Here is a 115,343-nt window from a genome sequence, read left to right as displayed (position 1 = left end):
GCCGCGCGACCCGCAGGCGCCGCTCTTCGGGTCGGCGCGTGGCAAGAAGCTCGCGCGCGAGGCCTCGAAGATGGCGGCGATCTCGCTCGCCGCGTACGGCGTGGGGGCGCTCGGTCCTGGCGCGAGTTTGCCGCGGGCGCGCACGATGTCGTTCGCGTCGCTCGTCGTGGCGCAGCTCCTCCACGCGAGGTCGTGCCGATCGAGCGGCACGCAGCCGAACCCGGAGCTCCGCCGCGCGCTCGTGGTGAGCCTCGGCCTGCAGGCGGCGGCCCTCGGCTTACCGGGCCTGCGCCGCGTGCTCGGCACGACGCCGCTCGGCCCGATCGACCTGTCGATCGCGGTGCTGCTCGGGCTGCTCCCGACGCTCGCGCGTGAAGGCAAATCGTTGTTCAACCCGGAGGCTCCGATCGTGGTGGAGCGCCGCGATATCCCGGCGGGATCTCCCCTGATCGAGGGGGCCGATCGTCTTGCGCCGTCGGGGCCTTGGGCGTCGTCGCCCTTGATGTTCGAGGAGGAGGCTCGTCGATGAAGTTTCACACGCCATCGTTCATGCTCGGCTTTGGCAGCGCGGTCGTCGTGATGGGCACGGCGCGGAGGCTCAAGCCTGCGGTCGTCGAGATCGGTGCGCTCGGCCTGCACCTCGCGCGGCTCGGACGCGCCGTCGTGGAGCGGCAACGCGAGCACGCCGAGGACCTCTGGGCCGAGGTCGAGGACCGCGCGCGTCACCTCCGGCAAGCGCCGCGCCGTGCGCGCAAGGGTGCGACGTCGGGCAACGGCAAACACGTGCCTTCGGGGACGGGGACGCAGGTCGGCGCGGCGCCGCATTGAGCGAGAGGGGAGGGGAGAAGACGCGTGATACCCAGGGATCAGTGGAGCCAGCTCATCCATCACCTTCCGCGCCGCGTGCGGCTGCGGTCCGCGGCGATCGTGGGTCACCGCGACGTGTGCCTGCGCGTCGCGGAGAAGCTCGCGATGATGGATCCGAGCTGCGAGCGGGTGGAGGTGCGCCCGTGGACGGGCTCGGTGATCGTGGAGCGCGAGGACGGGACGCTCGACGCCGAGGCCGTGCGCGTGATGCTGGAGCAGCTCGTGGCCGAGGAGCGCGACGATGAGGGCCGCAAGGTGACGGAGCTCGGCCGCGACGCGCTGCCGGGCCCGACGCGCGTGGCGAAGGCCGTGGCGCACGCGTTCGCGGAGATCAACGGCGACGTGCGCGGCGCGCTCGATCACCGCGCGGATCTCGGGACGCTGATGCCGGTCCTGTTTTTCTCGCTCGGCCTGGTCGAGATCGGCGTGACACGGAAGCTGCCCGCGCCGGCCTGGTTCAACCTGGTCTGGTGGTCGATCCGGTCGTTCATGACGTTCAACGCCGGAGCGGTGGAGCAGGAGGGGAGGGCGGTGGCCGCCGACGGAGGGTTGGACTAGCGCTCCTGCATGCGCTTCGCCTCCCGCGCGCTCGCATGCCTCGCCCTGCTCCCCGCCTGCGGCTCCCAAGCCGAAACCCAGCCTCTCGTCGTGGATCCGCTCCCCGCGCGCCGCGGCCGCACCTCTTCCCGCGTGGCCTCCGCCTCCGCGCCTGCCTCTGCCCTCCGCGCCCCCGACGAACCTGCGCCCGTCCCCGATCCCGAGGCCGCGCGCCTCTTCCTCGAGCGTTACCTGCTTCCTCCGCTCCCCCTTCGCACGGACGTCCGTCCTTCGCGTGTCCTCGTGCTCGCGCTCGATGGCTCCGTGCGCGGCGAGACCGCCGGCATGTCTGCCGAGGGGCCTCGCCTCGGCGCGACCCTCGCCGAGGGGCAACGTGCTTCCGTGCCCGTCTCGTTTTCCGCGGGGGCTTGCCTCACCGTCGTCGCGCAGGGTGGCCTCGGCGTCGTCGAGCTCGATCTCTTCCTCACGACCGGCGAACCAGGCCCCGTGCGTATCGTCGCGCAGGATGCTCGCGCGGGGCCGACGGCCGTCATCGGCGGCGAGCACGACTGCTTCACCTTCCTCGAGCCCTTCAGCGGACACCTCTCCGTCTTCATGCGCGAGGGCTCCGGCTTGGTCCTCGTCCAGCCGTTCCGGCCCGTCACGCGCGAGCGCTGAACGATTCCACGCAACTCCCGCCGCCTCCCGTCGATGGACGTGCGTGCCCTCCACCGTCGTCCTCGCGCCCGATGCGCCCGACTATCCTGCCGCCCTCCGCGACCTCGCCACCGCCGAGCGCGCGCCTCCGACCTTGTACCTGCGCGGCGCGCTCCCGACCTTGCCCGCCGTCGCCGTCGTTGGCCGCCGCGAGGCCAGCGCCGAGGCCTGCGCCTTCACGCGGGCGCTCGTCCACGATCTCGTCGCGGCCGGCTTCGCCGTCTGGTCCGGCGGCGCGTTCGGGGTCGACGCGGCCGCGCACGAGGCCACGCTCGAGGCCGGCGGGCGCACCGTCGTCGTCACGGGCGCCGGGCTCGATCGCCCGTACCCGCGGGAGCACGTCCCTCTCTTCGATCGTGTCCTCGCCGCCGGCGGCGCGCTCCTCTCGCGCTTGCCCGACACGATCCCCCCGAGGCCTCAGCATTTTCTCGCGCGCAATCACGTCCTCGCAGCCCTCACGCGTGTGACCGTCGTCGTCGAGGCCGGGCTCAAGAGTGGCGCTCGTTCGGCGGCTGCGGCTGCGCGTAAGCTCGGTCGACCGCTGCTCGTCGTCCCGCATCCGCCGTGGACCGAGGCTGGCGCGGGCTGCGCGGAGGAGCTAGCCATGGGGGCCCGCGCGGTCACCTGTGCGGCGGACGTCCTCGGCGCCATGGGGCATCACCCTCCTCCGCGCAGGCGACGTACGGAGAGGGAACCCGGGCCCCCTCGGGCGCTCCCCCTCCCCTTCGAAGGGACCTTCGGTCCTCTCGAAAAGGCCGTTCTTGGAGTGCTGGGGGATACCCCTACGCACCTGGACGTGATTTGCGATACGGTCGGGGCGCCTCTTCCTGCGGTCGCTGGGGCGCTCTTGACGTTGACACTACAGGCCGTAGTAGTAGAGGGCCCCGCCGGCTCCTACCGGCGGGGCAAGCGCTAGATGGGCCCTCTTGCTCGTTTCGGGAGCCGGCCGGGCCCGGCGGTTGTACCCCTCGTCCTCACGCAAACAGCTCGCTCAGAAGGAACTGATGGCCAAGACGCTCGTCATCGTGGAGTCGCCGGCCAAGGCGAAGACGATCAAGAAGTACCTCGGCTCGGGGTACGACGTCGTCGCCTCCAAGGGGCATTTGAAGGATTTGCCCAAGAACCAGAACGCCGTCGACGTCGCGAACGACTTCACCGAGAAGTACGAGGTCATCGCCGGCAAGGAGAAGATCCTCCAGGAGCTGAAAGACGCGGCCAAGAAGGTGGACGCCGTGCTCCTGGCGACCGACCCTGATCGCGAAGGCGAGGCGATCGCGTGGCACATCTCCGAGGAGATCCGGGACGACAAGCTCCGGGTCGAGCGGGTGGAGTTCCACGAGATCACGAAGAAGGGCGTCGACCACGGCGTGCAGCACCCGCGGCCGCTCGACCTCAACCTCTACGACGCGCAGCGCGCTCGCCGCGTGCTCGACCGCATCGTGGGCTACGACGTCTCGGCGCTCGTCTGGTCGAAGCTCGCCTTCGGCCTCTCCGCGGGCCGCGTGCAGTCCGTGGCGCTGCGGCTCATCGTCGATCGCGAGCGTGAGATCGACGCGTTCGTCCCCGAGGAGTACTGGAACGTCTCGGTGGGCCTCTCGGCGCCGAGCGGCGCGTCCTTCGTCGCCAAGCTCGCCGCGGCCGAGGGCGAGAAGCTCGAGGTGAGGAACGGCGAGACGGCGGCCTTCGTGCGCGCCGATCTCGAGAGCGCGAGCTGCAAGGTCGCGAAGGTCACGCGCCGCGAGCAGAGGCGCAACCCGCCCGCGCCGTACACGACCTCGAAGCTCCAGCAGGACGCGACGAACATCCTGCACTTCGGCACGAAGCGCACGATGCAGGTCGCGCAGGCCCTCTACGAAGGCGTCGACCTCAAGCAGGACGGCGGCCCGGTCGGCCTCATCACCTACATCCGTACCGACTCGACGCGCGTCAGCGACGACGCCATCACCGAGGTCCGCGAGGCGATCGAGAAGCGGTACGGCAAGTCCTTCGTTCCGGACAAACCGAACGTCTACAAGTCCAAGAAGAACGCGCAGGACGCGCACGAGGCGATCCGGCCGACGGACGTCAACCTGCACCCGGAGTCGGTCAAGAAGCACCTCAAGGACGAGCAGTACAAGCTGTACAAGCTCATCTGGAACCGCTTCGTCGCCTCGCAGATGACGCCCGCCGTCTACGATCGGACGACGGTCGAGATCCAGGCCGAGCCGACGCGCGCCGATGCCTCGCGCAAGACGTACATGCTGCGCTCGACGGGCCGCGTGCTCAAGGACAAGGGCTGGCTCGAGGTCACCGAGGGGCAACGTGATTTCGCGGGCGAGGAAGACGCGGCCGCGGAGGGCGAGGGCGCGGAGGCCACGGCCGCGGCGAAGGCCGTCGCGCCGGTCGAGGAGGACAGCGACGCGCTCCTGCCGGAGATGAACGAGGGCGACGTCGTCCGCCTCGCCGCGCCGCCCGGCGTGGTGACGGATCAGAAGTTCACGCAGCCGCCGCCGCGGTACAACGAAGGCTCGCTCGTGCGTGAGCTCGAGAAGCGCGGCATCGGCCGGCCTTCGACGTACGCCGAGATCATCAGCAAGGTGCAGCAGCGCGCGTACGTGGAGAAGCTCTCCGGCGGCGCGTTCCAGCCGACCGAGCTCGGGAGGTTCGTGGTCGAGGGCCTCGTGCGCTCGAACCTCGACTTCATGGATCCGAACTTCACCGCGCAGATGGAGGAGGAGCTCGACGAGGTCGGCGCCGGCTCCCTCAAGCGCGAGCAGCTCCTCAAGCGTTTTTACAAGCGCTTCCGCCAGCAGCTCGAGCCCGCGAAGAAGCTCGCCTCCTGGAAGCCGCCGTCGGAGAAGACGGGCGAGCCGTGCGAGGAGTGCGGCGAAGGCGAGATGATCAAGAAGTGGGGCAAAAACGGCTACTTCTTGAGCTGCAGCCGTTACCCCAAGTGCAAGGCCACGCGCGACCTCTCCGCGAACGCGCAGGCCGTGCGCGAGACGGACATCACCTGCGACAAGTGCGGCAAGCCCATGGTGATCCGCACCGGCCGTTACGGTGACTTCCTCTCCTGCACCGGCTACCCGGCCTGCAAGAACGCGCGCCCCGTGCCCCTCGGCGTCGCTTGTCCGCAGTGCGGCGGCGACCTCATCGAGGTTCGTCCGCGCAAGAAGGGCGGGCGCACGTTCTACGGCTGCTCGAACTTCAACGCCGAGCAGAAGTGCGACTTCAAGCTCTGGGCGAGGCCCGTCGCGACGCCGTGCCCGACCTGCGGCGCCAAGTTCGTGACGCGCACCGCGGGCAAGAAGCCGATGCTCGTCTGCGCGACGAAGGACTGCGGCTTCAAGCAAGAGGTGCCCGAGGAGGACGAGGCGGGCCTCGCCGGCGCCGCGGGTGACGAGGGAGAAGGCGGGTCGGCCGAGGCCGGCGCGTCGTCCGAGCCCAAGCCCAAGGCCGCGCCCAAGCCCGCACCCAGCGCACCCAAGGCCGAGGCGAAGCCCAAGGCCGCGGCGAAGACGGCCGAGAAGAAGGGCGCCACGAAGACGCCGTCGAAGTCGAAGAGCAACGGCCGGGCGTCGGCCTAGTCACCCCCCCTCGAGCCCCCTCCCGGAGCGCGCGGACCGGCGCGCTCCTCCCCCGACATCATGACCCAAGCTCGCTCTCACGACGTCACCATCGTCGGCGCCGGCCTGGCCGGCTGCGAGGCCGCCTTCCAGCTCGCCGAGCGCGGCCACCACGTGCGCCTGCTCGAAATGAAGCCTCAGAAGCGCACGCCCGCGCAGACGAGTGACTTCTTCGCCGAGCTCGTCTGCTCCAACTCGCTGCGCGGCGCCGCGCTCGCCAACGCCGTCGGCTTGCTCAAGGAGGAGCTCAGGCGCACGGGCTCGCTCCTCATGCGCGTCGCCGATCGGACCGCCGTGCCCGCCGGCGGCGCGCTCGCCGTGGATCGCGAGCGCTTCGGCGCCGAGATGACGGCGGCCATGCGCGAGCACCCGCGCATCACCGTCGAGGCGCGTGAGGTCACCTCGATCCCGACCGAGCGCCCCGTCATCCTCGCGACGGGCCCGCTCACCTCGGACGCGCTCGCCTCGGCCATCGCCGAGGCCGTCGGCGCCAAGCACCTCGCGTATTACGACGCGATCGCGCCCATCCTCAGCGCCGAGTCGATCGACTGGTCGAAGGTGTGGAAGCAGTCGCGCTGGGGCAAGGGCACGGCCGAGCGCGCCGAGGATCCCGCCCGCAAGATGACGGCCGCGGACGCCGAGGAGAGCGGCGACGAGGCCTACGTCAACTGCCCGTTCGACGAGGAGCAGTACCGCGCGTTCGTCGCGGCGCTCGTCGCGGCGGAGAAGGTCGCGCCGCGCGAGTTCGAGGACGTGCGTTACTTCGAGGGCTGCTTGCCTTGCGAGGTGATGGCCGAGCGGGGCGAGCGCACGCTCGCGTACGGGCCGATGAAGCCCGTCGGGCTCGTCAATCCGCACACGGGGCGCAGGCCGTACGCCGTGATCCAGCTCCGGGCCGAGGACGTGGCCGCGACGGCGTACAACATGGTCGGGTTTCAGACGCGCATGAAGTACCCCGAGCAGCTCCGCGTCTTCCGCATGGTCCCGGGCCTCGAGGAGGCGGAGTTCTTGCGGTTTGGCTCGGTCCATCGCAACACGTTCGTCGACGCGCCGCGCGTGCTCGGCCCTGGGATGGAAGTGACGCGGATGCCGGGTGTCTTCCTCGCGGGGCAGGTCGCGGGCGTCGAGGGGTACGTGGAGAGCGCGGCGGCGGGGTTCGTCTGCGCGGTGCTGCTCGCGCAGAGGCTCGCGGGCAAACCTCTCGTCCCGCCGCCGAAGACCACGGCGCTCGGCGGCATCCTCACGCACCTCGGCCGCGAACAGCCGTCGTATCAGCCCTCGAACATCACGTGGGCGCACATGCCGCCGCTCGAAGGCACGAAGTCGAGGCTCACGAAGCGCGCGCGGTACGAGGCGATGGCCGAGCGGGCGCTCGCCGACCTCGATCCCTGGAAAAACTCCGCCCTCTGATCGCGCCCGGATCACCCCTGGGCATACGCGCGTCTCGCGCGGGCGCGGCCGTGTATCGCCAGGGCATATCGCCTTTTCGTCCGGGCATATTCGCGTCGTTTGTCACGGGCGAATACGTGCGCGGCCCCCTAGACGAAAAACCGAACGATTCCAGCGGAATTCGTGGTGCGTCCGGGAAATGCTGTCGGGGCTCTGGCCATTGGACCTTCGGCGATCCGGATCCTCCTGAATCGATTACACTGGCGGTACCGACAGACAGGCGGCGACGAGCCGCGTAGTGTCCCTTCTCGTCGCGGTCGCGGCGAAACAGAAATGCGCAGGTGGCGCGTTTCTGCGCACTTCGGGGCGCGCTCTTTCGAGCGCCATCGCCCGGGACGGCCATCGCGGCTTCTGCTTGGAGGGGACTTCGATGTTGAACGTGGAGCAGGCCATCGCCGAGGTCGCGAGCGTCTATCAATCGCTCACCGGGCGCGCCATCAAGCCGGGACGTCACGAGCTTCCGCCGGAGGTGGATCCCGCCTCGCAGGCCGAGACCAACTATCGGCAGTTCAAGGCGCTCCTCGAGCAGGCGGCGCGCGCATCGGCGGAGCCGCGGGCCAAGATGGAGCCCGCGATCGCGCCTTGCGCGGACGTCGTCGAGCTCGAGCGCGAGGTGCGCGTGATGATGGATATCCCGGGCGTCGCGCGTGAGCAGCTCGCCGTCGCGGTGATGGGCGACGCGCTCACGGTCCGCGGTGAGCGCGGCGGGGCGCGGCACGTGGCGGGCCTCTTGCGGCTGGAAGAGCGGCGAAAAGGGCCGATCCTCCGGACGATCGCGCTGCCGCCGCGGGCGCGCCGCGACGGGATCGAGGCGACGCTGCGCGACGGGGTCCTCACGATCGTGATTCCCACGGACGGCCACGGGAACGACACGACCGAGATCCCGATCGACGTGAAATGATTTCGGCCGCGAGGCATACGGCCTCGCGCGCCCGGCAGGAATTTCTGGTGCGAAGAGCGCCGGAAAGGTAGTGCCACGTCGGGGCATAGGGCCCCGACGTGGAGAATGCAAGAACCCGATAACGGGGGGTACGACCATGGATCCCAAGACCTACGAGATCAACAACCTGCGCTGCCTCAACGATTACCTCGCCCAGACGATCGAGGTGCTCGCGCGCACGCAGCGGATCGGCCTCAATCGCGACGTCAGCCGCGAGATGGCCGGCCTGTCGCACACGCCGTACGGCGTGAGCCCGTTCGGCGTGAGCCCGTTCGGCGTGAGCCCGTTCGGCGTGCCGGGGCAGGGCTTCCCCGTCGTGGATCCGCGCACCACGGATTACCACAGCGGCCTCGGCCACTCGTCCTACGGCGCGTATCCGTACAACTACGGCATGCAGTCGATGCCGTGGACCGGGACGCAGCAGATGCCGACGAGCATCGACCCGTTCTACGCGCAGCGCGGCCTGAGCCACACGACGGGCACACCCTGGACGGGGACGCCGTGGACGGGCTGGAACCCGATCGCCGTGGCGGAGATCGCGCGGCAGAGGGAGATCGCTCGTCAGCAGTACGAAGCGATGTGCCGCTCGTTCGGCTTCTGATCGAACGCCATTGACGGGGAGGCGGGCCCGCCGCGGCCTGCCTCCCGGCGCGCCTCACGCGCCTCTTCGGCCTCGGCCGCCCTCTCCCTCCACGAGACGGCGGCCGAGGCCGTTTTGTTTGTCGAAAACATACATTACGAAGACGTCTCGCCCCCCCGGTCTCGCGGGCGGGGCGAGGGCCGTCAACCGAGCTCGGGGAAGACGGCCTCGAGGGCCTCGTCGAGCGTGCGCGCGAAGACGACCATGTGCTCGGCGATCTTGCGGGGCACGCGCTCGGCGTGCGTGACGTCGTCCCGGTTCTGCGCAGGGAGCACGATACGCGAGAGGCGCCGCTCGTAGGCGCCCTCGATCTTCGCGTCGACGTCGCCGATGCGCCCGAGCGCGAGGACGTCGTGCGCGTCGCAGATCACGGCGCCGGAGAACGCGACGTCGCTCGGCGCGGAGAGCCCGAGCATCACGCTCGCGAACGCCACGGCGATGGGCAGGCCGGCGCTGTCGCCCGACGAGGGCTCGTCGTCCTTGGTGAATCGCAGGAAAAACCGGAGGTCGTCGAGCGCGGGATCCACGCGGTGGGGATAACGCGTCCGGACGAAGGCGCGCACCGCGTGGAAAAGGGAGACCGCGCGGGCGCGGAGGTCGGGCGCGACCGAGCCGAGGACGTCCTTTTCGTCGAGGCGGCCGCCGCCCCGCCTCGCGCGGCGTGTATCGACCCAGAGCTCGTGGATCACGCCGCGCACCTCGCCGCCGCGTCGTAATGCCGCCGCCGCGAGCACGTACGGCCGCGGCGCGTGTCTCGCCTCGGCGAGGGCGCGCGCGTGTGCCTCGTATCGACGCTTCGCTTCCATGTCGCCTCTCGCCTCGGAGAGCCGCGCGAGCGCGAGCACGGCCGCCCGATCCTCGGGGTGCGCCTTTCGCCGCGCCCGGAGCGCCGACGCCGCCTCCGCGAGGCGCTCCGGCGATCCGAGCGCCGCCCGCGCGTCCTCCGCGCTCGTGTCGTCGCGGCCGAGCAGGCGCGCGAGCGCCGCTGCGTCCGGCCGATCCATCGCCGCCACCCCTCGCCGCCGCTCCTCGTTTGCCCGCGCGCGCTCGCCCGTCGCCTCGAGCGCGTCGGCCCAGTAAAGCAGATCGACGGCAGTGGCCTCTCCTTGCCGAGCGAGCTCCGCGTACATCACCTCGGCGCGCGCCGCTTCCCCGGCCCATAACAGCAGCGCCGCGGCCCGCCTCCTGTGCTCGGGGCGCTTGCGGTCCCGGATTCGCTCGAAGAGGTGCAGGACGGCGCGGTGCCCGAACGGCAAGACGGACAAACCTTCCGGCGGGAGATACGTCGCCGGCAGGGCGCGCGCGGCCTCCCGGAGCGAGAGCACGTGCATGCGGCGGCGGAAGACCTCGAGGTATCGCGCCTCGAAGAGCTCGGCGAGGCGGGTATGCCCGAGCTTGCCCACGAGCCGCGCGATGCGGCGGAGCAAGGTCGGGCGGCGCGTGACGAGGTAGGCGTATCGCACGGCCCGGAGCGCGCGGCGGATTCGCTCGGGTGTGCCCTCGCGCTCGTAGAGGAGCGAGAGGCAAAGCAATCGCTCCACGTCGCTCGCGAGCCCGGGCTCGTCGGCGAGGCGCTCGAGCGTGGCGATCGCGCCCCGCACGTCCTGGGCCTGCTCCAGCAGAAACGCGCGCTCCAGCATCGCGAGCTTGTACACGCTGCGCGCCTCGGTGCGCGCCCGCGCCGCCACCCGATCCACGATGCGCAGCGCCCCTTGCAGATTGCCCCCGAACGCCACGCGGAAGGCGTGCTCGAGCTCTGCCATCCCCGTCGCCGACGGCGCATCGGGGGCGTGGTGCGGAGCGCGGGCCGAGGGCGACTCTTCCCGCATGCTGGCCTCGAAGAGCCGCCCGAGCGTGGCCAGCGCCGAGGGCTCTCCGCCGGCGCGGGCCGCCATTTCGGTGTGCAGCGTGATGGCCGCGCCGAGCTCGCCGCGGGCGTGGTGGATCGCCGCGAGTAGCCCGAGGGCCGCCTCGTCGTCGGGCGCGAGCGCGAGCGCGGCGACGGCCTCGCGCTCGGCGCGATCCGAGAGGCGCGCCTCGAACGAGAGGCGCGCCACGACGACGTGCGCCTCGGCGCGCCTGTGGAGCGGCTCTCTGCGTGCGCGCCGCGACCCGTCCACGAGCTCCATTTCGAGCAGGTGACCGAGCTGGCGCAGGAGCTCGTCATCGAGGCCTTCATTGGCCAGGGCGGCGTCGATCTCTCCTCGCTCGTCGGGCTCCGAGGGAGGCCCGGCTGCCTGGTGTTTTTCGCGCGACATCCGCTCTCAGTGGGGGTCTCTGCCCGGACGGACCGGGCTCGACCCCCTCTCAGGCCGTATGCATCCTGGGCCCCGAGGGCACTTTCCGGTTCTCGCCTCCGCGCTCCCCCCCGCGTGGTTTGTCGAGGGCGCGGTCGATCGCCGCGAAGAGCGCCTGCTCGGACGAACCCTTGGGGACCCACCCCACGCCGAGCTCGGCGAGCCGCTCCTCGAGGGCGCGTGAAATGGGCCCGCTCGTCACGACCGCGGGCACGCCGAGCGAGGCCGCGTCGAGGATCAGGCGAAAGCCACCCTGAGAGTGCCCTGACAAACCCAGATCGGCGACGACGAGGTCGGGGTGTCGGACGAGCAGGGCCTCGAGCGCGGTGGGGACGCAGGAGGCCTCGAGCGCGACGGCGGGCGCGTATTTCTCGACGAGCAGGGCGCCGATGAGGCGCCTGCGTGTCGCGTCGTCGTCCGCCACGAGGATACGCCGCACGTCTCTCGACGAACCATCGCGGCCCCATTGAAGGCCCGGTCGGATACCAGAAGCAGAACGCATGGTGCCCCCCTGCGAGCTTGCCCGGACGCCCAGTACGCCACGCCGAGGGAGGCGACGCCATCGGGCGGCGCGGTGAAGGCTGGTCGGGGGGGGCCCGAGGAGGGGAAAGGGTGCCTGGGCGAGCGTTCGAGACGCTCGTGCGCGCCTTCGAGACGCCTTCACGAGACCCGAAGGTCTCGTACGCGTGACTTCGAGCCGCTCGTGCGCGCCTTCGAGACGCCCTCACGAGACCCGAAGGTCTCGTGCGCGTGACCTCGAGCCGATCGGGCGCGCCTTCGAGACGCCCTCACGAGACCCGGAGGTCTCGTGCGCGTGACCTCGAGCCGGTCGGGCGAGACTTGGAGACGCCTTCACGAGACCCGGAGGTCTCGTGCGCGAGACTTGGAGACGCCTTCACGAGACCCGAAGGTCTCGTGCACGAGACTTCGAGACGCGTCGATCCGTGGTCTACTTCACTCTCACGCCGCGCGCCGCGCCTGCGCCTCGTCCAGAATTGCGAGGCAGCCTTCCAGCGAATCACACGCGTTCAGCGCCCGCCGCAGCGCTGCCGCGCCCGGCAGGCCGTGCAGGTAACCCGCCAGGTGCCTCCGGGTCACGCGCACCCCTTGTGGCTCGCCGCGCGCCTCCGTGTTCATCACGAGGTGCTTCTTGCAGAGCGCGATCCGCTCCTCGGGCGTCGGCGGCTCGAGCGTCCGCCCCTCCTCGAGAAGCGCCTTCGCCTCGCGGAAGATCCACGGGTGCTCGATCGCGCGGCGGCCGACCATCACGCCTTCGCAGCCCGTCTCGGCGAGCGCGCGCGCGGCGTCCTCCGCGCTCTTGATGTCGCCGTTCACGATCACCGGGATGGAGACGACGCTCTTCGCGCGCGCGGCCCAGCTCCAGTCCGCCGCCCCCGAGTGGCCCATCTGCGCCGTCCGGCAATGGATCGTCAACGCCGACACGCCCGCGCCTTCCAGCCGCTTCGCGAGCTCCACGATCGGCATCTCCGACTCGGGGCCCCAGCCGATACGCGTCTTCACGGTCACGGGCATCGAGACGCGACGCACCACCATCGCGGCCATCTCCACCATCGCCGTCGGGTTCCGGAGCCAGCCCGCGCCCGCGCCGCGGCCCGCGATCTTCGGCACCCAGCAGCCGCAGTTGATGTCGAGGAACGCTGGGCCCGCGGCCGCGGCGACCTCGGCCGCCTCGGCCAGCCGGTCGGGGTCCGAGCCGTAGATCTGGATCGCCGTCGGCTGATCGTCGGGGGCGAGCGTGAGCTTGCGGCGCGCGTTCTTGCAGCCGCGCAGCAGGCCCTCGACGTTCACGAACTCCGTCACGCAGAGCTCGGCGTCGAGCTCGCGGCAGAGCTTGCGGAAGACGGCGTCGGAGACGTCCTCCATCGGCGCCAGGATCACGGGCCGACGGGAGAAGAGCTGCTGGAAAAACGTTCGATCGGAGGGCACGGCGGGGAGACTTTAGAGCACGCGGCAGACGGACGCGCCAGCGATCCGGGCCTGATTGCGGGTAGACTCGCCGCCCCATGGAGAAACTCCGGTTCGCCCCGCTTCTGCTCGGTTTCCTCGCCCTCGGCTGTAGCCCGTCGATGCAGGAGCCGAGCGCGCCTTCGCTCCTGTCGGGCTCGTCGTACGGCTCGTCCGCGCCCTCGTCCTTCTCCGCGCCGAGTGGGCCCTCGATCCCCCGTCACGGCGACTCGCACGGCGCGCTCGTCGTGCGCCCGGACCTCGCGTGTGTCCCGTTCGTCCTGCGCGTCGAGATGGCCGATGCGAAGGCCGCGCTCGACCTCCTGGAGAAGACCACGCTCGTCATCAAAGAGCGCTTCGGCGCGGCCACGGGCGGCGCGGCCACGACGGCCATGCTCGGCGCGAACACCGTGGCCGCCGGCAGTCACGCGAAGGTGAAAGAAGACGATCCCGCGCCCCCGCGCTTCGTCGTGACCGTCGACGGCGCGGTCGAGGTCCCGCTTGCCGCGGAGGCGGGTTACTGGGCGCGCGCGAAGCTCGTCGCGGGGCTCGTCGAGGCTTCGCGTAAGTTCGATGCGGTCGTGCCTTCTGGAGGAGAAGGCGCGCCGAAGATCGAGGTCGCCTTCGGCGCGCCCGAGATCAAGCTGCGTGATCCCGAGTCGTTCCGTCCCGAGCTCGTCAAGCGCTGGGTCGAGCGCGCGCGCGCCTTCGCCCGCGTCGTCGAGTCCGAGCGCGCGCCGCTGCACCTCGTCTCGTGCGAGCCGCCGAACGCGATCACGCAGACGCACATCTCCCTCGAGAAGGTCGGCCTCGCGTTGCCCGTCTCCTGCCGCATCGACGTGGCCCCGACCACGCGCTGAAGGCGCTCCGCGGCGCCCTCGCCCTGCCTGGCGCACTCTGGCGCAGCATTTCGCCGCGGATCGCCGCCCTTCGGCCGGCATCGCTCTTGCTGGGTCCGCCCGCACCTTGGCTTGCTTTGCTTCAGGCTCCCGCTCGAGAGGAGATCTCCCCATGCGATCCGGCTTCGTCGTCCCCGTCCTCGCCGCCACGCTCCTCGCTTCCTTGAGCACGACCGACGAGGCCGCGGCGTGTGGTGGATGTTTCGTGCCGCCGAGCCAGAGCACCGTGGTCTCGGCGCACCGCATGGCGCTCTCGATCTCGCCGAAGCAGACGGTGCTCTGGGATCAGATCCAGTACGACGGCGATCCCGAGGAGTTCGCGTGGGTCTTGCCGGTCAAGCCCGGCGCGGTGATCGAGGTCTCCACCGACGCGTGGTTCGACACGCTCGACGCGGCGACGACCACGCAGATCTTCCAGGCCCCCGTCGACTGCGGCAACGACTCGAGCGGCGGCTTCGGGTGCGGCGCGATGGACGTCCGCTCGGCCGGGGCCACGAACGAGGCAGGCGGCGGCGGCGGACCAAGCGTCACCGTCGTGCATCGCGGCACCGTCGGCCCGTACCAGACGGTCACGCTCAGCACCGACACGCCCGGCGCGCTGAACGACTGGCTCGACAACGCGGGGTATGCGGTCGATCCCTCGACGCAGCCCGTGATCGACGCCTACGTCGCGGAGAAGTTCGACTTCATCGCGATCAAGCTCCAGCCCGGCAAGGACGTGAAGTCGATGAAGCCCGTGCGCATCGTGATGCCGGGCGCGAGCCCCACGTTGCCCCTGCGCATGGTGGCGATCGGCACGGGCGCGAACGTCGCGGTCACGCTCTTCATGATCACGGAGGGCCGCTGGGAGGCGAAGAACTTCAACAACGTCGTCGCGCCCGTGGACCTGCTCGCGTGGGACTTCCAGACGCAGTCGTCGAACTACGGCGAGCTCAGGACGAAGGTGCTCGAGCAGAACGGCGGCGCGTCGTGGCTCACGGCGTTCGCGTTCGAGGGCGGCCTGCTCGGCCAGCTCCCGGGCCTCTTCACCTTCGGCGGCCCCCGCACGTACTCGAGCACGGGCACGGGCCTCGGCGGCGTCACCGACACGATCGCGGGCGCCTACGTGGCGCAGGGCCTGGCGAGCGGCGAGACGATGTCGGGCGAGTGCTCGCAGAACCTCGTGAACCTGTCGAAGAGCAGCCTGATGGTCTCGAACCCTTGCCCCGCGGGCGTGCCCTTCGACGATCCGTCGTGTGGCTCGGTCGCGGCGGGTGAGATCGACGCGCGCAAGCTCGCGTGTGGCCCGCTCGACGACCTCGCCGTCGCGCTGAACGGCCTGCACCCGAAGGACGTGTGGCTCACGCGGCTCGAGGCGAACCTGCCGCGCGCGGCGCTCGCCGAGGATCTCGTCCTCGCGCCCGCGGCGTCGCAGGAGACGGTCGACAACATGCACCAGGCGCGTATCGGCACGAACGTCGAGGCGTTCTGCGGCGACGGCTCGGCCGCTCCGATCACGAACGGGAGCAAGCGTGGCGGCGGCGGAAGCGGCCCGCTCGTCGTCGGCTTCGGGCTCGGCCTCGCCGCGATCGCGGCGGCGGCGCGCCGGCGGCTCGGCGCCGCGAGGGCCTGAGCTTTCGCGTCGTCGATATGCTAGGCGCGAGAGCGCCATGGCAACCGTCCGCCCCTTCTCGACCCCTCCCTCCGCCAACCTCGTCAAGCGCCTCGCCCTCGCGGGTGTCGTGCTCGTGTTCCTGGCGATCGCGCTGTCCTCGTGCGTCACGCGTGTCGACGCGGGTCACGTCGGCATCAAGGTCAAGCTCGCGGGTGACGAGCGTGGCGTCGACAAGAGCCCCACGGTGCAGGGCTGGGTCTTCTTCAACCCGCTGACCGAGCAGATCATCCTCTTCCCGACGAGCGTGCAGAACATCGTCTGGACGAAGGATCCCCACGAGGGCAACGCGCGCGACAGCTCGATCACGTTCTCCTCGCAGGAGGGCGTGAACATCAACGCGGACGTGGGCCTCTCGTTCCACATCGAGCCCTCGCTCGCGCCGAAGCTCTACGGTCGGTTCCGCAAGTCGGACCTGATGGATCTCGCGAACGGCTACGTGCGCAACGCGATGCGCGAGAGCTTCAACATGCAGGCCTCGCAGATGCCGGTGCAGGAGATCTACGGCGCGGGCAAGGGCAAGCTCGTCGAGAACGTCTCGAAGCGCATGCTGGAGCAGCTCGGGCCGGATGGGTTCGTCATCGATCAGCTCACGATCAACGGCGCGCTGCGGCTGCCGGAGAACGTGGCCAACGCGATCAACCGGGCGATGGAGGCGACGCAGCAGGCGATCCAGGCGGAGAACCGGGTGCGGCAGGTGAAGGCGGAGGCGGAGCAGGCGATCACGCAGGCCGAGGGCGCGGCGAAGGCGGCGCGGGCGCGCGCGGAGGGCGAGGCGGACGCGAAGCTCATCACGGCCAAGGCCGAGGCGCGGGCGAACCTGATCCTGAAGTACTCGATGACGCCGACGGTGCTGCAGTACCGCGCGCTCGAGCGCTGGAACGGCCGGCTGCCCGTGATGAACGGCGGCGGCGCGATGCCGATGCTCACGTTCGACGCCGCGAAGCTCGGCAAGGGCGGCGACGACGACGAGAAGAAGCTGCTCGAGCTGCTCGGTCAGGAAGAGGAGATGGAGCGGAAGGAAGAGGCCGAGCGCGCGAAGGTCGAGAAGGACAAGGCCGACGCGGCGAAGGCGCTCGACAACCCCGCGCCTCCCGCGCCCGCGCCGCCCAAGCCTTAGATCACAACCTTACATCGAGGTGCGTGCGCTTCTTCAGCTCGTCGAGCCACTTGCGCTTCGCCTTGTCGAGGATCTCCGTCTGCAGGCGCTGCACCATCTCGGGCTTGGCCGCTTCGTACGTCGTGTAACGCGAGGGCTGTCGCGACAGGAGCTTCAGGATCACGAGGCCCTTGTCGACCTGGATCACGTTGCTCACCTGACCGGGCTCGAGCGCCATCACCGCGTTCTCGAAGTCGGGCGCGAGCGCCGGGCGCTGGCCTTGCAGCGCCTGCGGCGAGCCGACCGGGGCGCGGATCCCGAGGTCGCCGCCGACGTCACGCGTGTTCGTCTCGTCCGAGTAGGCGCGCGCGAGCGCCGCGAAGTCCTCGCCGGCGCGGGCGCGCGTCATGAGCTCGGCCGCGAGCTGCTTGCGCTCCGCGATCGCCTCGGGGCTCGATCCCGGGATGATCTGCAGCACGATCCACGCGGGCCGGTAGTCCCTGCGCTTGCGCTCCTCGCGCAGCGTGCGCTCGTACATCGCCTTCACGTCGTCCTCGGTGATGCGCACGCGCCCCTTCACGCGGAGCTGCAGCATCTTGCCTTCGAGGATCTGCCTGCGGATCTCGTCGCGGTACTCCTGCTCCGTCAGGGCCGAGCGCGCCTTCGCCTCGCGGAAGAGCTCGGCCGTCGTGAGCCCTTGCGCGGCGGCGATGTTGCGGAAGGCGTTCTCGACCTCCTCGGGCGTGACCGTGACGCCCGCGCGCTCGGCGGCCTGCGTCTCGAGCTTCTGGTCGATCATGACCTCGAGCGTGTCCTTGAAGACCTGCGACTCCGCGGCGGCCTGCTCGGCGCCGGGGCGAACGCGCTGCTGGACCTGCAAGAGGAACGGCTTGGCGCGGGCGCGGAGCTCGGAGAGCAGGATGGGATCGTCCCCCACGACGGCGACGATCCGCTCGACCACGATGGCCTCGGCCGGCTGCTGGGCGAGCGCGGCGGCGAGGACGAGTCCCAGGGCGACGAGCCTTTGACGAGAGCGCATGCCGGGGACGACGTAGCACAAGAGCGACCTCGGGTCTGCGCGCGAATCACCCGAGATCGTCCGTCCCCGTTGCGGCAGCCGTGGCCCTGGTCTATTGCGCGGCCATGCGCGAGTTCCCGAAGCCCACAGCGGGCGAAGCGATCACGATGTCCAAGTCCGGCGAGCTCCAGGTGCCGGACCAACCCATCATCCCGTTCATCGAAGGTGACGGCACCGGCCCCGACATCTGGCGCGCCAGCCAGCGCGTGCTCGACGCGGCCGTGGCGAAGGCGTACGGCGGCAAGAAGAAGATCGCCTGGTACGAGGTGTACGCGGGCGAGAAGGCGTTCAACAGCTTCGGCGAGTGGCTGCCGCAGGGCACGGTCGAGGCGTACCGCCAGTACCTCGTGGGCATCAAGGGCCCGCTGACGACGCCGATCGGCAAGGGCATCCGCAGCCTCAACGTGGCGCTGCGGCAGATGCTCGACCTCTACGTCTGCCTGCGCCCGGTGCGCTGGTACAAGGGCGTGCCCTCGCCGGTGAAGGATCCCGGCGCGGTCGACATGGTGATCTTCCGCGAGAACACGGAGGACATCTACGCCGGCATCGAGTGGGAGGCGGAGAGCCCGGAGGCGAAGAAGGTGATCGACTTCCTCCAGAAAGAGATGGGAGTGAAGAAGATCCGCTTCCCGGCGACGAGCGGCATCGGCATCAAGCCGGTGAGCCGCGAGGGCACGGAGCGCCTGGTGCGCGCGGCGATCGAGTACGCGCTCCGGTACAACCGGAAGAGCGTCACGTTCGTGCACAAGGGCAACATCATGAAGTTCACGGAGGGCGCGTTCAAGGCGTGGGGTTATTCGCTCGCGCAGAGCCAGTTCCGGGACAAGGTCGTGACGGAGCGCGAGACGTGGATCCTCGGGAACAAGGAGAAGAACCCGGAGATCACGGTCGAGCAGAACGCGAAGGAGATCGAGCCCGGCTACGACATGGCGCCCGCGGACATGCAGGCCGAGTTCCGCGCGGAGGTCGAGGAGGCGCTGAAGCTCTGGGACACGCACGGCGGCGGCAAGTGGAAGAAGATGCTGCGCGTGAAGGACTCGATCGCGGACATCACGCTGCAGCAGGTGCTCACGCGGCCGCGTGACTTCGACGTCATCGCGACGCTCAACCTGAACGGCGATTACCTCTCGGACGCGCTGGCGGCGCAGATCGGCGGCATCGGCATCGCGCCGGGCGGCAACATCAACTACGTGACGGGCCACGCGGTCTTCGAGGCCACGCACGGCACGGCGCCGAAGTACGCGAACCTCGACAAGGTGAACCCGGGCTCGGTCATCCTCTCGGGCGAGATGATGCTCCGGCACATGGGCTGGACCGAGGCGGCGGAGCTCATCAACAAGGGCATGGACGGCGCGATCGGCGCGAAGACCGTGACGTACGATTTCGCGCGCCTCATGGAGGGCGCGAAAGAGGTGAAGTGCTCCGAGTTCGGTGACGCGATCATCGCGCACATGGGGTGAGCGCGGTCCACGCGTTGCGTGAGGGAAGCCCCCTCTTCCGGATTCGGAGGAGGGGGTTTTTCTTTTGTAGCGGGCTGGCCCGTCAGGCGTAAAACGCGCGAATGCGCTCCACCACGTACCCCTGCTGCTCCGGGGTGAGCGTCGGTGAAATGGGCAGCGACAGCACCTCGCGGCAGGCGCGCTCGGCCTGCGGGAAATCTCCCTCGTGGTAACCGAGGTGCGCAAAGCACGGCTGCAGGTGCAGCGGGACCGGGTAATACACGGCCGTGCCGATCCCGGCGGATTCGAGGGACGCCCGGAGCTCGTCCCGACGAACGGCGCGGATCGTGAACTGGTGGTAGACGTGCCGGCCCTCGGGGTCGTCCTCGGCGGGGCGGACGAAATCGGAGATCCCCGCCTCCGCGAGCAGGGCGCGATATCGATCGGCGATGCCGCGCCGCGCCTCCGTCCAGCCTTCGAGATACGGGAGCTTGGCGCGTAAAACCGCGGCCTGGATCGCGTCGAGGCGGCTGTTCATGCCGACTTCGTCGTGGCGGTACATCTTCTCGCCGCCGTGCGTGCGCAGGCGGCGGACGCGGGTGGCCTTGTCGGGATCGTTGGTCAGGACCATCCCGCCGTCGCCGAACGCCCCGAGGTTCTTGCTCGGGAAAAACGAGAGGCAGCCGAACGTGCCGATCGTGCCCGCCGCGCGTCCGCCCCGCCGCGCGTCGATCGCCTGCGCGGCGTCCTCGACGACGGCGACGCCACGCGCCCGCGCCTCGTCGAGCCAAGGCTCCATCCGCGCGACGCGGCCGTAGAGGTGCACGGGGACGATGGCGCGCGTGCGCGGGCCGATCGCCGCGAGCACACGCGCGGGATCGAGGTTCCATGACGCAGGCTCGATGTCGACGAAGACGGGCCGCGCGCCGAGCCGCGCGATGGCGCCCGCGGTCGCGAAGAACGTGAACGGCGTGGTCACGACCTCGTCGCCCGGGCCCACGCCCGAAGCGACGAGCGAGAGCAGGAGCGCATCGCTGCCCGAGGCCACGCCGATCGCGTGCAGAGCGCCGAGGCGCGCGGCGATCACCTCCTCGAAGAGGCGGACCTCTTCTCCGAGGACGAACGCCTGCGCCTCGACGACGCGGGCCATGGCCTGATCGATCTCTTCGCGGATCGCGCGGTGTTGCGCGCGTAGATCGAGGAGCGGGACCCTCATGTCCCGCCTTTGCGGGATCACGAAGCGGGCGTGGCCTTCACGACGTCCGTGATGCCCTGCACGCTCTTCGCGCTCTTGGCGAGCATCACCTTCTCGTCGTCCGTCAGCTTGATCTCGAGGATCTTCTCGACGCCGCGGCCGCCGATGATGACGGGCACGCCCATGAAGAGGTCCTTGTAGCCGTACTCGCCGTCGAGGTAGACGGCGCTCGGCAGGAGGCGCTTCTGATCGAGGAGGAACGCCTCGGCCATCGCGACCGCGGCCGAGGCCGGCGCGTAGTAGGCGCTCGTGCCCATGAGCTTGACGATCTCGCCGCCGCCCGTGCGCGTGCGGGCGATGATCGCGTCGAGCTTCTCGCGCGCGATGAGCTCGGTCGCGGCGACGCCGTTGATCGTGGTCGCGCTGAGCACGGGGACCATGTCGTCGCCGTGGCCGCCGAGCACCATCGCGCGGACGTCCTTGATGCTGACGTTGGCCTCACGCGCGAGGAAGAGCTGGAAGCGCGCGCTGTCGAGCACGCCGGCCATGCCGACGACGCGCTCGCGGGGCAGGCCCGTGGCGCGCTTGAGCTCGTAGACCATCGCGTCGAGCGGGTTCGAGATGACGATCACGAACGCGTCGGGGCAGTGCTCCTTCACGCCGGCCGCGACGCTGCGGATGATCGGCAGGTTCGTCGCGACGAGGTCGTCGCGGCTCTGGCCGGGCTTGCGCGGGATGCCCGCCGTGACGATCACGACGTCGGCGCCGGCGCAGTCCTTCCAGTCGCTCGAGCCCGTGATCTTCGCGTCGTAGCCGATGACGCTCGAGTTCTGCTCGAGATCGAGGGCCTTGCCCTTGGCGAAGTCGGCCTTCGCCGGGATGTCGAAGAGGACGATGTCGCCGAGCTCCTTGCGGGCGCAGAGCGCCGCGAGCTCGCCGCCGATGTTGCCGGCCCCGATGAGTGCGATCTTCTTCCGAGTGCTCATGCGCGGGCCTTTAGCATCCCCACGAACTGGACTGAACAGGGTAGGTGCGAGGCGCAAAACTTGCGCTAAGGTCCGCCGCCATGGTGGACACGGATACCCTGCGAAATGCGCTCCGGACGACCCTCGACCATACGGATTTCGGGGCGCTCGGCGCGAAGTACGAAGGGAAAGTCCGGGACAACTACACGACGGGCGACGGGCGGCGGTACCTCGTGGCCACGGACCGCATCAGCGCGTTCGACCGTGTCCTCGGCACGTTGCCGCTGAAGGGGCAGGTCTTGAACCTGCTCGCGGCGCACTGGTTCGAGGCGACGAAGCACATCGCGCCGAACCACGTGATCTCGGTGCCCGATCCGAACGTGGTCGAGGCCGTCGAGTGCGCGCCCTTGCCCGTGGAGATGGTCGTGCGCGCCTACGTCACGGGCGTGACCTCCACGAGCATCTGGACCCACTACGCCCGCGGCGAGCGTGTGTTTTGTGGTCATCGCCTGCCGGACGGGCTGCGCAAGAACGATCGCCTGCCCGCGCCGATCCTCACGCCGAGCACGAAGGCGCCGAAGGGCGGACACGACGTGTCGGCATCCCGCGAGGAGATCCTCGCCGAGGGCGTGGTGAGCGCGCGTGATTTCGACGAGGCGGCCGCGATGGTGATGGCCCTCTTCGCGTTCGGGCAGGAGCGCTGCGAGGAGCGCGGGCTCATCCTGGTCGACACGAAGTACGAGCTCGGCAAGACGAAGGACGGACGGATCGTGGTGATCGACGAGATCCACACGCCGGACTCGTCCCGCTTCTGGTTTGCCGGGACGTACGACGAACGCCGCGCGGGGGGTGAGGAGCCCGAGTCGTTCGACAAGGAGTACGTGCGCCGCTGGCTCGCGGCCGCGGGGTTTTCGGGTGATGGCCCGATCCCCGCGATCCCGGACGAGGTGCGGATCGAGGCGGCGCGGCGGTACATCGAGGCCTTCGAGACGATCACGGGGCAGGCGTTCGTGCCGAACCTGGAGGATCCGCAGGCGCGGATCCGGCGGAACCTGAAGATCGCGGCGAGCTAGGCATGCGCCAGCCGATCGCGATCGGGGTGGATCTGGGCGGCACGAAGATCGAGGCCGTCGTGCTGCGGGGCGCGGACACACACGCGCCGGCGGTGGAGCAACGACGCCGCGTGCCGACGCCGCGCGATCGTGGCTACGAGGCCATCCTCGAAGCGGTCGCCAAGCTCGTGCGTGACGTCGCCGCGGAGGCGGGCCTCGACACGAAGGAGGTGCCGCTCGGCGTGGGGATGCCGGGCGGCGTGACGCGCGCGGGGCTCGTGAAGAACGCGAACACGACCTGCCTCAACGGGCGCCCTTTCCGCGCGGATCTCGAGCGCTCGCTCGATCGCTCCATCCGCTTCGACAACGACGCCAACTGCTTCGCGCTCGCCGAGGCGCGGCTCGGCGCGGCCGCCGCGTACGTGGGCGGCGTGGTCTTCGGCGTGATCCTGGGGACCGGCGTCGGCGGCGCGCTCGTCGTCCGCGGGCAGGTTTGGCCGGGCGAACACGGCATCGCCGGCGAGTGGGGCCACCACGTGATCTTCCCCGATCGCGGGCCCGTCTGTTACTGCGGGCATCGCGGCTGCCTCGAGCTCTTCGCGTGTGGCCCTGCCGTCGAGGCCGACTACACGCGTCGCGCGGGTCGCGCGCTGCACGCCTCGGAGATCGCGACGCGCCGCGCCGAGGATCCGCACGCCGCGGCCGCGATCGATGGGTTCCTCGACGCCTTCGCGCGCGGCCTCGCCAACGTGATCGACATCGTGGATCCGAGCGCGATCGTGCTCGGTGGGGGGCTTTCGAACCTCGCTTGCCTGTACGACGAGGGCCGCGATCGCGTGGCCGCGCTCGTCTTCAACGACGAGCTCCGCACGCCGATCTTGAAGCACCAGCTCGGCGACAGCGCGGGCGTGATCGGCGCCGCGCTCCTCGCGATCGCCTAGCCGAAACGCGAGGCTTCGCTCGGCTTCACGCCGAGCGCTTCGAGCGCCGACACGAGCTTCGATCGGTGGATCGACACGACCGTCGGCATGCCGCCGGAGATCCCGAAGCGCTCGAGGAAGTTGATGCCGCTGTCGAACGCCGCCGCGAACGTCACGTTGTCCCCGTCGATCACGGCCGACACGCTCGCGCGCTCCTGACCGACGAGCAGGAGCAACGTCTTGTCGTACGGGCCCTTCCGGTTCGTCGCGTCGACGAGCACGATGCCCGGCTCGATCCGCTCGAAGGACCTCGCGAGCCTGCGCGCCTCGGCCTCGAGCGGCGCGAGCTCGGCGCCGGCCGCGTCGATCGGCTGCCAGAGCGACGCGTCCGAGAGGCCCGTGGACAGGTGCCGCACGATGAGCCCGAAGAGCGCATGATCTCGCGGCCGCGCGCGGAGCGCTCGATCGATGCGCGCCGCGACGGGCCCCGGCGTGCCGATCCGCGTGTCGATCGCCCGCGCGTCCGCGTCGCAGCCGGGATACGGCTCCTCGCCGCCGCGTAGCCACTTGGCGCCGCTCGCCAGGCCGTCGAAATCCACGTGGCAGACGAGCGTGTCGACGCGGCCTGCGCGCGTGACGATCTCGGGCGTGATCATCTCCGGGCAGGCGCCGTGCTCGGCCTTCGTGGAGAGCACGAAACGCGCGTCGTCGGCGTACCGCGCGTGGTGGAGGCTGTCGTGGTGATCGACCCAGGCCCGCAGGCGCGGGCCGAGCGCCTCGATGAAGGGCAACGTTACGGTTTCGAAGCTTTTTCCCCCCGCCTCCGACGCGAACGCGATGTCGAGGACCACCACGTTTCCCCGGAGATCCTTGGGTTTGGGCAGCTTCCGTGGGGAAGCGAACGAAAGCTCGATGGATTGCATCATCGTTCGCTCGGCTGCGTCCTTCGTGTCATTCCTGGCATCCGACTGGGATAAACTCGCACTGAGGAGACGGACATGAAGCGTGGATACTTAGCATGCGGGGGTGCCCTCGTCGGTCTCTGGCTCTTCGCGGGGGCCGGCGGCGCGCCCGAGGCGCACGCGGACGAGGTTCCTGCGGCTGCGGCTGCGGCGGCGGAGCCCAGCGTGACAGCTCCTACCTGCTCGATCAAAGGCACCTACCCGCCCTCCAAGAACACCAAGCTCTTCGACGCGTCGAGCGGCGGCAACCTCATCGCCACGCTGACCGGCGCGTACATCCCCATGACGCTCAGCGAGATCCCGTTCGATCCGAGCGGTCGGGCGCGGCTCGTGACCTCGGTCGGCAGCGGCGCGATGCGGATCGAGGGGTACGTCTCGCCCGCGGACATCTCGCTCTTCACGACGCGCGACATCTCGGTCTACGGCGGGCACGTCTGGATCGCGAGCGCGCAGAAGGTGAAGCTCGTCAAGGCCCACTCGAGCTCGCTCACCGTGGAGATCTCCATCGGCGGCACGATGAACCAGACCGTGCGAGCGACGGCGCCTTGTGACGCCTTCGCGCTCGTGAAGAACCCGGTGACGCCGTTCGAGGTCCCCGGCAACGGCCGCGGGTACATGACCAAGAAGCAGAAGATCGAGCTCTACGACAAGCCGAACGGCGACGTCGTGCTCGCGCTCGAGATGCTGGAGGGCGCGGGGCAGCTCTTCTGGAGCACGGAGATGAAGCTCGGCTTCGTGCACGTGATGTCGCGCAGCGATCTCACCCTCGACGCGTGGGCCCGCCTGCGTGACCTCGACCCGCTGAAGAAGGGCGAGATGCAGGACCAGTACATCCCGCCCACGACGCAGATCGCCGGCGCGCAGCTCGCGTTCGACAAGCCCCCGCCGCTCGTGCGCGCGACGAAGGAGATCACGATCCGGGCGAAGCGCGACGAAAAAGCAAAGCCGGTCGGCGTGGTCGAGGCGGACACGGAGATCTACGTGCTCGAGACCGTCGCAGGGTGGACGAACATCCTGCCCAAGCACCTCGGGATCGTCCCGCCGGACGACGGCGGCTTCTGGATCCCGTCGACCGAAGTCCCCAAGTAAACCTCGACCGTTGCGGCGCCCGCCCCACCGCGGCAAGGATGCGGGCATGCGGCTCCGCACAGCGCTCCCCGCCTTCGCCACCCTCGCCACGGGCACGCTCGTCCTCGCGACGTCGTCCGCCGCGCCCGACGCGACGAGCTCCAAGGATTCGATCGTCGCGCCGGCGGTCGCCGGTCAGCAGGCGCTCGCCGTGCGCGCGTCGAAGGAAGGCGTCGTCGCGCGCGTCTGCGCAAAAGAGGCCAACTGCAGCGCGGAAGGAGGAGGCCAGGCGATCGAGCTGCCCCAGGGCGCGCTCGAGCTCGTCGCGCGTGGCGCGAAGCTCGAGACGAGGACGCTCGTGGGGGGCAGGCAGGTCGTGCGCGTCGTGGCTGGAGGAGGGCCCGGGGGCGCGAGCTTCGTGGCGCTCCTCGCGGCTCCGCTCGCGGGCAAAGGGGACGCGCCGATCACGCTCTGGAGCGGCTTCACGGGCCTCACGAAGGGCGAGCACGGCGAAGAGCGCGCGTTCGTGCTCATGGAGGAGCCGCAGGAAAAGGGCGTGCGGATCGTGGTGGGTCAGCAGCGGGACGACGTCACCGTGTGTGGTCGCCCCGCGCTCGTCGCGGCGCGTGAGGTCGATCCGCAGACGATGACGTTGAAGCGCGGCGCGAGCGTGCAGAACCTCTCGGGCAAGGAGCGCGCGGCGGCGACGAAGCTCGTGGCGACGCCGGTTTCAGGTGACAAACCTCGGCCCCTCGTGCCGCTGCTCGCGGCGCGGACGGCGTCGAGCGCGGTGGGCAAGGCGTTCGCGACGCTCACGGACGGAGATCCGGAGTCGACGTGGTCCGAGGCCAAGTCGGGGCCGGGGCGCGGGGAGTTCGTCACGTTCTCGTCGGCGAGCGAGGTGCCGATCACGTCGATCGACTTCGTCGTTCGCCCGCCCAAGGCCGAGGTGCCCGCCGGCGCCGCGCCGAAGACGATCTACCTCGCCACGCCGGACAAACTCTACGAGGTGAGCTTCCCGGAGGACGCGTTCAAGAAGGCGGGCGCGCGGTACGAGGTGAAGCTGCCCGAGCCGCTCTCGGCCACGTGCCTCTCGATCGTGCTCGACGCGGCGTACGCGCCGGAGAGCGCGGCGGACGCGCGCGTGACGATCGCCGAGATCACGGCGCGGACCGCGTTCGACGAGAGCTCCCCCGAGGCGCTCGTGGCCGCGCTCGCGGGCGGCGGCGATCGAGCGAAGGGCGCCGCGGCCCTGCTCGCGCGGGGCGGCTCTGCCGCGGTGAAGGCGACGATCGCGGGCTACGAGAAGCTCGACGAGGCGGGCAAGAGGCTCGCCGAAGGCGTGATCGACGCGGCCCCGTGCGCCGCGCAGGCGCCGTTCTGGTCACGCGTGATGCGCGCCGAGCTCGAGAAGAAGCGCCCGAAGCGGGCCCCCGAGGAGCTGGCGCTCGTGCACGCGCGTGATCGCCTGCGCCGCTGCGGGCGCGCGTCCGCGTCCTCGCTCGCCGAGCTCGTGGAGAAGGGGGAAGGCAAGGTGCGGATCGCGGCCGCCTCCGAGCTCGCGCTGCTCGCGCCCGCCGAGGCGGTCCCGGTCCTCGTGGACGCGCTCGCGACGAAGGACGACGCGCTCCGGCGCGAGATCCGCGGCTCACTCGCGCACGCGGCGAAGAGCGATCGGGCGATGGCGGCGCTCGGCGAGGAGCTCGAGAAGGAGCGGTTCGCGGGGCGCAGCGAGGTCGTTCGGATCGACATCCTGCGCGCGCTCGGAGCGCGCATCGACCTCGTGCCGGGCGCGCGGGACGCGTTTGCTTCGCTCGCGACCGAAGGCGCGCCCTTCCGCACGCGGTACCTCCTGCTCGCCCCCGCGGCCGATCTCGCGCGCGCCGGTGACAAGAGCGCCGAGGCGTTCCTCGTCGCGGCGATGCGCAAGGACGCTGATCCGCACGTGCGGCTGCGCGCGGCCGAGGTCTCGCACCGCGCGCCGCAGGTGTTGCCCTCGCTGCTCGAGGCCGCAGGTGATCCGGAGGTGCGCGTGCGTGACGCCGCGGTCGTCGCGCTCGGCGCGCGGGGGCGAGAGGCCGAGGCGCCGCCTCCGGACCTCGTGGCCGCGCTGGCGAAGCGCCTCGCGCAGGATCCGTTCACGTTCGTACGGACGAACGCCGCGCGTAGCCTCGGCGAGATGCCGAGCACGAAGGCCGGCGACGCGGCGCTCGCGGCGGCGCTCGGCGACGCCTCGCCGGAGGTGCGAGGGCGCGCGCTCGACGGCCTCGGCGCGCACCGGGCGACGACCTACCTCGGCCCGATCCGCGAGCTCGCCGGCGACGACGAGGAGCAGGCCGACGTGCGCGCGCGGGCGATCCTGGCGCTCGCTTCGATGTGTGATCGTTCCCAGGTGGACACGTGGACGAAGCTCGCGCGGGCTACGCCGTTCGCCATGAGCGACAGGGAGCGCACGCTCGGCGCGGCGGCGATCGCGGCGCTCGGGGACATAAAACCGCAGGATCTCCGCGCCCGCCTCGCTCCGCTGCTCGATCCGAAGGTCCCGCGCAACGTGCGCGAGCTCGCGCGCGCCGCCCTCGAGGCGCCGTCCAAGTGTAAGTGAACGCTGCTTTTTCGGCCGTCCTGAGTCCGGGACGGAGCCAGGGCCGGGAGGCCCGCAGCACGCGGTAGCCGTGGCCCGCCGATCCGTGTAATTTCAGGGGAGGCAGGGAGCGGAGGAACCAAGGTCCAAGTGAGTAACCCCGCCGAGAACATCAAGCCCGGCACCGTGATCGCCGATCGGTACCGCGTCGTGCGTCAGCTCGGGCGCGGCGGCATGGGCTCGGTGTTCCTCGTCGAGCACGTCCACACGGACGAACAGCTCGCCCTCAAGATCCTGCACTCGGCCGTGATCTCCGACGCCGTGGCGCTCGAGCGCTTCCGCCGCGAGGCGCGCACGCCGGCGCGGATCAACAGCGATCACGTGGTCCGCGTGACCGACGCGGACATCGCGGCGAACCTGAACGGCGCGCCCTTCCTCGTGATGGAGTACCTGCGCGGCGAGGACCTCGATCAGCGCGTCGAGCGTGTCGGCCCGATGCCGCCGACCGAGGTGGTCCTCTACCTGCGCCAGGCCGCCCGCGCGCTCGACAAGGCCCACGCCCTCGGCATCATCCACCGCGATCTCAAGCCCGAGAACCTCTTCCTCACGACGCGCGAGGACGGGACGCCTTGCATCAAGATCCTCGACTTCGGCATCGCCAAGCTCACCGGCGAGGCCTCGCGTGAGCTCGTCCGCGCGGCCGCGACCACGACGGGGCAGATCTTCGGGACGCCGCTCTTCATGTCGCCCGAGCAGGCGAAGGGGGAGTCGTCGAAGATTTGTGCTCAAACGGATGTTTGGGCCCTCGGGCTCATCGCGCACCGCCTCCTCACGGGCCGCGACATCTGGACGGCCGAGACGATCACGCATCTGATCGCGCAGATCGCGTACGAGCCCATGCCCGTGCCGAGCGAGCACGGCGCGCCGTTCGGCCACGACTACGACGGCTGGTTCGCCGTGTGTTGCGCGCGCGACGTGAAGAACCGGTACGCCTCGGCCGGCGAGGCGGTCACCGCGCTCGCGAAATCGTTGAGCGTCGTCGAGACGTTCCCCGGTCCGGGCAGCGGGCCGGATCGCATCACCGGGCGCTTCATCATCGACGCGAAGCTGCTCACCCCGCCCGCGTCCACGGCGGCGGCCGCGACGCTCAGCGCCTCGCAGCTCAGCCTCCTTGGCGATCCGCCGCCCACCGATCCTGCGCCGCCCATGCTCACGCCGCAGGAGACACAACGCAAGAGCTCGGCCGGGCCGCTCACGCTCACGGGCATGAAGCTCGGCACCGCGCCGCGAAAAAACAGGTTCCTGCGCGCCGCGCTCGTCGCGCTCGTCGCGGGGCTCTCGCTCGGCGGCGCGGCGCTCTGGTTCCTGCGCCCTCCGCCGATCAGCGGCGACGACGCGAGCACGCGGCACGCCTCGCCGGACGTGACGCCGCCCGTCACCGTCCCGCCGTTGACCACCGTCGCCCCGATCAACGACACGCAGCACACCGTCATGGCGCCGACGCCTTCGGCCACCACGCAGGTGGAGGACGCGGGTGTGGGCGACGCTGGTGCCGTGTCGACCAGCAAGACGCCGGTCGCCCCGCCGTCCGCCACGACGACCACCCCGTACAAGGCGCCTGTGTGGCCGCGCAACAACAAGCCGTTTGATCCGCTGTCCGGCCGGCATTGAGGCGCCTGCCGTTTGTTCGGCTTCCCCGACGAGCTGGGGTATAGGGTACGCTGAAGCGCGGACGCCGCTGCTCCCTCACGGGGTGCGGCCCTCTTGGATGGAACACTCTCGCATGCAGGGCCCTCTCCCTGGTCGGACAAAACCACGCGCGTCTCGGGCGCGCGGTGCCGCTCTGCGCGGGGGCTCGGCTGTCGCCCTCGGGCTCGTGCTCATGCTCTCGTCTCCCCTGGCCGCGCGAGCGAACGATCCGGCCGCCGCCGACGCCTTGTTCCAGGCCGCCAAGAAGCTCATGGGCGAGAAGCAGTTCTCCGAGGCGTGCCCCAAGTTCGACGCGAGTTACAAGCTCGATCCGACGCTCGGCACGCTGCTCAACCTCGCCGACTGTTACGAGAAGCTCGGTCGCACGGCGACGGCGTGGTCGACGTGGGGCGAGGCCATGGAGAAGGCGCAGCGCGACGGGGACAAACGCGCCGAGTTCGCCAGGAGCCGCCGCGACTCGCTCTTCCCCAAGCTGCCGAAGGTCGTCATCAACGTGCAGAACGAGGTCCCGGGCGTCGACATCCTGTGGGACCAGGTCAAGCTCGCGCCCGCGGTCTTCGGCGTGGAGCTGCCCGCCGATCCTGCCGAGCACGACCTCCTCGTCCTGCGCGACGACGGCGCCAAGCTCAAAGAGGAGCGCGTCCGCATCACCCAGGAAGGCGCTCGCACCGAGATCACGCTCGACATCGAGGCGCTCGACAAGGCGAACCCCCGAAAGGTGAAGCCCATCGAGGCGCCGCCGCCTCCTCCGCCCTCGGCCAGCAAGCAGCGCCTCGCGGGCTTCGTGATCGGCGGCTTCGGCGCGGCGGCGCTCATCACCGCGGGCGCGCTCGAGGCCGTGGCGCTCGCGAAGCGCGCCGACGCGGGCGCGTCGTCGGCCTGCGTGAACAAGTTCTGCACGCCCGATGGCCTCGCGTCCATCGACTCGGCGCGCACGTTCGCCGAGGCGGGCCAGTGGATCGGCCTCGGCGGCATCGTCGCCGCGGCCGTCGGCGTGACGCTCCTGCTCACGGCGCCCCCGGCGGCTCCGTCGCCTCGCCCCGCGACGGGCGCTGTCGTTCCGCGCCCGATGTGGTTGAGCCCGTGGGCCGGGCCGAACGGCGGTGGCCTCGTCGTGGGGGGCGCGTTGTGAACCGGCCCGTTTCGACGCTTGGGGCTCCGCCCGGACGAGCCGAGCTGCGCCCCAGACCCCTCGGCGCGAGGATCCGCTCGATGCTCGTCGTGCTTGGCCTCGCCTGCGGCTGCGCGACCGTGCTCGATCTCGAGGGTTATCAGGACGCCGCCGCCTCGCTCTGCGCGTGCCCCGGCTTCGAGAAGGTCGAGCAGTGTGCGGCTCGAGCGCATGCGCGGATCTCGGCTGCGTCGGAGGCGGAGCGCGCGGTGTGGCTCGCCAGGTTCGAGGCGGAGCAGTGCGGCACGCTCTGTGAGCACGCGGCCGCGTGTTACGCCGCGATCCCCGGCTGCGAGGGCGAGCAGCCCGGCTGCGAGTGCTGTCCGTGGGACAACGCCGTGCTGAAGTGCTCGGATACGAACACGTGCCAGACGTGCCGTACGTGCTTCGAGCTCGCCACCGAGGCGCCCGACATGACGTACGAGTGCGCGTTCGGCCGGTCGCTGCTCCTCGACGTGCGGGAGTGCGCGTGCTCCGTGTGCACCGACGACTGCACCGGGTTCTGTCAGAACCTCGAGCTGCTCACGACCGATCCTGCGGACACCTGCCACGCTTGCCTGGAGCAGAACTGCAAGGTTTCGATCGACGCGTGCTTCGCCGACAAACCTCAGGGGTGACTCGATCGTGCATGCCGGAGCGCCGCGCCGCGAACCTTCTCCTTCGATCCCGAGCGGGCCGCGCCGCGTGCTCGGCGCGCTCCTCGCGGCGCTCGTCTCGTTCGGCGCGGCGAGCTGCCTCGGCGTCCTCGACCTCGACGGATACGCGGCCGCGCCCGATGCCATCTGCGATCTGCTCGAGCGTTGTTACGGCGACGCGGGCTTCGCCAAGTGCCACGGCCACGTGAGCTCGCAGCTCGCGGTGGCGACCGAGGAGGGCAAGGCGAGCTTCCTCGAGCGCCTCTCCTCCGGTTGCCTCGAGGACTGCAAGGCCGCGCGCCGTTGCCTCGATCTCCCCCCGATTTGCCGTGTACCGCGGGAGAGCTGCACGACGAACGAGCAGTGCTGCGGCTTCTCGGGCGGCGGCGCCGTCTGCAGCCGGCAGAGCTGCTGCGTGACGACCGGCGCCCCTTGCGCGGGCGACGTCGACTGCTGCACCGGCAAGTGTGAAGGTGATCCCCCGACCTGCGGCGGTACGCCGTGCCTCGTGGCCGGAGAGCCGTGCGTCGACGACGGCGAGTGCTGCACCGACGTGTGCCTGGAGACGGGCGTGTGCGGCGAGGACACCTGCTTGCTCGACGGCGCCATCTGCACGAACGACGACGACTGTTGCACGGGCGTTTGCACCGAGGGCAAGTGCACCCCGTCGTGCAGGCAAAACGACGAGCCCTGCCTCGCGGACGGGGATTGCTGCGACACGAACGCCGGCTGCGACGAGGGCCTCGGCATCTGCGGCGCCGCCGGCTGCCTCTCGGTCGGCTCGCCCTGCAACCCGACGAGCGACGACTGCTGCGGCGACCTCTTCTGCAGGCCCGACCTCGGCCTCTGCGCGGCGCCCGAGGCCTGCGCCGAGAACGGCACGAACTGCAACGTCGACGACGAGTGCTGCACGCTGCACTGCAACGGCACCTGCCAGTGCGCGAACGACGGCGCCGACTGCTACGAGGGCTTCACCTGCTGCAGCGGCGCGTGCATCGACAACAAGTGCGGGCAGTGCAAACAAGAAGGCAGCGCGTGCTCGAAGCCCTCGGAGTGCTGCGCGGGCATCTGCAGGGCCGGCGCCTGCTGCAAGAACGCCGGCTGCAACCACGGCATCTGCCAGCCCGGTGATGCCCTGAGCCCGGCGAGCTGCCCCGAGAGCGCGCTCGAGATCCAGTGCATCCGGGCGATCTGCGCGAACGACCCGTACTGCTGCTGCGACACCTGGGACGCGAACTGCGTCGGCCAAGTCGCCGCCGTGTGTGGTCTTTCCTGTCCCGCGGGGCCCTGAGCGGCCCGGACGTGCCGCGCCGGTTTCGGCTTTTCGGCGTTGTGCCCTGGTGCTACGCCCTCGGCGTCATGGGCCTCTCCCGCACCCACCTCCGCCTCGCATGACGAAGACCGGCTGGACGATGCGCCTCGGGGAGGCGTGCGTGCTCGCGCTCGCGGTCGCGGCGTTCTCGGCCGTGCCCACCGCGCTCCGGACGAGCGGCGCGGGTGGCTCGTTGCTCGACGGCTTGCTCGTGGGCACGGCGGCGCTCCTGCCCCTCGTCACGCTCTCCATCGTGCTCCTGCGCGCCGCGGGGCGCGGGCTCCGGGGCGTGATCGGCGCGGGCGCGGGCCCCACGGCGGCGCTCGGGATCGCGCTCTGGATCGGCCTCGCGCTCCCGGCGCTCGCGGTCCTCGCGGGGCTGCTCAAGGCCCTGACGCACCATCGTGGCCTCGGCGGCGCGACCTTCGGCGTGCTCGGCGCGTTTGTCGTCGTGGCCTGCGCCCTCGTCGCGCGTCGCATGGTCGAGGCGGGCCAGGCGCTCGTCGCGCGTGGTGTTCGCCCGGTCTACGTCGCGGCGGGTGGCGCCGTCGTCTCGGTCGTGCCGCTCCTCGTCGTGGCTGCGTGGCTCTACCGCGCCTCGGGCGGCGCGGGCGCGTCGTCCGTGAGCGCGGCGCTCGTCGACCTCGCGATCGCCGTCCTCGCGACCGCGCTCGTCGCCTCGATTGAGCTCGGCGACAAGCTGCGCAAGCTCTCCTCCGCGTTCGGCGTGCCCTTCGCGGCCGTGCTCATGATCGCGGCCTCTGCGCGCCTCGAATCGTCCCCGGCGCTCGGGCGCGCGGTGCAGGCGGGCGGCGGGCTCGCGGCGAGCTTGCTCTCGGCCCTCGAGCGCTGGACCGATCGGGACGGCGACGGCATGGGCGCGCATTTCGGCGGCGGTGACTGCGACGAAGGGGATCCGCGGCGTCACCCCGGCGCCGAGGACGTGCCCGGCGACGGCATCGATCAGGACTGCAGCGGCGCCGACACGCCACGCGCCGAGGCGCCTCCCAAGGCTGCCGCCGCGCCCGGATCGGCGCAGCCTCCGGCCTCGGCCTCGGCCGTGCCTGCGTCGACCGCGTCTGCGGGAAAGACGCTCGATCCTTCGCGCCCGGACATCCTGCTCATCACGCTCGACACCGTGCGCGCCGATCACACGAGCGTGTACGGCTACGACCAGAAGACCACGCCGCACCTCGAGGCGCTCGCCGCGCGGGGCGTCGTCTTCGAGCACGCGTACGCCACGGGCAGCGACACCCAGCGCGCGCTCGTGCCGCTCGTCTCGGGCAAACCTCTCTCGCAGACCCCGCACAATCGCCGCGAGTGGCCCACCCTCTCGGACGAGATCGACTCCATCGCCGAGCGCATGAAGCGGGCCGGATACACGACGGCCGCGGTCGCCTCGTTCACGTGGCTCAGCGAGGATCGAGGCTTCTCGCAGGGCTTCGATCGGTTCGAGCCCGTCCATCGCGACGAGCACCCCGAGCGCAGCGTCACCGGCGCGCTCGCCACGCGCGCGGCCCTCTCCGTCCTCGAGGACCTCGGCAAGAAGGACGCGCCGATCTTCCTCTGGATCCACCTCTTCGACGCCCACGAGCGATACCTCCAGCACGAGGGCCTGCGCTTCGGCCGCGGCCAGGAGGGGCTCTACGACGGCGAGATCGCCTTCGTCGACAAGCAGATCGGGCAGATCGCGGCCTTCGTCTCGAAGTGGAGCCGCGCCTCGCGTGTCGCCTGGGTCGTCCACGGATCCCACGGCGAGGCCTTCGACGAGCACGGGGAGAAGGGCCACGGCGCGGAGCTCTACGACGAGATGATCCGCGTGCCCTTCGTCGTCGTCCTGCCCGGGGGACGCCCCGGTCGATATGGCGAACGTGCGGTCAGCACGCTCGACGTCGCTCCCACGGTCCTCGCCCTGGGCGACGCCCCTCGGGAGGGCGTCTCGGGCGTCTCGCTCCTGCCGCATGCGCGCCTCGAACCCGACGCGCCGCGCCGTCCGCCCGTGCTCGCGTATGCCTCGAAGCGGCTCGCCTTGATCGATTGGCCGCTCAAGCTCATGGTGATCGAGCGCAAGAAGCAGAACCGCAACTTCCTCTTCGATCTCGGGGCCGACCCGCGCGAGACGAAAGACCTCTCGGCCGACCGTCCGGACGACGTGGCCCGCCTCCTGAAGCTCGCCTCCGAGATCACACCACCCTAGCGAGGCGCGTCGAGACGTCATGCCCGCAGAACCCTCCTCTCCGCCACCTGCCCCCGCTCCGGAGCCCCAGGCGTCGAAAGGCACGCGCACGGTCCACGCGCTCGTGGGCACGACCGTGTTCGCTTGCGTCGCGGCTTCCGCCGTGGGCGTCGTGAACTTCGCGAGCAAGCAGGAGCTGCCGCTCTCGCTCGCGCTCGGCGCGATCCGCGGCATCGTCCCGCGCAAGCCCACGCACGAGTGGCGCCTCGTCGGCGGCAAGCACTGGCAGATCGTCGCCTCCGCCGTCGAGCCGACCGAGACGATCGAGATGCTCGAGGGCAACCGCGGGGCCTGCCCGACCGGCATGATCGAGATCAAGGGCACGATGAAGGTCGACCCGTCGGCGACGGCCGCGTACGACGGCAAGTCGGTCGAGGAGATGCAGAAGAAGACCTGCACGAAGTGGATCAACCGCGACTACCCCGAGCGTTGCGCCGAGTTCGATCGCGACCAGTGGCTCGCCCTCTCGAAGGAGCTGCCCACGAAGCCCATGCACTACTGCATGGATCGCTTCGAGTACCCGAACCGCAAGGGTGACTATCCGGTCATCATGGTGAACTTCCACGAGGCGAGCGAGATGTGCGCCGAGCAGGGCAAGCGCCTCTGCGACGAGCTCGAGTGGACGTTCGCCTGCGAGGGCGAGGAGGCGCAGCCGTATCCGTACGGCTACGTGCGCGACACCGAGGCGTGCGTCATCGACAACAAGTGGCGCCCCTACAACGAGCGCGCGATGCAGCCTCGGGACGGCCTCGCGGCCATGGCCGAGCTCGACCGCCTCTGGCAGGGCGTGCCTTCGGGCTCGCGGCCGCGGTGCAGGAGCCCGTTTGGCGTCTACGACATGACCGGCAACGTCGACGAGTGGACCCGGAACGTCCGGAGCTGGGAGCCCCACGCCTCGATCCTCAAGGGCGGCTACTGGGGCCCCGTGCGCACGCGCTGCCGGCCCTCCACGCGCTCGCACGACGAGAACCACACGTTCTACCAGCAGGGCTTCCGCTGCTGCGCCGCGGTCGGCACCACCCTCGAGGCCAAGAGCTTCAATGCCGATCCCGCCGTCGCGCCCCTCCCGCGGGAGCTCAAATGAGCCGCGGGGCCTGCGGCGCCGCGCGTCCTGCCGTATCCTCGACCTCGTGACGATCTCCTCCGTGCCCCCTCCGCCCGAAGCCCCCGCCCCCGAGCGGCATGGTCCTTCGCCGCGCCCGGGGCGCTGGACCGACACGCTCACCACGCTCCTGCTCGTCGCGACCGCTTGCCTCGTCGCCCTCAGCGCCACGCCGGCGCTCCTCCGCGCCGCGGGGGTCGCGCCCTTCGGGCCCTCGGACGGCTTCCGCTCGCCGCTGCGTGACCTCACCGAACCACACTCGCTCGGCGGCCACCCCGCCGAGGGCGACGAGGAAGAGGACGATCGCGGCAACGACCCGCTCCTCACCCCGCGCTTCGATGTGTTCGAGGACCGACCTCGTGGCGCGGCGCGTGGCGGCGTGAACACCGCGGAGCCCGGCGACGACGCGCCTCGGGCGCGCATGCGCCCCGCCGTCGTGCGCCGCAAGGCCACCTTGCGCCTCTCGGCGTCCGAGGACGCCGATCCCATCGGCGAGCTGAAGCCCGGGGACTCGCTCTTCGTCGTCCGCGAGTCGGGGGAGTGGGCGCTCGTCATGCAAACGGGCGCCGAGGGGGTGCTCATGGGCTGGACGCAGAAGAGTCAGCTTGCGATTCGTTGAGGATCGTCTGCTCTCCTGGCTGCGCGGCGTGGCACGATGGGGGCGAGCATGAAGCGTGGATTTCGCGGCAAGGTGATGACCGCGTCCTCGGGTGGTGAGGACCTCCGCTACCTCGAGGACGGCTTGCTCGTGTTCGGCGACGACGGCCGCATCACGTCCGTCGAGCCCTTTGGTGGCCCTCCGGACGGCGTCCTCGTGCGGGACGTGCGTCCTTTCCTCCTCGCCGCCGGGTTCGTCGACGCGCACCTGCATTATCCGCAGACGCGCGTCATCGGCAGCGCCACCGGCCCCCTCTTGCCCTGGCTCGAGCGCACCGTCTTCCCCGAAGAGGCCCGCTTCCTCGACGAGCGCCACGCCACGGCCGTCGCGGCCGAGCTCACACGCCGCCTCGCGCTCGCCGGCACCACCACCGCCGTCCTTTATTCGAGCTCGGACCCCCGGGCGACGCGTGTGCTCTTCGAGGCCCTCGCGCGGAGCGGCCACCGCGGCTTCGTGGGCCTGACCCTCATGGATCAGCATTGCCCCGAGCCTCTCCGGGTCGACGCGGATCACGCGCTCGCCGCCTGTGCCGAGCTCGCCTCTGCTTATCATGGCCACGATCGGGGCCGCCTCGCCTTCGTGATCACCCCGCGCTTCGCGCCCACCTGCTCGCGCGCCTTGCTCGAGGGCGCGGGCAGGCTCGCCGAGGAGCGTGGCCTCTTCGTCCAGACGCACATCTCCGAGAACGCCGACGAGTGCCGCGCCGCGCTCGCCCTCCACCCCTTCGCCTCGGATTATCTCGACATCTATGATCGTACGGGCCTGCTCGGCGAGCGCACGCTCCTCGCGCACGCCATTCACCTCTCGCCGGGCGAGTGGGATCGGGTCCGGGCGCGCGGGGCGCGTATCGCGCATTGCCCTGACTCGAACTTCTTCCTCGGCAGCGGCCGCATGCGCCTCGCCGAGGCGCGGGCGCGTGGCATCCCCGTCGCGCTCGGCACGGACGTCGCGGCGGGCCGCACCTTCGACGTGCGGCGCATCATGTCGTCCGCCTACGACAATGCCACGTGCCTCGGGGATCCGATCACCCCCGAGGCGCTCTTCCGCCTCGGCACGCTCGGCGGCGCGGAGGCGCTCGGGATCGCGCGCGAGACGGGCAGCCTCGAGCCGGGCAAGGACGCGGATTTCTGCGTGATCGAGCTCCCGGACTACGTCGAGGGGCGGAGCGACGTGCTCTCGCGGATCGTGTTCAGCAGCGACACCACCCCGGTGCGGGAGACGTACGTGCGGGGCAAGCGGGTCGAAGGCGGCTGATCAGGGCGATTCGAAGAGCAGGTGCGCGAAGATCGCGCTCTCTCCTTCCGGCGTCTTCGTCCCCCACGCGGGCACGTTCTCCGTCGGGATCGGGTTCCCCTTCGCCATACCCGTCATCTCGTCCGCCTCGTGTTTGCCCACGGCGATCACGCCCTTGTCGAGCGGCAAGACGCCCAGCAAGGACGTGTTGTCCCCGCCTGCGCCCGTCGCTGGATCCCACGTCCCCACGATCAGCGACGAATACACCAGCGTATCGAGCGACGGCGAGAAGACCCGGACGAACGAGTTCCACGTCGAGCTCCCCTCGTCCTTCTTGAGCATCTTCTGGTAGGCCGATCTCGTCGTGATCGTCCGCCGCCCGCTGGCCGTCAGGTACACCCGACCCTCCGCGTCCACCTCCAGGCTCGAGACCCGCGTCGTGTTCAGGTCCGGCCACGCTGCGTTGTGGCTCGGCCAGCCGTCCAGGTTCGGGTCTGCATAAGGCTCGCCCGTCCCCTTCATCCCGTCCGCGTATTCGGCCACCCACGACGCCGCCGCGAGTTTCCCGTCGTCGAGCCCGAGCTTGCCGAGCCACGAGATGTGGATGTTCCCGTTCGTCCCCGTGAAACCATTGTGGAACGACGTCGCCCCCGGGTTCGCGGCCACCTCGTCCCCGCTCCACAGGTTGATCACGTTGTTCCCGTGCGACCGACCGACGACCACGAGCGCGCCCGTCTTGTCATCGATGGCCACGTGGTCGACGTACTGGTCCGGCGTCGAGTTCTGGTCCGTCTCCTGGTAGAGCCGGCTCCACCATTTCAGCTTCCCGTCCTTGGCCATCGCCACCACGGCGGGCTCGAAGTCCGGGTTCCCGCCGGGCAGCACCGATTGCGTGCTGTAACCGAAGTACAGGTCCCCCGTCTTCCGATCGATCACGATCCCGCCCACCCGCTGCGTCGGCTTGTCGCTCGTCCGGTAGCCCGTGTACCCGGGCCCGCCCGCGCATTCGCCCGGCGACGGCAGGCACGGCCCCGAGAAATAATAATCGTCGGGCCACTTGCCCTGCTTCGTGTTTCCATTGCCGTCGTCGTGCACGAGCGTGTAGTCCTCGGCGCTCGTCGACCGCAGGCTCCCGGCGCGGCCCGCCTTCATCACGATCGCGCTGTGCTCGGCCGCGCCGCCCGGGTATTGCGAGGCGAGCCCGCGGAACTCGCCCGACGCGCCCCAGTGGGCAGGCCACGCCTCCACCGTCGTGGGTTTGCCGTCGGGCCCGAGCTTCTCGATCGCCGCCCAGTCGAAATCGTACTCCGAGCCTCTCCCGTACACCACCGACCCGTCGCTGCCCACGTCCCAGGGCTGGATCGTCTCGTACGCCGACTCCCCCGCGTACCCCGCGGCCTTGCGCGGGCGGGCCTCCACGTCGTACGTCCACGCGACCGAGATCGCCTCGCCGTCCACGAAATTCCCGTCGAGCTTCGCCAGGTAATACCCGTCCTGCATCGGGTCCGAGACGTCGCGGCTCCCCGAGATGTAAATGCTCCCCGTCGGTTGTCCGGGCAGATTCGTCGTCCGGATCCTCCGCACGTCCCGCACCGTCCCCGCGGGGAAATGGGCGACCCGCTGGATCGTCGTCAGATCCTTCCCGATCTGCATCAAGAATGCGATCTTGCCCGTCGCGCTCGAGTGGATGTTGCCCGCCGAGAGCTCCTCCCGCGGCACCCCCTCGGGCACCCAGGCGAGGTCCTCGGCGCTGCCGCCGACCAGGATCGACCCGTCCGACAGCGCGATCACCGCGGAGAACACCTCCGCCTTCGTATGGCCCGCGTACGTCACCACGTTGCGGTCGCCCGCGGGCGGCGTGATCGGCCCGGCGCCCGCCCCGCCATGACCGCCGGAGGCCCCCGCGCCCCCCGCGCCGCCGGCATTCGACGATCCGCCGCCCCCGCACGCCGCGATCAGCAGCGCCGCGAAAGCGCTCGCCGAGAATCGAAAGACATCCATGGAAAGCCCTCTTTCTGCCCGATCGAGACGGGCGAGGGCAGGATCGTCAAGGGACCCCGCTCGAGCAAGGGTCACTCGTATTTCCGATGGATGTCACACGAACGTCACGTTCGACGACCCTCGCTCACCATCTTCCACAATGCGGCGATGAGCTCCGGCATGCCCTCCCCCGTCGCGGCGCTCACCAGGTGCAGCTCGATCTTCGCCCGCTTGAAGCGCTTCCGGAGCGCCGGGTACGCCTCCTTCACCTCGGGCAGGTCCGCCTTCGACAGCGCCACGATCTCCGGGCGCGCCGCGAGCGCCTCGCTGTACTTCGTGATCTCCTTCCGGATGGCCCGGTAATCCTTCAACGGATCTCGCCCCTCGCCCGGATCGATCGTCACGAGGTGCAGGAGCGCGCCCGTGCGCTCGAGGTGCCGCAAGAACCGCGTCCCGAGGCCCACGCCTTCGCTCGCCCCCGGCACGAGGCCCGGGATGTCCGCGATCACGAAATGCGTGCCGCCTGCTCGCCTCCCGCCGCCGATCTCCACGACCCCGAGCGACGGCGTGAGCGTCGTGAACGGGTAGTCGGCGATCTTCGGCCGCGCCTTCGACACCGACGCGACGAACGTGCTCTTGCCCGCGTTCGGGAAGCCCACGAGCCCCACGTCCGCGAGCACCTTGAGCTCCAGGCGTAACTCGCGCTCCTCGCCCGGCTCCCCCTTCTCCGCCCGCCGCGGCGCTCGCTCCTCTGCGCTCTTGAAGTGGATGTTGCCTCGACCCCCCTTGCCCCCGCGCGCCACGACCACACGCTGCTGATGCTCGGTCACGTCCGCGATGAGCTCGCCTGTCTCGGCGTCGTGGATCTGCGTGCCCAGCGGCACCTTCTCGACCCGATCTTCGCCCCCACGCCCATGGCAGTCCGAACCTTGACCGTGTTCGCCCCGCTCCGCCTCGATCGTCCGCGAGTAGACGAAGTCGAGCAGCGTGCTCATCCCCTCGTCTCCGACGAGCACGACGTCCCCGCCGCGACCTCCGTCGCCCCCCGAGGGGCCTCCGAAGGGCACGTATTTTTCCCGGCGGAAGGCCACGGCGCCGTTGCCGCCGCTGCCTGCCACCACCTTGACCCGACACTCGTCGACGAACCGCATGGCGGCGCGGCTTCTACCACAATGATAGGGATACGGGCAGCGATGGAGACGAAATTGCCTGCACGTATCCTCATCGTCGACGACAACCAGAGCCTCGCGAAGAACCTCCGGGATGTCCTCTCCGGTGATCGGGACCTCGACGTGGAGGTCGCCCTCGCCGAGACCGGCGCCGAGGCGCTCGACCGGGCGCAGAAGGACGGGTTCGAGGTCGCCGTCGTCGACGTCAAGCTGCCCGACGGCAGCGGCGTCGACCTCATCGGCCCCCTGCGCGAGGCCTGCCCGCACGGCGAGATCGTCCTCGTCACCGGCAACGCCACGGTCAACACCGCCATCGCCGCCCTTCGCGCCGGCGCCTTCGCGTTCATCCTCAAGAACTTCCGCCCGGCCGAGCTCATCTCCACCGTCGCCCAGGCCCTCGAGAAGATCGCCTTGAAGCGCGAGCGGGAGGAGTACGAGCGCCGCTACCGCGCCATCGTCGACGCCGCGGACGTCCTCATCGTCGGCATCGACGCCTCCGGCGACGTCACCCTCTGGAACCCGCGCCTCGCCGCCATGACCGGCGTCTCGACCGAGGCCGCGGTCGGCGGCCCCTTGCCCGACAACATCCTCGACGAGGACGGGAAAAAGCGGCTCTACCAGGCGTTCGTCGCCGTCCTCGGCGGCGGCTCGGCGAGCGAGGTCGAGGTCGGCGTGCGGGACGCGATGGGCGCGATCCGCCGTGTCCGCTGGCACCTCAGCGCCGTGCGTGGCTCGGGCAAGCGGGTCGACCTCGTTTATGGCATCGGCATCGACGTGACCGAGCGTCGCGCGCTCGAGCGTCGCGCGGCCGACGCCGAGGCCTTGAACGCGATGGCGCCGCTCGCGCTCGGGCTCGCGCACGAGATCCGGAACCCGCTGAACGCCGCCGTGCTGGAGCTGCACCTGCTCGGCCGCGGCATCGAGCGGCTCGAGGCGCCGGCCGTGCGGGATCCGATGCGGGCGCGCGTGCGCATCGTGGAGAGCGAGATCAAGCGCCTCGAGCGGCTGCTCACGGAGTTCCTCGAGGTCGCGCGTCCGCGTGCGCCGCAACGCGAGCCCTTGGATCTCGGGCGTGTGGTCGACGAGGTGCTCGACCTCGAGGCCGAGGCCATCGCGGCGCACGGGCTCGAGCTCGTGCGGGAGCTGGCGGCGGGTGTCGTGGCGCTCGGCGACGTGGAGAAGCTCAAGCAGGTCGTCTTGAACCTCGTGGTCAATGCGCTCGACGTGATGCCCCAGGGCGGCGTCCTCGTGGCCCGGGTGGGCGCGGACGAGCGCGAGGCGTGGCTGTCGATCGGGGACACGGGGCCGGGCGTGGACCCGAATATCCTCGCCGAGATCTTCGACCCCTTTTTCACGACGAAGGCCGCGGGGACGGGGCTCGGCCTCGCCATTGTGCGCAAAATCGTCGACCAGCACGCCGGCCGGGTCGTCGTCGATACGAAGAAGGGCGAAGGCACCACGGTGAAGGTGTTTTTGCCGCGGGGTTGAGGGCGGATCGACCCCCCGCAGGGTCCCTCGACGACATACAGCTCGTGCCCCGATCCTACCAGACGATATGGAATCGACGTCGACGTCGCGCTCCGACCCCTCCGCAGGCTCCTCCTGCTCCCTGCAAGCATCCCTTCGAGCCCGGGGCAGGTTCGATCGTGCACCTCGGCAAACCCCAAAATGCCCCGGACAGGTTGCCCTCGCGACCCGCAGGAATGCCCAAATACCCGTCCGAGGGTGGCCTCGCGACCTGCATTCGAGGCCTCCGCGCTTTCAGCAGGGCCACCTCGCGACCTTCACCTCGGCCTCCGAACCTCCGGCAGGGTCGCCTCGCGACCTGCACCTCGGCCGAACACCCTGGCGACAGGTGCAAATTCGAGCGGGTATCTGTAATCCACGCCCCGCAGATAGGCTCGCGCGGTCTCCTGCTCCGAGATCGAGGACCTCGGGAGAGGATCGAGACGCACCTCCACCTCGATCGGCCACCCCCTCGGAGGGTCTCGCGGCTGGGTGGAGGGAGGTGCGCGGACCTCGGGCAGGGTCGGGGCTCGACCTGGATCAGGCCGTCCGGTGGCTGTGGGGTTGCGCCTTGTGGGGGGTCTGGCGCTCGTAGGCCAGCCGCAGGCGCGCTCGGCCGCGGGCGTGGCGGCTCTTCACCGTCCCCTTGGGGATGCCGAGCACCGCCGCCGCCCGCTCGTACCCCACGCCCTCGATGTCGCAGAGCATGATCACGTCACGCAGGGCCTCGGGCAGGGTCTCCAGGCACGCGAGCAGAAGGGAGGCATGCTCCTTCTGGTTCACGAGCGCCTCGGGCGTCTTCCGCTCGTCGGCGCGGGACCGGAGCATGAAGGCCTCCCCACCCGCGAAGCGGTCGAAGAGCCCGCTCCGCCGCGCCTCGGTGCGGCGCGTCTCCAGGTATTCGTGCCGGGCGATGCCGCTGATCCAGACGACGAGGTCGCTGCGACCCTCGAAGGAGGCGGCGTGGGCATAAGCCTTGACGAGCGTGTTCTGGAGGAGGTCGTCGGCGCGGTCGTGGTCGGCCGTGAGCGCGAGACAGAAGCGGTACAGGCGGGGCAAGACGGGGCGGACCGCCGCCTCGAACTGCGCGCGGCCGCCCGGGAGGGTCGTGGAATCTGGTGGCGCCATGGAGAACCTGTCGAGCGGGATCGACGTGTACTTTAGCGCCGCCGCGGCGCCAGGGCACCTCCCGGATCAGGGGCGCGCGACGACGGCCGGCCCGGACGGCCGCGCGAGGGCCTCGGCGCTCGGCCCGACGATCTCGAGCAGGGGCCTCGGATGGAGGCCAACCACGAGCACGAGAATGGCGAGGCAACCGACGACGCCCCACTCGAGGGGCCGGAGGTCCTTCATCGCGGCGACACGTGGGCGCGTGACGGGGCCGAGGAAGACACGCTCGAAGACACGCAGGACGTAGGCCGCGCCGAGGATCGTGCCAAAAAGCGCGAGGACGAGGCTCGGGAGGCTCGTTTCGTAGGCCGAGAGCAGGACGAGGTGCTCACCGGGGAAGCCACTCGTGCCCGGCAGGCCAATGCCGGCGAGGCCGAGGAGCAAAAACATCACCGCCGCGCGTGGCGCCTTCTGCGCGACGCCGCCGAGCGCCGAGACCTCCGACGAGCCGACGCGATTTTGCAGGAAACCGGTCAGGAAAAAGAGGCCCGTCGCGGACAAGCCCAGGTTCAGCATCACGAGCACCGCGCCCGAGAGGCCCTCGGTCGAGCCCGACGAGATGCCGAGCAGCACGAAGCCCACGTGGCTCAGGCACGAGAACGAGAGAAGACGCCGGAGGTTTGGCTGGACGAGCGCGACGAGCGCGCCGTAGACGATAGCGGTGACGCCCAGGGCGCCGAGCAGCCACGCGTGGCGCGCCGTGGCCTCGGGCAGGAGCGGGACGAGGAAGCGGAGCACGCCATAACAGCCGAGCTTGAGGCCCGTGAGCAGGACGCCGATGCCCACGGGGCATTCGCGTAACATCGTGGGCATCCAGGTGTGCAAGGGGACGAAGGGGCCCTTGACGGCGAAGCCGATCAGCATCGTGAAGAACACGACGGGCCCGATCGACGGCGGGACCGGCCGCTCGCGCAGGACGAGCCAGTCGAAGGTGTACGGATCGGCCGGGCTCTCGCGGCCCGCGACGGCGAGCAGCACGATGCCGAGCAGGAGCGGCCCGGAGGCGGTGAGCATGGTCAGGACGAATTTCATCGCCGCATACCTGCGCTCGGGCCCCACGCCGAAGAGGCTGACCAGGAAATACATGGGGATGAGCGACGCCTCCCAGAACACGAAAAAGAGGACGAGGTCGAGGGACGAGAAGATGCCCATGACCATCGCGGAGAGCGCGAGCAGGGCCGCGTTATGGCCGCGGGCGCGGGCCTTCACCTCGCGCCACGAGGCGACGAGCACGAGCACGGAGAGCAAGGCCGCGACGGGCAAAAAGAGCACGCTCATGCCGTCGACCCCGAGGTGATAACTCGCGCCGAGCGTGGGGATCCACGGGCGCCTCTCGGCGAATTGCACGTCGGGCGTGCCGGTCACGAACCGCGCGAGCACGAAGAGCGAGAGGAGGAGCTCGATCAGGGAAATGGCGAGGGCCGCCCGCCGGGCGCGTCTGTCGTCGCCGATGGCGAGGACCAGGAGCGCTCCGGCGAGCGGGAGGAAGATCAGCGTCGAGAGGACGGGGAAGCCGACTTGATCTGCGGCGAGGATTTCTCGAATGTGCATCACGGCGCGCCCTCCCCGTGCATCACGAGGGGCGTTTTGGGTCTGGCGTGGTCGAGGCGCGTGGACATGGCGCGCACCGAGCCGTCCACGACCTCGAGCAAGGGGTGGGAGAAGAGCCCGAGGCCCACGATGATCGCAGCGGTCGCGCCGGCAATGATGAGCTCGCGCGGGCCGAGGTCATGGACGGCCCTGCGCGAGGCGGGGGCCTCCGTCGCGGGAGGGGCGGGCGCGGCGGCGGAGGCGAGGAATGCGCGCTGGAAATATCGGAGGAGATAAGCCGCGCCGAGCAAGCTGCCGAGGCCAACCGCGAGGGCCAGGATGCCGTGGTGCGCCTCGAGCGCGCCCACGACGACGAGGTGCTCGGCCTCGAATCCGCTCGTCCCCGGCATTCCGATCGTCGAGAGGCCCACGAGCAGGAACGTGAACGAGAGCAGGGGCGCGTGTCGCGAGAGCCGCGCGCCACGCGCGACGTCGGTGGAGCCGAGGCGGCGGTGCAAGAAGCCCGCGACGAAATAGAGGCCGGCCGCGCTCAGGCCGACGTTGAGCGTGACGAGCAGCGCCCCCGAGAGCCCCTCCGCGTTGAGCGTCGAGATGCCGACGAGCACGCTGCCCGTATGCGCGAGGCAGGCGAACGCGACGAGGCGCCGGAGGTTGGTCTGCACGAGCGCGAGGAGCGCGCCGTAGATCATGCCGACGACGCCGAGGGCGGCCAGGAGGGGGCCATATCGGTGCGCGGCGAGCGGGAGGAGCGGGATCACGAAGCGCAGGAGGCCATACACGCCGAGCTTGGCGCCGACGAGGAAGACGCTCACGCCGACGGCCGGGCCCTCGGCCATCACGGGCGGCAACCAGCCGTGGAAAGGAAAGAGAGGAATGCGGACGGCGAAGCCGAGGACGAAGAGCCAGAAGGCGAGGAACTGCGCGCGCGCGGGGGCGGGCGTATTCGTGAGCGCCTCGAGGGAGAACTGGCCGCCCGTGGCGCGGCCGAGGACGATCGCGCCGGCGAGGACGAGCAGGGCGCCCATGGTGTTGAGCGCCGCATACCGCCGCGCCGCCGCGCGCCTCCCCGGCCCCGTGCCCCAGCTCCGCACGAGCAGGGTGCCAGGGACGAGCTCGAGCGCGGCGAAGGCCCAGAAGAGCAGGAGATCCAGCGCGACGAACGCGCCCATGAGGGAGGCCTGCAGGCTGAAGATGGCGGCGAGGTAATGGCCCGGCCGCTGCTTCGCGGCGAGCTCGGCGTGCAGGATGACGAGGAGCGCGAGCAGCGCCGTCAGGGGCAAAAAGAGGACGCTGATGCCGTCGACGCCGACGTGATAGGCGTGATCGCCGAAGAGGGGGATACGCTCGACGAGCTGGAGCGCGGGCGTGTGCCGCTCGAAGCGCGCGACGACGAGCGCGGAGAGGAGGAGCTCGAGCGCGGCGAAGCCGAGGCCGATCGAATAAACGTGGCGTGGTTTTTTCAGGGAACGGACGGACGCCGCGGCGAGGAGGGGCAGGACGACGAGCGCGCTCAGGAGAGGGAATACATGCATGGTCAAACCGCCCAGCGGACGACGACGAAGAGGGAGAGGAGGACGAGCGCGCCCACGACGACGGGCCGCTCGAGGACGGCCTCGACGTGGTGGAGGGTGCGCCCGAGCCGGTCACCCGTGACGGGGATCCCGCGGCCCATGGCGCGCCGGACGAGGTGTGTTTCGATGAGGTGCGCGAGCGAGGCGGCGTATTGAACGGCGCGCCCCGGGACGCCGCGGCCGCGGTCGAAGGTGTCCACGTGGTCGAGCGCGCGGCCGAGGCGCAGGAGGGGCGCGACGAGGCACTTTTCGTAGAGGGGCTCGAGCCAGAATCGAGCGAGCGCCGCGGCGTGGAGGCCACGTCCGAGCCTTCCCGCGACGAGCTCCATGTCACGGGAGGGCTCGTCGCGCGGGACGAGCCGCAGGGTGCTCGGCGCGGTGAGGAACTGCGCGCCGCGGAGGAGCGCGTGCGTGAAGAGGTGAAAAAGCGCAATGCCGCGGGCCCCGAGCCCGACCGCGAGGAACATGAGGCCGAGCTGGCTGACGGTGGAGAAGATGAGCCCGCTCTTTGCGTCCGTCTGCACGAGGCTCACGAGCCCGCCATAAAGCGCCGTCGCCGCGCCCATGGCCGCCATCACGTGCAAGACGTCGGGCGCGTGGTCGAGCACGGGGCCGACGCGCAGCACGAGGAAGAGGCCGGCGGTGACCATGACCGCGCCATAAAAGAGCGCGCTCGAAGGCGTCGGGCCCTCCATGGCGCGGGAGATCCAGGGCGAGAATGGGAGCTGCGCCGATTTCGCGGCCGCCGCGACGAGCAAGCAGAGGCCGAGGGTGGTCAGGGCTCCTCGATCCGCGGTCTCCGCGGCCTGGAAGAGCGACGTGTACGTGATCGTGCCGAGCTCGTGCCAGGCCACGAAGATCGCGCCGAGGAAGGCCGCGTCGCCGATACGGTTCGTCACGAATGTATAGGTCGCGGAGCGGGCGGGCGCCTTGCGCTCGTGGTGGTATCCGATGAGCAGGTACGACGCGAGCCCCGCGCCCTCCCAGCCCACGAAGGTCATCACGAGGTTGCCGCCGAGCACGAGCAGGAGCATGGCGGCGAGGAAGAAACACATCACCAGGAAGAAGCGGCCGAAGCCGGCCTCGCGGTGCATGTAATTCGTCGAGAATCGCAGGACGAGCGCGCCGAAGCCGGCGACGAGGAGCGCGAGCGACGCGGAGAGCGGATCGAGCAGGAGCTCGAGGGGAGCGCGATAAGCGCCGCTCTCGATCCAGGGCGCGACGAAGACAGTTTTGGGTGCGCCGTCGAAGAGGGCCCGCCCGAGGAGGGCCGCGGCGCCGAGGGAGGAGAGCAGGGCCGCGCCGAGGGCGAGCCGGCTCGTGGCGCGCTCCCCGAGCGGGCGCGCGCTCAGGGAAAAGCTGCCAATGACGAGCGCGGCGACGAGCGGGAGGAGCGGGACGAGGAGGGTGAGGCGATCAAGCATGGGCCGCCGATACCTGCCTGCTCGTTTGCGTCGCGGCCCGCGGCTCCCAGGGGACGAAGCCCCGGTCGGGCTGGAACGAGGAACACGCGCCCGTCTCGGGATCCATCACGACGAGGTGGACCCACGCATGGCCGACGAGCTCGCGGAGGGGGGGTTGCCGCTCGTAAATCTTCGTGAGGATCTGCGTCCGCGCCGCGACGAGCATCAAGAGGCGCATGGGTTCGTGGATCTCGATCATCTGTCGCGGCAAACCCGTGCGCAGATCCCCCGAGGCGCCCTCCATCACGCCGATGAGCCCCGCGACGTTGTGGGGGACCTTCGTCCCGCAGCCGTAAATCGGGTTGTCGACGGTGGAGAAGTAGTATTCGAGGTTGATGCCGGCGGCGACGGGGCCCGCGGCGAGCAAGAGGCCCTCGAGGATCGTGCCGTCGGGGTCGATGCCAGGATCGTACGAGACCAAAAGGGCTCGTCGGTCGAGGAAGACGCCTTGCGAGATCGAGCGAGGGCCAAAGATGACGAGCGCGTTCGTCGCGTGGCCGAGCTCGGGCCGCGCCTGCGAGAGGTCCGAGGCGCGTCCGACCACGTGCCGGAGCGCGCGCGCGGGCGTGGGGTTTTTCGGGGCCGATTCGAACTTGCGGCATCGCTCTTGCGCGGAGCGCTCGCTCGCGTGCTGGAGCACGCCGCGGAGCTCGTCGAGCGCGGGGCGGAATGCGCGGGGGACGTCGACGAGGTCGAAATAGGTGAAGGCGTCCGTCGCGGTGTTATGCTCGGCGCCGAGGAACCACGTATTGTTTGGGATGGGGAAGCCCCGCTCGGCGAGGAGGGCGCGCACGTCGGGGTCGTTCGCCATACGCGCGAAGACACGCGCGTTTGGCCCGCCGTGTTTGCCCCCGCAGGCGCCGCAGTCGTAGGCGGAGAGGTGGGGGTTGTTGCGGCTCTCGGAGCCGTGGCCGATGAGCACGACGAGCGGCGCGAAATCGCGGACGAGGCCGATACTCCGGAGGAGAGCCGCCACGCGGTCCGCCCGCTCGGTCACGGTGAAATGGCTCTTTCGTCCAGGACCTTTGGTTTCGCGCTCGTGATCGAGCGGCACCTCCGTCTCGACGGCGGGCAGCACGGCGTGTTTCGCGTGGCGCGCCATGCGCTCGTAGGCGCGCGGAAAAAGCAGCCTGCCCACGACGGGGAGGAGGGAGAAAAGACCGAGGAGGTCGATGGCGAAGTAGGACGAGACGGGGTTTCGTGTGGCCTCGCGGGCGGCGTCGCGGAGGGCCACGAGGGGGCGCGCGCGCGAGGAGCGCGAGGCCCACGCAGCGCGGGCCGCTTCACGCGGCACCTCGGCGAGCTCGTGGGTGGGCGTGGCGGCGATCGGGCAAAGCGGCACGGGCTCCCGCGCGCCGAGCGCCTCGTAGGTGATCGCCACGCCGAAGAAGCCCGCGGCGCCGAAGGTCTCGTACGAGGGCCGGAGCTGCTCGACGTGCCGGCGGATGGCCTCCTCGCGGTCGTCCATGCAAAAGACGAGCGCTGCGTCGCGGCGGCCCGCAAAAGGCTCTCGCGCCCGGACGTTCTCGGCGAGCGCGTGGAGGACGGCGTCGCGGTAATGAATCTCGTAGGCGCGTTGCCAGAGCGGCGAGAGCGCGTCGGGCGTGAGAGCGTCGAGCACCGAAAGCAATCGTGAGGTGTCCTCGGTCGAGGCCGCGTGGAGCTCGCCCGGCGAGACGCCGAGGTGCTGCGCGAGCGCGCCGAGCCGAATCGCGTCCCTCCGCGTGGCGTGTACGCCGCTCACGATCTCCTCGGTCTTCCATTCGAAGACCATGTGGGCGAGGCGGAGCATGGCCCCGTCGTCGCCGGCGGCGTCACCCGGGGAGCGGGCCTCGAGCAAGGCGCGGGCGCGCTCGGCGAGGCAATCGGGCAGCTCGCCGCGGAAGAGCGCATGCCGGACGAGCAGCTCCGGCAGGTGATGCTTGAAATGACGGCGGAGGCTCTCGATGTCGCCGTCGTGCCCGAAGGCGCGGAGGGAGGCGCGCCGCACGAAGAGCACCTCGTGGAACAAACGCACCGCGAGGAACTGGAGGAGGTCGATCGGGTGCGCCTTCTGCGCGGGGTATTCGGGGTGCGTCTCGCGCCAGCGCACCATACCCGCGAGGCCGGGCAGACCCACGCAGATGCGCCGGAGGTACGTCCCCCAGTGCGCCTCCGGCACGCCGAGGCGCCCGAGGCTCTGGAGGATCGCGTCGACGGCGAGCGGCGGCAGCGCCCGCAATGCGTCGCGGGCGCCGGGGAGGCCCTCGAGCTCGAAGAAACGGTCGTGCTCGGCCATCTCGCGGAAAGCGTCGTAAAAGCCGAGCGAGCGACCGGCGAGGTGCCACGCCGCGAGGCCCTCGTCGAGGAAGGCCATCGTCACGCGGAGGATCTGGGGGTGGATCCTCTCGTGGATGTCCTCGCCCGTGAGCGCGAGCAGGACATCGCGGTGGCACGTCTCGGGGCCGAGGTCGCCGAGGTGCTCGGAGAGCCTGCGCGCCGCGTGCTGCATCATCTGCCGGCGAGGCTCCCGCGCGTCGAGCGGAGGGGCAGGGCCGCCCGAGGCTTCCAGGTGCTCGACGCGTTCGAAGAGCGCCTCGAGCCTGTCGCCCACGGGCTCCTCGGTCGGGAGGGGCCCTCGCGGGTCGAGGTCGTGGAGCAAGACGATCCGCTCGATGTCCCACGTGGTGATCACCCGCGCGCCGATCCGCGCGAGGACCTCGTCCCTCTCGTCTCCTCTTCGCTCGCGACGGGCGCGCAGGAGGTCTTCCTCGGTGATCCGGCCGATCACGAAGAGCCGTCGATATTCATCGAGCGAGAGATACCCGCGCCCGCCGAGCACGCGCCGCGCGGAAAGGACGGCCTCCTCGAAAGGGAGGTGCTGGAAGCCGTGCAGCGTGTTGTGGTGGATGAACGTGTCGATCGGGCCCTGTCCGGGCAGGACGTGGGCGATGTGCTCGATCTCGTGCTCGAGGTGTTTTCTCGATTCGGCGGAGACGGAAGGGGTGGCCGCGTTCAGAATGGCGCGCATACGACTATCCGTGGAAGAGCGTCGCCATGTGCGAGACCGTGGCGGCGACGAGGTCGAGGGCCGCGCGCGGGGCCATGCCGAGCGCCACGATGAGCAATCCGAGCGGCGCAGCGGCGAGGAGCTCCCGCGGCTCGAGATCCTTTAGATCTTTCCACCGAGGATTCAAGGGCCCGAAGAAGAGGCGGCCGAGGGCCCTCAGCGAATACCCCGCCGTGACGAGGACGCCGAGGGTCGCGATACCGGCGAGGTATTCGTACCGCTGAAACGTGCCGACGAGCGTGGAGAGCTCGCTGACGAAGCCGGCGAGCCCGGGCAAACCCATCGATCCGAGGAGCGCCACGGACAGCGCCACGAAGAGGCGCGGCGTGACGGCCGCGAGGCCACCAAAATGGCGCACGTCACGGGTCCCGGCGCGGCGCTCGAGCGCGCCGACGAGGAGGAAAAGCGCGGCGCTCGAAATGCCGTGCGTGCACATCTGCATCGTGGCGCCCGTGAGGCCGGCCCCGTTGAGCGACGCGACGCCGATCAAGACGAAGCCCATGTGGCTCATCGAGCCATAGGCCACCATGGTCTTGAGATCGGACTGCCGGAACGCGAGGAGCGCGCCGTACACGATATTGACGAGGCCGAGCAAGAACAGGAGCGGCGCGAGCGACGCCGCGCCGGCGGGCAGGAGGGCCGAGAGCCGCAGGAGGCCATAGGCGCCCATCTTCGCGAGCACGGCCGAAAAGACCATGCTGACGGCGGGCTTCGATTCGACGTAGGCGAGCGGGAGCCACCCGTGCAAGGGGAAGACCGGGATCTTCACCGCGAGGCCCGCGAAGAGGCCGAGGAAGAGGAGGACCTGCGTGGCCCGGCCGAGCCCCGCGCTCGCGCTCGCCATTTCGACCATCCCGTAACCATGCCCGGGCAGCGCGAGGTGCAGCGCGAGCATGGCGACCAGCATGAAGACGGAGCCGGCGAGCGTGTACAGGAAGAAGCTCATGCTCGCGGCCGAGCGCTCCTTCCCGCCCCAGACGCTGACCAGGAAAAACAGCGGGACGAGGGTGAGCTCCCAGAAGACGTAAAAGAGCGACCAGGAGAGGCAGGTGAAGACGCCCAGGACGGCGAATTCGAGGAGGAGGAGCCAGGCGAAATAGGCCTTCACGCGGTGGCGCACGTGCAGCGAGGCGACGAGCGCGACGAGCATCACGAGCGTCGTGAGGAGCACCATCGGGAAGGAGATCCCGTCGACGCCCAGCGCGGCGGCGCCATCTGCGTCCGGCGACCACGGAAAGGGCGTGACGAATTGCAGCGCGGAGGTCGTCCGGTCGAAGAACGGAACGAGGCAAAAGGACGCGACGAATGCGAGCGCCGCATGGGCGAGCGCCACGCCTCGAATCAGCCTCACGTTACGTTGTGGGATCAGAATGACGAGGGCCGCGCCGAGCAGGGGCGGAAAAATGATGAGGAGCAGGCTCGGCATGAATGGAATTCGGGTTCGTAGGGACAACCGTTCCTACGAGGTCTCGTGCATCGTCTGGCGAGGAGACGGAACGAGATACGAATGGGTTCCCGAAAACCGGAGGGCGTGCTCGATCCGTCCCCGGATCGGGCCGCACGGCCGACGTCGGAGCGGATGGCTACGGGCGGAATGTCGTGAGGGAGCAGGCCGGCTCGACGTCGTGGTCGAGCCGGCGGTGCGGTGGGTGATGAGGCCGGCGGCTCAGCCGCCCGCGGCGCGCATCGGGGGCTTGAGCGGCAGCGGCAGCGGGGCCATGGGGCCCGGCGTCGAGGGCGCGGCCTTCGGCGCAGCTTCGCCGTCGAGCGCGGCGAGGGCCATCATGCAGCGGTCCATGCCGTGGTCGAGGGCGGCCTCGCGCTGGAAGACCTTCGAGAGCTTCACGAGCTTCAGCGAGGTCTGCTTGCCGAAGTCGATCTCGCGCTCGAGGAAGGCCTCGAACGAGCCGTAGCCCTTCGCCTGGTAGAGCTGCTGCTCCTGGATCTCGGCGAGGACCAGGCCGATGTCGAAGAACCCCTTCTCCATGCGCTTGCGCAGGGTGCGGATCTTCGTGGTCTGGTTGTGGAGCTCGGCGATCTTCGCCTTGATCCCTTCGGCCCCTTCGGGCACGCGGATCGTGGCGCGCGCGCTGCCCGGCGGGGCAGGCTCCGCGGCCCGGGCCCGCGCCTCGGCGGCGTGCTTGGCCGCGTGGCGAGCGGCCCACGGCGCGGCTCCCCGCAGACCGAGCTTGCGCTTCGAGCCCTTGGCGTCGTCGTCCTTCTCCCGGGCCTTCGTCCCGGACTTCGGGGCGTCGCCGCTCGCGCGTGAGCTTTTTTTCGCGGAGCGTTTCTCCGAGCTCTTCGTCTTTGTCGATTTCGCCATGTCGCTGCGTCCCGCTTCTGCGATAATCCCCGTCCCACGCGTATCGTCACGCGAACTGGGGCGCGCCGTACCGATCGAGCCGGACGGCTGTCAAGTGCACGTGAAGGCTATACGCCCGTCGCCTTACCAAAATTTGGGCCAGTCCGTCCAGAAACTTCGGACGTATGGTCAATTTGTGTCCGAGCACGGCCGGGCAGGGTGAGCGGGGGGACCCCCCCGGAGGCGGGGGGCCGAGCGGGGAAGTGGCCGTTTCCGTGCTAGATCCGCCGCCCATGGCCTCTCGCACCGACGCGCACCTCTCCCCCGGCACCGACCCCGAGGCCGCCCCCTCGAGGCCCCCCGAGCAGGGGAGGTCCGGCGGCCCGGCCCTGCCGCGTATCGCCGTCGTGGTCAACGGCAACGCGAAGAGCGTCACGGCAGAGGTCATCGAGACGCTCGATCAGATCCTCGACAGCGGCGATCTCTTCGTGTCCCGCAGCGTCGAGGAGAGCGAAGGCATCGCGCAGACGCTCGTCGATCGCGGCTACGGGACGATCCTCACCGGCGGCGGAGACGGGACGTTCACGTCGGTGGTGACGGCCGTGGTGCACGAGGCGAAGCGGCGACAGGCGCCGCTCCCGCGCTTCGGGCTCTTGCGGCTCGGCACGGGCAACTCGCTCGCGTGGGTGCTCGGCGCGAGCGGCGCGGGCGAGAAGGGCTCGGGCGGGTTCCGCGGGCTCGCGGTGGATCTGTCGCGCCTGCGCGCCGACGCGGGCAGCCGCTGGTTGCGCCTCGTCGAGGCCGAGGGCGTGCTCTCGCCGTTCTGCGGCTTCGGCATCGACGCGGAGATGCTCAAGGACTACACGCGGGTGAAGGGCCTGCTCGCGCGAGGGCCGCTGAAGAAGGTCGCGCCGGGGATCGTCTCGTACGCGATCGCGGCGACGACGAAGACCTTGCCGAGCTACTTCGTGCGCCGCACGCCGCACTGCCGCGTGATCAACATGGGCAGCGACGCCGTGCGCGTGGGGGAGAAGGGCGCGATCCTCGGGGCGCCGATCCGCAAGGGCGGCGTGATCTACGAGGGGCCGGCGAAGCTCGCGTGTGTCGCGACGATCCCGTACTACGGCTTCGGATTCCGCATGTTCCCGTACGCCGAGGACAGGCCGGATCGCATGCAGCTTCGCGTGACGAACCTCTCGCCCATGTCCTTCGTGTCGAACTTCAAGACGATCTGGCGCGGCGAGTACGACAACCTCGAGGACACGTTCGACTTCTTCGTCGACGACATCATGATCGAGATGGACCCGCCGACGGCGTTCCAGATCGGCGGCGACGTGCGGGGCGACCGCCAGAGCGTGCGGGTTTGTCTGACCGAGCCGATCCGCATCGTCGACTTCTACGCGCCGCCGCGCGGCTAGCGCGCTCTGCCGGGGCTTGTTCGCGGCGAGCATCCGCGTCACGCTCGGCCCTGATGGACTGGAAGCTCTTCGCCTCGACGTTCGCCGCCATCTTCCTCGCGGAGATGGGGGACAAGACGCAGATCGCGACGCTCACGCTCGCCGGCAGCGGCTCGTCGCGCTGGGTGGTGTTCGCGGCCTCCGCGCTCGCGCTGGTGGCGACGAGCGCCGTCGCGGTGCTGCTCGGCGAGGTCGTGAGCCGCTACGTGCCCGCGATCTGGGTGAAGCGGGCCGCGGGGCTCGTGTTCGTGGTGCTGGGCGTGATCTATCTGGTGGGCGCGAAGGAGTCGGGAGCGGCACCTACGCCGGGTAGCGGCGCGCCCGAGCGCGACGCGTAGGGGACCGGCCCGCGCCGGTCCCCTGCCACAAAGAGGACCGGCCCGCGCCGGTCCCCTGCCACCAAAAATCAGTCGTAGTACTCGTTGCCGAGGTGGGTGATGAGGTCCTCGCCCATCATCCAGCGCATCGTGTTCTTGAGCTTCATCGACTGGATGAAGAGGTCGTGCTCCGGGTAGAGGTTCGGCGCGGTCATCGGGCTCTTGAAGTAGAAGCTCAGCCACTCCTGCGTGCCCGAGAAGCCCGCGCGCGAGGCGAGGTCCATGAGCAGCGCGAGGTCGAGGACGATCGGCGCGGCGAGGATCGAGTCGCGGCAGAGAAAGTTCACCTTGATCTGCATCGGATACCCGAGCCATCCGAAGAGATCGATGTTGTCCCAGCCCTCCTTCGCGTCGCCGCGCGGCGGGTAAAACTCGATGCGGACCTTGTGGTAGAGCTTGCCGTACAGGTCCTTGTACATGTGCGGCTGCAGGATGTACTCGAGGACGCCCAGCTTCGAGACTTCCTTTGACTTGAAACTATCGGGATCGTCGAGCACCTCGCCGTCGCGGTTGCCGAGGATGTTCGTGGAGAACCAGCCCGCGAGGCCGAGCATGCGCGCCTTGAGGCCGGGCGCGATGATGGTCTTCATGAGCGTCTGGCCCGTCTTGAAGTCCTTGCCGGCGATGGGCACCTCCATCTTCTTCGCGAGGTCCCACGCGGCCGGGAAATCGACCGTCAGGTTCGGCGCGCCGTTCGCGTAGGGCACGCGCTCCTTCAGGCAGGCCCAGGCGTAGATCTGCGAGTTCGAGATGCCCGGATCGTTCCGCGCGAGGCCGGCCTCGAAGGCCTCGATCGACTGGTGCACGTCGCCCGGCGGGAAGTAGACCTCGGTCGAGCCGCACCACACCGCGACGGCGCGCGAGCAGCCCTTGGTCTTCAGGAACGTGCGGATGTCTTCGCGCACTTGCTCGACCATGTCGGCCTTCGTGGCGCCCGTCTTGACGTGCGGCCCGTGCAGGCGCTTGACGTACTCCGGGTAGAAGACCGCCTTCATCGGCGTGACCTGCGCGAGCTCGTCCTTCACCAGATCGAGGTGGCGCTGCTCGAGGACCTCGGCGTGCTTCGCCGACTCGTAGGCCGTGTCCGGGAAGAGGTCCCAGCCGCCGAACTCGAGCTGATCGAGCGAGGCGAGCGGCAAGAACTCACGGATGAGCGGCGACCGGTTGTCCGTGCGCTTGCCGAGCCGGATGGTGCCGAGCTGCGTCAGCGATCCGATGGGCAACGCCAGGTTCTTGCGGGCCAGCATCACGCCGGCGATCGTCGTCGTCGCCACCGCACCGAGCCCCGGCAGGAGCACGCCGAGCTTGCCCTCTGCCTTCGTGATTTCTTTCGGCTGCTTCACTCCCGCTCCTCCGTGTGTCCCGATCCAGCGCCCCGGGGGGGCATGTCTAGGTCAACGTCGCACGACACTCAAGCGGCGTATACGCGCCGCAGGCCACGGGAGCATGACGTGAAGCGCGACGTATGCACGGCGTCTACGTGATCGCCGCGAGGACACGAACGACCACGGCGCGCGACGTGTGACCCGAACGGGGTGGACGGGCTACGCGTCACGTCAGGGACGCGGGGTGACGTGGCTCGGATCGCTCGGCCGCGCGCCTCACGACGCTCGCTCGCGAGGCGCCACGAACGTGACGCGAACGTTCGTCCTGGGGTCTGACAGCGGCGTCGCGCTGTCGCTCTGCGCGCACGCCCGAACGCCCGAACGCTCCAGCGCCAGACCGCGCGTGCGATCTGGAGGACGGCATCGCTGCGAAGTTTCAACGCGATTTGCTGGAGTCGAGCGCGCGAGGTGCGAACGCGTGGTAGCGGCGACGCTGGCCTTTGGCTTGCTTCGAATGAAGACGCATCTCCCTCGCCACGCGCGTCGATGCTTTTCGGCGCGCGTGATGATGGCGCGTGGCTCCGCATGTCGAAGCCGGGCGGGTGTTGCGCTTTTGCAACACTGTGAGGCGCCGGAACACCGCTCGTGGAAGCGGACCGAAGGGAATTGTTTCGCAGGCAGAAGGCGTGCTACGAGGGGCGCCTTCGGATTGGGCACCGCACCTTCCATGCTTGAAAAACGAACGATGGAGCGGGCGATCGTGCTCGCGGCAGGTACCGGCTCTCGCCTCGTGAGCGGCGAGATTGCTCCCAAGCCCCTCAAGCCGGTCGCCGGGGTCCCGCTTCTGGTTCGCATCCTCCGCACGTTACGCGCCGAGGGGATCCGCGAGGTCGTGGTGGTCACGGGGTACAAGGAAGAGCTCATCCAGCGCGCGCTCGCCGCGGAGAGCTCCCTCGGCCTCTCCATCTCGTTCGTGAGCAACACGCAGTACGAGCGCAAGAACGGCGTGTCGTTGCTCGCCGCGCGTGAGCACGTCGTCCCCGGGACGCTGCTCACGATGGCCGATCACCTGTATTCGCCGGCGATCGTGCGCAGGCTCTCGGCGCTCGACCTGCCGAGCCGCGCGGCCGCGCTCGCCGTCGATTACGACATCCCGCGCTGCTTCGACCTCGACGACGCGACGAAGGTGCGCGTCGAGCGCGGGCGCATCGTGGACATCGGCAAGGAGATCGCCGCGTACGACGCGCTCGACACGGGCGTGTTCCGCATCGGCCCGTCGCTCGTGGAGGCGCTCGATCGCGTGTACGCGGCGAAGGGTGATTGCTCGCTCTCGGAGGGCGTGCGCGCGCTCGCGGACGAGGGGATGTTCTTCGCTTGCGACGCGGGTGACGCTCGGTGGATCGACGTCGACACGCCCGCCGCGCTGGAGCAGGCCGAGCTGCTGCTCGCCAGGTTCGGCGACGGGCTCGATCGTGACGCGCTGCGGATCGATCCGAGGCCCGCCGATCGTGTGGCTCCCTTGAGCCGCTCGTGGGCCGCGGGGTATCAGCCCGCGGCCGACGCCGAGTAAACCGCGAACGTCAGCGCGTCACGGGCCGGATGCCGGCGCGCGTGAGGAACGCGGTGCACAGAGGCGCGGCCATCCCCGGGCCTCCGGTGCCGCTCGCGAGATCACGGGCGAGCCGCTCGAGGTCCGGGGGCGTGTCGATCGCGTAGGTCGGCTTGAGGAGCTGCGCCTCCAGGCCGAGCTCGCGGGCGCGCCGGGTCGCGCGTTCGAGCACGCCGGGCGACGTCCAGTCGACACCTTCGAAGAGCGCGGGCTCGGGTTGTGTCGTGCCGACGAGGTAAAGACCGCCGGACCCGGTGGGCCCGAGCAGCAGGCGCCCTCGTCGGGCGGCGAGCCAGAGCAGGCCCTCGAACATCTCGTCGAGCGGCATGAACGGCACGTCGCTCGTCACGATCGCTGCGGCCTCGGCGCCCGTCGTGAAGAGGTGCGCGAGCCCGTGACCGAGCCGCTTCTCGACGAGCGTCTCGCCGGACGAGACGACGTGTCGCCATCGCCCGGGCACGATCTTCTCGAGCTCCGCCTTCTCCTCGTCCGACACGCCGAGCACCGCGCGATACGCCATCGGCAGGATGGCGAGCATGTTCAGCGCGTCGCCGAGCAGCGCCGAGGACAGCTCGGCCGCGGCTTCGGGGGAGAGCGGTGGCGAGAGGCGAGGCTTCGCCGTGCCGGCGATCGGAGCACGAGCGAAGACGCCGAGCGCGAGCCTCTGGGGGCGAACGGTGGGGCGGGCGCGATGGTCGGCCACGCCCCCTCGTACCACGAGATTCGTGTCCTTGGCCAAGCGAGAGGCGGGGGATTCGAAGGCGGCCCGTGGGCCCGGCCTTTCCTTGTCCGCCCTCGATTGCGTGACGAGGGATCCTCTGGGACGATGAGGGTGTCGGCTCGGCGCCTGGGTCGTGGGGGCAAGGGCGCCGGGAGGCCCGAGGCAGAGGAGTAGCCGTGTCCATATCGACCATCCTCGACGTCGCGATCGGGATCTCCTTCGTGTTCATGCTGCTCAGCGTGATCGCCTCGGCCATCACGGAGGCGATCTCGGGCATCCTCTCGCTGCGCTCCGTCACGTTGCGGCAAGGCATCGAGCGGCTCCTCAAGGACCGCACGCTCGCGGCCAAGGTCTACGCGCATCCGCTCGTCGATGGTTTGACCAAGGACGACGACAGCGACCCCTCGTACATCCCCTCGGACCTCTTCGCGCGTGCGCTCGTCGACGCGGTCGTGGGCTGGAAGGACGGCGTCGATCACGCGCAGCGGCCCGAGCGCATGGGGCTCATCAAGGGCATCTTCTCGATCCCGCTGCGCGCGCTCCGGGGCTTCTTCCGCAGGCTCTGGCCGAAGGTCGACGACGCCAAGGTGGTCGAGCCGAAGAAGGTCGCGGCGAGCCTCGACGACTTCAGGAAGCGCCTCGCCGAGGCCGAGGGCTTCGAGGAGGACACGCGCGTCGCGCTCACGGCGCTCGTCTCGGACGCGAGCGTCAAGACGCTCGAGGACGCGCAGCAGCAGATCGCCGCGTGGTTCGACCGCGCGATGGACAGCGTCTCCGGCTGGTACAAGCGGACGGCGCACATCCTGATCTCCGTGGTCGGGCTCTTCGCGGCCGTGGTGCTGAACGTGGACAGTTTCCTCGTCCTCGACAGCCTCAACCGCGACGCCGTGCTGCGTGAGTCCGTGGCGTCGGCCGTCACCGAGAGCGTCAAGGCCGACGCGGCCCTCGTGAAGACGGCCGCGGAGGTCGTGGCGGAGCAGAAGGCGACGGCGAACGCGAAGCCGCCCGAGGTCTTCGTCGACGAGAAGAAGACCGAGGAGCTCGTGCGCAAGCGCGTCGTCGCGGTCAAGCGTGGGCTCGACGAGCTCACCTTGCCGATGGGCTGGCCCGAGGGGCGCGCGTTTTTCTGCACGCCCACGGCCGAGGTCTCGTGTGATCGACGCTCGGTGCCGGCGACGCTCGGCGGGTTCGGGCGTCGCTTCGGCGGATGGATCTTCACGGCCATCGCGATCGCGCTCGGCGCGCCGTTCTGGTTCGATCTCCTGAACAAGCTCATCAACCTGCGCGCGGCCGCGCCGCCGCCCGAGAAGGTCCGTCCCAAGGAGCGCGCGGCCGGCGCACAGCCGCAGCCCGTCGCGGCCGCGAGTACGCCCGTGCGTGAAACCGAGAGCGTACGTCCGATCGCCTCGCGCAGCAGCGCTCCGCCGCCTCCACTTTCCTGAATCTCGCGCTTCGCGACGGCCCGGCTCGCCGCGCGAAACATGGTACGGTGCGCCTCGTGCGTTCGGTCTCGCGCTCGATCCGCGTGCGTCACCTCGTCCGGGCCGGCCTCGCCTCGCTCGTGCTCTCGCTCTCGCTCGTGCAAGGCGGGGCCGCCGAGGCCTTCGTCTGGCCCAACGTGCCCGAGCGTATCGCTCGCTCGCTCGCTTCGCCCGACGTCTCCGAGCGGCGCGCGGCGGCGACGCGGATCGGCGAGCTGCCGGCGGAGCTCGGCGTGCCGCTCGCGCAACGCGCGCTGGGAGATCCGGACATCGAGGTGCGGCTCGCGGCGGCCGAGGCGGCGATCGCGCTGCGCATGTCGCGCGCCGGCGACCTCGTCATCGGCTGGCTCGGCGAGGGCGACGCGAGGCTACGTCTCGCGGCCTGCGACGTCATCCGCTCGTCGCCCACCGATCGCAGCGTCGTAGCGCTCGGGCGTGTGCTCGGGGATCCCGACGCCAAGGTCCGCGTCGCGGCGGCGGCGGCCATGGGCAGCTCGGGTTTGCCCGACGCGGTCTCGCCGCTGCTCGGGCACCTCGACGACGGCGCGCTCGAGGTGCGCGTCGAGGTCGCGCGTGCGCTCGGCAGGCTCGCCGATCCACGCGCGGTCGTCCCGCTGATCGGCAAGGTCCAGGACGCGGCGGCCGAGGTCCGTCGCGCCGTCTCGCGCGCGCTCGGCGAGCTCGGCGACACGAGGGCCACGAGCGCGCTCATGATCGCCCTGCAGGACAGCTCGCAGGACGTGCGCGTCGAGGCCGTCACCGCGCTCGGCAAGTTGCGCTCGGACGAGGCCACGGCCGCGATCGCGCCGCTGCTCGAGCCGGGCAACGACACGACCTTCGCGCCGATCATGCCGGGCGTGAGGCCGGGGCAGGGGAGCGCGGGCGCGGGCGAGGTACGCGCGGCGGCGCTGCGGGCGCTCGGCCGTATCGGCTCGGAGAGCGCGGTGCGCGCGCTCATCGGCGCGCTCGCGAAGGACGACCCGTCCGCGCCGCGCTCGCCCGTGCGTGAGGCGCTGGTCATGGCGGGCAAGAACGCCGCGCCGCAGCTCGTGGTGGTGCTCTCGGGTTCACCCACGCCGGCTGCGGCGGCGGGCGCGGCGCTCGTGCTCGGCGCGCTCGGCGCGAAGGAGGGCCTCGATCCGACCGTGCGCGCGATGCAGCGGGGCGTCTTGCCGCTCGAGCATGGCCTGCGCGCGCTCGCGCTGCTCGGCTCGTCCGAGGCGCTGCCTGCGGTGCTCGAGCTCCTCTCGGACGCCGATCCTACCGTGCGCCGCGAGGCCATCCGCGCGGCCTCGGAGCTGCTCGATCCGGCGCGGCCCGACGGGCGCGCGGTGGATCCGGCGCGCGCGATGTTGCTCGACGCGGCGACCCCGCTCGACGAGAAGATCGCCCTCGTAAAACTCCTCGGGCGTACGGGCTCGCCGCGCGCGCACGACGTGCTCTTGCCGCTCGCGACCACGAAGTCCCGCGCCTTCCGGCTCGCGGTGCTCGAGGCGCTTGGCGCGTATGTGCCGGCGCCGCCGAAGGTCGAGGCTGTGCTGCTCGACGCGATCACGGACGAGGCGGCGGAGGTCCGGCTCGCGGCGGCGGCGTCGATCGCGCGCGCGGGTGGCCCCTCGGCTGCGGCGAAGCTGCTCGAGCGGCTCCAGGTCGCGGCCGAGCAGGACCGCGGCGCCATCGGCCTCGCGCTCGCGGGGGCGCTCTCGCGCGCGACGGATCCGGCGCTCGCCGAGCGTGTCGGCGCGGCGTTGCCTTCGTCGCCCGACGTCGCGCGTGACGCTCTGCTCGAGGGCCTCGGCCGCATGCGTGGGGAGGCGAGCGGCAAGGTCCTGCGCAGGTTCGTCGCGTCGGGCATCGACGATCGGCGCAAGGTCGCCGAGGCGCTCGCGGGGCATCCGGAGGCCGCGTCGGTCCTCGTCCCGCTGCTCGGCGACGCCGACCCCGGCGTGCGCGCGAACGCCGCGTGGTCGCTCGGCGCCGTCGGCAAGAAGGACGCGCTCCCGGCGCTCACGAAGGTGCTCGCCGATCCCGACGTGGCCGTCGCGGGCAACGCGGCGGGCGCGCTCGGTCGCGTCGCTGCGCGTGAGGCTGCGGCGTCCGACGTGCAGGCGTCGCTCTGCCGCGCGGCGACCGATCCGCGGCCTTACGTGCGTGCCAACGCCGTCGTCTCGCTCGGGCTCGCGGGTGCGTCTTGCGAGGCGGGGCTCGTGACGGGCCTCCTCTCGCGGGATCGCTCCGAGGCCGTGCGCCTCGCGGCGGCTGAAGCGCTCTGGCGCGACGTCTCGCGGGCGCCGACGGGCAAGGACGCCGAGCGTCGCGCGCTCGTGCGTTGTGCCGGCGAGGATCGTAGCGCCGCGGTGGCGAACCGCTGCGCGCGCTCGCCTTCGCGCCTCCCGGGCACCGACGACGTGCTCGTCTTCGTCGCGCCGGACGGCAAGGACGAGCCGCTCCCGCGCGCGCCGTATGCGCTCGTGCGGGAGGACGGCCTCTTGCGGATGGGGATCGCCGATCGGCGCGGCGCGTTTTTCGAGTTTTTGGTGCCGAAGGGCACGATCCGCCTCGCGGTCCCGGCGCAGCTCGCGCGGTAGGGACTCGACCTTCCGTCCTCGAATCTGTGTCATCGTGCGCCGGGGCGAGGCTCGTTTTTGGGGCTTCGCGGCGCGGATGCGGGGGCGCGGGAGGGTACGGACCTTGCCAAGCCTCCCTTTGCCTGGAGGTCTGCCATGAAGCGATCGTCTTCTCTTCCTTTCGTGTTCTTCGTGCTCTGCGCTGCTGCGATCGGACCTGGCCTCGGTGCGTGCGCGAGCGACGCGGCGAAGCGTGAGCCGACCGGCGCGGGTGAGGCTGGGGGCTCCGGTGGCGTGCAGCAAGGTGGCTCCGGCGGGATGGGGGGCACCACGAGCCCGCCTCCCCCCACCCCTCCGTCCGATCCGCCGCCCCACCCGGATGACACGCCTGTCGTGGTGCCGCTGATCGACGATCCCGCCCCGTCTCCCCCTTCGGGCTGCATGGGCATCGATTCGTCCCAGCCGGCCCTCATTTCGGTCTCGTCCGACGATTCGAACTCCATGGCGTCGCCGGCTCACGTCCGCGACCTGCTTCGGCTCGGCCTCGAGCCACTCCCGCGCGAGGTGCGGACGCACGAATTCTTGAATTACTACACCATCTCCTATCCGGCGTCCCCGCCTGGCCAGCTCACCCTCTTCCCCGAGCTCGAGGCCGTGGCCGACGAGCCTGCGCAGCTTCATTTCCAGGTCGCGCTCCGCTCCTTCGATCCGATCAAGCCGCGCAAGCCGATGAACCTCACCTTCCTCGTCGACACCTCGGGCTCCATGCAGGGCCCTGGCCTCGCGCGGGCGAAGGCGACCCTCGCTGCCGTCGCGTCGCAGCTCGCGGCCGGTGATCTCGTGGGAGTCGTCACGTGGGGCACGGCGAACGACGTCCTGCTCGCCAATCACGTGGCGATCGGCCCGAACGATCCGGCGCTCCTCGGCGTCGTCAATTCGCTCCAGGCGAACGGCGGGACGGACCTCGCGAGTGGCCTGCAAAAAGGTTACGACCTCGCGGAGGACAACTACGCGCCTGGGCGCATCAATCGCGTCATTCTGATCACGGACGGCGGCGCGAACATCGGCGTGACGGACGGCGATCGTATTGCGACGGCCGCGGAGGACGCCGACAAGGAGGGCATTTACCTGCTCGGCGTCGCGACGGGCCCGGCGCTCACACATTCCGACGGGATCCTGGATCCGCTGACCGACAAGGGCCGAGGTGCCTACGTGTATCTCGACTCCGTCGAGGAGGCGTCGAGGATGTTCGCCGATCGATTCGACGAGACGATGGACGTCGCGGCCCGGAGCGTGAGCGTCGAATTCACGTTGCCCTGGTACTTCAAGGTCCACAAGTTCTACGGCGAGGAATACGAGACCGGCGAGGTCCGGGTCGACCCGCAGCACCTCGCGCCGTCCGACGCGATGATCTTCAGCCAGGTCCTCAGCGCGTGTGACGCGGCCCTGATCAACCCGGCCGATCCCGTCACCATTCGCGCGTTCTGGACGACGCCGATCACGTACACGAAGCAAACGACGGAGCTCACGACGACGATCGGCGACCTGCTCGCCGCGCAGAAGAAGGGGCTGCCGAAGGGGCAGGTGATCGTGGCGTACGCCGAGGCATTGAAGCAGCCGAGCCAGAAGAACCTGAAGGAGGCGCACGTTTTGGCGCTGGCGTACGATCCGGAGCTCGTGGATCCGGAGATCGCGGAGATCGTGTCGTTGATCGAGAATCATCCGCAGTTTTGAGGGCCCGGGAAGGGTTGACCCCTCCGGTCGCCCCAACCTTTCGGGCGCGTGAACCGGTCGAGCCTTCCTCTGCCTGAACGGTTGAGGCGTGCCGAGGATGCACCCTTCCCCCACACTACCCCCCGCACTACCCCCGCATCACCGCCGCCTCGAGCCCCCTCCCGCTCCTGAACACCCATCCCACGAACACCACCGCCAGCGCCGCGAGCACCGCCGCCAGCGTGAAATGCCCCGCGTACCCCAGCGCGTGCGCTGAAAACCCGCTCGCCGCCGCGGCCACTCCGCTCGCCAGCACCACCACCGAGGCTTGCACCGTGTAATCGGTCGCCGCGTGCTCCTGCCGGCACGAGGCCATCATCGCCGTGAAGAGCGAGGCCGTCGCCATGCCGCCCGCGATATGCTCGACGCCGCATACCACCACGAGCATCGGCATCGACGCCGATTGCCGCGCCACCACCGCATAAAGCATCACCGCGAGGGCTTGCAGCGCCCCGAACCCGACGAGCGCGCGCCGGTAGCCGAGCCGCTTCACGAGCCCACCTCCGAGCATCGCGCCGACCATGCCCGCCGTGATCGCCACGATGTTCAGCGTGCCCACCTGCGCGAGGCCGAGCCCGGCGCCTTTTGCGTCGACGAAGAAGGGCTTGAGCATGGCCGTGGCGAAATGCTCGCCGGCCTTGTAGACGAAGAGCAACCCGAACCACGCGAAGGCCCCGGGGCGCGAGAGCCAGTGGGACAAACTCGGGGCCTCGCGGGGCGGGGGCGGCGCGCCCGCGGGCTCGCGGAAGAGGGCGATCGGCAGCGTGGCGACGAGCAGCAGAAGGCCGAGGACGGTCAGCGTGAGCCCGAAGCCGGTCCGGTCGAAGACGCGCAACAAGAGGCCCCCGCCGAGGACCATTCCCATACGATACGCCGCCACCTGGAGGCCATTGCCCCAGCCGAGCTCCTCGTCCGAGAGGATGTTCACCGCGAGGCCGTCGGTCGCGATGTCCTGCGTCGCCGCGAGCAGGTTGACGAAAAAGACGCCGGCGAGCAGCCACGCGATCGACGGGCCGCCATTCGAGGCGGCGAGGGCGAAGACGAGCAGCGCCGAGAGGAGCTGGATCGGCAGGATCACGCCGCGCCGCCGCCCGAGCCGACCCGGGGCGCGCCGGTTCACGTGAGGCGACCAGAGGAACTTCAGCGCCCACGGCGCCGCGAGCAGGTACGTGAGGCCAATGGCCGGCAAGGACAACCCCATCGTCTTGAGGATCGCCGGCAATGCGTCCTGGAAGAAGCCGTAGGGCAAACCTTGCGAGAGGTAGAGGCTCGCGAGCAAGCCGAGCTTCGCGCGCGTGCCGTGCGTGGGGCTCACGTCCCGATCAGGGCAAGTTCAGGTGGAAATGGGGCTCGGGCCCGTCCCGCTCGTCCATGAGCGTCACGCCCGGCTCCTCTTTCACGGCCTCGCGCAGCGCCTTTTCTTGCGCCGCGTCCATGCTCCACGACCGCACGTCGACCGCGCCCGATTTCAGGTGCTTCGACACGTATACCCCGCGCCCGATCTGCGCGTCGATCACCTCGCGCATCACGCGGATCGTCGCCTTGCGTTTCTCCTTGCGGGCGAGCGCCTCGCGATAGGCATTCCGCACCTCGGTCGCCGCGGCCTTGTTCTCGTAGAGCGCCACCACGTCGTCGCCGCGCTTCAGCTTGTCGTACATGAGCTCGGCCTGCCGTTGCGGCGGGCGCGTCCCGCCCGTCACCACGAGCCGCCTCTTCGTCGCCTTGTGAAAGCGGGTCGCGATACGCACGAGCCGCTTGGCATTCGCGTCCGTGAGGCGCAGATCGCGGGCGAGCACCTCCATCTGGTTCGTGCCCGCCACCTTTTGCAGAGGCTCGGGCGCGCCGTCCTTGCCCGGCTCCGCGGCGCCGTCGAGCGTCGCCACGCGGAAGGTCTTCAGGTCGCCGACGTCGCGGCACGCCTTGCACGCCCCGGCCGCGTCGTCTCCACGCTCGAGCTTCACGTCGAGCCGCTCGGTCGTGCCGTCCCGCATCACGAGCTCGACGCGGACCTCGAGCGGGACCTCGTAGCCGCTCTTGAGCTCCACCCCGTACGCCGGGGCGGCGTCCTCTTCGCTCGCGGGCCGCGCGCACGTCCGGAGCTCGAGCTTCTCGTAACCCTTGCCGGCCGCGCGCCACGCCGAGCAATGCGGCGCGTCCCCCGCGCTCGCCTCGCCCGAGACGAGCCCCAAGGCGAAGAGCGCCGCGGGCAGAGCCCACGCGCGCGACCAGGCTTTTTTGGCACCCTGCACGCCCGCCCGCTGCCACGAGGGCCGCGGGGTGTCAAGCGAGAGCGCGCAAACGCGGGAAAACCCGCCTCATCGCCCGACCTTCATCACGCTCCCGCCGTTCGCCTGGTCGAGCCAGAAAATACACTGCTTTCCCAGCACGAGGCGCGAGAGCCCCGTCCGTCCGCTCGCGTGCACGCGGGGCGCCTCGCCGGCGCAGCCTGCCGCGGGGCAGCTCCGGATCTCGCCCGCCGCCGTGTCGGTCCAGTACACGCGCCCCCCGGAGACGGCCACGTCGAAGGGTTTTCCCCCCCCGACGACCGGCGTGACGGCCACGGGTTCATGACAATACGCGCCCTTCGGGCACCGCGCGACCGTGCCGTCCGGCGCCCACGCCGGATAATAAAAAGAATCGTTGTCCACCGCGAGGGAGGTGGGGAAGACGAGCGCGCCCGCGATCGGCGTGGCATTGCCTCCAGGCGCGCTCTGAAAGATGGTGCCATTCTGGTTCCCGTTGCCGAGATCGACCCAGAAGAGCTCCCCGCCGCTCGCGAGGATCGTATCGGGGCGAAGGAGCTTCGAGGCGTGCTCCTTCGGCGCAGCGCAGCTCGCCGGATCGCAGCCATAGACGTGGCCCTCGCCCTCGCCCGCGCCACGATCCGTCCAGTAAACGGAGGCCCCGTCGAACACGACGCGCCCGAGCGTGCCTTGCGCGGCGGGCGACGAGATCTTCTTTCGCGTCTCCAGACACGTGTCCGCCACGCAGGACCAGAGGCCCTCGTCGTCCGTGTAAAACACCTCTCCCTCGCGGACCACGACGCTGCGCGGCGCGACCGCGCCCGTGATCACCTCGGGCAGCGCCGCGTCCGCCGCGAAACGCACGACCTCGCCGCCCTCCTGGTTCACCCACGACAAGCCGTCGTCCGCCACCACGAGGTCCACGACGCCGAGCGCGAACGCCGTGCCCTCCGCGACCACCACGGGCGCGCATCCTCCTTCGGGACACGGATCACACGCGAGCACGCTCGCCCCGGGCGCGCCGCCGCCGGCCGCGGCGCTCGGGAGGTCTGCGCCGAGGCGGTCGAGGTCGAGCCAGCACGCGGCCGCCGAGAGCGAGAGCGCCGCGAGCAAGAGGCCTGGGAGGGAGCTTGGGCGCGACCACATGGCCGCAGTGTAACCCGCTCGCCGCGTGGTCGTGGTAGCCTGCGCGGCGCATGACTCCGGAGACGGACGCAGAACTCGCGGCGCAGCGGATCGGCACGACGATCGGCACCTGGAAGATCGAACGTGTGCTCGGCATCGGCGGCATGGCGAGCGTCTTTCTGGGCCGCCGCGCGGATGGATGCGCCGCGGCCATCAAGGTCCTCCACCCCTACCTGCTCGACATCAGCGAGCTCCGGAAGCGCTTCCTCCGCGAAGGGCCGATCGGCAGCGCGCTCGCGACCGTCGGCCCGCTCTGCGAAGGGCTGCCGCAGGTCTACGAGTCGGGCGTGGCAGAGGACGGTTCGGCCTTCCTCGCGATGGAGTTGCTCGACGGAGAGACCATCTTCGATCGCATGGCGCGCAAGGGCGTGCTCTCCGTCGACGAGGTGCTGCGTATCGCGCACAAGGTCCTCGACGTGCTCGTCGTCGCGCACACGTTCGGCATCGTGCACCGCGACCTCAAGCCCGAGAACCTGCACCTCGGCAGGGACGCGCGGATCAAGGTGCTCGATTTCGGCATCGCCCGCGTCGACGCGCTGCCGGAGGGCACGGCGGAGCTGCCCGAGAAGACGGCCACGAAGGCCGGCATCGCCATCGGCAGCTACGAGTACATGGCGCCCGAGCAGGCGATGGGCAAACCCCAGGAGATCGACGGTCGGACCGACCTCTTCGCGCTCGGCGCCACGATGTTCCGCCTGCTCGGCGGTCGTTACGTGCACGGCGATCTCGACGGCCCGATGTTGCTCGTCGCCGCGGCCACGAGGCAAGCGCCGCCGCTCGCCTCCCTCGCGCCCGCGGTCCCTTCCGCGGTGTGCGCCGTCGTCGACCGCGCGCTCGTGTTCCGCAAGGAGGAGCGATACCCCGACGCGGCGACGATGCGCTTCGACGTGTACGCGCTGCGCGGCGGCAAGACGCCGCCCTACGTGACGGCCATCGCCGAGGGGCGTGTTCGCCCGGGGGATCGCCTGCCGACGCGCTGAGCTCCCCGCGTTCGCTTGACAATACGCGCGGCGCCGCGTCCCATCGCTGCCGTGGAAGCGTTCATGATGTGCGGGTGGCCCGCGTGGGTGATGTTGCTCTGCGGGATCGTGGGCTTCTGCCTCGCCGTCCTCGGGCTCGTGCTCTCTGGCTACGAGAAGCATCGCCCCAGCCTGATCGTCTCCGGGCTCGCGGTGTTCGTGTGCTTCACGGCCATCGGACTGGGCCCCGTCGGCGCGATGTTCGGCCGCGCCGCGACGGATCGAGCGCTCGCGGGCGGCGCGGTCGAGCCGTCGATGAAGGACCAGATCCGCCAGGCAGGGTATGCCGAGGCCGACGCATGCAAGGATGTCGGCGTGGGCCTCGGGACGGCGCCGCTCATCGTCTCGCTCGCAGCGTTCGTGCTCGCGATCGTCCTGTTCAAAAAGAAGAGCTGATCAAGCTGCCACGTCGATCCCGATCGCCACGACGAACCTCTCCGCGAGCGCCTGCGCCGCCGCCGCGTCGGGCAAGCCGAGGACCCCGAGCGCCTCGTCGCGCCCCGCGTCCCGCGCCCTCGGCGAGAGGAGCCCGCGCGCCGCTTCTCTTCGCGCCGCCTCGACGCGCGAGCGCGCCGCCGGATCGAGCCGCCGCTTCGCCCACGCGTCGATCTCGAACGCGAGCGCCGCGTGGCGCGCCTCGTCCTCGGCGATACGCGCCATCACGCCGCGCACCTCCGCGTCTTTCGCGAACGTCGCTTGCCACCGCGCGACGAGCGCGCCAAACGCCTCGCGCACGCAGCCCTCGGCCGCGTTGTGCGCGGCGAGCTCCTCCAGCGAGATACGCCGCGTCGCGCCCGCGGGCAGGGTCCTCATGCGCGCCCCGTACCTCCGCGCGAGGGAGCGCGCCTTTCGCGTGTGCCTCCGCTCCTCCGCGCCCGCCCGCGAGGCCGCGCGCAGCAATCTCCGCGGCGCCCCGAGCGCGGCGAGGTCTCGCCGGAGCTCACGGAACGCGATCACCGAGGCGGCCTCGAGCTCGGCCGCGTGGGCGAGCCACGCTCCCGGCGTCGCGAGACCCCTGGTGGACAAACCTTTTCCCGGGCCGCCGTACCCGAGCGGCCGCCTCCCCGCGCTGCAGTCGGACATCTGCGTGCACTCGATCGCCGGAATGGTCTCCCCGCCCTCTTGCGTGATCGACGTCGGCACACACGAGATGCCGTTCGCGCATTTTCGCTCGCATTCCTGGGCGATCCAGTCCCCTGCGTCCTCGACGCCGCCGTCGCTGCTCGGCGGCAGGAGCGGGATCACGGTCACGTTGTCGGGACAAGGCCCGCACGCGATCCCGCGCGCCCCGAGCGCCGTCGTGGCGATGATCATCCCGAGCAGTTTGTCCAGGTGTCTCCGGGTCATACGATCTCCCTCAAGGTTCCGTGCTGATCACGATGGAGCGGACCTGCTCGGCCCCGGGCGTGGGCGCGCCCGGTCCCGCGGCGACGCCTCCGCTCGGCACGACACGCGTGACCCAGACGCGAAAATCACATTCCGCCGTCCCGGGCGCGAGGGCGAGGTCGGCGGGCTGGATCTCGTAGGCCCCGATGTCCTGCGAGAAGTGGCGGAGGATCGGGTAGGACAAACAGGCGGCCGCGACCTCGACCCACGTCTCGAACGCGCCTGCGCTCGCCACGTCCCAGGTGATCGGAATGGGCGAGGCGCGGGAGACGGTCGTGCTCGGGCCGGAGAGCAAAAAGGGCGGCGGGGTCACGAGGTTGGTGACGGCGCGCTCGTCTCCGCGCGATAACACGAGCTCGAACTGCGTGGCGCTCGTCTCGATTTGCGCCACGTACCGCGCGTCGGCCGCGACGAGCGGCACCTCGGGGCCACCTGCCTCGGCGAAGGTCAAGCGATCGGGGCTCGCGAGCTCGATCCACATCCCGTCGCCGATCAACGTGGCGAGGACCTGCGCCGTGCCGCCGTTCGTGCGGAGCTCGGCGAGGATCCCGATCTCGGCCGGCGAAAACTCGCGGGTGGTGGGCGGCTCGTAAGGTTCGCTGCAGGCCGGGGCGGAGGCGAGGAGCAAAAAGGCGAGCGCCGGGGAACGCATCCCCGGAGCCTACCCGAAATTCGCCTCCGCCGGGAGCATCGGGGACGTCAGCGCCGCACGGCGCCGTGGGGTTTGCCCTCGCCGTACCCCGCGAGCGTCTGCACCCCGATCACGGCCTTGTCGCAGAGCTCCGGCAGGCTCCTCGCGCCGGCGTAGGTGCACGCCGATTGCACGCCCGTGATCATGTCGACGAGCAGCGCGCCCACGCTCTCCTTGCCCTCCTGGATGTAAATACGCGACGTCGAAATGCCCTCCCGGAAGAACCCCTTCTTCGCGCGCTCGAACGCGTCGAGCTCCGCCGCCCTGTCGTGCACGGCGCGGGCGCTCGCCATGCCGTAGTTCTCCTTGTAAAGCGCGCCCTCGCGGTCCTCTTTCACGTCGCCGGGGCTCTCGTACGTGCCCGCGAGCGCGGTGCCCACCATCACGCGCGACGCGCCCGCCGCGAGGTAAAGCGCCACGTCGCGCGGGTATTTCACGCCGCCGTCGGCCCACACGTGTTTGCCGTGTTTGCGCGCCTCGCGCGCGCACGCGAGCACCGAGCTGAACGTCGGGCGGCCCGCGCCGGTCTGCATGCGGGTCGTGCACATCGCGCCCGGGCCCACGTTCACCTTCACGATGTCGGCGCCCGCCTCCAGCAGATCACGCGTGCCCTCGGCCGTGCACACATTGCCGGCCACGAGCGGCACGGCGTCGCCGATGGCCTTACGCACCACGCGGATGGCCTCGATCATGCGCCGCTGATGGCCGTGCGCCGTGTCGAGCACGATCGCCGAGACCCCGATGTCCACGAGGCGGCGGGCGACGTCGGGCGCATTCGCGGAGATACCCACGGCCGAGGCGACCATGAGCTCGCCGCGCGCGGACAAACTCGGCCGGAGCAGCTCCAGCCGCACGGCGTCGTCGCGCGTCAAGACACCCACGAGCTTGCCCTGGGCGTCGAGCACGGGAACGGCCTTCACGCGCGCCTCTTCCATGAGCAGGAAGGCGTCGCGGTTCGGCGTGCCCGCGGCGATCGTCACGAGGCGCGAGGACATGAGCGCCGAGGCCGGCGTGTATTGGTCCCGATCCCGGAGATCCGCGTGGGTGACGATGCCGAGGACGCGGCGCTCGTCGTCGACGACGACGACCATGTCGTGGGATCGTTTGCGGATGATGCCTTGCACGTCGCGCAGGCTCTCGCGCGGCGAGACGGCGAGGGGCGTGTCGTAGCGGGGATCGGCGCCCTTGATGTGCCGCACGATTCGCTCGGTGGTATCGAGCGCCATGTCCTGGGGGAGCACGCCGAGCCCGCCGAACCGGGCCATGGTCTCGGCCATACGTTTGCCCGTGACGGCATTCATGTTCGCCGAGACGATCGGGTGGGATCCGCCCGGGAAATCGACCGGCCGGAGGTCGACGTCGAGGCGCGAGACACCTTCGAAGAACCCGGGGGTCAAGAAGACGTCTTCGAGCGCGAGCTCGAGGCTCTCGTCACGCTCGGGGTGGAGGAATCGCATGCGTCCATCGTAGCCGGACGCCGCGAGCACGACGAGGGATGCGTGGTCTTATTGCGGCCCGGCGGGAGCGGGCTCGGCGGGCGCAGCGGGCGCGGGCTCGGCCGGCTCCTGTGCGGGCTCGGGCGTGGGCGCGGGCGTGGGCTCGGGCGTGGGCTCGGGCGCGGCCGGCGGCTCGCTCGGCGTGGGCTTCGCCTTCTCCTCCTTCGGCGCAGGCAGGAGGTCGCCCGTGATGTTCAGCGCGACGATGATGTACGGCACGGCCTGCGAGACGTCCTGCCCCGTGCGATAAGGGGATTTCAGCCACCAGTTCGCGACGAGCAGCACCGTCGGCTCGAATGCCGCGCCGTCCGGCTTCGTGAACGTCCAGGCCGCGATGGGGCCCACGCGGTGGATTGCGCCGGGCGCGCGGTCCTTGTCGTCGCCGGGCGCGAAATGTTCGTCATTGTAAAACGCTCGGCCCGTCGTCCAGCGGAAGCCCACGGTCAGGCGGTTGTCGAGGCCCTGGAAGAGGAGGTCGGTGTCGCTCGAGTACCAGAAGCCGCCGTCGCCCACGAGCAGATCGTAGAAGATATCGTAGAAGACGCGGTCGCCCTGGCGGAGCTTCATGTCGGGGCGGCCGAAGCGGAAGAGGTTGCGCGCGGCGATCGGGCCGACCTTGAACTGGAGGTTCGAGCCGACGATGAGCTGCGTGCCCGTCGTCGAATAGTTCTTCTCCGGATTGCCGTCCGCGAGGTCGCCGCGCCGCTCGATCTCGGTGTCGCTGTAGTTGACCTTCGTCGCGTCCGCCGTGGCGTACGATTGCAAGAAGTTGAAGGCGCCGAAATACCCGATGCCCTCGTAGAGCGCCCAGAGCTGCAGGAAGCTCGCCGGCTGGATCTGGATCGTGGGGCCGCCGCGCGCGAACGCGCCGCTCAGCGAGGGCGCGACGCCGATCCCGATGAAGTTGTCCCGGAGCGCCGGGCTCTCGCTCTTGTACAGCCGGTAACGATAGACGAACCGCGCGTCCGTGATGAGGCCGAGCGGGTTCCAGCGGAACAGGGTCAAATCGCTATAGACGATCCGGTGCTGCGGGGGCGGACCGTTGCGGTACGTCTGGGCCTCGGCGTCCGGGGCGGTCGAGAGGGTCACGAGCGCGGCGAGGGCGGCGAAAGAAGCGGCGAAAAAGCGGCGCATGGGGGGCTCCGTGGAGAGGCGCGGGCCTCATGAAATGGGCATCCTATGGCCCTTCTTCATAGGAGGTCAAGCGTTCAGGACGGCCCGCGCCCGTCACGCCGCCCGCGGTTGACGGAGCATGCCCTCGCACAACGATCTCGTTTGGAACGGGAGGAGGTCACGTAGCGCGAGCCTTGCCGCGTCGCGTAAGAGCGCCCCGGGCGTTCACGTCCCTCGTTTTCGTTCCGACGGAGATGCGCCGCATGAGGACCTCGACACGCCGCCGTTTCTGGCTCCTCTGCCTGCCCCTCGCCGCCTGCGGCGGCTCCGCGACGACCGAGCCGGCGGGCGTCGATCTGCCGGCCGAGGTCGACCCTTACCCGCCCATTTTCGCGAATCGGTTCTTCCTCGCCCTTCCCGGCTCGGAGGCGCCCGAGGACGTCACGCTGGACCTCGACAAGGCGAAGGCGCTCGAGATGTTCGGCGAGGAGGCGGCGAGGCAAATCCGGGTCCTCGACGTGGACTCCACGGCCCTGCTCGGGAACGTGCTCGATTCCATTCGAGACGCCTGCGGCCATGGCTTTCGGCTCGATCGGAAGGACCCGCGATACGATTGCACGCAGACGCCGCTCGGCCGGACCTTCGGGCCCGCCTGGCGCACGTCGGCCGAGTTTGCCCTGGTGCGGCTGCTCGGCATGACGCCGGCGAACACGAACCTCTCGGGGACGAGCCTCGAGACGTTCGCCAAGCTGCTCGAGCAAAACCCGGGCACGTTCCGCTTCGATTTCCCCGCGGTGCTCGCCGAGACCCTGGGCATCGGGCGCACCGACCCGATCGTGCCGACGGAGGCCCTGGTGCGCGCGCTCCAGGAGAACCTGCTCGGCACGCACCCGGGAATCGGTAACCCCGAGGGAAGGCTGCCCGTCACCCTGTACGACGCATTGAAGGACCTCTCCACGTTGCCCGAGAAATTCGGCCCCGTGGCGGGGAGCGTGGGGCACCCCGGCGTGCTCGTGCCGGACGACGGTCATTTCTCCACGCGGAGCGACGTGCTCGGCCCTGATTTTCGCATGCGCGTGGTCGCCCGGTCGAACCTGCGGCGCGTGCGCGGGATCGACCTCTCCACGGGCGGAGGGGATATGTTCGTGATGGAGGGGAGCGCGCCGCTCTCGTTCGATTTCGAGGACCCGGCGCGGCTCGTGATCGAGGGCGTCGCCGACGTGCCCACGGTCGACATGCGCTTCTCGACCGTGGAGGCGCCCCATTTCGTGGCCTCGTGCGAGGCCGATCCGGCGTGCCGGCCGTTTTTCCTGGAGTCGACCGTGACGAGCGGCTCCGCGCGCGCATACGGGCAGCGGTCGTACGACCGTTGTTACGTCCGGCTCGACGACGATTGCCTCGTCGGCGTGGAGATCGGGCAGCGCGGCGCGCCGCCGGGGTGGATCACGTTCGAGAATGCGATCCGCGGCGTGTCCGTGCCGGAGCCTCGATTCTTGTGGGACCTCCTCGGGGAGGTCGCGCAGATCGCGCTGCACGACCCGACGGGCGACGGCAGGCAGGACATCGCCGAGGGCGCCGCGCGGCCGGTGTTCGCCTTGCGGGGCGTGCCGATCGGCCCGCGCGGCGCCGAGCTCGTCGAGGAGATGCGGCCGACCTTGCAATCGCAGGCGGATTTCATGGCGAACGTGATCGTCGGGCGGTTCTGGGAGGAGAACGACGACCTCGATTTCTACGTGCGGCGCGGCGCGGAGGGAGGCCCGCCGCTCCTGTATTTCGTGGCGCCGTCCGATCGGAGGCCCGATCCTGCGGGCTCCGGGGCGCCGAAGCCGTATCGATACGAGCGCCCCGGGTTCTTCGCGCGCCCGGACCTCGCCGAGGAGAGCCGCGTATCCAGGCGAGACATCGCGGGCGTCTCCGACACGGAGCACGAGAAGGCGCCCCTGCCGCCGGGCGAGCACGTGTTTTATGCGGAGGACGACGCCGAGGACGTTTACGAGATCCGGATCTGGGTGCCCGACGACGAGGAGGGACGCGACATGGTCGTCGATCTCGACAAGGTCGCCTCGCGGAGGCCGCGATGACCACGAAACGATGCGCCGCGCTGCTCGCCCTTCTCGGCGCCTCGGCCGCGGGCTGCGTCGAGCCCGTCCGCCTCGAGCCGCCCCCGCCCGAGGGCGAGCTCGCCGTGGGCGAGAGCCGCGAGGTCACGCTGCGGTTCTTGCGGCTCGACGTGGAGGATTTCGCGCAGACGCTCGGCCTGGAGGAGCTCCGCCGGTTGCCGCGAAAAACGCTCGAGGAGACCTGGCTGCTCGACATGGAGCTCCGGCCGCTCGTGGAGAATGCGCTCGAGAGGTTCATGAACCTGCCCACGGAGGAGGCGAAGGCGCTCCCGCAGCCGGCCTGGAACATGTTTTACCTGCTCCACATGACGCCGGAGAACGCGCGGCTCGAAGGCACGGCGCTCGCGGGGCTTTCGGCCGTGGGCGAGGCGGTCGGGATCTCGCCGTCGCAGATCCTCGCGGACCTCACGGGCGCGGGGCCGAACGAGCGGATCGCCGATCACGCGATCGTCACCGATGTCGTCCTGGAGCAGGTCGTCGGGACACATCCGCGCGCGCGATTCCGCCGCGGCCCTTCGACCGAAGGTCACCCCGAGGGCCTCTACCCCGTGGACGAGGGCAAGATCGCCCTCAGCCTCCACGACGTGGCCACGGATTTCGCCTCGCTCTCGGAGAGGTTTGGCCCGGCGTCCCTCGCGCCGGACGATCCACGCGGCCCTGCACATCCGGGGTTTCTCCGGTCCGCGTCCGGCCTCTCGACGTCCGAGGGGGGCTTCCGGATGACGGTGCGGCTCGACGTGAATGCGCTCCCGTACCGGGGCATCGACGCCTCGCACGCGCGCGTCGCGAGCGTGAATTCGATCGGCGGGCAGATGGACCGCGCCTTCGATTTCACGGATCCGCGCTGGCTCGAGGTCGAGGGGCTCGCGGAGGAGCTCTCGATCCGGGAGATGACGATGACGATCGCGGAGGACCCGCGGTATCTCGTGCCGGGGACGAGGCGGGATCCGCGGCCGCTCGGCGATTCGCCCGTGTGGAGCGCGGCGCCGTGGGCCGAGGAGCGTGTCCTCGCCGAGACGGGGCGGCGCCTCGCGGCGCGGATCCCGCCCCATTGCACCTCGTATTCGCCCGCGGGGGAGGTCTCCGATCCGTTCGAGGCCGTGCGCGTGTGCATCGACGCGGACGGCTGGGTGCAGATCGACATCGACCCCAGCGTGATCCTGGAGGGTCCGCCGCCCGCGCCCGGGTATTTCTGGGACATGCTCCTCGAGGTCGCGCAGGCGCGTATGCACGACGGCGGGCTCGCGGAGGGCGAGGCGAACGTCGTGATGCCCGTGCGCGACGTGCCCGTGGGTGTGTCGGCGGACGTGGTCGTCGCGCGCATTCGCGAGAACATCGAGCAGAACCCCGCGGCGCTTCGCGCCATGGCCGAGGCGCTGACCGGAAATACCCGGGGCGACGCCGATTTCTTTTACGTGAAGCCCGAGGGCCGCGCCGAGGATTGGCTCTATTTCGTGGCGCCCGAGGACATCCGCGAGGACGCGGAGGGCCAGCCCGTGCGGCCGTATGCCTACACGGATCCCGGTTTTTACGCCGATCCCGCGCTCGGGCAGAAGATATCCTCGCGCGTCGAGATCGACGGGGACACGGCGCACGAAAAGGTCCGGGTCGAGCCGGGAGACCGGCTTTACGTGAAGGACGCCGAGGGGCGCGTCTTCGAGATCGTCGTCTCCGGGAAGCCGAGCCGGTACAGGCTCGCGCTCGTCGTGACGCGCGCGTCGTGATTCGATCGAAGGGGAGAGCACCATGGCACGTCGTCCGCTGCGTATCGCGTCCCTTCCCCTCGCCCTCGGCTCGCTGCTCGCGTCGGCCGGCGCGAATGCGTCCGGGCTCGACGCCCCGCTCGTGGGGAGCGGGCAATCGGGGCCGACGATCGGCGACGCCGCCGCCATTCACTGGAACCCCGCGGCGCTCGCCGATATCGATCGGCCCGAGCTCTTCGGCGGCGCGGGCGTCGTCGCGGGCAGGGTCGGGTATCGACGCGAGCGGCGGGGGACATACCAGACGCCCGACGCCCTGCGCCTGCGAGGGCCCATGGCGGAGGGAGAGATCGCCCCGGAGAAACGCGGCTGGGCCGAGGAGGTGGTCGCGACGCCGCTCGCGCCGACGGGGGATCTGTTTTTTGCGATGCCGATCGCGCGTCGGCGCCTCGTCCTCGGCCTCGGCGCCTACGTGCCCTACGCGGCGGCGCTCGATTTCCCGAACAATGGCGCGCAGGCCTGGCAGCTCCGGCAGGCCTTCATCGTGGCGAATTTCGTGACGGCGAGCGCGGCGGTGCGCGTCCTGCCAAACCTCTCGTTCGGCGCGGGCGTCTCGTACGTGGGCGGGCTCGCGAGCCTCTCCAAGAAGCAGGACTTCGCGGAGCTGCCCGAGTTCCAGCGCGCGTTCTCCGACCCGCCGATCGGACAGCCGAACGAGTTCGGCCCGGACGCGCCGAGCCACGTGCGCGAGCTCGACGTGCTCTCGCGGCCGATTTCGATCACGAACGCCCTGAGCCACGGCTTCTCGTTCAACGCGGGCCTCCTGTACGAGCCCACGGAGCGCGTGCGCCTCGCGCTCGCGTATCAGCACGGCGCGAAGATGCGTTACCGGGGGCGCTTCGCGCTCGACATGAACGATCCGTTCTTCACGCAGGACCTCGCCGCGCAGGGGCTCCGGTATCCGGAGCTCGTCGAGGGCGACGCCGAGCTCGCCTTCCGGCTCCCCAGGCGGCTCACCGCGGGCGCGGCGTATCAGGCGACCGATTCGTTTCGCGTGGACGGGTTCGTCCAGTACATCACCTATTCGGACGTGGACGCGTTCGTCGTGACGACCCGCTCGCCGGCCCTCGCGCAGCCGAAGCTCGGGATCGGGCCGTCCGTGCGAGCGGTCTTGCCGAGGCGCTGGAACGACACGGTCTGGGTCGAGGCCAATGCGCGCCTCGCGCTCTCGCGGCGCTTCACGATGTCGGCGACGGTCGGGTATCAATCGCCCGCCTCCCCCGACGAGACGATCGACGTGGGCTCGCCGGACGGGCACAGGCTGATCGGCGGCCTCGGGGCCGTGGTGCGGGCGACGCGCTGGCTCGATCTGCACGCCGACGCCCGCGCGCAGGGCATCTTGCCGAGGACGGTGACGACCTCGCGCAGCGACGTGGGCAATGGGAGGTACACGATGGCGATCGGATACCTCGGCGGGCACGCGAAGGCCCGCTTCTAGCCCCGAGCGCCTCGATTTCTCGCTTCGCGCCCGCCGCCTCCTCCGCTACGCTCGACGGGAGGAGGCTTTCTTCATGCGACACGGAATCACTCTTCGCGTGGTTATGCTCTCGCTCGTCGCTCTTTCGATCGCGGCTTGTGGCGGGGGAGAGGGCGAGAGCAGCGGGACGACGAGCCCCGGGCAAGGCGGCGCGGGCGGCGGCGGGCAGGGCGGCGCGGGCGCCGCAGGGGGCGGCGGACAAGGGGGCTCCGGCGGGGGCCAGGGCGGCGCGGGCGGCGTGATGAACGCGGACATCCCGGGCGGCGGGACCGTCCTCTTCGAGGAGACCTTCGAGGACGGTGATTTCGCCGCGCGTGGCTGGTACGACGGCGCGGAAGGGGCGCTGTCGACGGCCGAACACGCGCCCGGCAGCGCCACTTCGTTCGAGTGCGCCTTCGCGCCCGGCGGGACCGCGTGCGCGCAGGGCAAACCCGCCCGTCACCCCGTGACGCCGACGAATTCGGTGTACCTGCGGTTCTGGCTCAAGTTCAGCGACGACTGGGTGGGCTCGGGGAAGCCGTATCACCCGCACATGTTCCATTTCCTCACGAACGAGGACGACAAATGGGTCGGGCCCTCGCATACCTACCTCACGACGTACACCGAGGTCGTGCAGGGCAAGGCGTTCCTCGGGCTGCAGGACAGCAAGAACGTCGACCTCGGCTGCATCCTGCGCAACAACGGGACGTTCGTCGGCTGCAATGGGAGCTTCGACGATTACATGTTCACCGAGGACCGCTCGGCGTGCGCGTGCAACGGGCTCGCGGGGCTCGTCGAGGGGCGCGATTGCTTCGCGAACGGCGACGGCACCTGGTACAGCTCGCGGCACTGGACGGCCGACGGCGCCTTCACGGACGCCGCGGGCCCGAACGCGAAGAACACCTGGCACCTCGTGGAGGTCTACTTCGAGCTCAACACGATCGAGAATGGGATCGGCCTTCCGAACGGGAAAATCCGCTGGGTGCAGGACGGCAAGACCCTGATCGAGAGCGACGAGATCCTCTTCCGCACGGGCGCCCACCCCGACATGCAATTCAATCAGTTCGCGATGCTCCCCTACATCGGCGACGGCTCGCCCGTGGATCAGCGCTTCTGGGTGGACGATCTCATGGTCGCGACGGCCCGCCCCTGAGCCATCGATCGAGCAAGCGCGGGGGAGGCCGCCTGGCCGAAAAAGTGCACGCCCCGTGCTAGCTTCCGAGTGGCGACTTTCGCATGCCGACGCAGGACGTCTCCCCGTTCGCGATTTCCCAGGTCGTTCACGAAGGTCGAAGCACCATCGTCCTCCGCGGCGTCCGGACGGCCGATCGCGTCCCCGTGATCCTGAAGGTGCTCGATCGGAGGCGCAGCCGACCGCGTGATCTCGAGCGCTTGAAGCACGAATACGAGATCGGCAAGCAGCTCGACCTCCCGACCATCGTCAAGCCGCTCGGCCTCGAGACGTACGAGGGAATGCCGGCGCTCGTGATGGAGGATTTCGGCGGCGAGTCGCTCGATCGCCTCCTCGGCGCGCCCATGCCCATCGAGCGCTTCCTCGTCCTCGCGTCCCGTATCGCGTCGGCCCTCGCGGACCTCCACCAGCGTGACGTCATCCACAAAGACCTGAAGCCCCAGAATATCCTCGTCAACGCGGCCACGGCCGAGGTCAAGCTCTCCGATTTCGGGCTCGCGGTTGGTCTGCCCCGTGAGCACAAGGCCCCCGAGAGCCCGAGCCTCATCGAAGGCTCGTTGCCCTACCTCTCGCCGGAGCAGACGGGCCGGATGAACCGGGCGATCGACAGCCGCGCCGACCTCTATGCCCTCGGCGTGACGTTTTATGAAATGCTCACCGGGCGCCTGCCCTTCGAGGCCGTGGACGCGCTCGAATGGGTGCATTGCCAGATCGCCCGTGTCCCGGAGCCGCCCGGAGCGTGGGTCCCGGCCCTGCCCGAGGTCCTCTCCGCGCTCGTCATGAAGCTCCTCGCCAAGATGGCGGAGGATCGTTATCAGACCGCGCGGGGCTTGCAGCACGACCTCGAGCGATCCCTCGCCGAATGGCGCGCCAAAGGGAGGATCGACCCGTTTCCCCTGGCCGAGCACGACGCCTCGGGCCGCCTCGAGATCCCCCAGAAGCTCTACGGCCGCGCCGAGGAGATCGCCGCGCTGCTCGGCGCCTTCGAGCGCGTGGCCGGCACGGGATCTCCGGAGGTCGTGCAGGTCTCGGGCCACCCCGGCATCGGCAAATCGTCGCTGGTCCACGAGCTCTACAAGCCCGTCGCGCGCGCGCGTGGCTTCTTCATTTCGGGGAAATTCGACCCGTACAACCGCGACATCCCCTACGCCACGTTCGTCCGGGCGTTCCGGGAGCTCGTGCTCGAGATCCTGGCCGGCAGCGAGGAGCGTATCGCCGCATTTCGGCGAGAGCTCGAGCGCGCCCTCGGGGTCAATGGCCAGCTCGTCGTGGACGTGATCCCGGAGGTCGAGCTCGTCGTCGGGAGGCAGCCGCCGGTCGCCGAGCTGCCGCCGACCGAGGCGCAGAACCGGTTCCGCATCGTCTTCCGCCACTTCATCGGGGTGTTCGCCAGAGAGCCGCACCCCCTCGTGTTGTTCCTCGACGATCTCCAGTGGGCCGACGCCGAGAGCCTCGGGCTCCTGCGTGATCTCGTGACGCACCCCGAGGTGCGCCATCTCCTCTTGATCGGCGCGCACCGGGACAATGAAGTGACCACCTCCCACCCGCTCGTGCGGACGATCGACGAGGTGCGAAAGGAGGGCACGCGTGTCTCTTCCATCGTGCTCGGCCCGCTCTCCCGGGAGGACCTCGCCACGCTGCTCGGCGACGCGCTCCATTGCCCACGCGAGCAGGTCGCGCCGCTCGCCGACCTGGTCCACGAGAAGACGGCCGGCAATCCCTTCTTCGCGATCCAGTTCCTCACCGCGCTCCACGAGGAGCGCCTCATCGAATTCGACGAGCACGCGGAGGCCTTTCGCTGGGAGGTGCAGAAGATCCGCGAAAAGAACTTCACCGATAACGTGGTCGGGTTGATGGTCGGGAAACTCGCGCGGCTCCCCGAGGGCACCCGGGAGGCGCTCACGTATCTCGCTTGCCTCGGGAGCACCGCGGAGGTCGCGGTCTTCTCGATGGTCCGAGGAGGCTCGGAGGCCGCGACGCACGCGGAGCTCTGGGAGGCCGTCCGCGCGGGGCTCGTCTTCCGCTTCGACGGCATGTACAAATTCCTCCACGACCGCGTCCAGGAGGCGGCGTATTCGCTCGTCCCCGAGGGCGAGCGGGCGGCTTTGCACCTCGCCATCGGCAGGCTGCTCGTCTCGCGCACGCCGCCCGAGCGGCGCGAGGAGAAGATCTTCGAAATCGTGAACCAGCTCGACCGCGGGGCCGCGTTGATCACGTCGCAGGAGGAGCGAGAGCGGGTGGCCGAGCTCGATCTGCTGGCGGGAAAGCGCGCCGAGGGGGCGACCGCTCATGCGTCGGCGTTGAAGTATCTCGCCGCCGGCTCGGCGCTCCTCGCCCGGGATGGCTGGGACCGGCGGTACGAGCTCACCTTCGCGCTCGAGCACCACCGCGCCGAATGCGAGTTCTTGACCGGCGAGCTCTCCGCTGCGGAGGCGCGGCTCGGGGTGATCTGGCGCCACGCGAGGGGCGTCCTCGACCGGGCCGCCCTGACGTGCACGCGAATCGCGCTCTACACGACCATGGACAGGAGCGACCTCGCCGTCGACGCGTGCCGCGAATACCTCGAGCTCGTCGGCGTCACGTGGCCCGCGCGGCCGACGGACGACGAGGTGCGTCGAGAATACGAGCGGCTGTGGCAGCGGCTCGGAGGCCGGCCGATCGAGGCGCTCGTGGACCTGCCCAGGGTGACCGATCCCGTCTGCCGCGCGACGATGGACGTGCTCACGGCGGTGCAATCCCCGGCGATGTTCACCGACGAGAACTTGCATTGCCTCGTCGTCGGTCGCATGGCGAACCTCAGCCTGGAGCACGGGAACAGCGACGGATCGTGCCTCGCCTACGTGAGGCTCGGCATGATCCTCGGGCCGCGCTTCGGCGCGTATCAGGCGGGCTTCCGGTTCGGCAAGGTCGGCTTCGACCTGCAGGAGAAGCTCTCGCTGCTCCGCTTCAAGGCGCGCGTCTATCTGGATTTCGGGGCCCTCGTCAATCCCTGGACCCGGCACCTCCGCGTGGGGCTCCCGCTCTTGCGGCGCGCCCAGAGCGCGGCCGAGGAGACCGGCGATCTCCTGTACGCGTCGTATACCCGCAACTGCGCGATCACGCTCGTCCTCGCCGCGGGCGACCCGCTCGACGACGTGCAGCGGGAGGCCGAGGCGTCGCTCGCATTCGCGCGGAAGGCGAGGTTCGGGCTCGTCGTGGACATCCTCACGGGGCAACTGCAGCTCATCCGGCACCTGCGCGGCCTGACGGGCGACGTCTCTTCCCTCGACGACGACCCATTCGACGAGCGCCGATTCGAGCAGCACCTCGCCGCGGATCCGCGCCTCGCGATCGCGGCCTGCTGGTACTGGATCCGCAAGCTCCAGGCGCGCTTCTTCGCGGGCGACGCCGCGGCCGCCGTCGCGTCCGCGTCGAAGGCCGAGCCGCTCCTCTGGACGTCGCCGTCCTTCTTCGAGATCGCCGAATACCATTTTCATGCCGCGCTCGCGCGGGCCACGCGCCACGACGAAGTGCCTGCCGACGAGCGAGCCGGGCACCTCGCGGCGCTCGTCGCCCACCACGGGCAGCTCGCGGTGTGGGCGGAGAGCTGCCCCGAGAACTTCGCGCATCGCGTGGCGCTGGTCGCCGCCGAGATCGCGCGTATCTCCGGCGAGGAGGCGCGGGCCGAGCAGATGTACGAGCAAGCGATCCGTTCGGCCTGCGAGAACGGGTTCGTCCAGGACGAGGCGATCGCCTACGAAATGGCGGCGCGGTTTCACCACGCGCGTGGCTTCGAGCTCTTCGCCGACACCTACCTGCGCGAGGCCCGCGCTCGATATCTTCGCTGGGGCGCCGACGCAAAGGCGCGGCAGCTCGACGCGCTTTTCCCCCCCTCCCTCGACACGAGGCTGCTCGGGCCCACCGCCACCGTCGTGGTCCAGCCCGCGGAGCTCGACCTGCTCTCGGTGACGAAGGCCTCGCAGACCATTTCGAGCGAGATCACCTTCGACAAGCTCTCGCGCACGCTGCTCACGGTCGTCCTCGAGCAGAGCGGGGCGCAAAGGGGCGCGCTGATCCGCTGCAAGGACGGCGAGGCCTCGATCGCGGCGGAGGCGTCCCTCGAGGCGAGAGGTATCTCGACGAGGATCCTCCCGGCGCGGCCGATCTCGTCGTCGGACGTGCCCGTCTCGATCGTCACGTATGCTTTCCGGACGAAGGAGCGCGTGATCCTCGACGACGCGTTCGAGGACCCGAGATACGCGGCGGACCCGTACATCACCCGCGTGAAGCCGCGGTCGCTCCTCGGCCTGCCCATTCTCCGGCAAGGCGAGGCGACCTTCTTGCTCTACCTGGAGAACAACGTGCTCTCGGGCGCCTTCACGCCTGCCCGGCTCGTCGCCCTCTCGTTACTCGCCTCGCAGGCGGCCATCTCCCTGGAGAATGCGCTGCTCCTCGAAAAGGAGCAGGCGGCGCGCGCGGAGGCCGAGGCGGCCGCGATCGACAACGAGCGGCTCTACCACGAGACCCAGCAGGCCATCCGCGTGCGGGACGAGTTCCTCACGGTGGCCTCGCACGAGCTGAACACGCCGGTGACGTCCCTCAAGCTCACGTTGCAATCGATGAACCGGGCCATCGAATCGGGGCGCGGGGGGGATCTGCACGTGATGGGCAGGCTGGTCGAGCGGGGCCTGCGGCAAGCGACGCGCCTGGCCCGGCTGAACAAGGCCCTCGTGGATGTCTCGCAGCTCCATGCAGGCCTGCTCTTGCTCGAGCGCGAGGACGTCGACCTCGCCGCGCTCGTCCGCAAGGCGGTCGACCAGCTCGCGCCGGAGCTCGCGCAGGCGCGGTGCCCGGTCCACATCCGGGGCGGCCCTCACGTCGTTGGCCACTGGGATCCCGAGCGCGTGGATCAGATCCTGACGAACCTGCTCTCCAATGCGATCAAGTTCGGCGCCGGCAAGCCCATCGAGGTCTCCTTCGGCGAGGAGCGGGGGATCGCGTGGGTCGTGATCCGGGACCACGGCATTGGCATCGACCCGGCGCGGCGGGACCAGATCTTCGAGCGCTTCGAGCGCGCCGCGTCCGAGAACTATGGTGGGCTCGGGCTCGGCCTGTACATCAGCCGCCGGATCGCGGAGGCGCACGGGGGCACGCTCCGTGTCCAGAGCGAGGTGGGCGCCGGATCGGTGTTCACGGTCGAGCTCCCCTGTGACGGCCAGGCCGCCTCGGTCAGGGAAAACCCCTGCCGATAGAGGGCGCTCGGCCCCAGGGAACCCGAGAGCGCATGGACCCGAGGGAACACCAGGGAAGGAAGGGGCGGTTGGTCCGCTGGTTCGGCGCGCGCTTCGGCCGGCCGCGCGCCGAGCTCGAGCGTGTCCTCGCCCAGGTCGACATCGAGAGGCTGCGCTTCCGCGACCTCGTGAACAACCTCGATCACGCCGTCGTCTGGGAGGCCGACGCGCAGACGTTGCGGTTCTCCTTCGTGAGCGACCGGGCCCTCGGTGTCTCCGGCATGTCGCCGGAGGAATGGATGAGCGTGCCCGATTTCTGGTCCACCTTCGTCCCGCCCCCGGATCGAGACAACCTGCTCGCGCTCTTCCGCCATTGCATCGCGGAGCGGAGGGACGAGCGGTACGATCATCGGTTTCGCCGGCCGGACGGTCGTGTCCTCTGGTTCCACACCGGCGTGCACGTGGCCGAGCGCGCGGGCAGACCGATCCTCCAGGGCGTGAGCGTCGACGTCTCCGAGCTGAAGGAGGCCATCGCGGCGCGCGAACGTATCCTCGGGATCGTCTCCCACGACCTGCGCAACCCGCTCAGCGTGATCACGATGGGCCTCGAGCTCATGGCCCGGAAAGCGCCACCCGGCGAGGCCGGGGCCGAGCTGCGGCAACGCGCCGGGACGGTCCTGCGGCAGGCGCGGCACATGGCGCGCATCATCGAGGACCTCGTGGACCTCGCGGCCCTGTCGGAGAAGCGCCTCTCGGTCGCGCACGACCCCGACGATCCACGCAAGCTCACGATGGAAGCCGTGGCGAATTTCGAGGGCAGGGCGAAGGAGAAGGGGCTGCGTTTGCAAGGCGCGTGCGCCGGAGAGCTGCCGCGGGTGCTCTGTGATCCGGTGCGGGTGCTCCAGATCCTCGGCAACCTGATCAGCAATGCGATCGACGCGACGGAGCCGGGCGGCTCCATCGTCGTGCGCGCGGAGAGGCGCGGGGACGAGGTGCTCTTCTCCGTGGCGGACACCGGCCGCGGGATCCCGGCCGAGCACCTGCCAAACCTCTTCGAGCCTTACTGGCGGGGCAGCGGCGTCGCCTACAAGGGCAGCGGGCTCGGGCTCGCCATCGTCCAGGGGCTCGTGGCCGCGCTCGGCGGCAGGGTCTGGGTCGAGAGCGAAATGGGCCGGGGCACGACGTTTTATTTCACGTTGCCCGTCGACGAGGGCTGACACCTCGCGAGCAGCGCCTCGGCCGCGCGGGTATGCTCGCGCGAGGCCGCCTCGACGAGGCGCGGGAGGTCTTCGTGCAGGCCCTCCCGCGCCGCCCGCTCGACCTCGGCGGCGTGGCGCGACAGGAGCGAGGCGCCCAGCATGCCGGCGCTGCCCTTGAGGTTGTGCGAGAGGCGCTCGAGCAAGCGTCGATCCCCGGCCGCGAGCGCGGCGCGCATGGCCTCGAGCTTCTGCCGCGCGTCGTGGATGAAATCGGTCACGAGCGTCGCGAGCGGGTTCTCCGCGTCGAGCGCCGCGACGAGCCGGAGCCTTTCGAACGCCTCCTCGTCGAGGACGGGCTCGTCCGGCGGGCGCACGGCCGGCATCTGCGGCGTCGAGGGGGGCCTCGTTCGTTCGAGGGCCGAGCGCTCGAGCGCGGCGACGAGCTCCTCGATACGGATGGGCTTGGAGACGAAATCGTCCATGCCCGCCGCGAGGCAGTCCTTCTGGTCCTCCTGCATTGCGTTCGCCGTCATCGCGACCACGCGAGGTCGGCCCCGGAAGGGCCCGGCTCCGCGGAGCCTACGCGTGGCCTCGAGGCCGTCCATCTCCGGCATCTGGACGTCCATGAAGACGAGGTCGTATTCCTTGCGCGTGACGGCCTCGAGCACCTCGAGCCCGTTCGCCGCGATGTCCACGCGATAGCCGAGCCGCTGGAGCAGGAGGCTCGCGACCTTCTGGTTCACCACGTTGTCCTCGGCGAGCAGGATCCGCAGCGGATGCCGCTCGCCGAGCGTCGGATCCATCGCCGGGCCGCGCGGGGCGCGCGAGGGGCGCACGACCGATCGCGAGAGCGCGCGCATGATCGCGTCGAAGAGGCTCGATTGCTTGACGGGCTTGGAGAGGCAAGCGGCCCTGAGCTCGGCCGCCTCCCGATGCGTGGCGAGGTCGCTCGACGTGAGCAGGAGGAAAGGCAACGCGGCGAGGCGCGGATCCCGGCGAATGGCGGCGCCGAGCTCGAAGCCGTTCATGCCGGGCATGGACACGTCGAGCAACACGAGGGCGATCGGGAAGGGCTCGTCGGGCGGCGCCACCTCGGCGCGGCGCTGCAGCACCTCGAGCGCCTCGTCGCCCGAAGCGGCGAGCACGGGGGTGAGGCCGAAGGCGCGCGTCTGCTCGGCGAGGATCCGGCGGTTCGTGGCGCTGTCGTCGACGATGAGGACCTGCTTGCCCGAGAAGTCCTGCCCGGCGAGGGCGAGGGCCTCCGAGAGGTCTTGCCCGAGGTCGGGCGCGGGGGTGGTCTCGAGCGTGAACTGGAAGGTGGTGCCGACGCCCTCCTCGCTCTCGACCTGGATCTCGCCGCCCATGAGGCCGACGAGGCGCTTGCAGATCACGAGGCCGAGCCCGGTGCCGCCGTATTTGCGGGTGATCGAGGCGTCGACCTGGGAGAAGGACTGGAAGAGCCGCCCGAGCCGGTCCTTCGGGATGCCGATGCCGGTGTCGCGCACGGAGAACTGGAGCGCGAGCTTGCCGGGCGGCGCGGGCGCCGGCGCGGGGGTGATCTCCACGAGGACCTCGCCCTTCGCCGTGAACTTCACCGCGTTGCCGAGCAGGTTCACGAGGACCTGCCGGAGCCGGGTCACGTCGCCGAAGATGCCGGCGGGCGCGCTTGGATCGATGTAAGCGCCGAGCTCGAGGCCCTTCTTGCGGGCCGCGACGGCCACGAGGTCGAGGGCCTCCTCCACGCAGGGGCGGAGCGCGAAGGGTTGCTCCTCGAGGTCCATGAGCCCGGCCTCGATCTTCGAGAAATCGAGGATGTCGTTGATGATCGCGAGCAGCGCCTCGCCGCTCTGGCGGATGGTCTCGACGACGTCGTGTTGCTCCTCGCCGAGCGGGGTGTCGAGCAGCAGCCCCGTCATGCCGAGCACGGCGTTCATGGGCGTGCGGATCTCGTGGCTCATCGTGGCGAGGAACCGTGACTTCGCGGCGTTGGCGAGGTCGGCCTCCCTGCGCGCGGCCTCGAGCGCGGCGTTCTTCGCGAAGAGCTCCTCGCTGGCGAGGTGCTGCGCGGTGACGTCGATGAAGAGCCAGAGCCTGCCGCGGTGCTCGCGTTCGCCGGTGGTGGTGCTGGAGATGCTGAGCACGCGCCGCGGCGGCCCCTCGAAGACCCAGCGCGTGTCCCGCAGCTCGGCGCCGGGCTGGTTCATGACGGCGAGCGCGCTCCTGCGGAGGCCGGCGCGGTCCTCGGCGCGGCTCCAGAGGGCGGCCATCGCGCGCGCCACGCGGGCTGGCTCGTGCGCGCCGTCGGGCAGGCCGAGCAGCGCGGCGGCGGCCGCGTTCACCCACGCCTCGCAGCCGCGATCGTCGACGAAGACGAGGCCGTGCGGCAGGGTCTGGAAGACGGCGTCGAAGCGCGCGATGGCGGCGGCGGCGAGCTCGGTCTTGCCGAGGTGGCGCGCGAGCAGGTGGAAGAGCGGCAGCGCGGCGACGAGGGCGCGCCGCTCCTCGGCCGAGAAGGGCGCGCCTTGCCGGCGGACGAGCGCGAGTCCGCCTGCGTCGTCGTCGGTGGACCAGGGCAGGAGGGCGAGGTTTCCGTCGCGCAGGCCACGCGGCAGGCCCATGTCGGCGGTCACGGCGGCGTCGAAGACGGGGCGCGCCGACTCGAGGGCGCCGGCGAAGATCGAGGCGTGCGCGATGCCGTCGGGCAGGACGCCGGCCGGGGCGCTGGCGAGGGCGAGGGCCGTGACGGGGTCGATCCTGCGGAGGGCGAGGACGGCGTCGGCCTGAAAGCGCTCGTGGAGCACGGCGAGCACGCGCGGGAGGGCGGCGTCGGGGTCCCCGGCGCCGAGCGCGGCGAGCAGGGCTTCGGGCGTGCTCGTCGCCATCACGGGGAGGCGGCGAACGAGAGGATCTCGTTCGTCACGCGTTCGGGGGCGCTCCAGTGAGGCAGGTGGCCGGTCGCGTCGAGGACCTGGAGCTCGGCGCGTGGGATGTGGCGCGCGAGGTAGGCGCCGACCTCGACGGGGACGGCGATGTCGGCCTGCGACTGCAGGACGAGCGTGGGGATCTGGAGGGCGGGGAGGTCTCGGCGGTGGTCGGATTCGAAGGTGGTACGGGCGACGTGGAGGCCGATGTCGGGCCGGAGGGCGGCGAGGGTCTGGGCGAAGTCGCGGGCGAGGTCGGGCTTGTCGGGGTTGGCCGTGGCGATCGGGGCGAAGCCGCTGGCCCAGGCGTGGAAGTTCGACTGCATGGCCTCGTAGAGGCCGTCGAGGTCCTCGCGCTTGAAGCCGCCGACGTACCCTTCGTCGTCGAGGTAACGCGGCGAGGCGCCGAGCAGGATGAGCTTGCGGAAGCGGCGAGGCTCTTCGATCGCGGCGAGGACGCCGATCATGCCGCTCATGGAGTGGCCGACGTAGATGACGTGCTCGAGGGTGAGCTCTTCGAGCAGGTGGAGGAGGTCGAGCGCGTAGCTGCGGAGGCTGCCGTAGCGGCGGGGGCTGTAGGCGGAGAGGTCGGAGTGTCCGGCGCCCACGTGGTCGAAGAGCAGGACGCGGTGGCGCGCGGCGAGGGCGGGCTCCTGGTTGCGCCAGGCGGTCTGATCGGTCCCGAAGCCGTGGGCGAGGACGATCGTGGTGTCACCTGCGCCGACGAGGCGCGTGTTGTTCCGCTGGGAAGGTCGGATGGCCATGGCAGAGCCCCGGGGTCGAACGAGGTTACGAGGCCTGGGGGAGGAAGGGAACGGGCACGTGGGGGAGGGGAGGGCGGGGGTGGGGAGGCGGGGTGGTGGGCCTTCCGGGCTCGAGGACCGAGCGAGGAGGTTGGGGCAGATGCGGCCGCTGCGCTCTCGCTAGGATCGGATCCCGAGCAGATTCAGCGTATCGGCCCAGAGGGGCCAGAGGGTGCGGTAAGGATGGGCGAGCAGGACGACGGCGCCGTTGTCGAGGTGTCGGACGAACACGGGCGAGTGCTCCTCGATGAAGCGGTCGTGGTCGTCGGAGGACGAGGGGACGCCTTCCTGCTTCTCTACCGCAGGGTCTCGCATGTCGTCGAGCGCCTGAAGGACCTCTGGCTCGACGGCTTTCCAAGCGGGATCCGTCTTGCCAGCACATACCTGGAGGGCCTCTACGAGGACGTTCGGGGATAGGTCGAGCGCCGCCAGCACCTCCTCGCGCTTCAACAGGACTTCGTCGAGGAGGGGAACGCTGCTGCGTCGCGGCGCAGCTTCGATGCGCGCCATCAATGTGTCGATCGAAGAGCCCGCAGCGAGCTCGGCGCGCACTCCGTCATGGAGATCGAGCCACGACAGAGCGAGATCACGAACGGGGTTGCCGTCGGCATGGTAGGTCGCTCCCATGAGAACCGGAGCGCCCCAAGTCGTTCCACCGGAGCAGCCGCCGGTCGTGATCGCCGCGCTGGACGTACAGATCCGCATGAGGATCTCGTAGATATCGTTCATCGCCATGCGACAGGCGACGCCGGCCGCCACCTCCACCGTGGAGCGCCCCCGTTTCTTGGCGAGCGCCACGCGCGACGGGAAAAGGACCCCACCCATCCAAGAGCAGCAACCGATCGGCCCGGAATGGGATCGTTCGATGAGCCGATCGCTGAACACGCTCGCGTTGAACTCCCACTTGGCGCCGGAGCATCCCTCGAGTTCGAAGAACGCGTGGGAGTAGCCATGCCGGGGGTATGTATCGCGCATCAGGCGCGCCGCGTCGGCCATGTACAGGGAGACCACTTTTGTAGGGTCCGCGTCGTCTGGGTCGCCTACATTCCAACGGTTCGACGCGCCGACCAGCGCCGACACGGCTGCAATGAAGGCGTCGATTCGGTTCGACTCCGGGCACCAGGCATAAAAACCTGGCCACGGTCGATCCGGACGCTCGCTGTCCGGCTCGCTGTCATCGCTCTCCGCACCGCTGTCGTTGTTCGACTCGCTCATAGCTCCACCACCCAGACGACGAGGTCGGGCCTCCCGGTCATGGTCACGAACTTCCCCGTGGAGTCGACCAACTTCCCGTCTTTCAAACCGTAACCACCGCTCAGCGTCGACCCCTCTTGCCTGATGATCTGCAGACGCTCCACACTGTCGGCGAGGTTCTTCTCTACCAGCTTGGCCAAGGTCTTGTCGAGCTGGGAGGCTGCCTTTCCCACGTTGACCGGCCCCTTCGTGCCTCCCTTGACTTCGCTGAGGACGAGTTTGCCTGTCGGCGAGACCGATATGTAGTCACATGCGCTGGAGAGCCCGCGGACATGCGACGGCGGGATCCCGAGCACCCGCCGCACCGCGCCGTCTCCGACGGCCAGCATCTTGTGGCCCCGCTTCGTCATCAAGTAGATCCCCGCTTGCTGCTCGAACACGTTTCCGGCATTCTTGGCGCTTTCGATTGCGCCGCTGAGACCTTTATACGTCCCCCTCCGGTTCGCTCGAAACACATCGAGAAACTCGTCACTGTACCCGACAATCCCCGCCGCGACGACCTTCGCCCCCGGCTGGACCCCCGCCGCCTTGATCCCCGCCCAGGCCTTCGTGATCTGCCCGAACCCAAATCCCACCCCCGAGAAGATCCGCTCCTCCGTCGATAACTCCTCGCCCCCGGGCAAACAGAACCGCTTCCCCGTCACCGCCTCGCAAAGGTCGAGCGCCGGCCCCACATACGGCACGAATCCAATGCCGATCCGCGTGGTCGCGTGCACCAGCGTTTGCATCACCTCGACATACGGACCCACGACCCCGTCGACCGCGGAGACCGCCCCCGCGAACGCGCGGATCGTCTCCACGAGCTGGGTCTCTTCGAGGTTCAGCGTGAACCCGTCCCACTGGTTGAGGTTATCCTTCATCTCCTCGGCCAGCGGGCCAAAAGCAGTTCGCAGGACCCCGTCCACCTGCGCCCGCAGATCCGCCGGCACCGGCGAATCCAGGAACCAATCCGACGCGTCCATGAACTGCTTCACGTAGTTCGTGACCCGGATCTGCGCATTCAGGAACGCCGCCGTCTCCGCCTGCGACACGCTCAGCCGCGCGAGCAGCGCCTTCTCGATCGCCGCCATGTTCGCGCGCCACGCCCGCACGTGTGTCACGAAGTCCGCGCGATTGACGACCACGCTGCCCAGCACGTCCTCCGACAGCGCCGCGATCACCGCGTCCGCATACGCCGCATAAGGATCCTTGCCCGGATCAAATGCCCCCGCGACGAAAACCCCGCGGCCCGCGCTTCACTCAGCGCGGCCCGCGTCGCGTCGTCGATGACTTGCTCGTCAGGTGATCCAGGCGTGAGCCTGCGAAGCGGGAACTTCCGCAGCGCCCCGAAGGAAGAAGGACGCGCAAGCGCTGGCGCACTGGAGCGGCTCTCCGGAGACCACGTCAATCGTCGTCACAAGAGAACCGGGCCAGGAACTTCTCGGGCAAGGGGCTATAACGCTTCTTGGTCTTCGACCGCTCCCGCTCGATGCACTCGCGACACCTGTCCTTGCACCCGAGCCGCTTCCAGAGGATCGCCGCATAACAGAGCTCGAATGTCTCCTCGAAGGGCATGACGTGCCGGTCCTCCTTCCTGCGGGGCTGCGAGAGGAACTCCGCGACCGCGCGTTCGTCGCGGAACCGATCGAAGAACGGCAGGGCCGCGACTTCCACGAGCCTCCGCAGCTCCTGCCCGACTTCGTCGTCCTTCTCGGGGCCATCGGAGGACGTGAGCTCCCACCACGTGTCGCCCGCTGGTGTCAGCATTCCGGGCCTCACGTTCAAGATTCCGTCCGGTGGTTGAGGCGCCTTGGGCTCTTCGAGGTGCGGATTGGCGAACTCCGGAAAGACCCCCGGCACGTAGACCCCACAATTCGTCGTGAAGCTGTACTTCTCGGCCGTGTTGAGGTCGTCGCTCTCGTGCTGGAAGAGGTGCTGGAGGCTCCCCAGATCCCGCACGTACACGCTCCCTCGTTTCTTGAAGCCTGCTTCGTGGAGCGTGGGCGTGACCCACGTCTTGAAGATGTGGCTCATTCGGTCCCGCAGGACTCGCTTAGGGTTCATAATAGATCACACGCCCCTTCTTGCCCGTGGCGGCTTCGTACTTCTTCATCTGGCGTTTGCCTGCTTCTTTACCAGTCGGCGTGTTCGGCTTCAGCTCGATCGGGTGACCTTTGGGCGTGATCGCGTCGGGGACCACGTACTTGCCATCCTGCCCTTTGATACGCTTGTTGGCCCTCCACCCCTCTCCCTTCTTTTTCTCGACCTTCTTCTTGAACTCCTCATGCGCCTCCCGCCCCCGCGCCGCCGCCGGCGTCTCGCCCCCTCGCTTCGGTTTGACCTGCGCTGGAGGATCCGCCGCGCTCCCGTTGCCCGCCTGCCCCGCCGCCCCGCCCTTCGGCTTCGCCCCTTTCGGCTTCCCGAAGGGCCGCGTCCTCGTCTTGACCGTCGTCTTCGGCGCGCTCGCTCCCCCGTCGCTCCCCGTTGACAACGACTGCCCATTGTGCGTCCCGGCCGGCTTCTTCCCGGCCTTCGGCTGGAAGTTCTTGTGCCGCGAATGGCAAAACCCCTTGATGCACTCGTAAGCTCGTTCGAGGCGCGTGGTCTCCTCGGGCGTTTGGCGCCAGGTCTCGTATTGCCATACGTCACCCGGTTCTACCTCGCTCGGGTCCTTCGGCACGGGTGGCTCGACCGGGAGCGGCCGGTTCTCCGCGACGACGACGGGCTCCATGCGGTCCTCGACGAGGACCTTCGTGCAAATCCGCGAGCCTGAGCCACGACGCCGCCGCGTCTGTCCCGGGTCCTGGCACCGCCGGGAGGGCTCGACGTCGCGGGGGCTCTCCACGACAACGACGGGCTCCGTGCGGGCCCGGACGACGACTCTCGTGCAGGTACGGGAACCCGTGTCGCCACGCCGCCGCGTGTGTCCCGCCTCCGGACACCACTCGATCCGCTTGGCCATCGGCCGCGGCTTCGGCTTCGAGGGCTCGACCTTTTTGGTCTCCTCTTTCTTCTTCTCGCCCTCACCCTCCACCTTCGCCATGACGACACGAGGCTTCGGCGGCGCCGGGCATTCGAGCCGATGGTGCGGAATCGGCAAGAGCTTCGCGCTCCGGGGAGGTGCATTCGGGTCGAACACGTACACCGCGAGGCCATTTCGCCTCGCAATGTCCACCTCCGAGGGCGCGGTCAGGGGATCGCCGCTGGCGGTGACGGCCCAGGACGCCTGATTCTTCGGCACGTTCGGCGGACGCACGCAGACGTGAATGACGTTCGGCGCCTCGAAGACCCGGGCCATGAGCGGGTCGCGCGACGCGGCGCACCCGGTCAAAACGCACAAGAATGCGACGAACGCCGCGACGACGAGCGCCGCGACGAAGAAATCCCCTCGTCTCATCTGGAATCCCCTCCTCGGATGAGGTCTGGCCCCTATCTATCAGGGGGACGAACGGGTCGGGCAAGGCAAAAGACGGGACGCGCGGACGTAGTCTGTCCGTGAGAAAGCCAGTCGGCCCCCCCGCCACCCATCAACCCTCGTTCCTCGTCCCGAGGAGCGCCCCCCGACGCCCATCCACCCACGTTCCCCATTGCGAGGCCCACCCCCTGACGCCCGTCCCCCCACGCTCCCCATCGCGAGGAGCGCCCCCTGACGCCCGTCAACCACCGCTCCCCATCGCGAGGAGCGCCCCCTGACGCCCGTCCACCACCGCTCCCCGCGGCGAGGAGCCAGCCCTGACGCCCGTCAACCTTTGCTCCTCACCCCGAGGAGCCTCGCCTGACGCCCGTCCACCCCCGCTCTCCACGACAATCGTCGAATCCCTGCTCTCTCCGAATGGATTTCTCCGCTCCCCGTTCAACAAAAACCCAGGCGCGCACCCCCGCCGCACGGGCTGCCGAAAACCAACCACACCGGGCCTTGGGCCCAGGGAAACGATCATGCGCAAGTATTCGCACAAGGCTGCTTCGGATATCCGTGTCGAGTATGGCTTCGAGCTCGCCGCCGGCCTCTCGCAATTCCCGGAGACCGCTCCCGCCGCGAATGACATCCTGGCCGTGACCGAGGCGCTCGGGGCGCAGCAGGACAAGCGCCGCGCGCTGCGTATCCCCGTCCTCCAGAGCCGCGCCGCGCTTCGGTTCGCCGAGGTGGGCGCCGAGCGCGTGATTCGTTCGGCCCTACGCGCCGCGGAGATCGAGGACGGCGGACGGCGCGGTCGAATCTGCGCGTGTCTGTTTCCGAGAGGGATCCGGCCCGTGGTCATTCCCATGGGGAAACGCCAGGTCAAACCCATGAAGGAGCTCGTCGAACGGCTCCAGAACGCGAAGCTCTCCGGGATCGACGCCTATCGAGACGCCTGGTCGCCGAAGCTCGAAGCCGCCCTCGCGACGCTGGAGGGCGCGGTCGCCGCTCACCTCGGCGCGCTCGCCGCGCACGACGAGGCCTTCAAGGTCGAGCTCGCCCTGCGCGACGCGCATCACGACGCGGTGGACAGAGCGATGGGTATCGTCCGCGCCGCCTTCCCGCGCAATCGCGAGCTGCAGGACGTGATCTTCCCGATCATCGAGGAGGGCCGCAAACCCAAGAACGAGCCGGCCGAAGAGCTCGAAGCGTCCATCGGCGAGGGCTAACGCTCGGCTCTCACGGGCCCGTGGGAAGAACTGCGCATCGCGCAGTTCTTCCCCCTTCGGTCCAGGCCGTGCCTGGTCCGGGTGCAGGGGTGGACAACCCCTGCCGGGGCCTGGGGCGGCGCCCCAGCGCGGCGCCCTCAGAACACAAGCGCGACGGCGAGAGCTTCTTCGATGTTGTGGATGGGCTGCTTGTTCACGAAGACGGGGGCGTAGGTGGCGCTGATCTTCGCGACGAAGGCGGAGGCGATCCACCATTCCAGCTTCACGGTGGCTTCGGGGGCGAGGGGGAAGCCGAGGGCTTCCTGCGCGCCGGCGTCGTCGGCGGCTTCGACTTTGGCGTCGACGAGCTCTTGGCTTGCGGAGAAGCGGCCGACGCGGACGGCGGCGCCGAAGACGAGGGCGACGGGCCAGTCGAGCTCGCGTAGGCGGAAGTTGAGGCCGGGGGCGATGGAGAGCTGGGCGAAGTCGGGGGCGCCTGCGCTCGGGTCGACGGCGGTCTGGAAGCGGGCGACGACCGGGATCGAGAAATGTGGGCCGAGGTGTAGCTCCAGCGCGGCGCGGGGATAGATGCCCGGGACGAAGCCGCCCTGGCCGAGGACCTGGTAGACGCCCGCGCCGGCTTCGATGTGGAAGCCGGTCCCGAAGAGGCCGTACTTTGGCTTGAGTCGCCGCGGGTCTTCGTCGTCTGCGCGCGCGCTGCTCGAGAGGAGCAGGAGGGCGGCGCACGAGAGCGAGAGGAGGAGGGCTTTTCCCAGGCGATCGCCGCGTCGCATGAATGATTACTATCGAGCGGGGGTTCGCGGCGTCAAGCAGCGTTCGCGGAGGCGAGCACGTTTGGGGCGGCGCGTCGAGGCCACGCGGGGACGTACGTTCAGGGGCCTTCGAGGGTGAAGGTATCCCAGACGGCGCCCTTGTCGTCGATCACCTGACCCGTGAGCGTGTTGCCCGTCGCGTCGAGGAGGACGGCGTGGCGTACGCTGCCCGAGGTGGCGCGCATCGCGCAGGCGGGGCGGTCGATGTTCTCGTCGACGTCGACGAGGGTCGCGCCGCCGCCGCCCGTGGTGATCCAGGTGATGTCGGGGAAGGCGAATCGCTCGTAGCCGTGCAGGTGCGCCTGGATGACGAGGCGGACGCCGTGCTGCACGAAGATGGGCTCGAGCTCGGCGCGGGTCACCGGGTCGTCGGATTTGTCGCCACACGTGACGAGGGGCTTGTGGAGGAAGACGACCGAGAATCGATACCCGGGCTTGCTCGCGGCGTCGGCGAGGGAGTCGGCGATCCATTTGCCTTGCTCGGAGTCTTTGCCGAGGGGTTTTTCGGTGTCGAGGGAGAAGAACCAGACGCCGCCCGATTCGAAGCGGTAATGGTCGCCCGCGCCGTCGAAGCCGGCGTCGCCCCAGAAGCGGCGGTAATAGGCCTCGTATTCCTCGGGGACCTCGAGCTCGTGATTGCCGAGCGCCGGGAACATCGCGCCCTGGGCGAGCAGCGGGCGCATGGCGGGGAACCAGGAGGCGTAGGTCTCGAGGCCGGAGTCGTAATACTGGATGTCGCCCCCGTGCAGCGTGAAATCGGGGTTCATCGGCAGGACCTGGTCGAGCAGCTTCAGCGTGATGCGGTTGAGGCCCGGGTTCGTGTCGCCGATGGCGAGGAAGCGGAGCGGCGCGCCGTCGGGCTTGGCGGCGCAGACGCGGCCCTTCGCCGCCGGGTCGGCCGCGAGGTGGTACTGGACGCAGGCGCCGGGCTGGAGGTCCGAGAGCACGGCCTCGTGTGTCCAGTAGGTGCCGGCCTCGTCGGGCGGGGCGCTCGGATCGAGGGGGGCCTTGCGGGTCTCGGGGACTTCGTAGGTGGTGACGGTCGCGTCGACCTGGCGGATCTCGTCGCTGCCCTCGGGGTTGAAGAGGACGCCGCCGGCGACGTCCGCGCGGCAGGTCTCCCAGCGGACGACGGCGGAGGTGCGGTCGACGCGCAAGGACCACGGGCCCTTGCTGACGCCGGTGCCGGGGCAACGCTCGTCGACGGGCTCGGGGGGCGGCGGGTTGACCGGCGGCGCGGGGTCTTCGCTGCAGGCGGTGAGGAGGAGGGAGGCGAAGAGGAGGGGAGCGGCGTGTTTCATGCGCGCCGCAATCTAACGCTTCTCAGGGCGTCGAGGTGAAGCTGCCGCTGCGAACTTGTTCGAGCACGAAGGAGCTCTCGCTGTCGAAGGTCGCGTCGGTCGTGCCGCTGCGCGAGCGGGTCATGGTGACCTCGACGTCGCAGGTCGGAGGGGGCTGGTCCGAGGGGCCCGTGGCCTGGAGGCTATTGGCGAGGATCGTGTGGGTGCCCGTGTCGCCGGGGACGTCGATCGTCTCGAGGAAGATGCAGGGGCCGTTGAGCTCGAGGCGGACGTCGTCCTTCGAGTCGAAGGGCGTCCAGGTGACGGTGATGTCGGCCGCGCGCGAGACCTGCGAGGCGCCGATGGTGAGCGCGAAGGGGGCGGGCAGGGTGCCGCGGCTCGCGGGGGCGTCGTCGTCGGTCTCGCGCTGGAGGTCGACGAGGAACTCGGTGCCCTCGGCGGCCGTGTTGAACTTGGCCTCGTAGACGCCGGTGTCCTGGGTCTTCATCTCGACGCGCTGGTCACCCGCGGAGGCGAAGATGCGGTCGCCGCCCGAGAGGTCGACGTAGGTGTTGCTCTCGTCGCCGCCGACCTTGAGCGTGGCGATGAGGCGGGTCTCCTGGTCGTTCTCGGCCGTGGCGGAGAGGATGGCCGCGATGCCCTGGGTGCGGATGTTCTGCGAGTCGACGGTCTCCTTGCAGCCGGAGAGGGCGCCGAGGCCGACGAGGGCGAGAGCGACGAGTGTACGTGTATCCATGGAAAGCCACTCTTTCTTGAAGGGGCGCCCGCGGTCCGGGCGCCGTCTACGGCAAGGGTATACGATTCAACGGTCCCAGCGGGGGGCGACGAGGCGGCGATTGCCTTCGGCGCTGCGCGGCGCGCCGGGCTCGTCGAGGTCCTTTCGATCCCAGAGCTGGCAGGTGACCTGGCGATGGCGCTGATCGAGGGCCTCGCAATAATTCGAGTAGATACAGCGCCGGACCTCGGCGCCGCGGCCGAGGCGATGCTTGCGGAACCAGTCGGGATCGGCGAGCGATTGGCGCGCGGCGGCGACGAGATCGGCCTGGCCTCGGGCGAGGATCGATTCGGCCTGGACGAAGGTGCCAATGCCTCCGGCGGCGACGGTGGGCGTCTCGAGGCCCTCGGCGCGCAGGGCTTCGCGAATACGCGCCTGCTTTTCGACCTGGCGGGCGAAGGGGCCACGGGCGTCGGAGAGGGCCGTGGGCATGCACTCGTAGCCGCTCGGGCCGGTGTAGGGATAAGCGGCGTCGCCGACCTTGGGTTGTTTTGCGTCCTCGAATTTGCCGCCGGTGGAGAGGGAGAGGAAATCCATGCCGGCGCGGGCGAAGAGCAGGCCGTGATGGATCGCGTCCTCGACGCGGCTGCCGCCGTCGATGATCTCGTCGCAGAGGAAGCGGCAGCCGACGGTGAAATCACGGCCGACGGCGTCACGGACGGCGGCGTACACCTCGAGCGGGAGGCGGGCGCGGGCCTCGCGCGAGCCGCCATACCCGTCCTTGCGGTCGTTCCGGGCGGAGAGGAACGAGGCCATCGTGTAGGCGTGGGCGTAATGCAGCTCGACGCCGTCGAAGCCGGCCTGCCTGGCGCGGCGGGCGGCGTCGGCGAAGAGGGCGGGCAAGGCGCGGGGCAGGTCGCGGATGTGAGGCTCGTGGACGTCGGTGACACGCTCGCGCGCCCCGAAGCGGAGGGCCTCGAGCTCGCGCGGGTCGAGGATCCGATCGAGTTGCTCGTCGGTCGCGGCGCGCAAGAACTCGCGGATGGCCGTCTCGGGGGCCTCGGCCCAGAAGGCGTCGCCGGTCTCGCGTTCGAGGTTCCGTCGATGCGCGGGGGTGAGGGCGAGGTGGGTCTCGAGGTATTTTTCGTGCGGGGGGCGCCTGCGGATGCGCAGGAAGTCGATGAGCTGGACGAAGAGGCGGGTGCGGCCGGCGCTTTTGTCACGGACGCGGCGGGTGAGGTCGGCGAGGCCGGGGAGGAAGCGGTCGTGGCCAATGCGGAGGAGCGGGCCGCTCGGGACGTCGCGGATGCCGGTGGCCTCGACGACGAGGGCGCCGGGCTCACCCTCGGCGAAGCGGCCGTACCAGTCGAGGACGTCCTTCGAGACGAAGCCGTCCTCGGTGGCACGCCAGGGGACCATGGCAGGGACCCAGGTGCGATCGGCGAGGGTGAGGCCAGAGGCGAGGGTGAGCGGCGAGAAGAGGAGCGCACGAGCGGCGTCGTCGGCGGTGGGCGGCCGGTCGTCGGGGAGGGGGTGGCGGATGCGCTCCGGGGGTTTCCACATGGCTGGGAGGGGGAGGGAGGACTCCGAACCAGATGGGGGCCGAAGTGCAAGGGAAAACGTTTCACGCCGCGAGCTTGCCTCGTGTCGTGCAGGGTTTTACCGTGGGGTTGCGTAGCGCCAAACCATGGAGTCCTTCGACCAGTCCCTGGGAGGGTGTTCCATAGCTGTTGTCGGCTTCGGAACCTCACCCCCTCACCCCCCGACCCCCTCTCCGCGCGGCGGAGAGGGGGCGAAAGGCGCGGATCGAACCGGAAACTCCCTCCCTCTCCGCCGTGTGGAGAGGGAGGGTTGGGGTGGGTGAGGTCCGGAAGTCGAGCAGGTGCTTGTGGAACACCCTCGGCTCCGCTCGCGCTCTGGCCGCTGGTGACGTTGACGCGGGACGGCGCCGCCGAACATGTCGTGCGGGAGGCGTGTGGTAGAATCGAGGCGAAGACGGAGCTGAGCTCGGGAGAGCGTGCGGATTATCTGGCGGTGTTGTGGTTCGTGGCCGAGGCGGAGAAGGTCCCGACCCGACTGCTGAAGCTGTACATGTCGGAGGAGCGACTGATGGAGAGCGAGCTGTGGCTGAGCGCCGTCGCGAAGGGCGAGGCGCGGACGCAGGCGGAGACCGTCATCCGGATCCTGACCCGCCGTCTGGGCGGTCTAGAGCCGACGCTGCAGGAGCGGATCCGAGGTCGCGCCGACCGGGAGACGCTCGCGACCTGGTACGAGGCGGCGATCGCCGTCGACGACGCCGAGGACGCCCAGCGGCTGGTCGAGGTCATCCGGAAGGCCTCGCTGCCCTGACTCAGCCGAGCAGCGCCTTCGCGATCACGAGCTTCTGGATCTCCGTCGTCCCCTCGTAGATGCGCAGCGGCCGGATCTCGCGGTAGAGGCGCTCGACCACGCCCCCTTCGAGCACGCCGATCCCGCCGTGGAGCTGCACGGCCTTGTCGATGATGCGCTGCGCGGCCTCGGTCGCGTACATCTTCGCCTTCGCCGCCTCACTCGTCACGCGCTCGCCCGTGGTGTCGCGCCGGTGCGCCGCGCGGGCGACGAGCAGGCGCGCCGCGTCGAGCTCGGTCGACATCTCCGCGAGGTACGCCTGCACGATCTGCCGATCGGCGAGCGGCGCGCCGAACTGGCGCCGCCGCTTGACGTGCTCGATCGACGCCGAGAGCCCACGCGCGGCCATGCCGTTCGCCGCCGCGCCGACCGAGATGCGGAAGGCGTCGAGCGTCTCCATCGCGATGCGGAAGCCCGCGCCGACGTGGCCGAGCACGTGCTCCTTCGGCACGCGGCAGCCTTCGAGGCGCAGGCGGCCGAGCGGATGCGCGCTCATCGGCAGCGCCTCGAGCGTGAGGCCCGGCGCGCCCTTCGGGACGTAGAAGGCCGTGATGCCCTTGCGGCCGAGCGAGGGGTCGGCGTTCGCGAAGACCACGTGGTGGTCGGCGTAGGGCACGTTCGAGATGAGCGTCTTTTCGCCGTCGAGGAGGAAGCTGTCGCCGTCCTCGCGGGCGACCGTGCGCAGCGAGGCGACGTCGCTGCCCGCCTCGGGCTCGGTGAGCGCGAAGGCGCCGAGGCGACGGCCCCGCACGACGTCGGGCACGACCTCGGCGATGAGGTCCTGCGAGCCGCCGAGCAGGATCGGGTAGGTGCCGAGGCCCTGCACCGCGAAGATCGAGTCGGCCTGCGCAGAGACCTGGCCGAGCGCCTCGCGCACGAGGACGAGCGCGCGCACGTCGATGTACGCGAGGTCGACCGGGCGGCCCGTCGTGGCGCCGCCATACGCCTCGGGCACGAGGTAGCTGTAAAGGCCGAGCGGATCGCCGAGCAGGCGCGCGACCTCGGCCGGATCCTGGGTCGTGGCGAGCACGTCGAGGTGCTCGCCCTGGAGCCGCGTCGCGAGCTCGTGGTGGCGCAGCTCGAAGAAGGGCGAGAGGTCGGGCAAGGAGAGCAAGAAGCGCGCGCTCATGCGTCGCTCCCGGCGTCGGGCTTCGGCGCGGCCGGCGGCGGCGGATCACAGATCTCCGCGCCGAGGAAACGCGCCGGGCGCTTGACCTTGTTCGCCTCGTAGGCCTCGCGGAAGTCAGGGTGGGCCATGCAGAGCGCCTGCGCTTGCGCCTCGGCCTCGATCGCGGCGGCGAGGGTCAGGCCGTGCTCGCTCTCGAGCATCTGCTTGGTCATGCGATGCGCGAAGGTCGGGCCCTTCGCGAGGCGCTCGGCCCAGCCGCGGGCCGTCGTGAGCACGTCGGCGTCGGGCACGACGCGGTTGGCGAGGCCGATGCGAAGCGCCTCCTCGGCGCCGATGAGGTCGCCGAAGAAGAGCAGCTCGGCGGCCCTGCCGCGGCCGACGATGCGGGGCAGGAGGAACGAGGCGCCCATGTCCGCGCCCGAGAGGCCGACGCGCGGGAAGATGAAGCCGATACGCGCGCTCTCGGCGAAGATGCGCATGTCGCACGCAGCGGCGATGACGGCGCCCGCGCCGACGGCGACGCCGTTGATGGCGGCGATCACGGGGCGGCGCAGCTCGGCGATGCTCTGGATGAGGGCGCCCGTCACGCGCGTGAACTCGACGAGGCCGGTGATGTCACGCGCGAAGAGCTCGGCGATGATGCCCTCGACGTCGCCGCCCGAGCAGAAGCCGCGGCCCTTGCCGGTGATCACGACCGCGCGCGCGTCGTCGGCCTTCTCGAGGGAGCGGAAGGTCTGGGCGAGCTCGCCGTACACCTCGAAGGTGAGCGCGTTCAGGCGCTCGGGCCGGTTCAGGGTGATCTGGGCGATGCCGCGGGAGATTTCGAGATCGAAGGTCTTCGGCGAGAGGGTCACGGATCTTCCTCGGATCGGGCGCGAGCGCGGCGCGCGCCACGCTCGGGGGTGCGGCGTGCCTCGCCGCGCGGGCCGCGGACGGCCGAGAGCTCGGGGCCGCGGAGGGTGAGTCGTACCTTGTCGAGCACACGAACGAGGCTCGCGAGCTCGTTCGCGCTGAGCGCAGAGAAGAGCTTGGAGACACGCGCGGCGTGGCGACGCTCGGCGCGCTGGAAGGCGAGCTGGCCCTTCGGCGTGAGGTGGACACGCCAGGCGCGCCGATCGTTCGGATCGGCCCGGCGCTCGACGAGCCCGTCCCGCGCGGCGCGATCGACGAGGCCGGTGATGTTGCCGGCCGTGACCAGCATCGAGCGCGAGAGCGAGGCGAGGGTCTGCCCGTCCTCGCGCACGAGGTTCGACAGGAGGTCGAAGCGCGGCAGGGTCATCTCGGCCTCGAGGTCGTCGCGGATCGCGGCGAGCGCGACCTTCTGCACGGCGAGGATGCGGACCCACGCGCGCACGGCGGGGTTCTGCTCGCCCTTGCCCGCAGGCTTGGCGCTCACGGGCCTGCGGGTCGGCGCGCCCCGCCTCACGCCGCTCCCGGAGCCCCACGGAGCACGGCGACGGCCTCGATCTCGACCTTGGCGCGCCGCTCCACGAGGCCCGCGACGCCGAGCAGCGCCATCGCCGGGAAATGCTTGCCGAGCCGCGCGCGCCACGCCTGCCCGATCGCCTTGAGCGAGCCGCGGTAGGCGTCGAGGTCGGTGACGTACACGGTCATCTTGGCGAGATCGGTGGGCTCTCCGCCGGCGGCGCGTACGACGGCGATCACGTTGTCGAGCGCCTGCGCGAACTGCTCGGCGAGGTCGTCGGTCTCGAACTCGCAGCGCGCGTTCCAGCCGACCTGGCCGGCCACGAAGAGCGTGGGCCCCGAGACGAGGGCGCCGTTCGAATATCCCTTCGGGGGCACGAAGCCCTCGGGGTTCACGAAGGTGAGCTTGTCGTTCATGATCGGTTTCGTCCTATTTCATGACCTGGCCGCCGTCGATGGGGATGGCCTGGCCGTGCACGCTGCGGGCCTCGGGGGCGCAGAGCATGGCGACGACGTGGGCGATCTCCTCGGGCTCGGCGAAGCGCTGCTGCGGTGACATGTTCGCGAGGATCTTCTCCGCGGCCTCGGCGCTGCGGCCCGTCTTCTGCGCGATCCGCGAGGTCGCCTCCTCGCCCATGCGCGTGCGGGTCCACCCCGGGCAGACGGCGTTCACGGTGACGGGCGACTTCGCGATCTCCACGGCGAGCGCGCGGGTCATGCCGACCATCGCGTGCTTCGAGGCGCAGTAGGCGACGCTGTAGCCGTAACCGACGAGGCCCGCGTTCGAGGCGACGTTGATCACGCGGCCGAAGCCACGCTCGATCATGCCGGGCACGAAGGCGCGGCAGAGGGCGAAGGCGCTCGTGACGTTCACCTCGAGCAGGTCGTCCCAGAGCTCGTCCGTCGTGCGGTCGAAGGCGACGGACTCGGCGAAGCCGGCGTTGTTCACGAGCACGTCGACGGGGCCCGCGGCGCGGACGGCGTCGATCGCGGCGCGCACGCTCGCTCGATCCTTCGCGTCCATCCGGACGGCGACGCCGCCGATCTCGCTCGCGACCTCGTCGATCTCGGCCTCGGTGCGCCCCGTGACGAGGACGCGGGCGCCCTCGCGGGCGAGCCGCTCGGCGATGGCGCGCCCGATCCCGCGACCTCCGCCCGTGACCAGGGCATGCTTTCCAGCGAGGTACATGACGCACGTATAAAAGATTCATATCTAAAGAACAACGCGGCCGAGCGGGCGTGGGTGGTGGACCGGAAAGGACGAAAAGGCCGGCAGACCGTCCGCGGCAGGCCGAGGACGCGCGCGGCGAAACAGGGACGGCCAGGGCGTGGCGGGAGCTGGAAATTTCGAGGTTCGTGGACCCGAAAAGCAGGCGCTCCCGGCCTATCGCGCGGCGCTACCGTCATGCATACTTTTCCTTCATGCGCGTCCTCCGGCCCTTCTCTTTTGCGCTCGTTTTCCCTGGGATCCTGGCGGGCCTCGTCGGGTGTGGCCCCGCGCCGGGCCTGCAGCCCGAGGCGACGTCGATCTGGGTGGCCCCCGCGTCGCTCGCCGTCCCCGCGGACGCGTCGTTCTTCGATCACCCCTGGCCGAGTGATCTGCGGCTCGAGGACGGCCGCGTGCCCCTCGAAGAGTTCCCGAACCCGCGGAGCGTGCCGATCCTCTCGCAGTACATCAGCACGATGGATCGGAGGCTCGACGGCTTCTCGCCGGCGGCCGCGGGGTACCTGCGCTTCGACGGTCCGCTCGATCCGAAATCGCTGCCGCACACGCCGGCCGAGGCGCTCTCGGCCGCGGCGTCGGTGCAGCTGCTCGACGTCGATCCGGGCTCGCCCGAGCGCGGTTCGCGCAGGCTCGTCTCGGTGCAGTTCCGCGCCGAAGAGGGCGTGTATTACCCGACGAACACGCTCGCCTTCATGCCCACGCTGGGCTTCCCGCTCCGGCCCCACACGCGGTACGCGCTCGTCGTGACCGACGCGGTGCGCGGCGCCGGCGGAGGGGCGATCACGAAGAGCGTCGAGCTCGCGCAGGTGCTCGGCGAGGTGAGCGCCGAGAGCGACGCGGCGGCGCGCGCGCAGGTGGAGCTCGCGCCCGCGGTGACGGAGATCGAGGCGGCCGGGATCCCGCGCGCGTCGATCGTGCACCTCGCGGTGTTCCGGACGAACGATCCGACCGAGGAGCTCTTCGCGGCGCGGGATCACCTGCGCGCGAACGTGCCCGCGCCCGTGGCGGACCCGGGCAAGTGGGTCGTCGGCGGCACGTGGGATTCGCGGACCGAGTACATCGGCCTCTACGGGCCCTCGCCGAACTACCAGGAGGGCAACCTGCCCTTCGAGAAGCCGAGCGACGGCGGCGATTTCCGGCAGGAGAACGGCGGGCCCGCGGTCGTCGACACCTTCGACGTGCGCTTCTCGCTGACGGTGCCGAACTCGGCGTCGTGCCCGATGCCGCCAGACGGCTTCCCGATCGTGCTCTACGCGCACGGCACGGGCGGCGACTTCCGCAGCTACGTGTACGACGGGACGGCGCGCAGCCTGGCCGATCAATGCATCGCGACGATGGGCGTCGATCAGATCTTCCACGGCCGCAGGCCGGGCGCGCCGAAGGACGGCGACACGTCGCGTATCTCGCTGCTCTTCTTCAACGTGAACAACGTGCTCGCGGCCCGGACGAACAGCCGGCAAGCCGCGCTCGACGAGGTGCAACGCGCGCGTCTCTTCACGGAGTCGGACGTGGAGGTGCCCGCGTCGGTGTCGGTGACGGGCCAGCCGATCCGCTTCGACGGCTCGCGCCTCATGTACTTCGGCCACTCGCAAGGTGGGCTGAACGGCCCGCTGTTCCTCGCCGCCGACGATCAGGCGCGCGGCGGCGTGCTCTCGGGCTCGTCGGCGGTCATGGCGATCACGCTGCTGCACAAGACGAGCCCGTCACCGAGCATCGCGCAGCTCGTGAAGACGGTGTTCTTGAGCCTCAAGGCCGAGGAGGAGGCGGAGCTCGACCTCTTCCACCCGGCGCTCTCGCTCGCGCAGATGCTCGTGGACACGACCGATCCGCTGCATTATGCGCCGCGGGTGGCCCTCTCGCCGCGCGAGGGGATGGCGCCGAAGAGCATCTACATGACCGAAGGCGTGAACCCGGACGGCTCGGGTGACAGCTACTCGCCGACGCGCGGGATCGAGATGCACGCGATCGCGATGGGGCTGCCGCTCGTCGAGCCGTCGCAGTTCCCGATCCCGGAGCTCGCGTGGGGCGGGCCGGGCATGGTGAACATCTCGAAGCTGGGGCTGTCGGGCAACCTCGCGGACGGGAAGGCGACAGGCGTGCTCGCGCAATGGGCGGTGCCGGAGGACACGGACGGGCACTTCGTGATCTTCCGCGTGCAGGAGGCCCGATCGCAGGCCGCGATGTTCATCCGCAGCCTGAGCGAGGATCCGAAGGGGAAGGTTTTGTTGCCATGACGATGGAGTCCGCGAGCGAGCGCGCGGCGCGCATCTGCGCCGCGGCGGCGATCACGAAGAGGCGCCCGCCGAGCCGAGGCGGCTGGGATCGCGCAGGTGATCCGCCCGAGGACCTCGCGGCGCTCTGGGCCGTCACAGGCGGGCTCGAGCTCGGCTGTGGCACGCGCCTGCTCGGGCCGACGGAGGTTGGTCCTGCAACGAAATGGCTGACGGAGGAGAAGTCGCTCGGCTGGGGCGGGGACCTCTTCGTGATCGGCGAGCGCGACGATCTCGTGATCGTGCGGGACCTCGATCACGAGGGCAAACGCGCAGGCGGCGGCGTGCTCGAGGCGCCTTCGGACGGGCTCGAGGCGTTCCGGCGGGTCGCGTGGGACGCGCTCGGCTACCTGGAGGCGCGGCTCGGGATCGAGCCGGCGCCGCGGCCCACGCCGGAGATCGCGGCGCAGGAGGCGGCCTCGCAGAGGGACGCCGCGGCGCTCGCGAAGGCGCTCGGCGAGGCGTTTTACCCGGGCAGCGAGGCCGTGGCGGCGCACGCGGCGCTCGTGCTCGGCGAGATCCTGGCGACTTCGGGGGACGACGTCGCGGCGATGCGCGCGTTCGTGCGGAGCGTGTCGTTCCGCGTGCAAGGGGCGCGGCGCGGGGCGGAGGCGCTGGAGCGCGCCGCAGGCTTCCGGGCCGCGGCGCGTGTGGCCGAGGCGGTGGGCGCGAAGGCCCTCGCGGAGGCGTGCCTCACGCGGATCGACGTCTGATCACTCGAACTCGACCGGCTCGTTCTCGCCGGCGATGCCCAGCATGCCGAGGATCTGCTCGACCTCGAGGCGCGCTTCGAGCTCGGGGTTCGAGCTGAGGAACCCCTGGAGTTGTTTCTTCGCCGCCTTGCGGTTGCCCTTCGCCGCGTAGGCGAGGCCGGCGGCCTGCATCGCGTCGCCGTCGCCGGGGAAGCGGCGCAGCGCCTCGTTGGCCTGCGAGAGCGCGCCGTCGAGGTCGCCGAGCTGGCGCAAGAGGTGCGAGAGCGCGACGCGCGAGCCGAGGTAGTTGGGGGCGAGGCGGAGGGCTGCGCGGTACGCGTCGCGCGCGGTCTCGCGCTGGCCGGTCTCGTAAAGGGCGGCGCCGAGGAAATGGAACGCGTAGGGGTTCCTCGGGTCGGCCTTGATCACGTCGCGCAGCGCGACGAGCGCCTCGACGAAGCGGCCGTCGTTCATGAACTCGGTCGCCTCCTCGACCGCTTCCCATCGGGCGGAGTCTTCTGCATCCACGGTCTGCGTAGCCATGCACGAAGCATACGCGCGGAAAGTGCGGCGCGCCCCTCTCGGGTCGAGGCGCGAGATCGTCGCTTCCGGCACCTCGTTTTTCGTGTTTAGTCCCGCTCGTGGCCCCGAAGCCCAGTGAGCCCGCGTTGTTCCACGTGTTCGCCGCGACCCTCGTCGTCGTGGTGGGCCTCGTGTTCTGGCTGCCCGGCTTCGCGCGGACGGGCGGGGCGTTTCCCGTCCCGCTCGACGACGTTTACATCCACTTCGGCTTCGCGCGCTCCGCGGCGCTCGGCCACCCGTTCGCGTGGCTGCCGGAGAACGGCTACTCGTCGGGCGGAACGAGCCTCACCTATCCGCTCGTCCTCGCGCCGGCCTGGGCGCTCGGCTTGCGTGGCGCGCGGCTCTCGTACTTCGCCGCGGCGCTCGCCTGCGTTTGCTTGTGGGACCTCTGCCGCTCGGCGCGCGTGTTGCTCGAGGGCGCGCCGCGTATCGCGGCCTTCCTCGCGGCGCCGCTGCTGCTCGCGGTGCCGCTCGTCGACTGGAGCCTGTACTCGGGCATGGAGACGGCGCTCTTCGCCGCGATCCTCGGCCGGCTGCTCGTCGCTTCGCAGCGCGCGACCGCAGCGCCGCCCGCGTCGCGCCCCTCCGCGCAGCTCCGCGCCGGGCTCTGGGGCGCGCTTCTCGTGGCCACGCGGCCCGAGTCGGCGGCGCTCGTCGGGCCGCTCGGCGTGGCCGTGGTGTACGGCGCGCGATCGCTCGGCACGCTCTCGTCGCTCGTCCGCGTGCTCGCGCCCACGGGGTTTTTCCTGGCAGCGCAGGCGTCGGCGAACCTCGTGTTCACCGGGGAGATGAGCCAGGCCGGCGCCGTCCGCAAGCTCGTCGGGACGAACCCGTACCTCACGCCGATCGAGGCCGCCGTCGAGGTGATCAAGAACCTCGCCGTCTTGCGGGCGCAGGCGTTCGACGTGGCGCTCGGGGGGCCGTCGTTCTCGTTCGTCCTGCCGCTGCTCGCGCTCGTGGCGATCCTCGCGCGGCGCACGCGGCCCATCGCTTTGCCGCTCGTCACGGGCGCGATCGGTATGCTCCTGCTCGTGTCGCTCAACACGACGGCGCGGTACCAGAACTTCCGCTACGCCGTGCCGTCGTTGCTCTTCCTGCTCGTCGCCGCGGCGCTCGGCGTGGGGGAGCTCGTGCGGAGGGGGCGCGCGCTCGGCGCTCTCGGGATCGGGCTCGCGCTCGTCGCCACGCTCGCGCCCGCGCGGCTCTTCCCGCGGCAGATCGATCACTTCGCGCGCGCCTCCGGCAACATCGAGCAGCAACAAGCCGAGGTCGCTCGCAAGCTCGCCGCCCTCTCGCCGCGACCTCGGCGGGTGCTCGTCGGTGACGCGGGGGCGATCCCCTACCTCTCCGGTTTGTCCGCTCTCGATGGCCTCGGCCTCGGCGGATATCACGACCTGCCGTTCGCCCGCGCCTCGGTGCACGGCATCCCCGCGATCGTCGAGCTCATCGAGCGGATGCCGGCGAGCGAGCGGCCCGACGTGATGGCGATCTACCCGGGCTGGTTCCCGGAGCTCGCGCGATCGTTCGGGGAGCAAATGTTCTCGGTGCGGATCGAGGACAACGTGATCTGCGCGGCGCCCGAGAAGGTCGTGTACGCGGCCGACTGGTCGACGCTCGCGCCGAGCGGCGAGGCGCGGGCGGGCGCGGTCTTCGAGCTCGACGTCGCGGATCTCGTGGACGAACGGGCGCACGGCTACACGTTCCCGCGGCCGCAGGCGGGGTGGGTGATCGGCGCGACGCTGCGCGACGCGGCCGGGCGACCGCGGTTCGATGCAGGTCGCATCCTCCCGCAGGGGCAAAGCGAGTCGTTCCTCGTCGCGCCGAACGTCGAGCGGGGCCCCGCGACGCTCGTGCTGCGGACCGATGGAGGCGGGCCGATCACGCTCGTGATCGCGCCTCTCGGCGGAGACACGCGAACCGTGGAGATCCCGGCGCGGGACGAGGCGACGTGGTTCGAGGCGCGTGTCGCGTTGTCCGCGATCGGCGGTCGGGATCGGGTGCGGATCACCGCGAAGCAGGGCGCGTGGCGGAGCTTTCACGTCTGGCTCGTGCGACCTTGAAGATCGGCTCAGCGGGCGTCGTGGCCCGTGGCATCCTCGCGGCATGGCGGATCGTCCCTCCTGGGCTCGTGCTCTCGTGAACGCGAGCCGCGAGGCCCTCGCGTTCGGGCGGCAGGCGTGGCTCTCGCGGCATGATCTCGAGGGGGCCGCGGCGCCTGCCGAGGTGCAGGACGGCGACGACGTCGTGGTGCTCCTGCATGGCCTCTTCGCGACGGCAGGCGGCCTTCGCCCCATGCGCCGCGTGATCACGCGTCACAAGGGCGTGCACGCCGCGGCGATGACGTATCCGCCCGGGCCCGGCGTCGAGGAGCTCGGCGAGCGGCTCGCGGCGCTCACCGCGGAGCTGCCCGGCGCGGCGCGCCTGCACCTCGTGGGGCACAGCCTCGGCGGCGTGGTGGCGCGCTTCTACGCGCAGGAGGCGGGGGACACGCGGGTCGTGCAGACGATCTCGATGGCGAGCCCGTTCGCAGGCGTCGTCGGGGCGAGCGCGCTCGGCTTCGGGGCCGCGCGTGATCTCGCGCCGGACAGCGCCGTGCTGCGCAAGATCCGCCTCGCCGCTTCGGCCACGGCGAACGTCCCGCACCTCTCGATCATCGCGCGGGCGGACGCCGTCCTGCGTTCGCCCGTGTCACACGCGTTGCCCGGCGGTGAGGTGATCGTGATGGAAGGCCAAGGGCACAACACGGTGCTCTTCGACGAGGAGGTCGCGCGGATCGTCGAGCGGCGGATCCTCGGCCGCCGCAGAAAAACGTGCTAGGTCGGTCGGCGTGCGTCGCAACGTGAAAGCAACGTGGATCGGAGTCGCGCTCGCCTCGGGGATCGCGCTCGCGCCGGACGTCGCGCGGGCGGACGCATCGGCGTGGGCGTTCGCGGGGGCAGGGGCGCTCGCGTGGAAAGAGGGTACGGCGGCGCTCGCGCCACGCGCGGCGTTCAACTTCGATTTCGGCGTGGGCACGACGCCGGACGGCCCGTTCATCGTCGGCGGGCTCGCGCGGCTCACGCCCGTGGTCGACGAGGGCCTGGACGTGTCGTTGCTCGCGCGTGTCGCGACGCACGGCTTTCAAGCGGGCAAGTTCGGCGTCGCGGTCGACGTGGGCGGCTACCAGAGGCTCTGGGGGACGTACTCGCGCGGCGTCGCCGGCAGCTTCACGATCGGCCTTCCGCTCGGCTTCTCGCTCGGGGTGCAGGGGCTCTACGGGACGGGCGACGCGCTCGCGTTCGGCGCGTTCGCGGGCATCGATTTCCTGCGGCTGACGATCTACCGGCAGTCGATGCTCGACGCGTGGCCGAACCCGTACCCGGCGCATCAACAGCCGGCGACGGCCTCGTTCGGGCCGTCGCCGCGGTTCTTCTGAACTCAGATCGACGCGAGCGCTTCGACGAGCCGATCGAGGTCCGCGCGTGTGTGGCGCTCGGTGACGGCGACGAGCAGCTCGCCCTTGCGCTCGGCGCTCACGCGGCCGAGATCGAAGCCGGGGATGATGTCGCGCTTGGCGAGCGTGTCGCAGACCTTCTTCGTGTCGCCGCCGCGTACACGCACGACGAACTCGTTGAACGTCGGAGCGCTGTACGGCAGCGAGTAGCCCTCGAGGCCCGCGATCGCCTTCTTCAGGTACTCCGCTTTGGCGAGACACTGACGCGCCGCTTCGACAAACCCCTTCTTGCCGAGCATGCACATCTTGATGGTCATCGCGGTCGCGCAGAGGCCGCTGTTCGTGCAGATGTTGCTCGTGGCGCGCTCGCGGCGGATGTGTTGCTCGCGCGTGGCCAGCGTGAGCACGTAGCCGCGGTTTCCCTCCTTGTCGACGGTCTCGCCGACGACGCGGCCGGGGATCTGCTGCAGGTACTTGCGGTCCTCGCGGCACGCGAAGAGGCCCACGCCCGGGCCGCCGAACTGCGGCGGCAGGCCGAGCGGTTGTCCCTCGCCCACCGCGATGTCGGCGCCGAGCGCGCCGGGCGACTCGAGGAGCGCGAGCGCGTACGGATCCTGCGTCGCCGTGATGACGAGCGCGCCCTTCGCGTGCGCAGCCTCGGCCACCTTGCGGAGATCGCAGATCGAACCGTAGAAGTTCGGGTATCCGACGACGACGCAGGCCGTCTCGTTCGTGATCGCGGCCGCGAGTGCGTCGATGTCGGCGGCGCCGTCCGCGCCGACGGGCACGGTGGTGAGCGAGGCCTTGCCGGTCCCGAGGCCACGCACGTGCGTCTCGATCGTCTCGAGATACTCGGGGTGGATCCCGCCGGAGATGACGGTGTGCTCGCGACCGACGAGCCTTCGCGCCATGAGCACGGCCTCGGCCGCGGCGCTCGCGCCGTCGTACATCGACGCGTTCGCCAGCGGCAGGCCGAAGATCTCGCTGACGATCGTCTGGAACTCGAAGATGACCTGCAGCGTGCCCTGCGCGACCTCGGGCTGGTACGGCGTGTACGCCGTGTAGAACTCGCTGCGCAGCAGGAGCTGGTCGGCGGCGGGCGGGAAATGATGCTCGTACGCGCCGGCGCCGAGGAACGAGAGCATCCCGGCCGCGCGGTTCTTGCGGGCGAGCTCTTCGAGGTGGCGCATGAGCGACGGCTCGTCGATCGGCGCGGGCAGGTCGAGCGGCCGATCGTAACGTGCGCGTGCAGGGATCGATTCGTAGAGCGCCTCGAGCGCCGGCAGGCCGACGGCCTCCAGCATCGAAGCGATCTCCTCGGGCGTGTGAGGGAGGTATCGCATGGCTGTGGAGAGAGATGAGGAGGCCGCGGCCGGAGTCAGTGGCCGGCGGTCTTCAGGAGCTCAGTATAGGCGGTCGGGTCGAGCAGGCCATCGAGCTCGCTCCGATCGGAGGGCTCCACGGCGATCATCCAGGCGAGGTCGTAACAATCCTCGTTCACCTTCTCCGGCTGTTGTTCCAGGAGCTGGTTGATCTGCACGACACGTCCGCTCAAGGGGGCGAAGAGATCGCTCAGCGTCTTGACGCTCTCGATGGTCCCGAAGGCCTTGCCCCGCGTGATCGTCTCGCCGACCTTCACGTCCAGGTTCACGAGCGTGATGTCACCGAGCTGATCCACGGCGTACGCCGTGATGCCGATGAGCACCCGTCCGTCTTCCTCCTTCGTCCACTCGTGATCCTTGGTGTACCGACGATCCGAACGAACATCATCGCTGGCCATACGAAGTCTCTCTCCTGTCCGCTGCTACGGCGCTTTTCGTCACGACGAACGTTTGTAAAACGGAGTCTTCACCACGACGGCGCTCACCGAGCGGCCGCGGCAGTCGACCTCGATCTCCGAGCCCACCTCGGCGAGCGAGGTGGGCAGGTAGCCGAGGCCGATGTTCTTGCCGACCGTGGGGCCGGGGCTGCCGCTCGTGCACACGCCGACCTTGATCCCCACCTTGTCGAGGAGCGGGTAGCCGTGCCGCGCGATGCCGCGGCCGCTCATCTCGAAGCCGACGAGCTTGCGCGTCAGGCCCGCGGCCTTGATGCGCTCGAGCGCCGTACGACCCACGAAGTCGCCCTTGCCGAGCTTCACGACCCAGCCGAGCCCAGCCTCGAGCGGGTTCGTCGTCTCGTCGATCTCGTTGCCGTAGAGCGAGAGGCGCGCTTCGAGGCGGAGCGTGTCGCGCGCGCCGAGGCCGGCCGGCTCGAGGCCGAGCGGGCCGCCGAGCGCGACGAGCGCGCGCCAGAGCTGCGCCGCGCCGTCCATGGGACAGAAGATCTCGACGCCGTCCTCGCCCGTGTACCCCGTGCGCGCCACCGTGCACGGGACGTTCGCGAGCGTGGCGTCGCGGAAGTGGAAGCTCGGCAGCTCGGTGAGCGCAGGTCCGTCCCCGCCGGCCTGCGCGAGCAGCGCGAGCGCCTTCGGGCCCTGCACCGCGATGAGCGCCGTGCGATCGGACGCATCGTCGAAGTCGCAGTGGTTCACCGCGGCGGCCTTGAAATGCGCAACCATCTTGTCGCGGTTCGAGGCGTTGCAGACGATGAGCCACTTGGTCTGCGACACCCGGTAGACGATGAGGTCGTCGAGGATCGTGCCCGCGTCGTTGCACGCCACGG

At 70.2% G+C, this 115,343-nt stretch carries 91 protein-coding genes (2 of these 91 running past the window's edge); 47 read left to right on the top strand and 44 right to left on the bottom strand.

What is annotated here, in order from left to right; all coding sequences use genetic code 11:
• The 9 genes from GF068_RS08965 to GF068_RS08930 form a co-directional block, all read left to right on the top strand.
• Window positions 1-529: the final stretch of a cation-translocating P-type ATPase gene (locus GF068_RS08965; protein WP_338046296.1), read on the top strand. The gene continues 2,477 nt to the left of window position 1, outside the view; the window shows 529 of its 3,006 coding nt (coding positions 2,478-3,006); its start codon lies off the left edge, out of view; the stop codon is at window positions 527-529.
• Window positions 526-828 (top strand): hypothetical protein, encoded by a 303-nt coding sequence (locus tag GF068_RS08960; protein ID WP_206079423.1) that lies wholly within the window; start codon window positions 526-528, stop codon window positions 826-828. The genes GF068_RS08965 and GF068_RS08960 overlap by 4 nt, the downstream gene beginning before the upstream one ends.
• Window positions 829-852: 24 nt before the next feature.
• Window positions 853-1,425: an HMA2 domain-containing protein gene (locus GF068_RS08955; protein ID WP_153818888.1), complete on the top strand. Its 573-nt coding sequence runs from the start codon at window positions 853-855 to the stop codon at window positions 1,423-1,425.
• A gap of 9 nt (window positions 1,426-1,434) precedes the next feature.
• Entirely contained in the window at window positions 1,435-2,082 is a 648-nt protein-coding gene (locus tag GF068_RS44945; RefSeq protein WP_240806747.1) for a hypothetical protein, read from the top strand.
• A 43-nt stretch (window positions 2,083-2,125) separates the two neighbouring features.
• A complete protein-coding gene (locus tag GF068_RS46940; protein ID WP_338046295.1) occupies window positions 2,126-3,037 on the top strand; it encodes a DNA-processing protein DprA in 912 nt (303 codons plus the stop codon).
• Between the two features lie 88 nt (window positions 3,038-3,125).
• Window positions 3,126-5,687, top strand: a complete 2,562-nt coding sequence (topA, locus tag GF068_RS08945) for a type I DNA topoisomerase (protein WP_153818886.1) — start codon at window positions 3,126-3,128, stop codon at window positions 5,685-5,687.
• 60 nt (window positions 5,688-5,747) lie between these two features.
• Window positions 5,748-7,136, top strand: coding sequence for a methylenetetrahydrofolate--tRNA-(uracil(54)-C(5))-methyltransferase (FADH(2)-oxidizing) TrmFO (gene trmFO / locus GF068_RS08940; protein ID WP_153818885.1), 1,389 nt, complete (start codon window positions 5,748-5,750; stop codon window positions 7,134-7,136).
• Between the two features lie 409 nt (window positions 7,137-7,545).
• Entirely contained in the window at window positions 7,546-8,076 is a 531-nt protein-coding gene (locus GF068_RS08935; protein WP_153818884.1) for an Hsp20/alpha crystallin family protein, read from the top strand.
• Window positions 8,077-8,212: 136 nt separating this feature from the next.
• A complete protein-coding gene (locus GF068_RS08930) occupies window positions 8,213-8,716 on the top strand; it encodes a hypothetical protein (RefSeq protein WP_153818883.1) in 504 nt (167 codons plus the stop codon).
• Window positions 8,717-8,898: 182 nt separating this feature from the next.
• Here GF068_RS08930 and GF068_RS08925 read toward each other — a convergent pair whose 3' ends face one another.
• From GF068_RS08925 to dusB, 3 genes are all read right to left on the bottom strand, one after another.
• Window positions 8,899-11,013 (bottom strand): S16 family serine protease, encoded by a 2,115-nt coding sequence (locus GF068_RS08925; protein ID WP_153818882.1) that lies wholly within the window; start codon window positions 11,011-11,013, stop codon window positions 8,899-8,901.
• 49 nt (window positions 11,014-11,062) lie between these two features.
• A complete protein-coding gene (locus GF068_RS08920) occupies window positions 11,063-11,491 on the bottom strand; it encodes a response regulator (RefSeq protein ID WP_170319367.1) in 429 nt (142 codons plus the stop codon).
• Between the two features lie 521 nt (window positions 11,492-12,012).
• Window positions 12,013-12,999, bottom strand: a complete 987-nt coding sequence (gene dusB / locus GF068_RS08915; protein WP_338046294.1) for a tRNA dihydrouridine synthase DusB — start codon at window positions 12,997-12,999, stop codon at window positions 12,013-12,015.
• A 77-nt stretch (window positions 13,000-13,076) separates the two neighbouring features.
• Here dusB and GF068_RS08910 point away from each other — a divergent pair, with 77 nt between their 5' ends.
• From GF068_RS08910 to GF068_RS08900, 3 genes are all read left to right on the top strand, one after another.
• Window positions 13,077-13,877: a hypothetical protein gene (locus GF068_RS08910; RefSeq protein WP_153818880.1), complete on the top strand. Its 801-nt coding sequence runs from the start codon at window positions 13,077-13,079 to the stop codon at window positions 13,875-13,877.
• A 151-nt stretch (window positions 13,878-14,028) separates the two neighbouring features.
• On the top strand, window positions 14,029-15,528 hold the full coding sequence (locus tag GF068_RS08905) for a DUF2330 domain-containing protein (protein ID WP_153818879.1): 1,500 nt from the start codon (window positions 14,029-14,031) through the stop codon (window positions 15,526-15,528).
• Between the two features lie 37 nt (window positions 15,529-15,565).
• Entirely contained in the window at window positions 15,566-16,687 is a 1,122-nt protein-coding gene (locus GF068_RS08900; RefSeq protein WP_153818878.1) for a prohibitin family protein, read from the top strand.
• A 1-nt stretch (window position 16,688) separates the two neighbouring features.
• Here GF068_RS08900 and GF068_RS08895 read toward each other — a convergent pair whose 3' ends face one another.
• Window positions 16,689-17,705, bottom strand: a complete 1,017-nt coding sequence (locus tag GF068_RS08895; protein WP_153818877.1) for a peptidylprolyl isomerase — start codon at window positions 17,703-17,705, stop codon at window positions 16,689-16,691.
• Window positions 17,706-17,809: 104 nt separating this feature from the next.
• Between GF068_RS08895 and icd the strand changes: the two genes are divergently transcribed.
• Window positions 17,810-19,204 carry an NADP-dependent isocitrate dehydrogenase gene (gene icd / locus GF068_RS08890; RefSeq protein WP_153818876.1) on the top strand — a complete coding sequence of 465 codons (1,395 nt, stop codon included), beginning with the start codon at window positions 17,810-17,812 and terminating at the stop codon, window positions 19,202-19,204.
• An 82-nt stretch (window positions 19,205-19,286) separates the two neighbouring features.
• Here icd and GF068_RS08885 read toward each other — a convergent pair whose 3' ends face one another.
• Window positions 19,287-20,399, bottom strand: a complete 1,113-nt coding sequence (locus GF068_RS08885) for a DegT/DnrJ/EryC1/StrS family aminotransferase (protein WP_153818875.1) — start codon at window positions 20,397-20,399, stop codon at window positions 19,287-19,289.
• 17 nt (window positions 20,400-20,416) lie between these two features.
• On the bottom strand, window positions 20,417-21,364 hold the full coding sequence (gene mdh / locus GF068_RS08880; protein ID WP_153818874.1) for a malate dehydrogenase: 948 nt from the start codon (window positions 21,362-21,364) through the stop codon (window positions 20,417-20,419).
• Window positions 21,365-21,444: 80 nt separating this feature from the next.
• On the opposite strand from mdh, the gene GF068_RS08875 reads away from it, so the two are divergent.
• Together GF068_RS08875 and GF068_RS08870 are read left to right on the top strand one after the other, a co-directional pair.
• A complete protein-coding gene (locus tag GF068_RS08875; RefSeq protein WP_153818873.1) occupies window positions 21,445-22,416 on the top strand; it encodes a phosphoribosylaminoimidazolesuccinocarboxamide synthase in 972 nt (323 codons plus the stop codon).
• Window positions 22,417-22,418: 2 nt separating this feature from the next.
• Window positions 22,419-23,336: an ROK family protein gene (locus GF068_RS08870; RefSeq protein WP_153818872.1), complete on the top strand. Its 918-nt coding sequence runs from the start codon at window positions 22,419-22,421 to the stop codon at window positions 23,334-23,336.
• Here GF068_RS08870 and GF068_RS08865 read toward each other — a convergent pair.
• Window positions 23,333-24,241: a hypothetical protein gene (locus GF068_RS08865; protein ID WP_240806746.1), complete on the bottom strand. Its 909-nt coding sequence runs from the start codon at window positions 24,239-24,241 to the stop codon at window positions 23,333-23,335. The two genes, GF068_RS08870 and GF068_RS08865, sit on opposite strands and share 4 nt — an antisense overlap.
• Before the next feature lie 72 nt (window positions 24,242-24,313).
• Between GF068_RS08865 and GF068_RS08860 the strand changes: the two genes are divergently transcribed.
• From GF068_RS08860 to GF068_RS08815, 10 genes are all read left to right on the top strand, one after another.
• Window positions 24,314-25,366, top strand: a complete 1,053-nt coding sequence (locus GF068_RS08860) for a hypothetical protein (RefSeq protein ID WP_153818871.1) — start codon at window positions 24,314-24,316, stop codon at window positions 25,364-25,366.
• 46 nt (window positions 25,367-25,412) lie between these two features.
• Complete coding sequence (locus tag GF068_RS08855; RefSeq protein ID WP_153818870.1) at window positions 25,413-27,947, top strand: HEAT repeat domain-containing protein; 2,535 nt, start codon at window positions 25,413-25,415, stop codon at window positions 27,945-27,947.
• A 129-nt stretch (window positions 27,948-28,076) separates the two neighbouring features.
• Window positions 28,077-29,597, top strand: coding sequence for a protein kinase domain-containing protein (locus GF068_RS08850; RefSeq protein WP_153818869.1), 1,521 nt, complete (start codon window positions 28,077-28,079; stop codon window positions 29,595-29,597).
• Window positions 29,598-29,808: 211 nt separating this feature from the next.
• Window positions 29,809-30,768 (top strand): hypothetical protein, encoded by a 960-nt coding sequence (locus tag GF068_RS08845; protein ID WP_153818868.1) that lies wholly within the window; start codon window positions 29,809-29,811, stop codon window positions 30,766-30,768.
• 80 nt (window positions 30,769-30,848) lie between these two features.
• The gene (locus tag GF068_RS08840; protein ID WP_153818867.1) at window positions 30,849-31,424 is read left to right on the top strand and encodes a hypothetical protein; all 576 of its coding nucleotides are present in this window, start codon (window positions 30,849-30,851) and stop codon (window positions 31,422-31,424) included.
• Window positions 31,425-31,431: 7 nt separating this feature from the next.
• The gene (locus GF068_RS08835) at window positions 31,432-32,733 is read left to right on the top strand and encodes a hypothetical protein (protein ID WP_153818866.1); all 1,302 of its coding nucleotides are present in this window, start codon (window positions 31,432-31,434) and stop codon (window positions 32,731-32,733) included.
• A gap of 100 nt (window positions 32,734-32,833) precedes the next feature.
• The gene (locus GF068_RS08830; RefSeq protein ID WP_153818865.1) at window positions 32,834-34,951 is read left to right on the top strand and encodes a sulfatase-like hydrolase/transferase; all 2,118 of its coding nucleotides are present in this window, start codon (window positions 32,834-32,836) and stop codon (window positions 34,949-34,951) included.
• A 19-nt stretch (window positions 34,952-34,970) separates the two neighbouring features.
• Window positions 34,971-36,074, top strand: coding sequence for an SUMF1/EgtB/PvdO family nonheme iron enzyme (locus GF068_RS08825; RefSeq protein WP_153818864.1), 1,104 nt, complete (start codon window positions 34,971-34,973; stop codon window positions 36,072-36,074).
• Window positions 36,075-36,120: 46 nt separating this feature from the next.
• The gene (locus tag GF068_RS08820; protein WP_153818863.1) at window positions 36,121-36,711 is read left to right on the top strand and encodes a hypothetical protein; all 591 of its coding nucleotides are present in this window, start codon (window positions 36,121-36,123) and stop codon (window positions 36,709-36,711) included.
• 48 nt (window positions 36,712-36,759) lie between these two features.
• The gene (locus tag GF068_RS08815) at window positions 36,760-38,004 is read left to right on the top strand and encodes a guanine deaminase (protein WP_240806745.1); all 1,245 of its coding nucleotides are present in this window, start codon (window positions 36,760-36,762) and stop codon (window positions 38,002-38,004) included.
• On the opposite strand, the gene GF068_RS08810 is transcribed toward GF068_RS08815, so the two are convergent.
• Both GF068_RS08810 and obgE read right to left on the bottom strand, forming a co-directional pair.
• A complete protein-coding gene (locus GF068_RS08810; protein WP_153818861.1) occupies window positions 38,005-39,984 on the bottom strand; it encodes a hypothetical protein in 1,980 nt (659 codons plus the stop codon).
• A gap of 104 nt (window positions 39,985-40,088) precedes the next feature.
• Window positions 40,089-41,114: a GTPase ObgE gene (gene obgE, locus GF068_RS08805; RefSeq protein WP_153818860.1), complete on the bottom strand. Its 1,026-nt coding sequence runs from the start codon at window positions 41,112-41,114 to the stop codon at window positions 40,089-40,091.
• 42 nt (window positions 41,115-41,156) lie between these two features.
• Between obgE and GF068_RS08800 the strand changes: the two genes are divergently transcribed.
• Window positions 41,157-42,620, top strand: coding sequence for a hybrid sensor histidine kinase/response regulator (locus tag GF068_RS08800; protein ID WP_240806744.1), 1,464 nt, complete (start codon window positions 41,157-41,159; stop codon window positions 42,618-42,620).
• A gap of 558 nt (window positions 42,621-43,178) precedes the next feature.
• Here GF068_RS08800 and GF068_RS08795 read toward each other — a convergent pair.
• From GF068_RS08795 to GF068_RS08765, 7 genes are all read right to left on the bottom strand, one after another.
• Complete coding sequence (locus GF068_RS08795; protein WP_153818859.1) at window positions 43,179-43,766, bottom strand: RNA polymerase sigma factor; 588 nt, start codon at window positions 43,764-43,766, stop codon at window positions 43,179-43,181.
• Between the two features lie 66 nt (window positions 43,767-43,832).
• Window positions 43,833-45,359, bottom strand: a complete 1,527-nt coding sequence (locus tag GF068_RS08790; RefSeq protein WP_153818858.1) for a complex I subunit 4 family protein — start codon at window positions 45,357-45,359, stop codon at window positions 43,833-43,835.
• Window positions 45,359-46,891, bottom strand: a complete 1,533-nt coding sequence (locus GF068_RS08785; RefSeq protein WP_153818857.1) for a complex I subunit 4 family protein — start codon at window positions 46,889-46,891, stop codon at window positions 45,359-45,361. Before GF068_RS08785 ends, GF068_RS08790 begins: the two co-directional genes overlap by 1 nt.
• A 2-nt stretch (window positions 46,892-46,893) precedes the next feature.
• Window positions 46,894-48,354, bottom strand: a complete 1,461-nt coding sequence (locus GF068_RS08780; RefSeq protein ID WP_153818856.1) for an NADH-quinone oxidoreductase subunit 5 family protein — start codon at window positions 48,352-48,354, stop codon at window positions 46,894-46,896.
• A complete protein-coding gene (locus GF068_RS08775; RefSeq protein ID WP_153818855.1) occupies window positions 48,347-51,403 on the bottom strand; it encodes a DUF2309 domain-containing protein in 3,057 nt (1,018 codons plus the stop codon). The genes GF068_RS08780 and GF068_RS08775 overlap by 8 nt, the downstream gene beginning before the upstream one ends.
• A 4-nt stretch (window positions 51,404-51,407) precedes the next feature.
• Window positions 51,408-52,868: a complex I subunit 4 family protein gene (locus tag GF068_RS08770; RefSeq protein ID WP_153818854.1), complete on the bottom strand. Its 1,461-nt coding sequence runs from the start codon at window positions 52,866-52,868 to the stop codon at window positions 51,408-51,410.
• Window positions 52,869-53,108: 240 nt separating this feature from the next.
• Window positions 53,109-53,765 (bottom strand): hypothetical protein, encoded by a 657-nt coding sequence (locus GF068_RS08765; protein ID WP_153818853.1) that lies wholly within the window; start codon window positions 53,763-53,765, stop codon window positions 53,109-53,111.
• A gap of 272 nt (window positions 53,766-54,037) precedes the next feature.
• Between GF068_RS08765 and GF068_RS08760 the strand changes: the two genes are divergently transcribed.
• Complete coding sequence (locus tag GF068_RS08760; protein WP_153818852.1) at window positions 54,038-55,162, top strand: diacylglycerol/lipid kinase family protein; 1,125 nt, start codon at window positions 54,038-54,040, stop codon at window positions 55,160-55,162.
• Window positions 55,163-55,215: 53 nt separating this feature from the next.
• Complete coding sequence (locus GF068_RS08755; protein WP_153818851.1) at window positions 55,216-55,539, top strand: TMEM165/GDT1 family protein; 324 nt, start codon at window positions 55,216-55,218, stop codon at window positions 55,537-55,539.
• 68 nt (window positions 55,540-55,607) lie between these two features.
• On the opposite strand, the gene GF068_RS08750 is transcribed toward GF068_RS08755, so the two are convergent.
• The gene (locus tag GF068_RS08750; RefSeq protein WP_338046293.1) at window positions 55,608-56,921 is read right to left on the bottom strand and encodes an inositol-3-phosphate synthase; all 1,314 of its coding nucleotides are present in this window, start codon (window positions 56,919-56,921) and stop codon (window positions 55,608-55,610) included.
• A 709-nt stretch (window positions 56,922-57,630) separates the two neighbouring features.
• Between GF068_RS08750 and GF068_RS08745 the strand changes: the two genes are divergently transcribed.
• Entirely contained in the window at window positions 57,631-58,473 is an 843-nt protein-coding gene (locus tag GF068_RS08745) for a phosphocholine cytidylyltransferase family protein (RefSeq protein ID WP_170319366.1), read from the top strand.
• 10 nt (window positions 58,474-58,483) lie between these two features.
• On the opposite strand, the gene GF068_RS08740 is transcribed toward GF068_RS08745, so the two are convergent.
• Complete coding sequence (locus GF068_RS08740; protein WP_153818849.1) at window positions 58,484-59,215, bottom strand: DUF2064 domain-containing protein; 732 nt, start codon at window positions 59,213-59,215, stop codon at window positions 58,484-58,486.
• A 194-nt stretch (window positions 59,216-59,409) separates the two neighbouring features.
• On the opposite strand from GF068_RS08740, the gene GF068_RS08735 reads away from it, so the two are divergent.
• From GF068_RS08735 to GF068_RS08725, 3 genes are all read left to right on the top strand, one after another.
• Window positions 59,410-60,675, top strand: a complete 1,266-nt coding sequence (locus GF068_RS08735) for a hypothetical protein (RefSeq protein ID WP_153818848.1) — start codon at window positions 59,410-59,412, stop codon at window positions 60,673-60,675.
• Between the two features lie 56 nt (window positions 60,676-60,731).
• Window positions 60,732-63,302, top strand: a complete 2,571-nt coding sequence (locus tag GF068_RS08730; protein ID WP_153818847.1) for a HEAT repeat domain-containing protein — start codon at window positions 60,732-60,734, stop codon at window positions 63,300-63,302.
• A gap of 135 nt (window positions 63,303-63,437) precedes the next feature.
• Complete coding sequence (locus tag GF068_RS08725; protein ID WP_153818846.1) at window positions 63,438-65,015, top strand: vWA domain-containing protein; 1,578 nt, start codon at window positions 63,438-63,440, stop codon at window positions 65,013-65,015.
• Window positions 65,016-65,142: 127 nt separating this feature from the next.
• Here the strand turns inward: GF068_RS08725 and GF068_RS08720 are convergent, their stop codons facing one another.
• From GF068_RS08720 to GF068_RS08710, 3 genes are all read right to left on the bottom strand, one after another.
• On the bottom strand, window positions 65,143-66,369 hold the full coding sequence (locus GF068_RS08720; protein WP_338046292.1) for an MFS transporter: 1,227 nt from the start codon (window positions 66,367-66,369) through the stop codon (window positions 65,143-65,145).
• Window positions 66,370-66,376: 7 nt separating this feature from the next.
• Entirely contained in the window at window positions 66,377-67,303 is a 927-nt protein-coding gene (locus GF068_RS08715; protein WP_153818845.1) for a hypothetical protein, read from the bottom strand.
• 66 nt (window positions 67,304-67,369) lie between these two features.
• Window positions 67,370-68,443: a hypothetical protein gene (locus tag GF068_RS08710; protein ID WP_153818844.1), complete on the bottom strand. Its 1,074-nt coding sequence runs from the start codon at window positions 68,441-68,443 to the stop codon at window positions 67,370-67,372.
• Between the two features lie 50 nt (window positions 68,444-68,493).
• On the opposite strand from GF068_RS08710, the gene GF068_RS08705 reads away from it, so the two are divergent.
• Both GF068_RS08705 and GF068_RS08700 read left to right on the top strand, forming a co-directional pair.
• Window positions 68,494-69,462 carry a serine/threonine-protein kinase gene (locus GF068_RS08705; RefSeq protein ID WP_153818843.1) on the top strand — a complete coding sequence of 323 codons (969 nt, stop codon included), beginning with the start codon at window positions 68,494-68,496 and terminating at the stop codon, window positions 69,460-69,462.
• Between the two features lie 63 nt (window positions 69,463-69,525).
• Window positions 69,526-69,897 carry a hypothetical protein gene (locus tag GF068_RS08700; protein ID WP_153818842.1) on the top strand — a complete coding sequence of 124 codons (372 nt, stop codon included), beginning with the start codon at window positions 69,526-69,528 and terminating at the stop codon, window positions 69,895-69,897.
• Here GF068_RS08700 and GF068_RS08695 read toward each other — a convergent pair whose 3' ends face one another.
• From GF068_RS08695 to GF068_RS44190, 4 genes are read right to left on the bottom strand one after another with little or no spacing between them, the layout of a single operon-like run.
• Entirely contained in the window at window positions 69,898-70,848 is a 951-nt protein-coding gene (locus GF068_RS08695) for a ferritin-like domain-containing protein (RefSeq protein WP_153818841.1), read from the bottom strand.
• A 10-nt stretch (window positions 70,849-70,858) separates the two neighbouring features.
• Window positions 70,859-71,539 carry a hypothetical protein gene (locus GF068_RS08690; protein ID WP_153818840.1) on the bottom strand — a complete coding sequence of 227 codons (681 nt, stop codon included), beginning with the start codon at window positions 71,537-71,539 and terminating at the stop codon, window positions 70,859-70,861.
• A gap of 47 nt (window positions 71,540-71,586) precedes the next feature.
• Complete coding sequence (locus GF068_RS08685) at window positions 71,587-73,035, bottom strand: GuaB1 family IMP dehydrogenase-related protein (protein WP_153818839.1); 1,449 nt, start codon at window positions 73,033-73,035, stop codon at window positions 71,587-71,589.
• 48 nt (window positions 73,036-73,083) lie between these two features.
• Complete coding sequence (locus tag GF068_RS44190; RefSeq protein WP_153818838.1) at window positions 73,084-74,208, bottom strand: hypothetical protein; 1,125 nt, start codon at window positions 74,206-74,208, stop codon at window positions 73,084-73,086.
• Window positions 74,209-74,450: 242 nt separating this feature from the next.
• On the opposite strand from GF068_RS44190, the gene GF068_RS08675 reads away from it, so the two are divergent.
• The 6 genes from GF068_RS08675 (at window position 74,451) to GF068_RS08650 (ending at window position 87,142) form a co-directional block, all read left to right on the top strand.
• The gene (locus GF068_RS08675) at window positions 74,451-76,268 is read left to right on the top strand and encodes a hypothetical protein (RefSeq protein ID WP_153818837.1); all 1,818 of its coding nucleotides are present in this window, start codon (window positions 74,451-74,453) and stop codon (window positions 76,266-76,268) included.
• Window positions 76,265-78,031: an acetyltransferase gene (locus GF068_RS08670; RefSeq protein WP_153818836.1), complete on the top strand. Its 1,767-nt coding sequence runs from the start codon at window positions 76,265-76,267 to the stop codon at window positions 78,029-78,031. Before GF068_RS08675 ends, GF068_RS08670 begins: the two co-directional genes overlap by 4 nt.
• Before the next feature lie 22 nt (window positions 78,032-78,053).
• Complete coding sequence (locus tag GF068_RS08665) at window positions 78,054-79,505, top strand: OmpP1/FadL family transporter (RefSeq protein WP_153818835.1); 1,452 nt, start codon at window positions 78,054-78,056, stop codon at window positions 79,503-79,505.
• A 73-nt stretch (window positions 79,506-79,578) separates the two neighbouring features.
• Window positions 79,579-80,676 carry a hypothetical protein gene (locus GF068_RS44185; protein WP_206079422.1) on the top strand — a complete coding sequence of 366 codons (1,098 nt, stop codon included), beginning with the start codon at window positions 79,579-79,581 and terminating at the stop codon, window positions 80,674-80,676.
• Window positions 80,677-80,759: 83 nt separating this feature from the next.
• Complete coding sequence (locus GF068_RS08655; RefSeq protein ID WP_153818834.1) at window positions 80,760-85,946, top strand: sensor histidine kinase; 5,187 nt, start codon at window positions 80,760-80,762, stop codon at window positions 85,944-85,946.
• A gap of 68 nt (window positions 85,947-86,014) precedes the next feature.
• On the top strand, window positions 86,015-87,142 hold the full coding sequence (locus GF068_RS08650) for a PAS domain-containing sensor histidine kinase (RefSeq protein WP_170319365.1): 1,128 nt from the start codon (window positions 86,015-86,017) through the stop codon (window positions 87,140-87,142).
• Here GF068_RS08650 and GF068_RS08645 read toward each other — a convergent pair.
• The 6 genes from GF068_RS08645 to GF068_RS08620 form a co-directional block, all read right to left on the bottom strand.
• On the bottom strand, window positions 87,112-90,006 hold the full coding sequence (locus GF068_RS08645) for a hybrid sensor histidine kinase/response regulator (RefSeq protein WP_153818832.1): 2,895 nt from the start codon (window positions 90,004-90,006) through the stop codon (window positions 87,112-87,114). The two genes, GF068_RS08650 and GF068_RS08645, sit on opposite strands and share 31 nt — an antisense overlap.
• Window positions 90,006-90,809: an alpha/beta fold hydrolase gene (locus GF068_RS08640; protein ID WP_153818831.1), complete on the bottom strand. Its 804-nt coding sequence runs from the start codon at window positions 90,807-90,809 to the stop codon at window positions 90,006-90,008. Before GF068_RS08640 ends, GF068_RS08645 begins: the two co-directional genes overlap by 1 nt.
• Window positions 90,810-90,968: 159 nt before the next feature.
• Window positions 90,969-92,063 carry a hypothetical protein gene (locus GF068_RS08635; protein ID WP_153818830.1) on the bottom strand — a complete coding sequence of 365 codons (1,095 nt, stop codon included), beginning with the start codon at window positions 92,061-92,063 and terminating at the stop codon, window positions 90,969-90,971.
• Window positions 92,060-93,172, bottom strand: coding sequence for a hypothetical protein (locus tag GF068_RS08630; RefSeq protein WP_206079421.1), 1,113 nt, complete (start codon window positions 93,170-93,172; stop codon window positions 92,060-92,062). Before GF068_RS08630 ends, GF068_RS08635 begins: the two co-directional genes overlap by 4 nt.
• A 313-nt stretch (window positions 93,173-93,485) precedes the next feature.
• Window positions 93,486-94,115 carry a DUF4304 domain-containing protein gene (locus tag GF068_RS08625; RefSeq protein ID WP_170319364.1) on the bottom strand — a complete coding sequence of 210 codons (630 nt, stop codon included), beginning with the start codon at window positions 94,113-94,115 and terminating at the stop codon, window positions 93,486-93,488.
• A gap of 19 nt (window positions 94,116-94,134) precedes the next feature.
• Window positions 94,135-95,478 carry a hypothetical protein gene (locus tag GF068_RS08620; RefSeq protein ID WP_153818828.1) on the bottom strand — a complete coding sequence of 448 codons (1,344 nt, stop codon included), beginning with the start codon at window positions 95,476-95,478 and terminating at the stop codon, window positions 94,135-94,137.
• A 539-nt stretch (window positions 95,479-96,017) separates the two neighbouring features.
• On the opposite strand from GF068_RS08620, the gene GF068_RS08615 reads away from it, so the two are divergent.
• Complete coding sequence (locus GF068_RS08615; RefSeq protein WP_153818827.1) at window positions 96,018-96,707, top strand: hypothetical protein; 690 nt, start codon at window positions 96,018-96,020, stop codon at window positions 96,705-96,707.
• Window positions 96,708-96,844: 137 nt separating this feature from the next.
• On the opposite strand, the gene GF068_RS08610 is transcribed toward GF068_RS08615, so the two are convergent.
• The 4 genes from GF068_RS08610 to GF068_RS08595 form a co-directional block, all read right to left on the bottom strand.
• Entirely contained in the window at window positions 96,845-97,480 is a 636-nt protein-coding gene (locus GF068_RS08610; protein WP_153818826.1) for a hypothetical protein, read from the bottom strand.
• A gap of 98 nt (window positions 97,481-97,578) precedes the next feature.
• Window positions 97,579-98,820 carry a metallophosphoesterase family protein gene (locus GF068_RS08605; RefSeq protein ID WP_153818825.1) on the bottom strand — a complete coding sequence of 414 codons (1,242 nt, stop codon included), beginning with the start codon at window positions 98,818-98,820 and terminating at the stop codon, window positions 97,579-97,581.
• A 22-nt stretch (window positions 98,821-98,842) separates the two neighbouring features.
• A complete protein-coding gene (locus tag GF068_RS08600; protein ID WP_153818824.1) occupies window positions 98,843-99,556 on the bottom strand; it encodes a hypothetical protein in 714 nt (237 codons plus the stop codon).
• Window positions 99,557-99,622: 66 nt separating this feature from the next.
• Window positions 99,623-101,098, bottom strand: a complete 1,476-nt coding sequence (locus tag GF068_RS08595; protein ID WP_153818823.1) for an oxidoreductase — start codon at window positions 101,096-101,098, stop codon at window positions 99,623-99,625.
• A 297-nt stretch (window positions 101,099-101,395) separates the two neighbouring features.
• Between GF068_RS08595 and GF068_RS08590 the strand changes: the two genes are divergently transcribed.
• Window positions 101,396-101,884 (top strand): hypothetical protein, encoded by a 489-nt coding sequence (locus tag GF068_RS08590; RefSeq protein ID WP_153818822.1) that lies wholly within the window; start codon window positions 101,396-101,398, stop codon window positions 101,882-101,884.
• A gap of 1 nt (window position 101,885) precedes the next feature.
• Here GF068_RS08590 and GF068_RS08585 read toward each other — a convergent pair whose 3' ends face one another.
• From GF068_RS08585 to GF068_RS08565, 5 genes are read right to left on the bottom strand one after another with little or no spacing between them, the layout of a single operon-like run.
• Window positions 101,886-103,052, bottom strand: a complete 1,167-nt coding sequence (locus GF068_RS08585) for an acyl-CoA dehydrogenase family protein (protein WP_153818821.1) — start codon at window positions 103,050-103,052, stop codon at window positions 101,886-101,888.
• Complete coding sequence (locus tag GF068_RS08580; protein WP_338046291.1) at window positions 103,049-103,906, bottom strand: enoyl-CoA hydratase family protein; 858 nt, start codon at window positions 103,904-103,906, stop codon at window positions 103,049-103,051. The genes GF068_RS08585 and GF068_RS08580 overlap by 4 nt, the downstream gene beginning before the upstream one ends.
• Window positions 103,903-104,448: a MarR family winged helix-turn-helix transcriptional regulator gene (locus GF068_RS46935; RefSeq protein WP_338046290.1), complete on the bottom strand. Its 546-nt coding sequence runs from the start codon at window positions 104,446-104,448 to the stop codon at window positions 103,903-103,905. Before GF068_RS46935 ends, GF068_RS08580 begins: the two co-directional genes overlap by 4 nt.
• 26 nt (window positions 104,449-104,474) lie before the next feature.
• Window positions 104,475-104,894 carry a RidA family protein gene (locus GF068_RS08570; protein WP_153818820.1) on the bottom strand — a complete coding sequence of 140 codons (420 nt, stop codon included), beginning with the start codon at window positions 104,892-104,894 and terminating at the stop codon, window positions 104,475-104,477.
• 13 nt (window positions 104,895-104,907) lie between these two features.
• Window positions 104,908-105,666, bottom strand: coding sequence for an SDR family NAD(P)-dependent oxidoreductase (locus GF068_RS08565; RefSeq protein WP_153818819.1), 759 nt, complete (start codon window positions 105,664-105,666; stop codon window positions 104,908-104,910).
• A gap of 233 nt (window positions 105,667-105,899) precedes the next feature.
• On the opposite strand from GF068_RS08565, the gene GF068_RS08560 reads away from it, so the two are divergent.
• Together GF068_RS08560 and GF068_RS08555 are read left to right on the top strand one after the other, a co-directional pair.
• Window positions 105,900-107,936 carry a hypothetical protein gene (locus tag GF068_RS08560; RefSeq protein WP_153818818.1) on the top strand — a complete coding sequence of 679 codons (2,037 nt, stop codon included), beginning with the start codon at window positions 105,900-105,902 and terminating at the stop codon, window positions 107,934-107,936.
• On the top strand, window positions 107,933-108,685 hold the full coding sequence (locus GF068_RS08555; RefSeq protein ID WP_240806743.1) for a hypothetical protein: 753 nt from the start codon (window positions 107,933-107,935) through the stop codon (window positions 108,683-108,685). The genes GF068_RS08560 and GF068_RS08555 overlap by 4 nt, the downstream gene beginning before the upstream one ends.
• Here GF068_RS08555 and GF068_RS08550 read toward each other — a convergent pair whose 3' ends face one another.
• Window positions 108,686-109,207 carry a tetratricopeptide repeat protein gene (locus GF068_RS08550; RefSeq protein WP_153818817.1) on the bottom strand — a complete coding sequence of 174 codons (522 nt, stop codon included), beginning with the start codon at window positions 109,205-109,207 and terminating at the stop codon, window positions 108,686-108,688. It abuts the gene before it with no gap.
• Between the two features lie 98 nt (window positions 109,208-109,305).
• Between GF068_RS08550 and GF068_RS08545 the strand changes: the two genes are divergently transcribed.
• The 3 genes from GF068_RS08545 (at window position 109,306) to GF068_RS08535 (ending at window position 112,661) form a co-directional block, all read left to right on the top strand.
• Entirely contained in the window at window positions 109,306-111,306 is a 2,001-nt protein-coding gene (locus tag GF068_RS08545; protein WP_153818816.1) for a hypothetical protein, read from the top strand.
• A gap of 76 nt (window positions 111,307-111,382) precedes the next feature.
• On the top strand, window positions 111,383-112,063 hold the full coding sequence (locus GF068_RS08540) for an esterase/lipase family protein (protein ID WP_338046289.1): 681 nt from the start codon (window positions 111,383-111,385) through the stop codon (window positions 112,061-112,063).
• A gap of 10 nt (window positions 112,064-112,073) precedes the next feature.
• Window positions 112,074-112,661 (top strand): hypothetical protein, encoded by a 588-nt coding sequence (locus GF068_RS08535; protein ID WP_153818814.1) that lies wholly within the window; start codon window positions 112,074-112,076, stop codon window positions 112,659-112,661.
• A 2-nt stretch (window positions 112,662-112,663) separates the two neighbouring features.
• On the opposite strand, the gene gcvPA is transcribed toward GF068_RS08535, so the two are convergent.
• The 3 genes in view from gcvPA to gcvT are tightly spaced (at most 39 nt apart) and all read right to left on the bottom strand, a layout consistent with a single transcriptional unit that may run on beyond the window.
• On the bottom strand, window positions 112,664-114,022 hold the full coding sequence (gcvPA, locus tag GF068_RS08530) for an aminomethyl-transferring glycine dehydrogenase subunit GcvPA (RefSeq protein ID WP_153818813.1): 1,359 nt from the start codon (window positions 114,020-114,022) through the stop codon (window positions 112,664-112,666).
• A gap of 35 nt (window positions 114,023-114,057) precedes the next feature.
• On the bottom strand, window positions 114,058-114,459 hold the full coding sequence (gene gcvH, locus GF068_RS08525) for a glycine cleavage system protein GcvH (RefSeq protein WP_153818812.1): 402 nt from the start codon (window positions 114,457-114,459) through the stop codon (window positions 114,058-114,060).
• Window positions 114,460-114,498: 39 nt separating this feature from the next.
• Window positions 114,499-115,343 carry the 3' portion of a glycine cleavage system aminomethyltransferase GcvT gene (gcvT, locus tag GF068_RS08520; RefSeq protein ID WP_153818811.1) on the bottom strand. It continues 271 nt past the right edge of the window, so 845 of the gene's 1,116 nt are visible here — the last part of the coding sequence; its start codon lies beyond the right edge, outside the window; the stop codon is at window positions 114,499-114,501.

The sequence above is a fragment of the Polyangium spumosum genome (assembly GCF_009649845.1).
GTDB classification, from domain to species: Bacteria; Myxococcota_A; Polyangia; order Polyangiales; family Polyangiaceae; genus Polyangium; species Polyangium spumosum.
This window is presented reverse-complemented; position numbering and strand designations above follow the sequence as displayed.

Bases quoted from the DNA above. Each gene is read 5' to 3' on its own strand.
- GF068_RS08930 (WP_153818883.1), top strand. From the start codon at position 8,213: ATGGATCCCAAGACCTACGAGATCAACAACCTGCGCTGCCTCAACGAT.
- gcvPA (WP_153818813.1), bottom strand. From the start codon at position 114,022: ATGCGATACCTCCCTCACACGCCCGAGGAGATCGCTTCGATGCTGGAG.
- GF068_RS08560 (WP_153818818.1), top strand. From the start codon at position 105,900: ATGCGCGTCCTCCGGCCCTTCTCTTTTGCGCTCGTTTTCCCTGGGATC.
- GF068_RS08870 (WP_153818872.1), top strand. From the start codon at position 22,419: ATGCGCCAGCCGATCGCGATCGGGGTGGATCTGGGCGGCACGAAGATC.
- GF068_RS08785 (WP_153818857.1), bottom strand. From the start codon at position 46,891: ATGCATGTATTCCCTCTCCTGAGCGCGCTCGTCGTCCTGCCCCTCCTC.
- GF068_RS44185 (WP_206079422.1), top strand. From the start codon at position 79,579: ATGCGACACGGAATCACTCTTCGCGTGGTTATGCTCTCGCTCGTCGCT.
- GF068_RS08780 (WP_153818856.1), bottom strand. From the start codon at position 48,354: ATGCTTGATCGCCTCACCCTCCTCGTCCCGCTCCTCCCGCTCGTCGCC.
- GF068_RS08635 (WP_153818830.1), bottom strand. From the start codon at position 92,063: ATGAGCGAGTCGAACAACGACAGCGGTGCGGAGAGCGATGACAGCGAG.
- GF068_RS08845 (WP_153818868.1), top strand. From the start codon at position 29,809: ATGCTCTCGTCTCCCCTGGCCGCGCGAGCGAACGATCCGGCCGCCGCC.
- GF068_RS08705 (WP_153818843.1), top strand. From the start codon at position 68,494: ATGACTCCGGAGACGGACGCAGAACTCGCGGCGCAGCGGATCGGCACG.
- topA (WP_153818886.1), top strand. From the start codon at position 3,126: ATGGCCAAGACGCTCGTCATCGTGGAGTCGCCGGCCAAGGCGAAGACG.
- GF068_RS08855 (WP_153818870.1), top strand. From the start codon at position 25,413: ATGCGGCTCCGCACAGCGCTCCCCGCCTTCGCCACCCTCGCCACGGGC.
- GF068_RS08900 (WP_153818878.1), top strand. From the start codon at position 15,566: ATGGCAACCGTCCGCCCCTTCTCGACCCCTCCCTCCGCCAACCTCGTC.
- trmFO (WP_153818885.1), top strand. From the start codon at position 5,748: ATGACCCAAGCTCGCTCTCACGACGTCACCATCGTCGGCGCCGGCCTG.
- GF068_RS44945 (WP_240806747.1), top strand. From the start codon at position 1,435: ATGCGCTTCGCCTCCCGCGCGCTCGCATGCCTCGCCCTGCTCCCCGCC.
- GF068_RS08675 (WP_153818837.1), top strand. From the start codon at position 74,451: ATGAGGACCTCGACACGCCGCCGTTTCTGGCTCCTCTGCCTGCCCCTC.
- GF068_RS08800 (WP_240806744.1), top strand. From the start codon at position 41,157: ATGGAGACGAAATTGCCTGCACGTATCCTCATCGTCGACGACAACCAG.
- GF068_RS08620 (WP_153818828.1), bottom strand. From the start codon at position 95,478: ATGAGACGAGGGGATTTCTTCGTCGCGGCGCTCGTCGTCGCGGCGTTC.
- icd (WP_153818876.1), top strand. From the start codon at position 17,810: ATGCGCGAGTTCCCGAAGCCCACAGCGGGCGAAGCGATCACGATGTCC.
- GF068_RS08625 (WP_170319364.1), bottom strand. From the start codon at position 94,115: ATGAGCCACATCTTCAAGACGTGGGTCACGCCCACGCTCCACGAAGCA.
- GF068_RS08895 (WP_153818877.1), bottom strand. From the start codon at position 17,705: ATGCGCTCTCGTCAAAGGCTCGTCGCCCTGGGACTCGTCCTCGCCGCC.
- GF068_RS08840 (WP_153818867.1), top strand. From the start codon at position 30,849: ATGCTCGTCGTGCTTGGCCTCGCCTGCGGCTGCGCGACCGTGCTCGAT.
- GF068_RS08595 (WP_153818823.1), bottom strand. From the start codon at position 101,098: ATGTGGAAACCCCCGGAGCGCATCCGCCACCCCCTCCCCGACGACCGG.
- obgE (WP_153818860.1), bottom strand. From the start codon at position 41,114: ATGCGGTTCGTCGACGAGTGTCGGGTCAAGGTGGTGGCAGGCAGCGGC.
- GF068_RS08640 (WP_153818831.1), bottom strand. From the start codon at position 90,809: ATGGCCATCCGACCTTCCCAGCGGAACAACACGCGCCTCGTCGGCGCA.
- GF068_RS08570 (WP_153818820.1), bottom strand. From the start codon at position 104,894: ATGAACGACAAGCTCACCTTCGTGAACCCCGAGGGCTTCGTGCCCCCG.
- GF068_RS08770 (WP_153818854.1), bottom strand. From the start codon at position 52,868: ATGCCGAGCCTGCTCCTCATCATTTTTCCGCCCCTGCTCGGCGCGGCC.
- GF068_RS08605 (WP_153818825.1), bottom strand. From the start codon at position 98,820: ATGAAACACGCCGCTCCCCTCCTCTTCGCCTCCCTCCTCCTCACCGCC.
- GF068_RS08645 (WP_153818832.1), bottom strand. From the start codon at position 90,006: ATGGCGACGAGCACGCCCGAAGCCCTGCTCGCCGCGCTCGGCGCCGGG.
- GF068_RS44190 (WP_153818838.1), bottom strand. From the start codon at position 74,208: ATGCGCCGCTTTTTCGCCGCTTCTTTCGCCGCCCTCGCCGCGCTCGTG.
- GF068_RS08700 (WP_153818842.1), top strand. From the start codon at position 69,526: ATGATGTGCGGGTGGCCCGCGTGGGTGATGTTGCTCTGCGGGATCGTG.
- gcvH (WP_153818812.1), bottom strand. From the start codon at position 114,459: ATGGCCAGCGATGATGTTCGTTCGGATCGTCGGTACACCAAGGATCAC.
- GF068_RS08925 (WP_153818882.1), bottom strand. From the start codon at position 11,013: ATGTCGCGCGAAAAACACCAGGCAGCCGGGCCTCCCTCGGAGCCCGAC.
- GF068_RS08685 (WP_153818839.1), bottom strand. From the start codon at position 73,035: ATGCGATTCCTCCACCCCGAGCGTGACGAGAGCCTCGAGCTCGCGCTC.
- GF068_RS08600 (WP_153818824.1), bottom strand. From the start codon at position 99,556: ATGGATACACGTACACTCGTCGCTCTCGCCCTCGTCGGCCTCGGCGCC.
- GF068_RS08670 (WP_153818836.1), top strand. From the start codon at position 76,265: ATGACCACGAAACGATGCGCCGCGCTGCTCGCCCTTCTCGGCGCCTCG.
- GF068_RS08865 (WP_240806746.1), bottom strand. From the start codon at position 24,241: ATGATGCAATCCATCGAGCTTTCGTTCGCTTCCCCACGGAAGCTGCCC.
- GF068_RS08630 (WP_206079421.1), bottom strand. From the start codon at position 93,172: ATGGCGGCGATCGAGAAGGCGCTGCTCGCGCGGCTGAGCGTGTCGCAG.
- GF068_RS08585 (WP_153818821.1), bottom strand. From the start codon at position 103,052: ATGAGCGCGCGCTTCTTGCTCTCCTTGCCCGACCTCTCGCCCTTCTTC.
- GF068_RS08555 (WP_240806743.1), top strand. From the start codon at position 107,933: ATGACGATGGAGTCCGCGAGCGAGCGCGCGGCGCGCATCTGCGCCGCG.
- GF068_RS08550 (WP_153818817.1), bottom strand. From the start codon at position 109,207: ATGGCTACGCAGACCGTGGATGCAGAAGACTCCGCCCGATGGGAAGCG.
- GF068_RS08710 (WP_153818844.1), bottom strand. From the start codon at position 68,443: ATGTGGTCGCGCCCAAGCTCCCTCCCAGGCCTCTTGCTCGCGGCGCTC.
- GF068_RS08755 (WP_153818851.1), top strand. From the start codon at position 55,216: ATGGACTGGAAGCTCTTCGCCTCGACGTTCGCCGCCATCTTCCTCGCG.
- GF068_RS08810 (WP_153818861.1), bottom strand. From the start codon at position 39,984: ATGGATGTCTTTCGATTCTCGGCGAGCGCTTTCGCGGCGCTGCTGATC.
- GF068_RS08910 (WP_153818880.1), top strand. From the start codon at position 13,077: ATGGAGAAACTCCGGTTCGCCCCGCTTCTGCTCGGTTTCCTCGCCCTC.
- GF068_RS08775 (WP_153818855.1), bottom strand. From the start codon at position 51,403: ATGCGCGCCATTCTGAACGCGGCCACCCCTTCCGTCTCCGCCGAATCG.
- GF068_RS08935 (WP_153818884.1), top strand. From the start codon at position 7,546: ATGTTGAACGTGGAGCAGGCCATCGCCGAGGTCGCGAGCGTCTATCAA.
- GF068_RS08760 (WP_153818852.1), top strand. From the start codon at position 54,038: ATGGCCTCTCGCACCGACGCGCACCTCTCCCCCGGCACCGACCCCGAG.
- GF068_RS08825 (WP_153818864.1), top strand. From the start codon at position 34,971: ATGCCCGCAGAACCCTCCTCTCCGCCACCTGCCCCCGCTCCGGAGCCC.
- GF068_RS08610 (WP_153818826.1), bottom strand. From the start codon at position 97,480: ATGCGACGCGGCGATCGCCTGGGAAAAGCCCTCCTCCTCTCGCTCTCG.
- GF068_RS08690 (WP_153818840.1), bottom strand. From the start codon at position 71,539: ATGCGTTCCCCGGCGCTCGCCTTTTTGCTCCTCGCCTCCGCCCCGGCC.
- GF068_RS08615 (WP_153818827.1), top strand. From the start codon at position 96,018: ATGCGCAAGTATTCGCACAAGGCTGCTTCGGATATCCGTGTCGAGTAT.
- GF068_RS08795 (WP_153818859.1), bottom strand. From the start codon at position 43,766: ATGGCGCCACCAGATTCCACGACCCTCCCGGGCGGCCGCGCGCAGTTC.
- GF068_RS08960 (WP_206079423.1), top strand. From the start codon at position 526: ATGAAGTTTCACACGCCATCGTTCATGCTCGGCTTTGGCAGCGCGGTC.
- GF068_RS08565 (WP_153818819.1), bottom strand. From the start codon at position 105,666: ATGTACCTCGCTGGAAAGCATGCCCTGGTCACGGGCGGAGGTCGCGGG.
- GF068_RS08830 (WP_153818865.1), top strand. From the start codon at position 32,834: ATGACGAAGACCGGCTGGACGATGCGCCTCGGGGAGGCGTGCGTGCTC.
- mdh (WP_153818874.1), bottom strand. From the start codon at position 21,364: ATGAGCACTCGGAAGAAGATCGCACTCATCGGGGCCGGCAACATCGGC.
- GF068_RS08745 (WP_170319366.1), top strand. From the start codon at position 57,631: ATGCTTGAAAAACGAACGATGGAGCGGGCGATCGTGCTCGCGGCAGGT.
- GF068_RS08875 (WP_153818873.1), top strand. From the start codon at position 21,445: ATGGTGGACACGGATACCCTGCGAAATGCGCTCCGGACGACCCTCGAC.
- GF068_RS08885 (WP_153818875.1), bottom strand. From the start codon at position 20,399: ATGAGGGTCCCGCTCCTCGATCTACGCGCGCAACACCGCGCGATCCGC.
- GF068_RS08860 (WP_153818871.1), top strand. From the start codon at position 24,314: ATGAAGCGTGGATACTTAGCATGCGGGGGTGCCCTCGTCGGTCTCTGG.
- GF068_RS08815 (WP_240806745.1), top strand. From the start codon at position 36,760: ATGAAGCGTGGATTTCGCGGCAAGGTGATGACCGCGTCCTCGGGTGGT.
- GF068_RS08725 (WP_153818846.1), top strand. From the start codon at position 63,438: ATGAAGCGATCGTCTTCTCTTCCTTTCGTGTTCTTCGTGCTCTGCGCT.
- GF068_RS08655 (WP_153818834.1), top strand. From the start codon at position 80,760: ATGCCGACGCAGGACGTCTCCCCGTTCGCGATTTCCCAGGTCGTTCAC.
- GF068_RS08665 (WP_153818835.1), top strand. From the start codon at position 78,054: ATGGCACGTCGTCCGCTGCGTATCGCGTCCCTTCCCCTCGCCCTCGGC.
- GF068_RS08695 (WP_153818841.1), bottom strand. From the start codon at position 70,848: ATGACCCGGAGACACCTGGACAAACTGCTCGGGATGATCATCGCCACG.
- GF068_RS08790 (WP_153818858.1), bottom strand. From the start codon at position 45,359: ATGCACATTCGAGAAATCCTCGCCGCAGATCAAGTCGGCTTCCCCGTC.
- GF068_RS08905 (WP_153818879.1), top strand. From the start codon at position 14,029: ATGCGATCCGGCTTCGTCGTCCCCGTCCTCGCCGCCACGCTCCTCGCT.
- GF068_RS08765 (WP_153818853.1), bottom strand. From the start codon at position 53,765: ATGGCGAAATCGACAAAGACGAAGAGCTCGGAGAAACGCTCCGCGAAA.